This window comes from Thiovibrio sp. JS02 (assembly GCF_053485635.1).
Window position 1 is genome coordinate 964,480 of the sequence record NZ_CM130715.1, and the last position, 112,163, is coordinate 1,076,642.

At 54.4% G+C, this 112,163-nt stretch carries 111 protein-coding genes, 4 tRNA genes and 1 pseudogene (2 of these 116 only partly in view); 58 read left to right on the forward strand and 58 right to left on the reverse strand.

All coding sequences use genetic code 11. The features are described 5' to 3' along the window. From ACUUL3_RS04580 to ACUUL3_RS04590, 3 genes are all read left to right on the forward strand, one after another. Nucleotides 1-1,375, forward strand: partial view of a chloride channel protein gene (locus tag ACUUL3_RS04580; protein ID WP_448555020.1) — the 3' portion only. The gene continues 395 nt to the left of window position 1, outside the view; 1,375 of the gene's 1,770 nt are visible here — the last part of the coding sequence; its start codon lies off the left edge, out of view; its stop codon occupies nt 1,373-1,375. A 193-nt stretch (nt 1,376-1,568) separates the two neighbouring features. Continuing rightward, nucleotides 1,569-1,994, forward strand: coding sequence for a hypothetical protein (locus tag ACUUL3_RS04585; protein WP_448555022.1), 426 nt, complete (start codon nt 1,569-1,571; stop codon nt 1,992-1,994). A gap of 201 nt (nt 1,995-2,195) precedes the next feature. Next, nucleotides 2,196-3,125: a surface lipoprotein assembly modifier gene (locus tag ACUUL3_RS04590; protein WP_448555024.1), complete on the forward strand. Its 930-nt coding sequence runs from the start codon at nt 2,196-2,198 to the stop codon at nt 3,123-3,125. Nucleotides 3,126-3,250: 125 nt separating this feature from the next. Here the strand turns inward: ACUUL3_RS04590 and ilvC are convergent, their stop codons facing one another. Beyond that, a complete protein-coding gene (gene ilvC, locus ACUUL3_RS04595) occupies nt 3,251-4,723 on the reverse strand; it encodes a ketol-acid reductoisomerase (protein ID WP_448555026.1) in 1,473 nt (490 codons plus the stop codon). 418 nt (nt 4,724-5,141) lie between these two features. Here ilvC and ACUUL3_RS04600 point away from each other — a divergent pair, with 418 nt between their 5' ends. From ACUUL3_RS04600 to ACUUL3_RS04625, 6 genes are all read left to right on the forward strand, one after another. Then, a complete protein-coding gene (locus ACUUL3_RS04600) occupies nt 5,142-5,333 on the forward strand; it encodes a hypothetical protein (RefSeq protein WP_448555028.1) in 192 nt (63 codons plus the stop codon). A 456-nt stretch (nt 5,334-5,789) separates the two neighbouring features. Then, nucleotides 5,790-6,227, forward strand: a complete 438-nt coding sequence (locus tag ACUUL3_RS04605; protein ID WP_448555030.1) for a hypothetical protein — start codon at nt 5,790-5,792, stop codon at nt 6,225-6,227. 26 nt (nt 6,228-6,253) lie between these two features. Next, nucleotides 6,254-6,817 carry a BON domain-containing protein gene (locus tag ACUUL3_RS04610; RefSeq protein ID WP_448555032.1) on the forward strand — a complete coding sequence of 188 codons (564 nt, stop codon included), beginning with the start codon at nt 6,254-6,256 and terminating at the stop codon, nt 6,815-6,817. 39 nt (nt 6,818-6,856) lie between these two features. After that, on the forward strand, nt 6,857-7,711 hold the full coding sequence (locus tag ACUUL3_RS04615) for an MORN repeat-containing protein (RefSeq protein ID WP_448555034.1): 855 nt from the start codon (nt 6,857-6,859) through the stop codon (nt 7,709-7,711). A 22-nt stretch (nt 7,712-7,733) separates the two neighbouring features. Further along, nucleotides 7,734-8,486, forward strand: coding sequence for an RNA methyltransferase (locus tag ACUUL3_RS04620; RefSeq protein WP_448555036.1), 753 nt, complete (start codon nt 7,734-7,736; stop codon nt 8,484-8,486). A 641-nt stretch (nt 8,487-9,127) separates the two neighbouring features. Then, nucleotides 9,128-9,433, forward strand: coding sequence for a two-CW domain-containing protein (locus ACUUL3_RS04625; RefSeq protein ID WP_448556432.1), 306 nt, complete (start codon nt 9,128-9,130; stop codon nt 9,431-9,433). Between the two features lie 37 nt (nt 9,434-9,470). On the opposite strand, the gene ACUUL3_RS04630 is transcribed toward ACUUL3_RS04625, so the two are convergent. Both ACUUL3_RS04630 and ACUUL3_RS04635 read right to left on the reverse strand, forming a co-directional pair. Beyond that, nucleotides 9,471-9,547: transfer RNA gene (locus ACUUL3_RS04630), tRNA-His, on the reverse strand. 92 nt (nt 9,548-9,639) lie between these two features. Further along, on the reverse strand, nt 9,640-10,293 hold the full coding sequence (locus tag ACUUL3_RS04635) for a zinc ribbon domain-containing protein (protein WP_448555038.1): 654 nt from the start codon (nt 10,291-10,293) through the stop codon (nt 9,640-9,642). 592 nt (nt 10,294-10,885) lie between these two features. Between ACUUL3_RS04635 and purM the strand changes: the two genes are divergently transcribed. Beyond that, a complete protein-coding gene (gene purM, locus ACUUL3_RS04640; RefSeq protein ID WP_448555040.1) occupies nt 10,886-11,944 on the forward strand; it encodes a phosphoribosylformylglycinamidine cyclo-ligase in 1,059 nt (352 codons plus the stop codon). A gap of 69 nt (nt 11,945-12,013) precedes the next feature. Here the strand turns inward: purM and ACUUL3_RS04645 are convergent, their stop codons facing one another. Further along, nucleotides 12,014-12,508: a MogA/MoaB family molybdenum cofactor biosynthesis protein gene (locus ACUUL3_RS04645; RefSeq protein WP_448555042.1), complete on the reverse strand. Its 495-nt coding sequence runs from the start codon at nt 12,506-12,508 to the stop codon at nt 12,014-12,016. 288 nt (nt 12,509-12,796) lie between these two features. Between ACUUL3_RS04645 and murJ the strand changes: the two genes are divergently transcribed. Continuing rightward, entirely contained in the window at nt 12,797-14,395 is a 1,599-nt protein-coding gene (murJ, locus tag ACUUL3_RS04650) for a murein biosynthesis integral membrane protein MurJ (RefSeq protein WP_448555044.1), read from the forward strand. 14 nt (nt 14,396-14,409) lie between these two features. Here the strand turns inward: murJ and ACUUL3_RS04655 are convergent, their stop codons facing one another. Next, nucleotides 14,410-15,159, reverse strand: coding sequence for a 16S rRNA (uracil(1498)-N(3))-methyltransferase (locus ACUUL3_RS04655; RefSeq protein ID WP_448555045.1), 750 nt, complete (start codon nt 15,157-15,159; stop codon nt 14,410-14,412). A gap of 36 nt (nt 15,160-15,195) precedes the next feature. On the opposite strand from ACUUL3_RS04655, the gene ACUUL3_RS04660 reads away from it, so the two are divergent. The 5 genes from ACUUL3_RS04660 to ACUUL3_RS04680 all read left to right on the forward strand — a co-directional run bounded on the left by ACUUL3_RS04660 (nt 15,196) and on the right by ACUUL3_RS04680 (nt 20,684). Then, a complete protein-coding gene (locus tag ACUUL3_RS04660; protein ID WP_448556434.1) occupies nt 15,196-16,464 on the forward strand; it encodes a 3-deoxy-D-manno-octulosonic acid transferase in 1,269 nt (422 codons plus the stop codon). A 5-nt stretch (nt 16,465-16,469) separates the two neighbouring features. Then, nucleotides 16,470-17,528: a tetraacyldisaccharide 4'-kinase gene (gene lpxK, locus ACUUL3_RS04665; RefSeq protein ID WP_448555047.1), complete on the forward strand. Its 1,059-nt coding sequence runs from the start codon at nt 16,470-16,472 to the stop codon at nt 17,526-17,528. A gap of 239 nt (nt 17,529-17,767) precedes the next feature. After that, a complete protein-coding gene (gene lpxC / locus ACUUL3_RS04670) occupies nt 17,768-18,748 on the forward strand; it encodes a UDP-3-O-acyl-N-acetylglucosamine deacetylase (protein WP_448555049.1) in 981 nt (326 codons plus the stop codon). A 217-nt stretch (nt 18,749-18,965) separates the two neighbouring features. Next, nucleotides 18,966-19,805: a pyrroline-5-carboxylate reductase gene (proC, locus tag ACUUL3_RS04675; protein WP_448555051.1), complete on the forward strand. Its 840-nt coding sequence runs from the start codon at nt 18,966-18,968 to the stop codon at nt 19,803-19,805. 12 nt (nt 19,806-19,817) lie between these two features. Then, nucleotides 19,818-20,684 carry an NAD(+)/NADH kinase gene (locus ACUUL3_RS04680; protein ID WP_448555053.1) on the forward strand — a complete coding sequence of 289 codons (867 nt, stop codon included), beginning with the start codon at nt 19,818-19,820 and terminating at the stop codon, nt 20,682-20,684. A 39-nt stretch (nt 20,685-20,723) separates the two neighbouring features. Here ACUUL3_RS04680 and ACUUL3_RS04685 read toward each other — a convergent pair whose 3' ends face one another. The 6 genes from ACUUL3_RS04685 to ACUUL3_RS04710 form a co-directional block, all read right to left on the reverse strand. Beyond that, nucleotides 20,724-21,113 (reverse strand): YtxH domain-containing protein, encoded by a 390-nt coding sequence (locus ACUUL3_RS04685; RefSeq protein WP_448555055.1) that lies wholly within the window; start codon nt 21,111-21,113, stop codon nt 20,724-20,726. A 15-nt stretch (nt 21,114-21,128) separates the two neighbouring features. Then, nucleotides 21,129-21,515 carry a DUF948 domain-containing protein gene (locus tag ACUUL3_RS04690; protein ID WP_448555057.1) on the reverse strand — a complete coding sequence of 129 codons (387 nt, stop codon included), beginning with the start codon at nt 21,513-21,515 and terminating at the stop codon, nt 21,129-21,131. Between the two features lie 105 nt (nt 21,516-21,620). Beyond that, on the reverse strand, nt 21,621-23,006 hold the full coding sequence (locus ACUUL3_RS04695) for a sigma-54-dependent transcriptional regulator (protein WP_448555058.1): 1,386 nt from the start codon (nt 23,004-23,006) through the stop codon (nt 21,621-21,623). A 72-nt stretch (nt 23,007-23,078) separates the two neighbouring features. Beyond that, complete coding sequence (locus ACUUL3_RS04700) at nt 23,079-25,370, reverse strand: chemotaxis protein CheA (protein ID WP_448555060.1); 2,292 nt, start codon at nt 25,368-25,370, stop codon at nt 23,079-23,081. Nucleotide 25,371: 1 nt separating this feature from the next. Then, nucleotides 25,372-25,794 carry a response regulator gene (locus ACUUL3_RS04705; RefSeq protein ID WP_448555062.1) on the reverse strand — a complete coding sequence of 141 codons (423 nt, stop codon included), beginning with the start codon at nt 25,792-25,794 and terminating at the stop codon, nt 25,372-25,374. Between the two features lie 244 nt (nt 25,795-26,038). Then, the gene (locus ACUUL3_RS04710) at nt 26,039-26,887 is read right to left on the reverse strand and encodes a PHP domain-containing protein (protein ID WP_448555064.1); all 849 of its coding nucleotides are present in this window, start codon (nt 26,885-26,887) and stop codon (nt 26,039-26,041) included. A 207-nt stretch (nt 26,888-27,094) separates the two neighbouring features. Between ACUUL3_RS04710 and ACUUL3_RS04715 the strand changes: the two genes are divergently transcribed. Next, nucleotides 27,095-28,177 (forward strand): type IV pilus twitching motility protein PilT, encoded by a 1,083-nt coding sequence (locus ACUUL3_RS04715; RefSeq protein WP_448555066.1) that lies wholly within the window; start codon nt 27,095-27,097, stop codon nt 28,175-28,177. Between the two features lie 10 nt (nt 28,178-28,187). Here ACUUL3_RS04715 and ACUUL3_RS04720 read toward each other — a convergent pair whose 3' ends face one another. Next, nucleotides 28,188-30,665 (reverse strand): DNA internalization-related competence protein ComEC/Rec2, encoded by a 2,478-nt coding sequence (locus tag ACUUL3_RS04720; RefSeq protein WP_448555068.1) that lies wholly within the window; start codon nt 30,663-30,665, stop codon nt 28,188-28,190. Between the two features lie 114 nt (nt 30,666-30,779). Continuing rightward, nucleotides 30,780-32,126 (reverse strand): sigma-70 family RNA polymerase sigma factor, encoded by a 1,347-nt coding sequence (locus ACUUL3_RS04725; RefSeq protein ID WP_448555070.1) that lies wholly within the window; start codon nt 32,124-32,126, stop codon nt 30,780-30,782. Nucleotides 32,127-32,364: 238 nt separating this feature from the next. Between ACUUL3_RS04725 and malQ the strand changes: the two genes are divergently transcribed. The 3 genes from malQ (at nt 32,365) to ACUUL3_RS04740 (ending at nt 34,647) form a co-directional block, all read left to right on the forward strand. Further along, on the forward strand, nt 32,365-33,912 hold the full coding sequence (gene malQ / locus ACUUL3_RS04730; protein WP_448555072.1) for a 4-alpha-glucanotransferase: 1,548 nt from the start codon (nt 32,365-32,367) through the stop codon (nt 33,910-33,912). Continuing rightward, nucleotides 33,909-34,532: a flavodoxin family protein gene (locus ACUUL3_RS04735; protein ID WP_448555074.1), complete on the forward strand. Its 624-nt coding sequence runs from the start codon at nt 33,909-33,911 to the stop codon at nt 34,530-34,532. Before malQ ends, ACUUL3_RS04735 begins: the two co-directional genes overlap by 4 nt. A 39-nt stretch (nt 34,533-34,571) precedes the next feature. After that, nucleotides 34,572-34,647 (forward strand) — tRNA-Glu (locus ACUUL3_RS04740). A gap of 9 nt (nt 34,648-34,656) precedes the next feature. Here ACUUL3_RS04740 and ACUUL3_RS04745 read toward each other — a convergent pair. The 8 genes from ACUUL3_RS04745 to ACUUL3_RS04780 form a co-directional block, all read right to left on the reverse strand. Beyond that, on the reverse strand, nt 34,657-35,727 hold the full coding sequence (locus ACUUL3_RS04745; protein WP_448555076.1) for a tyrosine-type recombinase/integrase: 1,071 nt from the start codon (nt 35,725-35,727) through the stop codon (nt 34,657-34,659). Between the two features lie 180 nt (nt 35,728-35,907). Then, the gene (locus ACUUL3_RS04750) at nt 35,908-36,135 is read right to left on the reverse strand and encodes a hypothetical protein (RefSeq protein ID WP_448555078.1); all 228 of its coding nucleotides are present in this window, start codon (nt 36,133-36,135) and stop codon (nt 35,908-35,910) included. Between the two features lie 30 nt (nt 36,136-36,165). After that, complete coding sequence (locus ACUUL3_RS04755; protein WP_448555079.1) at nt 36,166-37,362, reverse strand: hypothetical protein; 1,197 nt, start codon at nt 37,360-37,362, stop codon at nt 36,166-36,168. Between the two features lie 293 nt (nt 37,363-37,655). Further along, nucleotides 37,656-38,600: a zonular occludens toxin domain-containing protein gene (locus tag ACUUL3_RS04760; RefSeq protein ID WP_448555081.1), complete on the reverse strand. Its 945-nt coding sequence runs from the start codon at nt 38,598-38,600 to the stop codon at nt 37,656-37,658. After that, nucleotides 38,600-38,965 (reverse strand): hypothetical protein, encoded by a 366-nt coding sequence (locus ACUUL3_RS04765; RefSeq protein WP_448555083.1) that lies wholly within the window; start codon nt 38,963-38,965, stop codon nt 38,600-38,602. Before ACUUL3_RS04765 ends, ACUUL3_RS04760 begins: the two co-directional genes overlap by 1 nt. Further along, nucleotides 38,965-39,303, reverse strand: a complete 339-nt coding sequence (locus ACUUL3_RS04770) for a hypothetical protein (RefSeq protein ID WP_448555085.1) — start codon at nt 39,301-39,303, stop codon at nt 38,965-38,967. The genes ACUUL3_RS04765 and ACUUL3_RS04770 overlap by 1 nt, the downstream gene beginning before the upstream one ends. Next, on the reverse strand, nt 39,300-40,679 hold the full coding sequence (locus ACUUL3_RS04775; protein WP_448555087.1) for a hypothetical protein: 1,380 nt from the start codon (nt 40,677-40,679) through the stop codon (nt 39,300-39,302). The genes ACUUL3_RS04770 and ACUUL3_RS04775 overlap by 4 nt, the downstream gene beginning before the upstream one ends. A gap of 8 nt (nt 40,680-40,687) precedes the next feature. Beyond that, the gene (locus ACUUL3_RS04780; RefSeq protein WP_448555089.1) at nt 40,688-40,906 is read right to left on the reverse strand and encodes a hypothetical protein; all 219 of its coding nucleotides are present in this window, start codon (nt 40,904-40,906) and stop codon (nt 40,688-40,690) included. A gap of 27 nt (nt 40,907-40,933) precedes the next feature. Between ACUUL3_RS04780 and ACUUL3_RS04785 the strand changes: the two genes are divergently transcribed. After that, nucleotides 40,934-41,212: a hypothetical protein gene (locus tag ACUUL3_RS04785; RefSeq protein WP_448555091.1), complete on the forward strand. Its 279-nt coding sequence runs from the start codon at nt 40,934-40,936 to the stop codon at nt 41,210-41,212. 45 nt (nt 41,213-41,257) lie between these two features. Here ACUUL3_RS04785 and ACUUL3_RS04790 read toward each other — a convergent pair whose 3' ends face one another. From ACUUL3_RS04790 to ACUUL3_RS04800, 3 genes are read right to left on the reverse strand one after another with little or no spacing between them, the layout of a single operon-like run. After that, complete coding sequence (locus ACUUL3_RS04790; RefSeq protein ID WP_448555092.1) at nt 41,258-41,515, reverse strand: hypothetical protein; 258 nt, start codon at nt 41,513-41,515, stop codon at nt 41,258-41,260. Nucleotides 41,516-41,557: 42 nt separating this feature from the next. Then, on the reverse strand, nt 41,558-42,043 hold the full coding sequence (locus ACUUL3_RS04795) for a hypothetical protein (protein ID WP_448555094.1): 486 nt from the start codon (nt 42,041-42,043) through the stop codon (nt 41,558-41,560). An 8-nt stretch (nt 42,044-42,051) separates the two neighbouring features. Further along, complete coding sequence (locus ACUUL3_RS04800; RefSeq protein WP_448555096.1) at nt 42,052-42,279, reverse strand: hypothetical protein; 228 nt, start codon at nt 42,277-42,279, stop codon at nt 42,052-42,054. 150 nt (nt 42,280-42,429) lie between these two features. Here ACUUL3_RS04800 and ACUUL3_RS04805 point away from each other — a divergent pair, with 150 nt between their 5' ends. Both ACUUL3_RS04805 and ACUUL3_RS04810 read left to right on the forward strand, forming a co-directional pair. Then, entirely contained in the window at nt 42,430-42,867 is a 438-nt protein-coding gene (locus ACUUL3_RS04805) for a helix-turn-helix domain-containing protein (RefSeq protein ID WP_448555098.1), read from the forward strand. Between the two features lie 88 nt (nt 42,868-42,955). After that, nucleotides 42,956-44,011, forward strand: a complete 1,056-nt coding sequence (locus ACUUL3_RS04810; RefSeq protein WP_448555100.1) for a restriction endonuclease — start codon at nt 42,956-42,958, stop codon at nt 44,009-44,011. A gap of 187 nt (nt 44,012-44,198) precedes the next feature. On the opposite strand, the gene ACUUL3_RS04815 is transcribed toward ACUUL3_RS04810, so the two are convergent. Together ACUUL3_RS04815 and ACUUL3_RS04820 are read right to left on the reverse strand one after the other, a co-directional pair. Beyond that, on the reverse strand, nt 44,199-45,143 hold the full coding sequence (locus tag ACUUL3_RS04815) for a tyrosine-type recombinase/integrase (protein WP_448555102.1): 945 nt from the start codon (nt 45,141-45,143) through the stop codon (nt 44,199-44,201). Next, nucleotides 45,094-45,423 (reverse strand): helix-turn-helix domain-containing protein, encoded by a 330-nt coding sequence (locus ACUUL3_RS04820; RefSeq protein WP_448555104.1) that lies wholly within the window; start codon nt 45,421-45,423, stop codon nt 45,094-45,096. The genes ACUUL3_RS04815 and ACUUL3_RS04820 overlap by 50 nt, the downstream gene beginning before the upstream one ends. Before the next feature lie 551 nt (nt 45,424-45,974). Between ACUUL3_RS04820 and ACUUL3_RS04825 the strand changes: the two genes are divergently transcribed. Then, nucleotides 45,975-46,568, forward strand: coding sequence for a hypothetical protein (locus ACUUL3_RS04825; RefSeq protein ID WP_448555106.1), 594 nt, complete (start codon nt 45,975-45,977; stop codon nt 46,566-46,568). A 151-nt stretch (nt 46,569-46,719) separates the two neighbouring features. On the opposite strand, the gene ACUUL3_RS04830 is transcribed toward ACUUL3_RS04825, so the two are convergent. From ACUUL3_RS04830 to ACUUL3_RS04840, 3 genes are all read right to left on the reverse strand, one after another. Beyond that, complete coding sequence (locus ACUUL3_RS04830) at nt 46,720-47,934, reverse strand: IS256 family transposase (RefSeq protein WP_448550836.1); 1,215 nt, start codon at nt 47,932-47,934, stop codon at nt 46,720-46,722. A 308-nt stretch (nt 47,935-48,242) separates the two neighbouring features. Then, nucleotides 48,243-48,671 carry a hypothetical protein gene (locus ACUUL3_RS04835; RefSeq protein ID WP_448555107.1) on the reverse strand — a complete coding sequence of 143 codons (429 nt, stop codon included), beginning with the start codon at nt 48,669-48,671 and terminating at the stop codon, nt 48,243-48,245. A 180-nt stretch (nt 48,672-48,851) separates the two neighbouring features. Beyond that, on the reverse strand, nt 48,852-49,130 hold the full coding sequence (locus ACUUL3_RS04840) for a hypothetical protein (RefSeq protein ID WP_448555109.1): 279 nt from the start codon (nt 49,128-49,130) through the stop codon (nt 48,852-48,854). A gap of 194 nt (nt 49,131-49,324) precedes the next feature. Here ACUUL3_RS04840 and ACUUL3_RS04845 point away from each other — a divergent pair, with 194 nt between their 5' ends. Further along, complete coding sequence (locus tag ACUUL3_RS04845) at nt 49,325-50,422, forward strand: helix-turn-helix transcriptional regulator (RefSeq protein ID WP_448555111.1); 1,098 nt, start codon at nt 49,325-49,327, stop codon at nt 50,420-50,422. A 91-nt stretch (nt 50,423-50,513) separates the two neighbouring features. Then, complete coding sequence (locus tag ACUUL3_RS04850) at nt 50,514-50,981, forward strand: hypothetical protein (protein ID WP_448555113.1); 468 nt, start codon at nt 50,514-50,516, stop codon at nt 50,979-50,981. A 318-nt stretch (nt 50,982-51,299) separates the two neighbouring features. On the opposite strand, the gene ACUUL3_RS04855 is transcribed toward ACUUL3_RS04850, so the two are convergent. Beyond that, nucleotides 51,300-52,427: a hypothetical protein gene (locus ACUUL3_RS04855; RefSeq protein ID WP_448555115.1), complete on the reverse strand. Its 1,128-nt coding sequence runs from the start codon at nt 52,425-52,427 to the stop codon at nt 51,300-51,302. A 516-nt stretch (nt 52,428-52,943) separates the two neighbouring features. Between ACUUL3_RS04855 and ACUUL3_RS04860 the strand changes: the two genes are divergently transcribed. From ACUUL3_RS04860 to ACUUL3_RS04895, 8 genes and pseudogenes are all read left to right on the forward strand, one after another. Beyond that, entirely contained in the window at nt 52,944-54,596 is a 1,653-nt protein-coding gene (locus ACUUL3_RS04860) for an ATP-binding protein (RefSeq protein ID WP_448555117.1), read from the forward strand. Nucleotides 54,597-54,897: 301 nt separating this feature from the next. Beyond that, on the forward strand, nt 54,898-55,458 hold the full coding sequence (locus tag ACUUL3_RS04865; RefSeq protein WP_448555119.1) for a hypothetical protein: 561 nt from the start codon (nt 54,898-54,900) through the stop codon (nt 55,456-55,458). 259 nt (nt 55,459-55,717) lie between these two features. After that, nucleotides 55,718-56,767 (forward strand): metallophosphoesterase family protein, encoded by a 1,050-nt coding sequence (locus ACUUL3_RS04870; RefSeq protein ID WP_448555121.1) that lies wholly within the window; start codon nt 55,718-55,720, stop codon nt 56,765-56,767. Continuing rightward, entirely contained in the window at nt 56,764-57,510 is a 747-nt protein-coding gene (locus ACUUL3_RS04875) for a metallophosphoesterase (RefSeq protein WP_448555123.1), read from the forward strand. Before ACUUL3_RS04870 ends, ACUUL3_RS04875 begins: the two co-directional genes overlap by 4 nt. A gap of 2 nt (nt 57,511-57,512) precedes the next feature. Beyond that, nucleotides 57,513-58,022, forward strand: a complete 510-nt coding sequence (locus ACUUL3_RS04880) for a metallophosphoesterase (protein ID WP_448555125.1) — start codon at nt 57,513-57,515, stop codon at nt 58,020-58,022. Nucleotides 58,023-58,065: 43 nt separating this feature from the next. Continuing rightward, nucleotides 58,066-58,682 (forward strand): annotated as a pseudogene (locus ACUUL3_RS04885) (histidine phosphatase family protein). A 5-nt stretch (nt 58,683-58,687) separates the two neighbouring features. Next, on the forward strand, nt 58,688-59,005 hold the full coding sequence (locus tag ACUUL3_RS04890) for a hypothetical protein (protein WP_448555127.1): 318 nt from the start codon (nt 58,688-58,690) through the stop codon (nt 59,003-59,005). A 4-nt stretch (nt 59,006-59,009) separates the two neighbouring features. Next, nucleotides 59,010-59,531 (forward strand): DUF6915 family protein, encoded by a 522-nt coding sequence (locus ACUUL3_RS04895; RefSeq protein WP_448555129.1) that lies wholly within the window; start codon nt 59,010-59,012, stop codon nt 59,529-59,531. On the opposite strand, the gene ACUUL3_RS04900 is transcribed toward ACUUL3_RS04895, so the two are convergent. The 18 genes from ACUUL3_RS04900 to ACUUL3_RS04985 form a co-directional block, all read right to left on the reverse strand. Beyond that, complete coding sequence (locus ACUUL3_RS04900; protein WP_448555130.1) at nt 59,503-60,405, reverse strand: hypothetical protein; 903 nt, start codon at nt 60,403-60,405, stop codon at nt 59,503-59,505. The two genes, ACUUL3_RS04895 and ACUUL3_RS04900, sit on opposite strands and share 29 nt — an antisense overlap. Nucleotides 60,406-60,424: 19 nt before the next feature. Next, nucleotides 60,425-61,726, reverse strand: a complete 1,302-nt coding sequence (locus ACUUL3_RS04905; protein ID WP_448555132.1) for a PcfJ domain-containing protein — start codon at nt 61,724-61,726, stop codon at nt 60,425-60,427. 368 nt (nt 61,727-62,094) lie between these two features. Then, nucleotides 62,095-62,868: a hypothetical protein gene (locus tag ACUUL3_RS04910; protein ID WP_448555134.1), complete on the reverse strand. Its 774-nt coding sequence runs from the start codon at nt 62,866-62,868 to the stop codon at nt 62,095-62,097. 32 nt (nt 62,869-62,900) lie between these two features. Continuing rightward, on the reverse strand, nt 62,901-63,326 hold the full coding sequence (locus ACUUL3_RS04915; protein WP_448555136.1) for a hypothetical protein: 426 nt from the start codon (nt 63,324-63,326) through the stop codon (nt 62,901-62,903). Further along, the gene (locus ACUUL3_RS04920; protein WP_448550836.1) at nt 63,301-64,515 is read right to left on the reverse strand and encodes an IS256 family transposase; all 1,215 of its coding nucleotides are present in this window, start codon (nt 64,513-64,515) and stop codon (nt 63,301-63,303) included. Before ACUUL3_RS04920 ends, ACUUL3_RS04915 begins: the two co-directional genes overlap by 26 nt. Before the next feature lie 63 nt (nt 64,516-64,578). Further along, the gene (locus ACUUL3_RS04925) at nt 64,579-64,923 is read right to left on the reverse strand and encodes a hypothetical protein (RefSeq protein WP_448555138.1); all 345 of its coding nucleotides are present in this window, start codon (nt 64,921-64,923) and stop codon (nt 64,579-64,581) included. A gap of 120 nt (nt 64,924-65,043) precedes the next feature. Then, a complete protein-coding gene (locus tag ACUUL3_RS04930; protein WP_448555139.1) occupies nt 65,044-65,532 on the reverse strand; it encodes a helix-turn-helix transcriptional regulator in 489 nt (162 codons plus the stop codon). 36 nt (nt 65,533-65,568) lie between these two features. Next, nucleotides 65,569-66,351: an IS21-like element helper ATPase IstB gene (gene istB, locus ACUUL3_RS04935; protein ID WP_448551597.1), complete on the reverse strand. Its 783-nt coding sequence runs from the start codon at nt 66,349-66,351 to the stop codon at nt 65,569-65,571. After that, nucleotides 66,339-67,586 carry an IS21 family transposase gene (gene istA, locus ACUUL3_RS04940; protein WP_448556398.1) on the reverse strand — a complete coding sequence of 416 codons (1,248 nt, stop codon included), beginning with the start codon at nt 67,584-67,586 and terminating at the stop codon, nt 66,339-66,341. Before istA (ACUUL3_RS04940) ends, istB (ACUUL3_RS04935) begins: the two co-directional genes overlap by 13 nt. Nucleotides 67,587-67,669: 83 nt before the next feature. Beyond that, nucleotides 67,670-68,338 (reverse strand): helix-turn-helix transcriptional regulator, encoded by a 669-nt coding sequence (locus ACUUL3_RS04945; RefSeq protein WP_448555141.1) that lies wholly within the window; start codon nt 68,336-68,338, stop codon nt 67,670-67,672. A gap of 6 nt (nt 68,339-68,344) precedes the next feature. Further along, complete coding sequence (locus tag ACUUL3_RS04950) at nt 68,345-69,811, reverse strand: DUF2779 domain-containing protein (RefSeq protein WP_448555143.1); 1,467 nt, start codon at nt 69,809-69,811, stop codon at nt 68,345-68,347. 149 nt (nt 69,812-69,960) lie between these two features. Next, on the reverse strand, nt 69,961-70,590 hold the full coding sequence (locus ACUUL3_RS04955) for a hypothetical protein (protein ID WP_448555145.1): 630 nt from the start codon (nt 70,588-70,590) through the stop codon (nt 69,961-69,963). 94 nt (nt 70,591-70,684) lie between these two features. Continuing rightward, nucleotides 70,685-71,266: a hypothetical protein gene (locus tag ACUUL3_RS04960; RefSeq protein WP_448555147.1), complete on the reverse strand. Its 582-nt coding sequence runs from the start codon at nt 71,264-71,266 to the stop codon at nt 70,685-70,687. Between the two features lie 659 nt (nt 71,267-71,925). Beyond that, nucleotides 71,926-72,402 (reverse strand): hypothetical protein, encoded by a 477-nt coding sequence (locus ACUUL3_RS04965; RefSeq protein ID WP_448555149.1) that lies wholly within the window; start codon nt 72,400-72,402, stop codon nt 71,926-71,928. A gap of 330 nt (nt 72,403-72,732) precedes the next feature. Beyond that, nucleotides 72,733-73,515, reverse strand: coding sequence for an IS21-like element helper ATPase IstB (istB, locus tag ACUUL3_RS04970; RefSeq protein ID WP_448551597.1), 783 nt, complete (start codon nt 73,513-73,515; stop codon nt 72,733-72,735). Then, nucleotides 73,503-74,750: an IS21 family transposase gene (gene istA, locus ACUUL3_RS04975; protein WP_448556398.1), complete on the reverse strand. Its 1,248-nt coding sequence runs from the start codon at nt 74,748-74,750 to the stop codon at nt 73,503-73,505. The genes istB (ACUUL3_RS04970) and istA (ACUUL3_RS04975) overlap by 13 nt, the downstream gene beginning before the upstream one ends. A gap of 106 nt (nt 74,751-74,856) precedes the next feature. Next, nucleotides 74,857-75,435: a hypothetical protein gene (locus ACUUL3_RS04980; RefSeq protein ID WP_448555151.1), complete on the reverse strand. Its 579-nt coding sequence runs from the start codon at nt 75,433-75,435 to the stop codon at nt 74,857-74,859. A gap of 224 nt (nt 75,436-75,659) precedes the next feature. Continuing rightward, the gene (locus tag ACUUL3_RS04985) at nt 75,660-76,040 is read right to left on the reverse strand and encodes a hypothetical protein (protein WP_448555152.1); all 381 of its coding nucleotides are present in this window, start codon (nt 76,038-76,040) and stop codon (nt 75,660-75,662) included. Between the two features lie 227 nt (nt 76,041-76,267). Here ACUUL3_RS04985 and ACUUL3_RS04990 point away from each other — a divergent pair, with 227 nt between their 5' ends. From ACUUL3_RS04990 to ACUUL3_RS05010, 5 genes are all read left to right on the forward strand, one after another. After that, the gene (locus ACUUL3_RS04990) at nt 76,268-77,560 is read left to right on the forward strand and encodes a TolC family protein (protein WP_448555154.1); all 1,293 of its coding nucleotides are present in this window, start codon (nt 76,268-76,270) and stop codon (nt 77,558-77,560) included. Between the two features lie 13 nt (nt 77,561-77,573). Then, the gene (locus ACUUL3_RS04995; protein ID WP_448555156.1) at nt 77,574-78,608 is read left to right on the forward strand and encodes an efflux RND transporter periplasmic adaptor subunit; all 1,035 of its coding nucleotides are present in this window, start codon (nt 77,574-77,576) and stop codon (nt 78,606-78,608) included. Between the two features lies 1 nt (nt 78,609). Further along, nucleotides 78,610-81,855, forward strand: a complete 3,246-nt coding sequence (locus tag ACUUL3_RS05000; RefSeq protein WP_448555158.1) for an efflux RND transporter permease subunit — start codon at nt 78,610-78,612, stop codon at nt 81,853-81,855. 325 nt (nt 81,856-82,180) lie between these two features. Continuing rightward, on the forward strand, nt 82,181-84,532 hold the full coding sequence (mrcB, locus tag ACUUL3_RS05005; protein ID WP_448555160.1) for a penicillin-binding protein 1B: 2,352 nt from the start codon (nt 82,181-82,183) through the stop codon (nt 84,530-84,532). A 26-nt stretch (nt 84,533-84,558) separates the two neighbouring features. Then, the gene (locus tag ACUUL3_RS05010) at nt 84,559-85,140 is read left to right on the forward strand and encodes a tetratricopeptide repeat protein (RefSeq protein ID WP_448555162.1); all 582 of its coding nucleotides are present in this window, start codon (nt 84,559-84,561) and stop codon (nt 85,138-85,140) included. A 296-nt stretch (nt 85,141-85,436) separates the two neighbouring features. On the opposite strand, the gene ACUUL3_RS05015 is transcribed toward ACUUL3_RS05010, so the two are convergent. The 3 genes from ACUUL3_RS05015 to cysS all read right to left on the reverse strand — a co-directional run bounded on the left by ACUUL3_RS05015 (nt 85,437) and on the right by cysS (nt 87,977). Beyond that, a tRNA-Gln gene (locus ACUUL3_RS05015) sits at nt 85,437-85,510 on the reverse strand. An 84-nt stretch (nt 85,511-85,594) separates the two neighbouring features. Further along, entirely contained in the window at nt 85,595-86,398 is an 804-nt protein-coding gene (gene amrB / locus ACUUL3_RS05020) for an AmmeMemoRadiSam system protein B (protein ID WP_448555164.1), read from the reverse strand. Nucleotides 86,399-86,507: 109 nt separating this feature from the next. Next, the gene (gene cysS, locus ACUUL3_RS05025; RefSeq protein ID WP_448555166.1) at nt 86,508-87,977 is read right to left on the reverse strand and encodes a cysteine--tRNA ligase; all 1,470 of its coding nucleotides are present in this window, start codon (nt 87,975-87,977) and stop codon (nt 86,508-86,510) included. Between the two features lie 245 nt (nt 87,978-88,222). Here cysS and ACUUL3_RS05030 point away from each other — a divergent pair, with 245 nt between their 5' ends. The 16 genes from ACUUL3_RS05030 (at nt 88,223) to murA (ending at nt 102,565) form a co-directional block, all read left to right on the forward strand. Beyond that, nucleotides 88,223-88,681: a hypothetical protein gene (locus tag ACUUL3_RS05030; protein ID WP_448555168.1), complete on the forward strand. Its 459-nt coding sequence runs from the start codon at nt 88,223-88,225 to the stop codon at nt 88,679-88,681. Nucleotides 88,682-89,080: 399 nt separating this feature from the next. After that, complete coding sequence (gene serA, locus ACUUL3_RS05035) at nt 89,081-90,688, forward strand: phosphoglycerate dehydrogenase (RefSeq protein WP_448555170.1); 1,608 nt, start codon at nt 89,081-89,083, stop codon at nt 90,686-90,688. A 62-nt stretch (nt 90,689-90,750) separates the two neighbouring features. Further along, a complete protein-coding gene (locus tag ACUUL3_RS05040; RefSeq protein WP_448555172.1) occupies nt 90,751-91,062 on the forward strand; it encodes a DUF1844 domain-containing protein in 312 nt (103 codons plus the stop codon). Nucleotides 91,063-91,180: 118 nt separating this feature from the next. Further along, nucleotides 91,181-92,077, forward strand: a complete 897-nt coding sequence (gene ispE / locus ACUUL3_RS05045; protein ID WP_448555174.1) for a 4-(cytidine 5'-diphospho)-2-C-methyl-D-erythritol kinase — start codon at nt 91,181-91,183, stop codon at nt 92,075-92,077. Beyond that, nucleotides 92,057-92,131 (forward strand) — tRNA-Gln (locus ACUUL3_RS05050). Before ispE ends, ACUUL3_RS05050 begins: the two co-directional genes overlap by 21 nt. Nucleotides 92,132-92,215: 84 nt before the next feature. After that, the gene (locus ACUUL3_RS05055) at nt 92,216-93,154 is read left to right on the forward strand and encodes a ribose-phosphate pyrophosphokinase (RefSeq protein ID WP_448555176.1); all 939 of its coding nucleotides are present in this window, start codon (nt 92,216-92,218) and stop codon (nt 93,152-93,154) included. A 113-nt stretch (nt 93,155-93,267) separates the two neighbouring features. Continuing rightward, nucleotides 93,268-93,822, forward strand: a complete 555-nt coding sequence (locus ACUUL3_RS05060) for a 50S ribosomal protein L25 (RefSeq protein ID WP_448556436.1) — start codon at nt 93,268-93,270, stop codon at nt 93,820-93,822. Nucleotides 93,823-93,938: 116 nt separating this feature from the next. Then, a complete protein-coding gene (gene pth / locus ACUUL3_RS05065) occupies nt 93,939-94,505 on the forward strand; it encodes an aminoacyl-tRNA hydrolase (protein ID WP_448555178.1) in 567 nt (188 codons plus the stop codon). A 163-nt stretch (nt 94,506-94,668) separates the two neighbouring features. Then, nucleotides 94,669-95,148 carry a CarD family transcriptional regulator gene (locus ACUUL3_RS05070; RefSeq protein WP_448555180.1) on the forward strand — a complete coding sequence of 160 codons (480 nt, stop codon included), beginning with the start codon at nt 94,669-94,671 and terminating at the stop codon, nt 95,146-95,148. A 120-nt stretch (nt 95,149-95,268) separates the two neighbouring features. Next, entirely contained in the window at nt 95,269-96,267 is a 999-nt protein-coding gene (locus ACUUL3_RS05075) for an RluA family pseudouridine synthase (RefSeq protein ID WP_448555182.1), read from the forward strand. Next, nucleotides 96,257-96,907 carry a dephospho-CoA kinase gene (gene coaE, locus ACUUL3_RS05080; protein WP_448555184.1) on the forward strand — a complete coding sequence of 217 codons (651 nt, stop codon included), beginning with the start codon at nt 96,257-96,259 and terminating at the stop codon, nt 96,905-96,907. The genes ACUUL3_RS05075 and coaE overlap by 11 nt, the downstream gene beginning before the upstream one ends. A 494-nt stretch (nt 96,908-97,401) precedes the next feature. Further along, complete coding sequence (rho, locus tag ACUUL3_RS05085; RefSeq protein WP_448555186.1) at nt 97,402-98,661, forward strand: transcription termination factor Rho; 1,260 nt, start codon at nt 97,402-97,404, stop codon at nt 98,659-98,661. A gap of 143 nt (nt 98,662-98,804) precedes the next feature. Next, nucleotides 98,805-99,017, forward strand: coding sequence for a 50S ribosomal protein L31 (gene rpmE / locus ACUUL3_RS05090; protein WP_448555188.1), 213 nt, complete (start codon nt 98,805-98,807; stop codon nt 99,015-99,017). Between the two features lie 274 nt (nt 99,018-99,291). Further along, nucleotides 99,292-100,359: a peptide chain release factor 1 gene (gene prfA / locus ACUUL3_RS05095; protein ID WP_448555190.1), complete on the forward strand. Its 1,068-nt coding sequence runs from the start codon at nt 99,292-99,294 to the stop codon at nt 100,357-100,359. Between the two features lie 43 nt (nt 100,360-100,402). Beyond that, nucleotides 100,403-101,260: a peptide chain release factor N(5)-glutamine methyltransferase gene (gene prmC, locus ACUUL3_RS05100; RefSeq protein WP_448555192.1), complete on the forward strand. Its 858-nt coding sequence runs from the start codon at nt 100,403-100,405 to the stop codon at nt 101,258-101,260. Between the two features lie 48 nt (nt 101,261-101,308). Next, nucleotides 101,309-102,565 carry a UDP-N-acetylglucosamine 1-carboxyvinyltransferase gene (gene murA / locus ACUUL3_RS05105; protein WP_448555194.1) on the forward strand — a complete coding sequence of 419 codons (1,257 nt, stop codon included), beginning with the start codon at nt 101,309-101,311 and terminating at the stop codon, nt 102,563-102,565. A 2-nt stretch (nt 102,566-102,567) separates the two neighbouring features. Here murA and ACUUL3_RS05110 read toward each other — a convergent pair whose 3' ends face one another. After that, nucleotides 102,568-104,385: a two-component system sensor histidine kinase NtrB gene (locus ACUUL3_RS05110; RefSeq protein WP_448555196.1), complete on the reverse strand. Its 1,818-nt coding sequence runs from the start codon at nt 104,383-104,385 to the stop codon at nt 102,568-102,570. 465 nt (nt 104,386-104,850) lie between these two features. Here ACUUL3_RS05110 and ACUUL3_RS05115 point away from each other — a divergent pair, with 465 nt between their 5' ends. Then, nucleotides 104,851-105,291 carry a periplasmic heavy metal sensor gene (locus tag ACUUL3_RS05115; RefSeq protein ID WP_448555198.1) on the forward strand — a complete coding sequence of 147 codons (441 nt, stop codon included), beginning with the start codon at nt 104,851-104,853 and terminating at the stop codon, nt 105,289-105,291. A 59-nt stretch (nt 105,292-105,350) separates the two neighbouring features. Here ACUUL3_RS05115 and dfsP read toward each other — a convergent pair whose 3' ends face one another. Both dfsP and ACUUL3_RS05125 read right to left on the reverse strand, forming a co-directional pair. Further along, a complete protein-coding gene (gene dfsP / locus ACUUL3_RS05120) occupies nt 105,351-106,016 on the reverse strand; it encodes a DUF166 family (seleno)protein DfsP (RefSeq protein WP_448555200.1) in 666 nt (221 codons plus the stop codon). A 211-nt stretch (nt 106,017-106,227) separates the two neighbouring features. Then, nucleotides 106,228-106,533: a hypothetical protein gene (locus ACUUL3_RS05125; RefSeq protein WP_448555202.1), complete on the reverse strand. Its 306-nt coding sequence runs from the start codon at nt 106,531-106,533 to the stop codon at nt 106,228-106,230. Nucleotides 106,534-106,749: 216 nt separating this feature from the next. On the opposite strand from ACUUL3_RS05125, the gene ACUUL3_RS05130 reads away from it, so the two are divergent. Further along, nucleotides 106,750-107,604, forward strand: coding sequence for a DUF3108 domain-containing protein (locus ACUUL3_RS05130; protein WP_448555204.1), 855 nt, complete (start codon nt 106,750-106,752; stop codon nt 107,602-107,604). On the opposite strand, the gene ACUUL3_RS05135 is transcribed toward ACUUL3_RS05130, so the two are convergent. From ACUUL3_RS05135 to tsaD, 4 genes are read right to left on the reverse strand one after another with little or no spacing between them, the layout of a single operon-like run. Continuing rightward, nucleotides 107,552-108,715: an iron-containing alcohol dehydrogenase gene (locus ACUUL3_RS05135; protein ID WP_448555206.1), complete on the reverse strand. Its 1,164-nt coding sequence runs from the start codon at nt 108,713-108,715 to the stop codon at nt 107,552-107,554. The two genes, ACUUL3_RS05130 and ACUUL3_RS05135, sit on opposite strands and share 53 nt — an antisense overlap. Before the next feature lie 8 nt (nt 108,716-108,723). Further along, nucleotides 108,724-109,593, reverse strand: coding sequence for a 16S rRNA (adenine(1518)-N(6)/adenine(1519)-N(6))-dimethyltransferase RsmA (rsmA, locus tag ACUUL3_RS05140; RefSeq protein WP_448555208.1), 870 nt, complete (start codon nt 109,591-109,593; stop codon nt 108,724-108,726). 11 nt (nt 109,594-109,604) lie between these two features. Next, on the reverse strand, nt 109,605-110,105 hold the full coding sequence (locus tag ACUUL3_RS05145; protein WP_448555210.1) for a DUF2062 domain-containing protein: 501 nt from the start codon (nt 110,103-110,105) through the stop codon (nt 109,605-109,607). Beyond that, entirely contained in the window at nt 110,102-111,166 is a 1,065-nt protein-coding gene (gene tsaD, locus ACUUL3_RS05150; RefSeq protein ID WP_448555212.1) for a tRNA (adenosine(37)-N6)-threonylcarbamoyltransferase complex transferase subunit TsaD, read from the reverse strand. The genes ACUUL3_RS05145 and tsaD overlap by 4 nt, the downstream gene beginning before the upstream one ends. A gap of 186 nt (nt 111,167-111,352) precedes the next feature. On the opposite strand from tsaD, the gene moaA reads away from it, so the two are divergent. Then, on the forward strand, nt 111,353-112,163 hold the 5' portion of the coding sequence (moaA, locus tag ACUUL3_RS05155) for a GTP 3',8-cyclase MoaA (RefSeq protein WP_448555213.1). The gene runs 269 nt beyond the window's last position; 811 of the gene's 1,080 nt are visible here — the first part of the coding sequence; the start codon lies at nt 111,353-111,355; its stop codon lies off the right edge, out of view.

Consider the following 112,163-nt stretch of genomic DNA (forward strand, 5'->3'; position numbering starts at 1 on the left):
TCCCATCGCCCAGGTCGGCGGCGCGGTGGGTTCCCAGGTGGGCCAGTTTTTTCGGGTATCGGGCAACAGGATGAAGGTCTTTATTGCGGCAGGCTGCGCCGGCGGCGTGGCCGCCATGTTCAACGCGCCCATTGCCGGTGTTTTTTTTGCCGCGGAAATCGTCCTGCTCGGCACCTATGAAATCGGTTCTTTCGCCGCCCTGGTCATTTCTTCGGCCATGGCCACCGTTATCTCCCGCGCCTATTACGGGGTCTCGCCCGCCTTTCCGATCCCGCCCTACCAGTTTGTCAACCGTCTGGTCGAGGTTCCCCTCTATTCGGTCATGGGGCTGGTCATGGGCTTTGTGGCGATTTTTTATATTCAGATTTTTTATCAGATCCGGGACCGGTTTGCGGCCCTTGAACTGCATCCCCAGCTCAAGCCCGTGCTCGGGGCACTGATCACCGGGGTGATCGCCATCGGGTTTCCGCAGATCATGGGCGACGGCTACCAGTACATCGCGAGCATCCTGGATGGCCGCGGCGTGCTCTGGGTGATGTTGACACTTGTTCTCCTGAAAATCGTCGCCACCTCCATCACCCTTGGCTCCGGCGGGGCAGGCGGCGTATTTGCCCCCTCGCTTTTCATCGGCGCCGTCATCGGCGGTTCTTTCGGCGATATTGTGCACCGGCTCCTGCCCGAGTACACGGCAAATCCCGGCGCCTATGCGGCGGTGGGAATCGGCGCCTTTCTCGCTTCCGTGACCCATGCGCCGCTCACCGCCATCTTTCTGCTTTTTGAGATGACCGGCAACTACCAGATCATCATCCCCATCATGCTCTGCAGCATCATCGGGACGGTGGTCGCCAGCAAGTTCAATCCGGAATCCATCGATACCGTGGATTTCAGCCGGGATGGTATCGATATTCACGAGGGCAGGGAAACGGCGGTGATGAAGTCCATCAAGGTGGGCAAGATCATTACCGAGGATGTCGATTTCATCAGCGAGCAGGCCAATGTGGACCAGCTGCTCAAGATTTTCAGCATGACCGAGGGCAGCTTCTATTTTCCGGTGATCGACGAAACCGGTCGCATGACCGGCATGGTTTCGATGCAGGATGTGAAGAGCATTCTCCACGATGAGGAATTGCGCTTGGGCGCCAGGGTGGGTGATATCTGCACCCGCAAGGTGGTGATGCTCACCCCGGACGACAATATCTATACCGCCATGACCCTTTTCGATTCCAAGGGGCTGGAGGAGATTCCGGTGGTCGAGGCCACGGACAACCGTTGGGTGGTGGGGATGCTCAAGCGCCGCGACGTGATCGCCGCCTACAACAAGGAGGTGCTCATCAAAGGGATCAGCGAGCGCACCGCCTCCATCCGCCTGCAATAATTTTTCCCGACCTTTGCCTCCTGAAACCGGCTTTTTCTCCTGCCCGGCGAATTTCTTTGGAACCATTCTCCGCACCCCCCCGTTTAACCCCATATCGCCCATCGGTCCGGTGGCGATAACCGCGGCCGCGAGCCTTGCCGTACCCGCCGGTTCGCGGCAAAATTCATTCCATAACCAGATACAGGGGGGAAGTATGAAAAAGATTTTCAGTATTCTTTCGGTTTGTGTGTTTGCCCTTTCCGTGGCCGGGTTTACCCAGGCGGCGGACGAGGAGGTTGTTGCCGAGCTTTCCGGGGAGAGCACGGTTGCCGAGGCGACGGTGAGCGAGCCGGCGACTGACGCCGAGGTTGCCGATTCGACCGCGGAGGAGGCGGTGGTTACGGAGGCGGCGCAGATCAAGGAGCAGAACCGGTTTCGCCACCAGCAGCAGGTGCGCATTCGCAATGAGGTGCACAGTGAAGTGAAGGAATCCGTCAAGGCGTCGGTCAAGGCGTCGGCCAGGGATTCGGTCAAGGATTCCGTGAAAGCCTCGACCCGTGACGCGGTCAAGGAGGCGGCCAAGCTCGCCGCCAGAGAGGCGGGCAAGGAGGCGCGTCGGGAAATGAGAAGGCCTGATTAGTCCCTCTGTTTCCGGCAGGATGTTGAAAAAAGCCTTCCCGGCTTTTTTCAAGCACGCCCTCGCGGAAATAAATTCTGCGAGGGATCGCCCATGACAACGAGTTACCCCTTGTTGACATGGGCGATCCAGCCTTGTTCGCGGGCTTCCGGTCCGTCGAGGAACCCGTTTTTCACGCACGGCGGTATTTTGGACGAGGAACAAATGAAGCGAGTCAAGGAACAGCAACTGGCGGGAAGTCTGGCCTTCATCCTGATGGCGGTGGGCCTGACGGCCTCATCCGCTGCGGCGGGCGAGGCAAAGGATTGGAGCCTTACTCTGGGCGCGGGTTTCGAGTATGACGACAATCTCAGCGTGGAAGAGCAGGATCTGGTTTCGGATCAGTCCGACACCGCGGCCGTATTCGAGCTTGAGGGCGGATACCGTTTCGGGGAAAAATTCCCCGGCAATCCGGAGATCACGTATAATTTTTACCAGAGCCTCTATGACGATTATTCCGAGTATGATCTGCAGTCCCACACCCTTTCCCTTGCAGGCGAAGAGGAGTTCGGCAAGGCAACGGCGGGGCTGGACTATTCATACTCGTACACAACCCTGGACAGCGACGGTTTTTTGCAGACGCACGGCCTTACGCCCGGTCTCGGCTATGCGCTGACCTCCCAGGTCTATCTGCACGGAAGTTATATTTTTCTGGACAAGGATTTCCGGCAGAGCGGGAACAATCCGAGGGATGCGGTCAACAATTCCCTGGGCGCGGATCTGTTTTACTTTTTCCGGGAGAATCAGAAGGATTTTTTGCAGCTTGGCTACAGGCTGGAAGATGAAAACGCGAGCGGCAGCGAATATGAGTACCAGGGGCAGATCCTGAAGGTGTCCGTGCAGATGGTGTTTGCCGAGGAAACCCTGCTGCGGCTTGCCTACAAGTACAACCTCAAGGATTATGACAACATTACCGAGAGTATCGGCGTGGAACGGGAAGATACCAGGCAGGCCTTTCAGGTGACGGTGTCGCGCCCGCTTTACGGGCGGCTTTTCGGCCGGCTGGATTATCAGCACCTGATGAACGATTCGAACCTGCCTGCCACCGACTATACGGAAAACATCATCTATGCCGGACTGGAGCTGAAGCTCTAGCCACTGTTGCCGGGAGAAGGCCGGCGCTCACCCCGTTCCGTCGGGGGGAATGGTGTCCTCTTGAAAAAACAAAGGCCGCCCGGATATTCGGTGCGGCCTTTGTCGTGTCTGCTTCGGAGCGAACCTCAGATGATGGGCTTCATGGCGCTCATGTAGGAGCGCAGTTCTTCGCCGATCGCTTCGACGCCGGTGTAGCGGATGGCCTCGTTGACCCGGACCAGCTCGATATTGCTCACGCCGTTATCCTTGCTCTTCAAGCCCTTGCCGATCACGTCGGTGTCGATCTTCTTCATGAAACCCTTGAGCAGCGGCACGGCGGCATGGGAGAAAAGGTAGCAGCCGTACTCGGCGGTGTCGGAGATGACCACGTTCATCTCATAGAGCTTCTTGCGGGCGATGGTGTTGGCGATGAGCGGCACCTCGTGCAGGGATTCGTAGTAGGCGGACTCTTCCTTGATGCCCGCGGAAACCATGGTGTCGAAGGCAAGCTCGACGCCGGCCTTGACCATGGCCACCATCAGGATGCCGTTGTCAAAGTATTCCTGCTCGCTGATCTTCATCTTGCCGGAGGTCGATTTTTCAAAGGCGGTTTTGGCGGTGGCCGCGCGCCATTTGAGGAGATTCTTGTCGTTGTTGGCCCAGTCCTCCATCATGGTCCTGGAGAAGTGTCCGCTCATGATGTCGTCCATGTGCTTTTCAAAGAGCGGGGTGAGGATCTCTTTCAATTCCTCGGCAAGGTAGAAGGCCTTGATTTTGGCCGGATTTGAAAGGCGGTCCATCATGTTGGTGATGCCGCCGTGTTTCAGGGCCTCGGTGATGGTTTCCCAGCCGAACTGGACCAGTTTGGATGCATAGCCGCTCTCGATGCCTTTTTCGATCATTTTGTCGTAGCAGAGCAGGGAACCGGCCTGGAGCATGCCGCAGAGGATGGTCTGCTCTCCCATCAGGTCGGACTTCACCTCCGCGACAAAGGAGGACTCCAGTACGCCGGCCCGGTCGCCGCCGGTACCGCAGGCATACGCCTTGGCCAGATCCCAGCCGATGCCCTTGGGGTCGTTCTGGCGGTGCACCGCAATCAGGGTGGGCACGCCGAAGCCGCGTTTATACTCCTCCCGCACCTCGGTTCCCGGTGATTTGGGGGCGACCATGATCACGGTGATGTCTTTGCGGATCTGCATGCCTTCCTCCACGATGTTGAAGCCGTGGGAGTAGGAGAGCGCGGCACCCTTTTTCATCAGGGGCATGACCGTGGTGATCACCTTGGTATGCTGTTTGTCAGGGGTGAGGTTGATGACCAGATCGGCCTTGGGGATCAGTTCTTCGAAGGTGCCCACGGCAAAGCCGTTGCCAGAGGCGTTTTTGTAAGACTGGCGCTTGGTCTTGATCGCCTCTTCCCGCAAGGCGTAGGAGACATCAAGACCGCTGTCCCGGAGGTTGAGCCCCTGGTGCAGTCCCTGGGCGCCGCAGCCGACGATGACGATCTTTTTGCCCTTCAGGGCCTTTACCCCGTTAAACTCGGAAGCGTCCATGAAACGGCACTGGCCCAGTTCTTCAAGCTGCAGACGCAGCGGTAAGGTGTTAAAGTAATTCTCTCCCATTTGGTTTGTCTCCGGTACTGGTAATCTTGAAAATCACTCCACCAGGCAAGTCTGGTGTAACAGGAAAACGAAACAAGTACATTTACTCTATAACAGTTGTTCCGTAAACCGGTAATGCGTTTTTTCTTCCCTGGCTGCCTGTCGGCTTATCGACTCCTTTTCGGCAGGAACGAAAACCGCGTGTCGGGAATGGCCATTCCGTCCCGGGGGCAAGGTGGGATTTCCTGTTTTTGCCTCGATAATTGTCCAAGGAGTCCCGGGAAAAGCGAGTGGCGTCGGTGATTCTCGTTTTTAATCTGGGCTTCCCGTATTTTTTCCGTATTGCCTTGTCGTAAATCACATGCGACTATTTGTCCTAACAATTTTTTAATCCTGGGAGGGCGTACTTATTTTTGCTAAAGCGATTGAGCAGGCGGTGTTGTGCAGAAAAAATCACGCCTGCGTCAGGAATGAAGTGTATTGCCGGCCGGCATGGCCCATTGATCCGGACAATTTTTATTTCATCGGTTCCGACCATGAGGCCGATTGCCCCTATCAAAAAAAGTACGGCCACCTTTTCACCTGTGGCTGTCCGTTGCGAAAGGCCATCTTCAAGGGCTACAAGGTATAGGGGCTGTCGAAAATCCGGAGGGGCCGGGTAAATGATCGAACGGCAAACAATGTCTCCATGGCCTGTCGGCCCTATTTTTTCCCGGCAAGGCAGCAAAAAACATCATCCCGCCATCCTTCAATCTGATCCTGATAGGCCTCGGTTCCTGATTCCTGTCCGCACACCGTGCAGATGACTTTTGCGCTGTGTCAGCGTCCGGAAAGTTCGGCTTTTTTGCCGCAGAAGATGCAGGCAAGGGTGAGCTCGGGAGGAGAAACGCTCTTGTTTTTTTCGGGTGGGGGCGTTGCCATATTGCTTCGAAGCCTTTTGTTGAGGAACTTGAGGAACTGAAATTGATGGTTGCGGCAACCCTTGCCCATCGCAAGGGTTTTTATCCGTGGACGAGAAAAATCTTTCATTATCACAGGCCCTTGGCTAATATAATCTGGTCATGTTCCCACCAAAGGAGGATTTGCCATGAACAAAGGTAAGCATCCGCTCTTTCTTGTTGGCCTGCTTTTTCTCCTCGTATCTCTTCCGGCCTGCCAGACCACCGGGGGAGCTGTCTCCGTCAACATGCCGCTCGACGATGGCGGGCCAGGGGTGGGCCGGCCCGGTGGCCCGCCTCCCCATGCGCCGGCCCATGGCTATCGGAAAAAATATTCGTACCGCTATTACCCCGATGCCTATGTTTATTTTGATACGGGCCGGGGGCTTTATTTTTACCTTGACCATGACCAGTGGCGGATGAGCGTTTCCTTACCCCAGGAGATCAAGGTCCGTCTTGGAGGCGGAGTGGAAATCGAGATGGACAGCGACAGGCCCTACACGGATTTCGATGCGCACAAAGGGAAATACCCTCCCGGCAAGATGAAGCGCAAGGAAAAAGAAAAGAAGAACAGGGGGTGGGAGTGATGGCGATGCCGTATAGAGTGACCCGCATGTGTTTGTTGTTTTTGCCTGTCGCCTGTCTGATCTGCGCGGGCTGCACCCCGGCCGTGGTCGGCGGCGGAGCTGCCGGCGGTTACAAGGTGGCGACGGACGAGCGTTCCGCCGGCGACATGGTTGACGATGTCGGCATCACGGCCAAGGTGAAGTCGGATCTCATTGCCGAAAAAACGATCAAGGCCCGCAATATCGACGTCGATACCATCAACGGCGTGGTCATCCTTTCCGGGTTTGTCGATTCCCAGAAGGAGATCGACAGGGCCGTGGCATTGGCCAGGGGAGTGCCGGGCGTGCGGCAGGTGAAAAACGAATTGCGGATCGGCTCCCGCACGGTCGGCCAGGCTTTTGACGACAAGGTGCTCGGGACGAGGATAAAGGCACGTCTGGTGGATGAGCCCGGAATCAGATCGCTCAATATCGATGTGGATGTATATGCCGGCATGGTGACCCTCACCGGCATCGTCCAGAGTCAGGAACAGAAAAAAACGGTCTTCGCCATTGTCCGGTCCGTGGACGGGGGCCGGGGTATTGTCGACAATCTGCAGATCGGAAAATAGTCGGGCTGGGCAACGTCAAGGCGCCAGGCAGGGGGGATAATGAGGCTTTTATTTTGCGTATTGCTGGCCTTGCAACTGGGAAGCGGCAGCGCGCTTGCCGCATGTGTCAGGGGAGACTGTGGCAACGGAAGAGGAACCTTTGGCTATCCCGATGACCGGACCTATGAAGGGGAATGGAAAAACGGGTTGCGGGACGGCTCCGGCAGGGAAACTTATTTCGACGGTAACAGCTATTTCGGGGAATGGCGCAACGATCAGAAGAACGGCAGGGGAACTGAAACCTATTCCGGCGGGAATAAATACGTGGGCGAATGGAAGGATGGCAAGGCCCACGGCAAGGGGATCTTTACCGTTTCCGACGGAACGGTTTACGAAGGGGAATGGCAATTCGGCCTGAAAAGCGGCCTGGGGGTGGAATCCTTCCCCGATGGTGGCCGTTACGAAGGGGAGTGGCTGAACGGTTTCCGGAATGGGCAGGGAACGGAAATATTCCCTGACGGAGGCCGTTATACAGGTTCCTGGGTTGAGGACAAACCGACGGGCGAAGGCTCATACCGTTATGCCAACGGAGACGAGTATGTGGGACAGTTTCTTGGTTTTAAGCGGCACGGACAGGGAACCTATATCTTCGCTGCTGGCGGCAGGTTTATTGGCCAGTGGCAGAATGGGGTGAAGCACGGAGCCGGGGAAATGGAATTTGCCGATGGCGGCCGTTTTGTCGGCCAGTGGCTCAACGGCGAACCGAGCGGCTCCGGCCTCTACACCTACCCCAACGGTGACCGCTACGAGGGTGAGTTCAAGGGCTTTATCCGCCATGGCCAGGGAACCTATACCTTTGCGGACGGGACCACCATGAGCGGGCAATGGCGGCAAGGGAATTTTCTGCAAAAGTGAACCTGTCGCCGGCAACCAGTTAATGAATCCTCAGAATATCAGTATCGTTCTCGTTGAACCGCAAGGGGCCGCCAATATCGGTTCCGTCGCCCGGGTGATGAAAAACTTCGGCCTTGCCGAGTTGCGCCTGGTGCAGCCGCGGGCCGATTACCTCGGCAAGGAAGCCACGAACATGGCGGTAAGCGCCGTCGATCTGCTGCGGCAGGCGCGGCTTTATGGGGATCTTGCCGGGGCTTTGGCGGATAGAAATCTTTCCGTGGGGTCAACCCGGCGTTTCGGCAAATACCGGGAAGAGTGTGTTCCACCGGCTGAAGCCGCGGCAACGGTTGCCGCTCTTCCCAAGTCCGCGCGGATCGCCTTTGTTTTCGGCAGGGAAGACACCGGCCTGAAAACGGCGGAACTGGATCTCTGCCAGCGCCTTATCTCCATTCCGACCCATCCTGATCTCCCCTCCATGAATCTTGCCCAGGCCGTGACCATCTGCCTTTACGAACTGTTTCTCAAGGGCGCTGGCCAAAGCAGCACTGCCAGGAAAGAACGGCTGACTGTTTCGGGCAAACCCCTGCGGGCCATGTACGATCACATGCGCCAGACACTGCTCGATGCGGATTTTCTTGATCCGCAGAATCCTGAGCATCTCATGCGCACCTTCCGCAGGATTTTCGACAGACATGGCCTGAACGAAAGGGAAGTGCGGGTTATTCGCGGCCTTATGAGCAGAATCGACTGGTTGCTTGCTCATGCCCGGGGTGTGGCCGGCAAGGACAGAGGATAGTGGCCGGCAAGAATTTTTGCTTCGCTCTGAAAAAGTAATTTTCAGGGTTTACTCGAGAGGATTTGCAGTGATATGATCCCATACAAGAGGGAGAGTCTAACACACACATAAAAAACGGCAGCGTTACCGCAACGTAAGCTGAAAAAAAGAGGCTCATCCCGCAAAAGCAGGACCACCAGTTGGTCCTGCTTTTTTTATAAAAAAGGCTAAACCCCGATGCCGAATTTTGTAGAAGGCAGTTCCCGCAACAGGGCACAAGGGTTTAGCCAAGGATGTAACAAAACCATGCTATACCATTCCGAAATTTTTCGTGCGTAAAAAGAGCTGGGAAAAGAAAAAAACCGTTCTGAGCATGCCGGCTTCAACGCAATTGGTTCGAAAGGCCCGCCATTCCCTGCGCGTTATGGCGAGCATGCCCACCTGCGGCAAAGGTTTTTGAGATGAGGGCGGGAACGGCATGAGGAAATGCAGGAAGGGGTTCCTGGGATAAAAAATGATTGCTGGTACGCAATGACTGCGCAGGCCTGAGGATGATTCGCGTTCAATCCGGATGCAACGTACCGGAAAGCGATTTTTTATCACCTGTTCCCGTATCGGGCTTTTGAATGTCAGCCCCAGTCGGGGTGAGGGAGACTGTCTTGATGAAGAAAAACTGTTGGGAAGTTAAGGGTTGCGGCCGGATGCCCGGAGGGGCAATGGTCAAAGAACGGGGAGAGTGCCCAGCTGTTAAATGTTTCCCGGCGCACGGCATACACGATGGCATAAACGGCGGCCGGGCTTGCTGGGCTATCTCCGGTACCTTTTGTGATGGCGCGGTCCAGGGAAGCTTTGCCGAAAAGATCGGGGGCTGCGCCAGCTGTGATTTTTATAAGCTGGTTATAAGACAGGAGGGGAAATCCATTAAGTCTACCTACGAAATTTTGGAGCGGATAGGGTCGAAAAGATAAAGGGCTTGAGAGATACCCCTCAAGCCCTTGAAATTCCTGGGGTGAGCGATGGGACTTGAACCCACGACCGCCGAGGCCACAACCCGGTGCTACCACCAGCTGAGCTACGCTCACCATAGATGTTACGGGGCGATGGTTGCCGCGCAACGGCCCCTTTATAATCAATCAGCCGTAATTGCGCAAGGCTAAAGTCTGCGTTTGGTCGGTTATGCTTCTTTTCCGCAGTGCTTGCACACCTTTGCCTGCCCCTTGATGATCTCCATGCAGTGGGGGCATTCTTTCAGATGGTTTTTTTCCAGGAGCTGTTTTATGGCGATGTTGGCAGCCATCTCAATATCGCTGTGCACGAACTTGTGATTGCGGATCGGATCGATGCAGTCAAGGTTGTTCAGCTCCACAAGCAGTTCACACGCCCGGTTTCGCACTTTCAGGTCCGCGCAGTTGTCCAGGATGAGGCAGAGCGCCGGCTGGAGATTTTTGTCGGCAACGCAGGTGTCCATCTGTTCGGTGAACTTCACTTCATTGTGGTAGCGCTGATTCGTTTTTTTGATGCTCTCGACATCGATAATCGAACCCGTAAAGGCTTGCGGACTGCCGACCATCATGGGCTGACCGGTCTTTTCGCCTGGCAGGAGCATGTAGCGGCAGGAGGCGCTGTGTCCATAATGTTCTTCAAATTCTTCCCAGCTTTTGGCAAAGAGAGAACATTGGTCATTGAGACAGATAAAAAGAACATCAGATCCCCAGCCCAGGCCGTCACCTATGTGGAACGGGGGGGCTTCACAACAGGATAGTTGTGTGCCGCAATGGGGGCAGAGGTGAACTTCCTTGGCCAGTTGTATGCATCTGTCAATATCCATGGTGATACTTCCTCCGTAAACGCCGGACGCGGCGAAAGGGTTGGTGTTGAGGGATGTTTTGCTTTATCGGAAGGCTTAGGAGGCGTTCCGGAGTCAGAGCAAATATGCCGGCCCCAGTAGCATTGGAAAAATGATATGGGAAGCGCAGTATTTTAGTAAAAACTTCATTGCGCCAAGAATAATGCACAATTGGGCGGAGGTCAATGTCGCTCTACTTTTTCTCTGTAAAAAAATGATGCATTGGCAAGAGGTTACTGACTGCAACCATCTTGCGGGGCAAGGATGGCAGGGGCAGCGGGAAAGGTTCTTTCGGGTGGGCATGAAATGGTCTTGAGTTTCCCTTGGGAATCGGAGTACAATTTTTAAAACTCTCTTGTGGGATGGGCGTAAGAAACGATTCCGAGCAGAAAATGTCCCTCCTGTTTCATTGGCGTATTTCGCTGAATTTCTAGGAAATTGATTGACTTTTTGGGGCGTGGTAATTAAAGATTAGCGCTCTTCTTTTTCAGGGAAATGAATACGTTGCGAACCGACTTTCGGGGCGGTCGCTGAATTTTTTTAAGATTGAAAATTGGGGTTACTGTAAAAGGTTATGGCTAAAAAAGAGTGTTCTCGATACACGGAAGCCGGGGTTGATATCGACAAGGGGAATGCCTTTGTTGAAAATATCAAACCCATTGTTGCCTCCACCTTTCGGCCCGGCGTACTCACCGGGATCGGAGGTTTTGGCGGTCTTTTCGCCCTTGGCGGGGGCAAGTTTCAGGATCCTGTTCTGGTTTCCTCCACCGATGGCGTCGGGACCAAGCTGATCATTGCCAACATGTGCAACAAGCATGATACCATCGGTATCGATCTGGTGGCGATGTGTGTCAACGATATCGTTGTCTGCGGGGCGCACCCCCTCTTTTTTCTTGATTATTTCGCCACCGGCGGCCTGGAGCTGTCCGTGGCCACCGATGTTGTCAAAGGTATCGCCAAGGGCTGCGAAATCTCCAAATGCTCCCTGATCGGGGGGGAAACGGCGGAGATGCCGGGATTGTACAAATCAGGAGACTATGATATTGCCGGTTTCGTTGTCGGCATCTGCGAGAGGGAAAAGCTCATTGACGGTTCGGAAATTCGGGTTGGCGACAAGTTGATCGGCCTTGCTTCCAGTGGTGTGCACAGCAACGGGTATTCCCTGGTCCGCAAGATCTGTTTCGAGGAGATGGGGTTGCAAGTCAGCGATACCATTGCGGATTTCGGCTGTACCCTTGGCGAGGAGCTGCTGCGTCCCACCAGGATCTACACGGAGACTCTCCTGAACCTGTTTAAAAATTTCAAGGTGAAGGGCCTGGTGCATATTACCGGCGGCGGCATCATTGACAATGTTCCCAGGGTTCTTCCCAATGGCTGCAAGGCTGTTATCGATAAGAAGAGCTGGGATGTCCTGCCGGTTTTTGAATTTCTGCAGAAAAATGGAAAAATTTCCGCCTTTGAGATGTGTCGGACCTTCAACTGTGGGATCGGCATGGTCGTTGTCGTGGACGCCAAACAGGTTGATGACTGCATGCAGCAGCTGATTGCCCTGGGTGAGAAACCCTACCTGATCGGCGAGATCGATGCCCGCAAGAAAAAGGATGTGAGAGCGGTGGAAGTTGACTGCGGGTGATCTTGATTTGAGAGAATACTGAGTTGGCGGCCTTCAGGTGTGTACCTGAAGGCCTTTTTTTTGCGGGAATTAACTCCCGCAATCCTTGCTGCCGCCCTTGATTTTATATATGGCATGCGCAAGAGCGGGGAGAACGGCCTCAAGATTCTCCTCTGCCGCCTTTTTGCTTCCCGGCAGATTGATGATCAGGCTTTCTTTTCTGATGCCGGCAATGCCGCGAGAAAGCATGGCATTGGGGGTTTTTCGCAGGCTCGCCAAACGCATGGCCTCGCCGATGCCCGGGATCTCGCGGTCGAGGACGGGCCTGGTCGCCTCCGGGGTGAGGTCGCTGGGCGCCACCCCGGTGCCTCCCGTGGTGAGGATCAGGTCTATGCCCTCTTTGTCCACCCAGGCCGTGATGCCATCCCTGATCTCTTCAATGTTGTCCGGCACAATTTTGTAGGCTGCGACGGTAAAGCCGTTTTCGCTCAACATTGTCCGCAGTTGCGGACCGCTGGTATCTTCCCTTTCCCCGCGGGATCCTTTGTCGCTGATGGTCAGTACTGCGGCGCTGTAGACAGTCATATTCTTCTCCATGGTCATGGTTGGGGATTTTTGGTATAGTAGGCGAAAAAAGTTAATAAAGTCAAGCAGCTAGTTTGAATGTTGGTTGTTTTCTCCCGGTTAACCTGCTATTTTGGCAATGGATTCGTGCGAGGGGCGCGGGGGAACGGCAGCAGGTCCGTTTTGCGGAGCCGGAGCGGGCTGTGCAGCCATTTTTTTTGTTGCTGTTTTCCCCCTGGTTCGGTTCCTCCGGGTGGGGATCGCGTTCCAACCCGTTGCAATGGTAAGCGGAGATTCGATTCAAGGTATATGAAAAATCCGGCAAGGGATACAGGGAAAATCGCAAGATCCGCCGGCACGGTCGGCGCGGCGGTGATGTTCAGTCGCATCCTGGGACTGGTGCGGGAGCAGGCGTTTGCGCTCCTTTTCGGTGCCGGTTATGCCTTTGATGCCTTTGTTGTCGCCTTCCGAATCCCCAATCTGTTGCGGGATCTCTTTGGCGAGGGGGCGCTCAGCGCGGCCTTTGTCGCGGTTTTTTCCGATTATGAAACCAACAGGGGGGAAAAAGCCACCTGGGCTCTTGCCTGCAATGTGCTGGTCTTCGTCAGCCTGCTTTTGAGTGTTCTCACGCTGCTCGGGGTGATTTTCTCCGAACAGCTGGTCAACCTCATGGTGGATGCGGAGTTTGAGACGGTTCCCGGTAAGGTTGCTCTCACCCGGCAGCTCTCGGTCATCATGTTTCCCTTCTTGATCTTCATCTCGCTCTCCTCGGTGGTCATGGGGGTTCTCAACACCAAGGGCCGTTTTTTCATCCCGGCCATGGCTTCGAGTTTTTTCAATCTTGGTTCCGTGATCGGCGGGGTAGGGCTTTCGCTGCTGATGCCGAGGTTCGGGCAGCCGGCCATCGTCGGCATGGCAATCGGCACCCTGATCGGCGGGTTTCTGCAGTTGGCCGGCCAACTGCCCGCCCTGTTCAGGGCAGGCTTTATCTTTATGCCGCATCTGGATTTGCGTGACCCTGGCCTGCGCCGGATTCTCCGGCTGATGATTCCGGCCGTGGTCGGACTGGCGCCGTTGCAGATCAACGTGTTGATCAACACCTATTTCGCTTCCTCGCTCGAGCAGGGCAGTCTCTCCTGGTTGAGCTATGCCTTCCGCCTCTTCTGGCTGCCGGTGGGTATTTTCGGAGTGGCGCTTTCCACCGCGACCATGCCCGTCATTTCCCGCTATGCCGCCCTGAGGGATTTTGAAAAGCTCAAGGAAACCTACACCTCTTCCCTGACCATGGCTTTTTGTCTCACCATTCCGGCATCGGTGGGTCTGGTGATGCTCAGCGAACCGATCACCAGAATTATCTTTGAACATGGTAATTTTGGCGTTCTTGCCACGCAAAAGACCGCGGAGGCGCTTACCTGTTATGCCATCGGCCTGTTTGCCTATTCCTCGGTAAAGATAATGATACCGGTTTTTTATGCACTGGATGAGACCCGCTATCCCGTGCTGGGCAGCTTTCTGACCATGGCCGTCAACGTTCTGGTTATAGTCCTCACCATCGGTCACCTCAAGCACCAGGCTCTGGCGTTTTCCATTTCCTGCGCCATGATCGTTAATTTTCTTTTTTTAAGCACCGCACTCTACCGCAAACTTTCCGGCTATCCCCTGCGGTACCTTTTTTCCGGACTGGGGAAGGTCCTCGTGGCTTCGATGCTGATGGGGCTGGGTTTGCACTTCCTGGGCATCCAGTTCGCCAGCGTCCAGTCCGGGGGAATTTGGCAGGGGATTGCCCTCCTGGCTGTCGAGATCCTTGTTGCGATGATAATTTATGGGAGCGTTCTCTATGCTCTGGGCCTGCGTGAACTGAAAATCCTGGTCGAGCGGCTGCGGTTGCGTTTCGGCAGGGGGGGATGACTTTTTTGCGTCAGCTAAGAAGACAGCGGCGGAATCTGGCGTAAAAGGCTCAGTTGGGCAAGGAGGGCCGGGACGGCGGTGTCGACCCGCAGGATACGCGGCCCCATGCTGAAGGACGCAAAGCCCTGCTCCTTGAACATGGTCAGTTCGAAATCCACCCAGCCTCCCTCCGGGCCGATTGCGAGAATGATTCTTTCGGCAAGGGGTTTTCCATGCACGAGGGGAAGGATTGGCTCCCCCGCTGGGTCTGCCGTCAGACGTGTCGGCGTGTTGTGTATGATCTCGGGTAACAGGTCTTCCGCAAAGGGACGGAAGCGGGGATGGACCGAGATTTCCGGCATCCGGGTGTCGATGGCCTGTTCAAGACCGAGCCTGAGGGGTTCTGAAAAGTCATTGCTCTGGATGAGGGTTGCCTTGAAAAAACTTTTTTCGACCCGGTTGGCGTTGATCAAAAAGATTCTGCTGACCCCCATGGATGCTGCCTGCGCCAATACCCGCTTGAGCATGATGGGCCGAGGCACGGCAAGAATCAGATCCAGGGGCGGCGCGCTCGCCGGTTTTTCGCAAAGGTTGAGGGCAAGGGCAACCTTTGTCCTGTCCAGCTTTAAAATGCGGCCAAGGCCGATACGTCCGTTGACCACGCCGACGCGGACGCTGTCTCCTTCCCGGCTGCGGAGAACCTTGCGGATGTGTTCGGCCCGGCGATCGGTCAATTCGACCTGCTGGTCGCTGATTTCTTCTGGATAAATGAGTATCAGGTTCACGGTGCGATGGGTGTTCTTTTTTTCTATAATCTATTGATGATTGCTGGGGCGATTGTATTCGCTCCCTTCATTTTCGTCAAAGTTATACTGACGCCGAAGTATCGCAGCCGTTTTTCAAAGCGGTTGGGTTTTCTGCTTGCTGATGATGCGCGCAAGCTTGCCGGCAAGCCGAGGATCTGGGTGCATGCGCTTTCGGTGGGAGAAGTCGCTTCGGCAAAAAGGCTGGTGCAGGAGATACGAAAGGCATTTCCTCGCGCCGCCATTGTTTTTTCCGCAGCAACCTCTGCCGGGGAACAGCTTGCCCGAACCGTGCTGACGCGGGAGGTGGATTTGTTTCTCTCCTTTCCCCTTGATCTGTACTGGAGCGTGAAAAGGGTTGTTTCACTGGTGGACCCCGATCTCTTCGTCCTGGTGGAGACGGATTTCTGGCCGAATTTCCTGGCCGTTCTCAGGAAAAAGGCGATTCCCGCCGTCCTGGTGAATGGTCGGATCTCGGCAGAGTCCTTTGCCCGCTACCGGAGGTTGCGCTGGTTTTTTCTGCCGCTCTTTCATTCCTTTTCATATCTTGCCATGCAGACCGTCCGGGATGCCGAGAATATGCGCATGCTTGGCGTGGCAGGCGAGCGTCTCGCCGTGCTTGGCAATCTGAAGTACGATGCGGTGCTGCCTGATGTCGAAACGAGAAAAGGCATTGAGCGCTCCTCTCTCCAGGTTCCGGCCCAAGCTCTTATCCTGGTGGCTGGCAGTACGCATCCTGGCGAGGAGGAATTGCTCTTTGCCGCTTTTGCCAGCTTGCGGACCACCCTGCCGCGTCTTTTTCTGATTATTGCGCCCCGGAATGTCTCGCGAGGCCAGCAACTTGCCGCGATGGCGGAAGACTATGGCCTGCAGGCCTTTTGCCGGTCGCAGGCGGCAGTCGGCAATGAATCCGTGCTGGTGCTTGACACCCTGGGGGAGTTGGCGTCCGTTTACGGCATCTGTGACGTGGCTTTTGTCGGCGGAAGCCTTGTTCCGGAGCGGGGGCATAATCCGCTTGAGGCTGCGGTGTTCGGCAAGCCCGTTGTGTATGGCCCGTCCATGGAGGATTTTGCCGAAGTGAGCCGGGATCTTCTTGCCGTCGGCGGAGCGAGGCAGGTTGGTGACGGAGAAGACCTCCTCGCCGTTCTCTCCCTTTTTTTTGCCGATGCCGCCATGCGGCAACGGGTGGGAGAAAAGGCAAAGGAACTGGTCGCGGCGCAACAGGGGGTAACGGAGAGGCATATCGCTCTGCTCTCTCATGTTTTGCAAGAGGGGGGAAAGAGATGAGGAAGATGATCAAAGCCCTTTTTTTTGTTGGTCGGCTTTTTTCGCCATTTTACAGCCTGATCATGGTGTTGCGCGCCTCCCTGTATCGCAGGAATCTTCTTCTTCGTTCCCATCGGTTGCAGGTGCCTGTGATCAGTGTCGGCAACCTCACCCTGGGAGGGACAGGGAAAACGCCCATGGTCCTCTACGTCACCAGATATCTCCTGGGGCTTGGGAAAAAACCCGCCATTGTCAGCCGTGGGTATGGGGGGAAAGCCATGGGCAAGGTGCATGTCGTTTCCGATGGTAAAAAAATCCTCATGCCATCAAGCCTTGCCGGGGATGAGCCCACCATGATGGCGGAGGCCATCCCTGAAGTTCCCGTACTGATCGGGCCGAACAGGGTTCCGGTGGCGCAGCGGGCGGCAAAGGATTTTCACGCCAATGTCATTGTCATGGATGATGGCTTTCAGCATCTTGCCCTCAGGCGCGATGTCGATCTGGTGCTTTTCAGCGCCAGAACCTTTCTGGGGAGCGGCTGGGTTTTTCCCGGCGGAGAGTTGCGGGAACCTTTTTCAGCCCTCAAGCGGGCCAGCGGTTTCGTCGTCACCGGGGTGGACAACAGTAACCGGATGGCAGTGGATGCCTTCCGTCGTCTCCTGAAAGGGGTATTCCCGGAAAAACCGGTATTTCTTGGTGAATACCTTCCAGTGAGTCTTTTGCACAGCCAGCAAAGTAAAACCTATGCCGTTGAGCGGGCAAAAAAAATGCCTCTTTTCGGTTTCGCGGGCATCGCCAACCCGGAGGCCTTTCGGCATACCCTGAAAAATGAGCGGTTCCTGCTCACTGGTTTTCAGGGATTTCCCGATCATCATCAATACACTGCCGAAGAGGTGAATGCCCTTGTCGCGACGGCTGTGTCCCGTCGTGCCCGGGCGCTCATCACCACGGAGAAGGACTTTGTGAAACTGAAACCGTTTTTCGGTGAATTCCCCGTTCTGGCTCTCAAGATTGAGCTTCTCATGGGGGAGGATTTTGATCTGTTTCTCAGCGAGGCGTTGAGCAGAGCCACTGGGGCGAACTGAAAGAATCGGTTCGGTCCTGGTCATGCACAGGTGTGTTTTTTTTGCAACAGTATGGCCTGGCTGGAGGTGTTGTCGTGGGATTGGCTCGGGTTGTTGTTTTTTTAAGGCACTGAATTTGTGGTTTATTTTCCTGATGTGTTTGGGTTGGTCGGTGTGTGGCCTTGTTTTTGCATATTAAAAGCCTGAGTTTGAATTTGTAGGGAAAATTACACACCATAACCATCAAGAGTGTTTTGCATATGGACTCCTTCCAGCACACAATCAAACGCGCGGTGAAGTTTGCCGGCATTGGTTTGCATTCCGGCAAGCCCGCCACCCTCTCCGTTTTGCCGGGGGAAGAAAACAGCGGCATCCGCTTTGTGCGCAGTGATCTGCAGCAGAGCCTCCCTGTTCCCGCCTTCATGGACCGTATTGTCGATACAAGGCTCGCCACGACCATCACCACGGATGAGGATGTGATCGCGACCACCGAACACATCCTGTCGGCCCTGTTCGGGCTTGGCATCGATAACGCCGTTATCGCCCTGGACGGGCCCGAGGTTCCCATCATGGACGGCAGTGCCGGTCCTTTTGTCCATATCCTGCGCAAGGTCGGACGGCGTCGGCAAAGTGCCTGCAAGTGGATGCTCAAGATCACCAAGGAAATCTCCTATGCTGATGGCGATACCTTTGTGAAGATCCTTCCCCATGACGGCTTCAAGGTAACCTGTGAGATTGATTTCAATCATCACCTGATCAGGCGGCAGAAGTTCTCCTGTGAGTTGACGCCAAACAATTTTGCCCATGAAATCGCACCGGCCCGGACCTTCGGCTTTTTGGATCAGGTCGAGAGATTGCGCCAGAACGGTCTTGCCCTTGGTGGCTCCCTTGCCAATGCGGTGGTTATCGATGACGACGGCATCGTCAATGCCGAGGGCTTGCGTTTTGCCGATGAGTTCGCCCGTCATAAGGCCCTTGATGTAATCGGAGATCTCGCGCTTCTCGGTTTCCCACTGCTTGGCCATGTTGTGGCGCGGAAGTCGGGGCATGGCCACCACTTTGCCCTGATGAAACAGCTTGCCGCGCAACCGGATCGCTGGGATCTGATCGCCTATGAGCGGGAGGGGAAGAACAAGGTGCTGGCCAAGGTGGCATCCAGCACCAAGGAAGCCAGTGACAAGCTGCTCTCCTACCTGTTGCCGCCTTCCATTGCCCTTGCCGGTGAGCCCTGTTTTGTCTGAGTCTTCCTTCCGGTCGTAAGCGAGAACCCGCAGCAGTCTCCGACTCTGCGGGTTTTTTTATGTCCCGGTCTGGGGGATCATTTGATCCCGATGAGACTTGCCATCGCTCTGGCGCGTAGGGGAATCCTGCTTGCAATGCCGGCGGAAATTGGTAATCTGCATCAGCGTTGTTTTTTTGGGGATTATTTTTTGCCGGTCGGAGAGAAAGGAGAGCATCATGGGCTTACTTGGAAAGCTTGGTTTTGTCGGGGGCGGAAGAATGGCGGAGGCCCTTATCAAGGGAATCGTCGAGGCCGGGCTCCTGCGTGCCGAACAGATCATTGCCGCTGATCCCAGCCCTGAGCGGAGGGAATTGCTGCAAAAGGAGTTTAAGATAACCACTGCCGAAGGGGCATCTTCTGTCTGGGCGGAATGCGATGTGGTGATTTTGGCGGTTAAGCCCCAGATTTTAGGAAAAATCCTTGCCGGTTACAAAGGGGAAATCAAGGCGCGGCATCTGCTGATCTCCATTGCCGCCGGGATTCCTCTCGCCCTGATGGAGCGAAGCGTCGCCGGTAGCGGCTGTCGGGTGATCCGGGTCATGCCGAATACGCCGGCCCTTGTTCTGAAAGGGGCGTCAGCCTTGAGTCCCGGCAAGGGGGTGAGCGATGAAGACATGGCCGTGGCAAAATCCATCTTCGAGGCAGTGGGCACCAGTGTGGTCCTGGACGAATCCTATCTTGACGCAGTGACCGGCCTCAGCGGCAGTGGGCCGGCATATGTTTTCACCTTTATCGAGGCCTTGACCGATGCCGGGGTCAAGGTTGGGCTGGCCCGCCCGGTGGCCGAGGCGCTGGTTATGCAAACGGTGCTCGGCTCTGTGGTGCTTGCCATGGAAACCAGGGAGCATCCTGCTGCGCTCAGGGCCATGGTGACATCTCCTGGCGGTACAACCATTGCCGGCCTGCACGAGCTTGAAAAGGGCGCCTTGCGCGCCACCCTGATGAATGCCGTGGAGGCAGCCACCAACCGTTCTGGCGAGCTTGGCAGCCTCATCCTCGCCAGTGGTGATAAATAGCGTGCGCCCGCGATGAAGATCCGGAAAGTTGGCATTGTTTGCAGAAAGAATTCCCCCACCGCTTTGCAGATGAGCAGGGAGTTGACGGATTGGCTTGCCGAAAGAGAGATCTCCGCGGAAGTTGACCTCATCGTGCCGGATATGGATCTTCTCATCATTCTGGGCGGAGACGGCACCCTTCTGCATGTGGCGGATCAGGCAAGCCATCTGCAGATTCCCGTGGTTGGAGTAAACCTGGGGGATCTTGGCTTTTTGACTGAAATTGCCGTTGATGAACGCCATGAGGTGCTCGAACGGATACTTGCCGGCCAAGTGGTCATTGAGGAACGAATGATGCTCAAGACCAGGCTGCGGCGTTCCGGAGAGGCGCTTCCCTGGCAGTATGCGCTTAATGACGTGGTGATCAGCAAGGGCAGCGTTGACCAGCTTGTGCAATTGAGCACCTGGGCCGATCAGGAGTATATTACAACCTACCGGGCCGATGGTCTGATCTTTTCCACCCCCACCGGCTCGACCGCCTACAATCTTTCCGCTGGCGGCCCCATTGTCAACCCGGCTCTGCACTCCATCCTGGTGACACCAATCTGTCCTTTCATGCTGGAGAGCAGGCCGGTCCTGCTGCCGGCCCAGGCCTGTCTTGCCACCAGGCTTGCCGGTCAGGCCCATGAGGTGAAGGTGATCGTGGATGGACAGCTTGCCTGGGAAATGTCGGTCGGCGAGATCCTGGAAGTGGAGGTGGCGGAGAAGAATTTGCGGCTTATCTGTTCACCGCAAAAGGACTACTTTGAAATCCTCCGCAACAAGCTTAACTGGGGTGGGCGCGCCAGTATGGGTTCGCCAGGGGGGGCGGCCTGTAAAAAACAAAAGCGGGAACCCTGAAGGGCTGCCCGCCTTTGTTCTCGGTGGAGCAGAGCTGTTTCAGTCGCTTTCGCCGAGCTTCTGGGATAGCGCCTCGCGCTCCTCTTCCATGGCGATTTTCCCGGCTTCAATGGCCTCGCTCAACGCCTTCTTCTTTTCATCAAGAAATTCCTTGCCCTGATTGGCAAGATCGGTTCCCCGGCTGATCAGTTCTCTTCCTCTTTCGATCAGCTCTTTCCCGCGTTCCAGGGAGTCCTCCCTGTATTCCTTGAGGTCGTCCGGCAGTTTTGCGACCCTCTCCTTAAGTTCCGAGCCATAGCCGGCCAGCATCTCCCGTGCCTCGGGCCCGGTTTTGGGGGTGGTGAGGAGCGCAATGGCGGCACCGACAACAGTGCCGGCCAAAAAGGATAATACAGCTACGCTGGAATCTCTGCAGTTGTCATTGCTCATCTGTGGGGTACCTCCTTAGGGATTTTTCCAAACTTTGCCGAGAATATGGGTAAAGGTCCGAATCCCTGCGCTGATCCCCCCCATATTGGTTATAATCGGCCTTACTATCTCCTTGAGTGTGTGGCTGGTCGTGAGCAGGGAGTCGGCGGATTTCTGGACCGTCCGTAGTATGGAATCGGTGCGTTCAACCTTGTCGTTCAGCGAAAGGGTGAGGGTCTGCAACTCCCTGGTTGCTTCGGTGAGCGACTTGCATAGCGGATCAATATGCCTGTTGAGGGACTGGATGAATATTTCCACCTGATTGAGGGAGCGCCTGAGTTGCAGGATGGTCGGGATCAACACGATGGCAATGGCAAACAGGCTCAGGGCGCCGAGCAAGGTTAATATCTCCGTAAAGGTCACGTTGTCCCTCCCCTATCCAGAAAAAAGGAATATCCCAATAAATTATAATAAAGAGATTGCTGATGGCCCGCAAGAGGAAAGGGCAGGAACGGCGTTGCGGTTCGGCTACTTTTTGAAGATGCCGTGCTTTTTCATCTTGTACTGGAGCAGGCTCTTGGTGATCCCCAGCGCCTCCGCCGCCTTGGTCTGGATATTTTCCGATTTTTCCAGGGCGGTCAGCACCATTTTTTTCTCGATTCCGTCCAGAACATCGGGCAGGGGGGTGTTGGCCGGGATGGCCTGTTCCACATCAAAACCGTCAATCCATTGCATGCCGTCTTTATTGCCCACCGTGTCCGGTTGCACGTCTTCCGGGCGGATCAGATTTCCGGAGCAGAGGATGGCTGCGCGTTCGATGGTGTTTTCAAGCTCACGGATGTTCCCGTCCCAGGGCAGGGTGGTAAGAAAACGCACGGTTTCCGGGGCAATCTCCAACCCGGATTTATTAAGCTCCCTGGAAAATTTGCTGACGAAATGGGCCGCAAGCATGGGGATGTCGTCGGTGCGTTCCCGCAGGGGAGGGAGATGGATGTGAAGAACGTTCAGGCGATAGTAGAGATCTTCCCGGAAATTCCCCTTGTCCACCTCTTCCTTCAAATCCTTGTTGGTGGCGGCGATAATGCGGACATCGACATGCAGGGTCTGGTTGCCGCCAACCCTTTCGAACGTGCGTTCCTGCAGAACGCGTAACAGTTTGGCCTGGAGCGGCATGGCCATCTCCGCCACCTCGTCGAGAAAGATGCTGCCGGTGTCGGCCAGTTCGAATCGGCCCTTGCGCAGGGCGATGGCGCCGGTAAAGGCCCCTTTTTCATGGCCGAAGAGCTCGCTCTCGAGGAGGTTTTCTGGCAGCCCCGCGCAGTTGATGGAGATGAAGGGGGCCTTTTCCCGGGGGCTGTTGAAATGGATAGCCCTGGCAACCAGTTCCTTGCCGGTGCCCGATTCTCCGGTAATCAGCACGGAGGTCGATGTGGGGGCAACCTTTTCGATCAGGTTGTAAATGCTCTGCATCTTTTTGTTTCTGCCGACCATATTGGCAAATGAGATCCGGTGGCGCATCTCGTCGCGCAACCGGATATTTTCGCGTAAAACCGAGTAATGCTCAATGGCCTTTTTGGTGCTCAGCACCAGCTCGTCGTTGTTGAAGGGTTTTGTCAGGTAGTTGTAAGCACCCGCCTTCATGGCGGCCACGGCCTTTTCCACCTCTCCGAAGGCGGTGACCATGATAACGGGCAGGTCCGGATTCATCGCCTTGACGGCCTTGAGCAGGCCAAGGCCGTCAAGGCCGGGCATGCGCATGTCGGTTATGATCAGGTCGAGATCGGTTTCATTGACGGTTTTTAAGGCCTCTTCGCCGTTGCCGGCGGTAAAAATTTCGTAACCCTCTTCCCGGAGCAGTTCGGAAAGGACGATCTGATAGTTTGGTTCGTCATCAACAATCAATACGGTATTCATCCGACAAAGAGCCTTGCTGGGATTAGATTTCGTGCGGAAGCGAGCTGGGAGGGGAGATAAGAGTGTTTGCCGTTATTGAACGTGCTCGGCAATTTTCTTTACATCGGCAATCAGGATAACATCCTCATTGCCCATGATGGTGTATCCGGCAATCCCCTCGACATGGCGGAGTTTTCTGTACCCTTCGCCAAAGCCCTTCGCGACAATTTTCTGGTGCGAAAGTATGTTGTCGACCATCAACCCCACGCCATGTTCCTTGCAGACAACGATAACTTTTTGGGCCACCTCGGCGATCGTGGAGGGCGCCATGGGGTAAAAGAAGGTGTTGAGCTCCAACAGACGCAGGATAGCGCCATCATATGCGATACAGTTGTTTTCCGCAAGCAGGGGGATCACGTTTTGCGTCTCGATGACCGTGGTGATGTCGTCGGAGGGGATGGCATAGGTTTCCGCCCCGGCCTTGGCAATCATGGCGTCCATGGTAACCAGGGTCTTGGTGAGCGGAATGGTGAAGGAGACGGTGGTGCCCCTGCCGGCGACGGAATCGACCTGGATCCGGCCGTTGCATTCCTTGAGTCCGGAGAGAACCACGTCCATGCCCACGCCGCGTCCGGAAACGTCGCTGACCTTCTCCGCCGAGCTGAATCCGGGTTTGAAGATGAGATTGACAAGCTCCCTGTCGGAGAGCTGGGCAAGCTCCTCGGCGGACATGAAGCCTTTCTTGAGAGCGACCTCCTTCATTTTTTGAGGATTGATGCCGTTGCCGTCATCCGCAATGGTGATATGGACATTGTTCTCATCGGCCCTGGCTGTGACGGAGAGGTTTCCCTGTTCCGTCTTGCCGGCTTTTTTCCGGTCCGCGGGGGATTCGATCCCGTGATCCAGAGAATTGCGCAAAATATGGACCAGCGGGTTTTCGATCTTTTCAAGAAGGTCCTTGTCGATGACAGTTTCTTCCCCTTCGATGGTGAATTTGACATTTTTGGCCAGGGAATTGGCAAGCTGCCTCACCACCTTGGGGAATCTCTGGAACAGGGATTTAACCGGCACGCGGCGGATGCGCATGATGTTGTCGTGCAGTTTTTCCAATTGCTCGTCCAGGGCGCTGATGGTGCTGTCAAAGCGGGCGATGAGGCTGAAATCCACCCCGTGGCCCTCGAACTGTTTTTTGAGAAAATTCAGTGAATCGAGATTGATGTACAGTCCGCCAACGGAATTGGCGAAGGTGTCGAGCTTTGCCTGATCGATGCGGATGGTTTTCGCCTGTTCCTGCACCTTGCTTTCCTTGAGATGCGCCTCAAGGGCGCGTTTGTTCTGGATCTCCAGTGCTTTTTTCAGGTCGCTTTCCTGGATGGCGCCCTGTTCGAGAAGCAATTCGCCGATCTTTTTCTGCTTTTCAAGCACAGCGGTGATCTGTTCTTCGGAAACGATCTTCTGCTCCACCAGAATTTCTCCAAGGCGGGCGCTGCCCGCCTTGGGCCTCGCCTCAAAACAGCCGATGACGGCATTGACGAGTTTCCGGCAAATGGTGTTGTACTCGTCACTGGCAACCATCAGGGCATCATCGAGGAAGTTTCGCATCGAATGGAGCTCGTCGAGTTCCCTGGCGATCTTCTTGTTGTCCTTTAACGCCTCGGCGACCTCGTCGTAGGCCTTGGCAAAGGAGAGAAGCTGTTCACCGCTGACGGGCTTCTTTTCCTGCAAGGACTCCATGACCAGTCCGAACAGGGTGATCTGTTCGCTGAAATTTTTCTTTTCCAGAAAGTAGCTGTTGTCCGCTGAATATGCACTGCGGATTGCTTGACTGCTTTTGGCGGCAATGAGCTTGTTGAGTTCAATGTTTGCTTTTTCGATCTGGTCAAGCAGCCCCGGGATATGGGGGTGGGCATGGATGTTTTCCCCGAGATCCAGGAGGGTGTTGAGGAGGGTTTCAAAGGTGATGACGCTTTGTATCGAGCCTGTGGCAACGGTGGGCTGCACAGCCTCGACTCTGGCGAGGAATTCCTTCTCTTCCGGCCTGAATGACACATCGTCCGGGGTTTCCTGGGCCCGGTCAAGCATGTTCTGGAGATATTCAACTCCCCTGAGAAGGATGTCGATGATCTCCCGATTCACCAGAATCTCACCCTTACGGCAGGTATCGAGGAGGTTTTCCAGTCGATGGGAGAATTTATTGATGTTGGTAAGGCCGAAAAAACCGGAATTTCCCTTCAGGCTGTGCACCGGACGGAAAATCCTGTTGATGATATCGAGGTTGCCCGGGTCATTCTCCAGGGCGATAAAGTCAGCCTCAATCCCCAGGAGTGAGTCGTTGGATTCATCGATAAATCCGCGGAGGGCATCAAGATCGGCATCGTTCGCCATGTCAGTTTCCTTTCTCGCTGGCAAGCATTTTCAGGATTTCATTGATGCGGTTCAGCTTTTTGGCCGCTGCATCCACGGCGGAAATGATCTCCTGGATCTCCTTGAATGGCTTGAAGAAAATGTCATTTGCTCCGTAGCGGAATGCGTTTAGGGTGTTGTTGATTGTGATGTAACCGGTGATCATGATGACCTGGATGGTGCCGTTATAGTTCTTGATTTTTCGCAGCAGGGAAAGGCCGTCCAGCTCAGGCATCATGATATCGCTGATCACGATGTCGAAATGTTCGTCTTCGATCATGGCGTATGCCTTTACCGGGTCGTTGCAGGTGGTTACCTCGTAAGGGGTTTCCGTAAAGGCCCTGGCCAGGGTTTTCAGAATGCTTGTGGAGTCGTCGACGATGAGAACCTTATATTTTCGTGCCATGGCCATGGAAGTCCTTCACAAAAAAACAACAAGAGTGATGAAAAAATATCGGTTAAGAGTTTCGGAAACCATTTTTGCCCTGTGGCGGGGTCGGGATAGTTCCGCTAACAATAATGCCGCGGGCAAGATGGTGATTGCTGCTTGAGGAAAGAGCTTCAGGCAGTATGAATATCATATGGTTATTTTGAAAAAGCGGGCAAGCAAAAAAGGAGTGGCCCGACAGGAGTGGCGGTTGGGGGAGTTTTCAGCGGGCGTTGAGTCTTTCCATGATCTCGCGCCATACCTGCTGCGGTACGCGGATGGTTTTTGCGCTTCCGCCCAGGGGGGCGCCGGAGTGGGAGTCTCCGTGAAAATCCGTGCCGCCGCAGGGGAGTAGCTCCTGTTCGCTGGCAAGAGCCAGGAGGACGCGGCATACCTTGTTTGAATGGGTGGGGTAGTAGGCTTCAATGCCGGACAGGCCATAGCCTTTGAGCTGGGCGACCAGGGAGGGGATTTTCTCCAGGCTGGAGTCCAGCGAGGCCGGATGCGCGAGCATGGCCAGGCCGCCGGCTCTGTCGATTTCCCTGATAACCTCATCGGCAGGCGGTCTTTCATGTTCAACAAAGGCGGGGCCGCCGCGCTTGAGATAGCAGGCAAAGGCATCCGCCGCACTCTTGCAGATGCCTTTTTTCACCAGCAGTCTGGCAAAATGGGGCCTGCCGATCTGGTCTCCGGCAAGGGAGGTCAATTCCTTTTGCGCGATCGGGATGCCGAGTTGCGCAAATCGGGCGATGATCCCCTGGTTTCGCTGTTCTCTGGCCGCCTGCAGCTTTTCCACAAAGGCGAGAAAGTTCTGATCCTCCGGCCGGATGCCGTACCCCAGGATGTGCAGAGAGGTGTTTTCGAGCCGACTGCTCACCTCGATGCCGGGAAGGACTTCCACCCCTTTTTCCCGCCCTCTCCTGACCGCCTCGGCAACACCTGCCACCGTATCGTGATCCGTAAGGGAGATTGCCAGCAGGCGGCGGCGGGCGGCAAGGTCCACCAGCGCCGTCGGGGTGAGGATCCCGTCGGAACAGGTGGAGTGGGTATGCAGATCGATATGTCGGCTCATTGGGAAGCGGATGCAGTATAACGTGTAGATTTTAAAAGAGAAAATGAGGCGAAAGCGTTGCCACCCTTCTTTTTTTTGTTTGGAATAGTGTTCCGTGATTGGGTATAGTAACATCACTGAACAAGAAAAGCTGCATGGTTTCCGGCTGTTTTTCAGCGGATTCCATTCTCATTTTGTCATGGTTGTTGTCGGGAGGTTTCTTGAGCTATGGCGCAGATCGACGCGTTCTTCAAACTGATGAATGAGCAGGGGGCCTCTGACCTGCATATGGTTTCCGGTCAGCAACCCATTCTCCGTATCCGGGGCGAAATGGAGCGGGTCAAGTACAAGGTGTTGGAGAACGATGACCTGAAGGCCATGCTCTACGAGATCGTTTCCGAGGAAAAGGTCAAGGTCTTTGAAGAGACCGGCGACGTGGACTTTGGCTACGAAATCCCCGGACTCGCCCGTTACCGTGGCAATCTTTTCATGCAGAAGTACGGAATCGGCGCGGTGTTCCGCGAGATTCCCAGCAATATCCTTGGTTGCGAGCAGTTGGGGCTGCCGGCGGTCGTTTCCAAGCTTGCCACCCTGCCCAAGGGCATGGTCCTGGTGACCGGTCCCACGGGCAGTGGTAAGTCAACCACCCTTGCCGCCATCGTCGATCAGGCCAACAAGGTGCGGAAGGATCATATCCTCACCATCGAAGACCCCATCGAGTTCGTGCACAAGAGCCAGAACTGCATCGTCAATCACCGTGAGGTAGGCCTGCATACCAAGAGCTTTTCCGCAGCCCTGCGCGGTGCTCTCCGTGAGGATCCGGATATTATTCTGGTGGGCGAAATGCGCGATCTCGAAACCATTGCCCTGGCCATGGAAGCGGCCATGACCGGTCATCTTGTCTTCGGCACCCTGCATACGCTGAACGCCAACAAGACCGTTGATCGTATCATCGAGATTTTTCCCTCCAATCAGCAGGCCCAGGTCCGGTCCACCCTGGCCGACGCCCTGAAAGCGGTTGTCTCGCAAACGCTTTTCAAGCGGGTGGATGTCAAAGGACGTTGCGCCGCCCTTGAGATACTGATCTGTACCCCGGCGGTGCGGAATCTCATCCGTGAAGGGAAAACCTATCAGATCCCATCCGCCATGCAGACCGGAAAGAAGTATGGCATGCAGACCCTGGATGACGCCATCATGGACCTGTTGAAAAAAGGCTGGATTTCCGGCGAGTCCGCCTATGTCAACTGCATCGAAAAAGCAAAGTTTGTCCAGTTCCTGAAAAAACCGCCCACTGATTTCACCGACATCTGATCTGTTTTTTTCATTCTTGTTGTTCCCGAACGCCGCCAGGGCCGTAATAGGTTCTGGCGGCAATTTTTTTTCCGTCGGAGGTGATGAAGACGCTTCCGTCCGTGGCCGTCATGTAAAGCCGGCCGTTGTCCTGACAAGCCGCCCCTCCCGAAGCGGACAGATCCCTCTTGCCGGTCGAAACGATGAGATATTCCGGGGCTACAGCGGCGAGAAACTCCGGGCTGCCGGAAGAGGCCAGGCCATGGTGCGGCATGAGCAGGACCTGTGCCTTGAGCCGGCAGCCGGATTCAAGCAGGGCCATTTCTTCTTGCCGTTCGATATCGCCGGGAAAAAGAAAAGCATTGTCCCCGTGGGTAAGCCTGAGAACCAGGCCCCGATCGTTTGGGTTTTCCGTCTTTAGCTGCTTGGTCCCGGCCGGCCGGGGAGCCGTTGTCGCGGCCAGGTTGGCGAGGCAGGCAATTTCCGCCTCAGGATTCTCGTTCTGCTCAGGGGCAAGAATTTCTCCCGAGGAAGCGACGCGGACAAGGCAGCCGACCTGTTCCGCCATCGTGAGCAGGCGTGTGAATTCAGGGTTTGCGGCCGCGGGTTCACTGAGCCAGAGGGTGCGCGGGGAAAATTTTTCAATGAGAAAGGGGAGCCCGTTGAAATGGTCGCTGTGGTTGTGGGTGAGAATGATCTGATCAAGATGGCGGATCTGCCTGTGCCAGAGAAAGGGGGCGATGACCGCTTCGCCGACATTGAACCTTTCCGAATCCGTTCCTCCGCCATCGATGAGGGTGACGCTTTGGTCCGGCATTTCGACGACGGTGGCGCTTCCCTGGCCAACGTCGAGATAGGAGATGGCAAGGTTGCCCTGTTGGCGGAGCAGGGGAATATGGTGGCCGGAGAGAAGCGCGGCAAGGCAGGTCGAGGCAACGAAAACCAGCCAGCGAACTCTGGTCGTGAGCATGACGAGAACCATGGCTGTCGCGGTAACAAGAACCGGAATGGTGGGGGTGGGCAGCCACAGGGAGGCGAAAGGGAGGCTGGCCAGGATTGCCGCGATTTTCTGGGAAAGGAACAGACCGATTGCCCCGCTTTTGAGCGTGATGGCCGCCAGGGGGGTGGACAGGGGCGCGAGACAAAGCGCGATCAGTCCCAGGGGGAGGGCCCAGAGGCAAAGGAAGGGGGAGACAAGCAGGGTGCTGATCGGGCTGAGCAGGGAAAGACGATTGAAATGGAAAAGCGCGAATGGTGCCGTGGCAATGAAGGCGGCCAGGGAAACCAACAAAGAGGTTGCGAGAAATCCGGATATATTTTTCAGCCGGCTCTTTTTCTCTTTGTTTTTCGCCTGCATGGATGACAGTCGGGGGGCGATCAGGACGATTGCCGTGGTCGCGGCGAAAGAGAGCTGGAAGGAAGCGGTGAATATGCTCAATGGGTTGGCCGCGAGAATGATGGCCGCGGCAATGGCGATGTTGTTGAGGCTGCACCACTGGCGATCGGCGAGAATTGCAAGCATGAAAATCACGGTCATGACAAGCGCCCGGACCACCGGCGGCTGGAAGCCGGCAAGCCCTGCATAGCAGACGAGGAGGGGGAGGCTGAGGCTCACGCTCAGCTTCCGGGCGGAAACATAGAGAAAGATTTTCGGGAGCTGGCGGCCGGCAAAGGTGAAAAAGGCGGTGGTCAAAAGAGCGAGCACCGCAAGATGCATGCCGGAAATGGCAAGGAGATGCATGATGCCGCTGGCCTTGAAATGTTCCAGGGTTTCGTCTGCCACGCCGCTGCGGTCTCCGATGAGGAGCGCGCAATAAAGTCCGGCCTGTTCCTGGCTCAGGGTTTTGCGCAAAAATCTTTCGGCCTCCTGCCGTAATCCCTCGAAGAGCCGCGGTCTCCATGGCAGGGCGGGGGCAGGCCCTGAAAAAATGGGCCTGATCAGCGAGGAGGAGGCGATCCAGCCTGTCGCGCCAATGCCTTGGGCGGCAAGGTAGCCTTTGTAGTCAAAGGTTCCCGGTGTTCCGAAGTTGCGGGGGGTGGAAAGCCGGCAACGCGCCAGGTAATGGCCGCCGGCGGTCAGGTCGGGCAGGAAGGGGGCGTTGACGGTCAGGCGGGCAAGGCCCATGGCCGGCAGAGGATCTTTCCGGTCGGAAAAAATGATACCGGTGGCGGCCACGGTGATCCTGGTCTTGCCGTTTTGGCTGACAGGCTTGTCGTGCAATCTGAATGTTAGGCCAACTTCCTGATTTTTCAGGGCAAAATTGATGAGATGGTGGGGGGGCTGGGGGGAGGTCGTGAACGATTGACCAGAGAGTATGCCGCAGACTAGAAAAAGGGCCGGCATGAGAAGGGGATGGTTTGCTTTTGCGTGGCGGAGCGAGGCGCCTGTCGCGCACATGAAAACAAGGGCGCCATACCACGTCAGCCGGCTGGGGAGCCAGGGGAAGTTGCTGCAGAGTATGCCAACGGCAAACCCGCAGACTGCCGAAGAGAGTGGAGTCATGGTCATCTTGCTTTGCTTGGGCCAGGCGTGCGGTGAAAGCAAAAAAAAATGAGTACCTGACCTTTCAGGTCCGATACTCATTTATTGGGCTAGCTCTTGGTTTTCAAAGGGAAAATCATCTCAGTCGAGAAAATGCTTGAGCTTTTCGCGCCGGCTGGAATGACGCAGGCGATTGAGCGCCTTTTTTTCGATCTGCCTGATGCGCTCCCTGGAGACATTGAAGCGCTTGCCGATTTCTTCAAGGGTATACTCGGCATCCTCTCCGATTCCGAAGCGGAGGCGGATGATCTTTTCTTCCCGGGGACTCAGGGTGTTGAGGATACAGGTCACCCGATCGGAGAGTTGCTGGTTCTGCACCGCCTCATAGGGGGAAACAGATTCCTGGTTCTCCAGAAAATCACCCAGGGTGCTGTCGTCATCGCCAACCGGGGTTTCCAGGGAAATGGGCTCGCGGGAGGCCTCGAGGATGGCCAGGATCTTGTCCATGGGCAGCCCGGTTTTCTCGGAGATTTCAATGGGGGTCGGCTCCCGGCCCAGTTCCTTGAGTAGCGAGTAGAAGGCCTTGAAGAACTGGCTTCTGAGTTCAAGGAAATGCACTGGCAGGCGGATGGTTCTGGTCTTGTCCAGAATGGCGCGGGTGATGGCCTGACGAATCCACCAGCTTGCGTAGGTGCTGAATTTGTTGCCCTTGGTGTAGTCGAAACGGAAAACCGCCCGCATCAGGCCGAGGTTGCCTTCCTGGATAAGATCGGCCAGGGTAAGGCCCTGATGCATGTACCGCTTGGCAATGCTCACGACCAGGCGCAGGTTCGCCTTGATCATGGCATCCTTGGCCACCTCGATTGAGCGGTTGAACAGTTCGAGCTTGCAATACATCTCCTGCAGCTTCTTGTTGCGGGGATGCGTCTGGCACGCCTTGGCAACCGAGCGCATCATGAAATTGAGATGCTGTTTTTTGGGTTTCAGGGTGGGATCGCGTTTTTCCCAGAGGTCGATGCGTTCCACCAGTTGAATCAGTTCCTGCGTGCCGTGCTGGTTGTGGCGTACCGCCTTGATGATGGCGTCAAAGCCTTCCCGGATGGTCTTGCTGTATTTCTCTTCCTCCTCAGGGGTGAGCAGTTCGAACTTGCCCATTTCCCTCAGGTAGGTGGTGGTCGTTTCCTCCGGCTCCGGGGTGTCGTCCTTGGAGATGAGGGCTGCGTCCATGAGCTTGTCGTCGTCATCATCCATGGACACTTCGTCGGGCTGGCCGTCGCCGCTGTCCCAGTTCTTTCCGTCCAGGGTCTTTTTTTTGCCGGATTTTTCCTGGCTGACAATTTCGATATTGTTTTCGTTCAGAAAATCGAAAATGCCGTCAATGGTATCCGGATCCTTCCCTTCGGGAATAAGGTCATTGAGGAAGGAAATGGTCACGCATCCCTCATCCTTTCCGGCTTCGAGCAATCTGGCTTTTATATCGGCAGGCACGAGTTAATCACTCCTGATTGCAAATGTTTTCTCTCTGTTGCCCCGGCATCCGGACTGGCAAATGCAGAGCAGTAAAACTCGACAATATACTAATGCTATCAGAAAAGCGCAAGGGGAAGTGAGTAAAAAAAACAGGTGTTATTTTTTGCTGGGCAGTTTCCCGTCACTCTGTATAACAATAAGAAACAGGTTGTATTTTCCTTCCGTCCATTTTGCCCAAATACCCCGAGGTTATCCAATGCTCACCTGCCGAAGCAGCGGCATTCTTCTCCATCTTACCTCACTGCCCGGACCTTTTGGCATTGGCAACCTGGGGCGGTCCGCTTTCGAGTTTGTCGATTTTCTCAAGGCCTGCGGGCAAAAATATTGGCAGATCCTCCCTTGCGGCCCGGTGAGCCGGGTTTTTGACAACTCTCCTTATATGAGCCTGTCCGCCTTTGCCGGCAACCCTCTGCTCATCGATCCTGTGCAGTTGGTGGGGGAGGGGCTGCTCAGCCGCGATTATGTACGGCCCCTGGGGGGGGGGTCCGAATATCTCGTCGATTTTTCCGCGATTGTCCCGTTTCAGGAAGAGGTTCTCCGGCAGGCCTTTCTGGAGTTTCAGGCCTCCGGCCCTTCCCGGTCCTTTACTTCCTTCTGCGACAGGATGGCCTGGTTGGAGGACTATGCGCTTTTTCGCAGCCTGCGCGAGGAGTTCCGCTTCCGGCCTTGGGGGCAGTGGCCGGCCGCGCTTGTCCGGCGTGAGACCGCCGCCCTTGAGCAATGGCGTGAACGGCTGGCCGCGCGCATCGCCTACCATAAATTCGTACAGTTTTGCTTTTTCTCCCAATGGCAGAGGGTGTGGGATTATGCCCATGCCCACGGCATCGACATCATAGGCGACATGCCCATCTATGTCGCCCATGACAGCGCCGATGTCTGGGCGAACCAGCACTGTTTTCTTCTTGATCCGGCCTCGGGGGAACCGACCCATGTGGCAGGGGTTCCGCCCGATTATTTCAGCGAAACGGGCCAGCGCTGGGGGAATCCTCTTTTTGCCTGGCAGCGGGGCAAGGGGCTCAACGAAGCACTGCTTGACTGGTGGGCGCAACGGTTTCAGCATACCTTCGGGACCGTGGACATGGTGCGCATTGATCATTTCCGCGGCTTTGAATCCTTCTGGCGGATTCCGGCGAAAGAGGAGACCGCGATCAACGGTGTGTGGGAAAAAGGGCCTGGTCTGCCGTTTTTTGCGGCCATGAAAAAGGTGATCGGCGATCTGCCCATCATCGCGGAGGATCTCGGCATCATCACGCCCGAGGTCGAGGAGTTGCGTGATGCCCTGGGGTATCCGGGCATGAAGATCCTGCAGTTCGCCTTTGATTCCGATGCGCACAACGCCTACCTACCCCACAACTATTCCACCCCCAACTGTGTTGTCTATACCGGCACCCATGACAACGACACCACCCTGGGCTGGTTTTTCAGTGACAGGGTCCCGCAATCCAGCAAGGAAAAGGCGCTGCGCTACGCGCACAGCGCCGTGGGGAGTCCGGTTCACAGGGATTTCATTCGCATGGCCTATTCCTCTGTTGCCGCCCTGGCGATTATCCCTCTCCAGGATGTCCTCGGCTTTGGCAGCGACTGCCGCATGAACGTGCCCAGCACCTCAAGCGGAAACTGGCGCTGGCGCTGCGCAGCCCGCTTTTTAAACCTGGAGGTCGCGGCGGCGCTCAGGGAGGAGGTCATGTTTTACAACCGGTTGCCCGAGGAGGCGGGGGGAGCCTGCGACGGTGTGGTGCGATGAGGATTTTCGCCGTCAACGGCAGCCCGCGCAAAAAGGGGAACACCGAGGAGCTGTTGCGCGCCTTTTTGAAAGGGGCGGAGTCGACCGGCGCGGTTGTCGAGATTGTCCGCCTGGCGGAGCTTCATATTCAGCCCTGCATCGGCTGCGGCGGCTGTGACAAAACCGGCGAGTGCGTCCTGGAAGACGCCATGCAGGATCTGTATCCGAAGATCCGCGCGGCGAATAGGATTGTCCTGGCTTCGCCCATCTATTTTTACGGGATCACCGCCCAGGCCAAGGCTTTTGTCGATCGCTGCCAGGCCCTGTGGAACTGGAAGCGTATTCGCATGGAGAGGGGCGAATGGCGGGAGGACCCCGGCCGGGCCGGTTTTTTGCTTTCCGTTGCCGCAAGCCACGGAAAGAGGGTTTTTGAGGGGGCAATTCTCACCGCCCGTTACGCCTTTGACGCCATGGGGGTGGGGTATGGCGGCGGGTTTCTGGTCCGCGGCAAGGATGGCCGCGGCGAAATGGCCGGGGATCAGGCGACCCTCGCCCGTGCCGCGCAGGCGGGAATAGATTTCCTTGCCTGCGCCGGGCCCTATTATGATGGCATTTCTCAGGAAACAAATAATAAAGATTGACAAACGTTCTCCCATCATTTAGAAAATGGCGCACAACATGGCCCCTTCGTCTAGCGGTCTAGGACGCTGGCCTCTCACGCCGGTAACACGGGTTCGAGTCCCGTAGGGGTCACCAAGTGAGAATTCAAAGGGAATCAACTACTTTTAGTTGTTTCCCTTTTTTCGTTGTGTGGGCCGCACTTTCTGAATGTGGGCTTTTTCTTCCGGGGAGTACTCGCAAAGCTGGACGAATAGAATCCAGCCTCCGAATATACCTTTCTGTAGTCGACAAATTTTTGTGCCTCAAAATCGATTGAATGTCGATCATGGGCACATTCTCTTTTGCCAAAATGCTTGCCGTTAAATGTCGGATAGCATGTAAGCCGAACTTTTTAACCCCTGCTTTCTTGCAGAGCCGGTTCATCCAGTGAATTCGATACAGATAGGGCTTCCCTGTTTCCGGATCTGGAAACACCCACTCCGTCTTGGCCACCTGTCTGTGGGTGAGCAAAGCGTTGTGCAGATCATCGGTAAGGGGAAGCCAATCGAATTCAAGGGAGCCATCCCGGCGCTTTCGGGTATAGAGCCGAATTTTCTGTTCTGAAAAATCGACATCATCCCATCGCAGGCCGAAAAGTTCCGATCTTCTGGCCGCAAGATGTAGGTAAGCCAACAACATAACCTCATCCTGGGCAGTCGAGGCATGTTCAAATACCTTCCAGAAATCCTTTTCCGGAGGAACATACCTTTTCTGACGCTCTTCGGGAAAGCGATCAACCAGGCAAGGGTTGGGAGAGGGAAGACCGAGATACTTCATTCCCCAATTCCAAGCGGCTACAAGGTTTTTCCTGTCCTTATTTGCTGCATATCCTGAACGGCTTGACGCTTGACCCTGCAAAAAATCCAAAACCATTCCCGAAGTCAGGCTGCCTACCGGCAAATGGGGATCAACAGAGTTGAAAAACATCTTGAACATACGTTTTTTCTCATCGTAGGTAGTTGCTGAAAACTTAACCTGGGCATAATCCATGTACTTGGTTGCCCAATCAGCTAAAGAGACCGTGCGGATCTGCACCGATGGAAACGAGGGTTCCTTGTTTTCTCTCTGCTCGACCTCCCAGGCCAGAGCCGCGGCCTTGGTCGGAAAGGTTTTGCGATGCTTCTTGTCGTTGATGCGTACCTGGGCCATCCAGCTTTTTCCACGCTTGTATGGCATTAATAACCTCCTTTTCAAAGAACAGATAGGCACGCCCCAGACGTACACCTCCCAAGACAGCATAGTATTTCCTGACGGTTTTTTCATCAATGCCGAGAAACTTGGCAACGTCCTTGACCGATAATGTTTTTCCGAGCTGGTCTTGTAGGTAAGTCATAGTCTTGTGTCCCATTGGCCCTGTTACAACCAGGGCTGCACTCTTTCTAATTTCGCCTTACCAGGGATAACAAGGGCCGGTTCTCCATTTTCAGCCTCATATATCGTCGGCGGACCAAAGGTCTTTTTGATGGCAACCTTGCAGGCCGGGCACTGATAAACACCTTTCGGAAGCTTCATGCCGGAGGCAGTAGTCATCCACAAGTCAAACTCATTCGCTTTCCCGCAATGACCACAGATTATTTGAAACATTTTCCCTTCCTCGCTGATTTAAAGTTGTAATCATGCTGCAACGGCGTCTGCAAACAGCCTCAAGCGGTTGTGCTTTTTATCCATGCGCTTTGCGAAGTCCTCTTCATCCTCTCGGAAAAGCCTTCGGATGGTGCCTTCCAAGAAACCTTGGGCTGAGGCGATAATCTGCTCGACGTCCTTCCGGCTGCGGCCAATGGCCGCGGCCAGGGACATGCCCAGGCCTGCCATTTGAAGGCGAAGGGATTCCATGTCGCAGACGGTCTCAACCGTCGAGCGGACTACATGCAGCAGCCCGGAAAAGTCTGCTTTCTTCAGTTGCTGCCAGATTGAATGCGATTCGGCCCTGGATTGGTGGTTGTGCTCCCTGTCCACCGGGGCAGACGTAAGCCTTGCCCAATCATTAATAAGGTATGACCAGAGGGAGGAAAGGGAGTTGTTCAGGTCGTTCAAGGTATTGATGGGCTTGCCACCAAGGAACTTGAACTCTTTCAAGATCGAACGCCGGACCTGAAACTCGACACGGGTAACGTCAAGATCCTCGATGCTGTCCACCTCCCAGATCTGCATGAAGGGTTCGATCTTGTGGCGGGAGACGGTTTTCATTTCCTGGATCTTGTCATAGACCCGAAGCATCATATCGCCCGAGCCGATGGAAACGCCGGTCAGCTTGCGGTGGGTGAAGTGAGGGGAAAAGGTCACGGCCCTGGTGATCCAGTAGTCCATGTTGCCTACAGGCGTTTCCTTGATGTCCTGGCCGATCAGATCCACGCAAAGATGAACTTCTGAAACGCGTTCCTTGACCACAAAGCCGCCGAGGAATTCGACCATCTTTACAAAGTCCTCATACTGACGGTTGTAACCAGGGAGCCAGCAGGAAACAGAGCCTATTTCTAGGCGGCAGTTTGGCATATTGGAAGTATGCGTTCTGGTAGAGACAAGGAAGCGGATATCGCCCCGGATGAGGCGATACTGAAACATGCTCACACCGGACCGGCTGACATTGAACTCGAAGCCGCCCAGGTCTACAGGTTCGAAGTCTTTATCTTCCTCTTGGGCGGTCTGCTTGGCTCGTTCAAGACTTTCAAAAAGACGAGAGCTCGAAAAATCCACCCAGAAAGACATCTTCAAAGTATCAAGTCCGGTGGCTATTCGAGGCCCCCATGTCATTCGGGTCGGGGGGCCTTGATTTTGTCCCAGAAAATCAACGTGTTCGATGTTGTCTTTCATGGCTGAAGCTCCTTGGTTCGGGCTATGCGCCCAAGTTGATTGAGTACTTGAGAGAACTGTCTTTGACTGTCTGCTTTGAATGTGGCAGTCGATCATCCGGGAAATAACGTTTTGCATATGCTGCATTGAGAAGTTCGGTAATAACCAGTGGGGTGAGCGCTCCGCTTACCTCGGGCCGCTGGCCCTCACAAATCGGAAGATTTCGATAGACCGGCTCCGGGCGCTGCGTGTCCTGATTTTTATCTCGCGGACTCCAGGTTTTCGCCGCTCGAAAAAATCCGGCCTCTCCGCTCCTAGAGTTCGACATACAAAGACCGCCCCTTGCGAGTCAGCTTGTAAGGGAAGTCACCTTCCGTATAGAGCTGGCCGTCAAAAGAGATATACGTCTTGCCCATGATCACGAAGTATTTTGCAGGCTTCAATCTGGCCGAGGCTGATGAGGCATAAAGGGGAGCTGGTGTGCTTTCATGGGTGGATGATGCTGCGGAAGCGGTTGCGGTATCGCCACCGAAAGAGTGCAGCAGGCGGTAAACACCAAAACTGCCAAGCGCCAGAACGCCAACCAGGGCAAGGGCAATCTTTTTGACCAAAGGGTTGCTGATCTTCTCCACCTCGACGCCGCCCATCATGGACTTGTAAAGGGCGAAGATCTTCTTGTCCTTCAAGAGGACCTCTGTTTTCATGACATCGCCCTGGGAGATATGCTTGTAACGAAATTCCTTGCCGGTGAGGGAGCGGGTCCGGGCAACGCCATGGACAACTATCTCGCAAAGCTCCAGAATGTCCGGGGCGATCTTCTTGTAGCTCTGGGAGATCAGGAAAATATCTTGCTGAAAATGACGATGAAGCTCAAACCACTCAAATACAGGGCGATAATAATAGCGCTTATGAAAAAACCGCTGCGATTCGTCGATGACGTAAACAACCGGCGCATTGATGCATTCCGCAAGCATCTCCTGATAGTCGTGAGAGAAGAAAACATAACCCTTCCCGTATTTTTCAAGATCCCGATCATCAAGGCCCATCTCCTTATTACATTCATCAATCATTGTGTTCAGGCTGCGGTGCGGGATCTTCAAGGAGTCGATGTTCGTGATGATCACCACTTCCTTGTACTGCTCTTTCAGGAAATACCTGTCCAGATCCGGCTCGTAATCAAAGTATTGCTTCAGAAGATGATGGACGGCCCAGTAAGTTTTTCCCGCGCCTGGGTTGCCGTCTACAATTCGAACTGCCATTACTTTGGCCCCTCAACGGTTAATGGTTCCGGATTAGCGGTGTCAGCCTGGGAGGATTCGTAGGTGCGGGGGATTTGACGGGAAATCCTGATGTAGTTGCGGAACTCGAAAAGGTTATAGCCGATGCTTCTCAGAAGATCCTCGTACATGGCAAAGAAGACCTGAGGCATCACCGGCCGGGGGGAAATCAGACGCACAATTTCGCTGAAATCATCCGGGTACATGACCGCCTTGCCACGCACATCGGCATAGACCATTGTCAGCTGCTTGATGTCCACGCCGTCAAAGTCCAAAGTGACCAAATTGGAGGCAGCGCACACCGAAGGGGCCAGCAGCAGCCATGCAAGAAGGATGATTCTTTTCATCAGCGCACCATGGGGATGAGGTTCAAGGTCAAGCGAATGGTAAGCGCGGTGATGATGAAGCTCACCGCCTCGCAGATCCGCAGATGCGTTGCGAAGAAACCGCCCACGCCGTGGAACTGGAGAACGAAGGATTGCAAGCCTGAGCCGTCCGGCAGGTTGGCAAGGGTGGTGCTGATCAGCGTCTGGAACATCCAGGTTATGACGTTCTTGAGGATAATGGGCAGGGTGACGGTTACAAGCGTGATGATCAAGGCCCGCATAGCGATATAAGCAAGGGCCTTATCAGTAATGAACTTGAGGGCAAGGGAGACAAGCCCACCGGCAACTATAGGGATCATGATTTACCCACCACGATGAAGAAGGATAACAAAAGGGACGCGGCCACCACGGCGGCGCCCATGATTTGCAGGATGAATTGATAGTCGGTGAAATCTCCGATGATGATTTCCTGGCCCTTGTAGTTGTAGCGGATCACAGGGTCAGAGTCCGCGACCTCGGCCCTGGTGGCCTGGATAACATCGGAATAGGGAAGGCCGGCAGCAATGAAGTTGCCCAGGGTAGAGGAAAGGTCGCTCTCTGCCGGCTGGGTCACGCTTGAATCATATGAATTCGTTGGAAGGCTTGAAGAGTCGAGCTTCATCTCAAAGCCCTGGTCAAGCTTGGTGTTCAGTTCGTTCAGCTCGCCGGTTGTTTTCCTCATACCGGCGTTGAGTTCGTTCAGCTCAGAATCAAGGATATCACCAATAATGCCGGTATTATCCGCTACCGGGTCGCCGGTGTCCTTGGTGGTGGTGCCATGTTCGCCATTAGGATCGATGGTGCCGGGGTTGAGATCCGCCTGAGTAGGCTGGGGAACCGTGGTCGGGGTCTCTCCGGTGGGGACCGGATCGGTCCCGGCTATGGGATCGGGGTTATCCGAGTAATTTTCAGGTTCTTTAAAAAGAGGCTGACAGGGTTTATCACAGACGCAGGGCGTCATGTAGGCGATTGGTTCATGAAAGCCGGATTGAATTTTGACCGGTTCGCCTTCCGCTCTGGGACGGCCTATGTCGTTGGTATAGACCGACTGGGTGACGGAATCCATTGCGCCGAAAACATCGGCAGGGAAGGCCGTGCAGGTGGAATTGATGTGGGCGCCGGTGTCGCTGTTATAGGTGGACATAAGAGCATAAAGGGTGCCGCCGTATTGTGCGTCCTGGGGCGCATAGTCGCAGCGGTCGCAGATCCCGTCACCGTCTGTGTCTTTATCTGGCTCAAGCCCATCACAGGGATCAGGGGGCGGGGGAAGATCTGAGCATCCGTTAGGGGCATATTCAGAGGGTAATTTGTTTACCGTTGCCTGGGTAAAACCGGTTGAATGAAGGAAGGTGTTTTGAAGACCCGGAAAAAGAGGGCCCGGAGTTACGCTAACCCTCGAATCTACTTGTGTCCAATAGCCAGGGGCACCCTCAACCCAGTGCCAAGTCTTAAAGGTATGAAGGTAATAAACGCCGCCCTCAGGGACGAAATACCAAAGGGTAGGACCTACAGTAATGTAGCCAGTATCGGGATTGATGGTGAGTTCTTGATAGTCAACATTTTTGCCGCCAGTGCCAGCATCATTTGTGGCATACCATACAGCGGAACCGGCAAAGCATGTTTCAGCATGAGAACGGGAAACGGCCCCCAGTAGCATAAGCAGGGAAAGCCCTATGACTATTGAGAGCCGTTTCATGGCGAAACTTAGCCCCGCTTCATGAAGCTCAGCAGGTACTTACCGGCCCAGATGGTGCCGAGGGCGGCAAGGATGATCATGATGAGCGACTCGACCGGGCCGGCGTCCAGGGTGAAGGTAGTCAGGTCGAAGGCTGCATGGGCCGGAGCGGTTGCCACGGCCAGGACTGCAAAGGCGGCCATGAGGGCGGGGATGGAGTTGTTGAGTTTGTGGATCAGCTTTTTCATGTTGTTGTTCTCCTTGAGTGATTGTTTTTGTTTGTATTGATTGAAGAGTCAGACCGGCCGGGTCTAGCCTCGAAAGGCCCTGAAAATGCCGTAACCGATGGAAAAGCCGCATACGATTCCGGCCATCCCGTGCAAAACGATATGCCATTCCGCAAGGGTCATTTATTTATCCTCCCAGCTATGGCGGATCAGAGATCCGAGCCAGGTGAAGGGAAGGGGAAAGATGGCACAGACAAAGCACAGGGTGAAAAAGTAGTTGAAGGTTTGCTGCTCGACGTCCGTGCCTACCAGAAATTCAAGAGCTGATACGCTGAATGTGCCGGTTAAGAATTGCCACATGGCGCGCCTCTTTTAGTCAAGCTCGATGCGGTCGCCTTCCCAGATCTCCAATCCGGCCATGCCGGTCTTGTTGGAGATGTAGGGTTTGACCGAGATGGTGGAAAAGAACTGGTCGCCCACGGCAAGGCCGTTTTTCATGCTCTTGACGTACTTGAGATCGCCGTCGGTCAAAATCTTGTAGGTGTACATCATCTTGCCTTTCTGGGTTTTTTTGGTGAATACTTTGTGGACGGTGCCTTTTAGGTAGAGATCGTTCTTTTGCAGTTCCATTTTCTTGTCCTCGTTGTTTAGTGTTGGTGGGGGAGGCAGCGGTTAAAAATCGTCAGTGCCCATGGGGTTGTCGTCGTCTTCATCCTCATCCAGGCCGAAAAGGGGTTTGTCTTTCTCGTGATTGGCCCGGTCTTCAAAGCCATAGTCTCCGTAGTCGCAGGGAGGAAAATCACAACGCTCGTAATAGCCGGAAACCTCATAGCTGACCGGTTCTAAATCGGTATCAAGTGAGTCTGAATCAGGAAAAGTGTCAGAAGATGAAGAGGACATTATCTCTTCGAGCCATTCGTCTCTTCTCTTCTGCTCTTTGTGGTCAAGATATGCACCGGTAAGGGTGAAGTCCTTTGCACCCTCAAGCGAATCAAGTTTGTCACCAAGGTCGATGCCATGACGCTTCATGAAGGTGATCAGCTCGCGGCCTATAAAAACAACACCCAAAGCCCCGAGCATGATCATTATCAAGCCCTGGATTGCTTCCGACTTTAAAGAGTTGAATAGGACTATTGGAATATCGTTAAAGGTCGGCATGTCAGGCCTCAATTGTTGCTGATACTTTCGCCAAGGTAGAAGGTGCCGAAAAGCTTGTTGGTGGCGGCATCGGTTAAAAGCAGTTTGCTTGCAGAGATGAAAGATTTGGAAAGGCAGAAAGATGTGGCGTCCAGGCGGCTGCCGAACCAGGCGAGGTGTGAGTGGTCGGAGTTCAGGACGCAATAGCCTTGGTCGATGATCGGGGCCGGGGTGGTGATCGCTTCGGCTGCTGGCATTTTCTCTTCCTCCAGTGATTAAAAAAACGTTAGGGGATGGTGTGAAAATTCGGGTAATATCAAAAGTAACGGAATAACATCATGTTAAAAACGGATATTCATAGAATGATAAATATCATTTTTGAATATAGTTATCGAAGATGAATGGTAATGTCAATCAAAAATAAATATAAAATATCATTTTTGAATGTATGGGGGAGGGTGCAAAGCGTAACCCCTATAAAAACATTGATAGAACTCGCTGAATTTACGAAAACTTCTCAGCCAACCGTATCAAGGAAAAAGAAGGAAGATGATTTCCCTGTTGAATGGGCGTTTATGATTGCCAGAAAATACGATCTCAACACCGACTGGCTAATGACGGGTGAAGGCCCCAAGCGGTTAGGGGAAGAGGAGGCACCACAGCAAAGAATCATCCGTGGGTATCTGGCCGAGTGGATTGAGGAACAGGAAGAGAAGGATCCCAACTTCTTCATGAACTTTACAAGCGAATGCCTGATATCTTTCCCGGAGTTTGCGGAGTGGCTCAAAAAACGGAAGGCGACCACCGTGGCTGAGAGCGGTCATTCAAGGCAGAATGTAGCATAACAACAAGATTGAGCAATAAGGAGAATCCCGTAATTGGCGGGATTTTTTTTAAAAAAATGCCTGACGGCAAATAGGAGAAGTGCGGGGAATGGCCCAGCAGCAGAACACAAAAGATGTAATCTATTCATGGGTCGATGAGAATGGCAAGACCCATTACAGCAACTATAAGGTCCTCCCAGGCAAGGCAGATAAATCAAGTCAGGATTTGCCGACAGGCGCAGCCAAAGAGGGCAAGACCGTAAAAGCACAAGTGCAGCCCGTGAAGCCAGATGGAATGATGAAGCCGAAAAATATATTCTCGGCATTAAGCCCTGCATTGGGTTTCATCGTATTATTGGCCATTCTAAAATTGATCCTGGATAAATGGATGGATGAAAAGAAACGGAAAGGAAGAAGTTTAAAAAAATACAACGGACCAGATGCAAGAGAGGCAACAATTAACAACAATTACTACCATCAACACAATTACTATTATGGCAGCGAAAGACAGGAAGGCCCGCAACCTAATAAAGAATGGTCACAGGCAATAGTTGAAAAAATAGCAGAAGTGTCAAAGCTCATAACCCATGAGCCAAAAATAACGGATGATCCACCATCCTGGTCACTAAAATTTATTCAAGAAATTGAATGGAGGGAATTTGAAAAGCTTTGCGCAAAAATTATAGAAGAAAAGGGGTTTGTGGCGAAAGTCGGGGACGTTGGCCCAGACGGTGGCATTGATATTCACATCTACGAGCAGGACGACCAAGAAAAGCTTTACGGGATAGCCCAATGCAAAGCACAAAAGCAGGATATTAAAATTGATGTCGTAAAAGCGTTCAGGTGGACCATGAACGCAAACCAAGCAGATAAAGGCTTTTTCTTCACCTCGGGGAAATTTTCAAAACCTGCACGAAGATTCGGAGAGGAAGAAGGCATTGAAATGCTAACCGGTGAAGATCTGCTGAGAACGATAAAAGGACTCCCGGAAGAGAAGCAAAAAAGCATCCTGAAAGAAATTGCAAATACGGACTACAAAACGCCGCTTTGCGTAAGATGCGGAATCAAAATGGCCAGAAGATCCAACCCAAAAAACGGGGATGAATTTTGGGGATGTGTCAATTTCCCAAACTGCCGGAATATAATTCAAATCAGTAAAAGATAAACGTGTTCCCCTCCAACTTGCAATGTGGGCCGCAATGTGGGCTTTTATGGTTCCCAAAGGTGGATTATGACGGAGAGTAATTCCTGTAAGTGCCTGAAAAAGAAAGGAAGTGTTACGTCTGGAACGGCCTCTCACGCCGGTAACACGGGTTCGAGTCCCGTAGGGGTCACCAAGTAAAATCAAGGGTTTAGGCAGCGATGCTTAGGCCCTTTTTTGCTTTGGTGGTTGGGTTTGGTGGTTCCTGGTGGTACTTGCCTCCATGGCAAAGTACCTGGAGCGCTGGCCGCAAAGAGGATAGCCTCTTGATGTACCGTTCGGTGGTTGCAAGATTGCGGTGACGCAGAATCTCCTTGATGTCCACCATGGGTACATTCGATTTTGCCAGTATGCTCGCCGTCAGGTGCCTGATTGCGTGGAAACCGAAAGGGGCAACCCCGGCCCGCTTGCACAGTCGCCTCATGAAGTGCTGGCGGTACAGATAGGGCTTTCCTGTTTCAGGTTCTGGAAAAACCCACTCGCCGATCCGTTGCTCATGCAATCGTTGCAACGCCTCGTGGAGTTCATCCGTCATTGGCAACCAGTCATATTCCAGCGAGCCGTCCCGTCGCTTCCTGGTGTAGAGTCGTACCTTGGCCTCCTCAAAATCCACATCCTGCCATCGTAATCCGAACAGTTCCGACCGTCGGGCCGCAAGGTGAAGATAGGCCAGAAGCATGATCCTGTCCCGTTCGTTGTCTGCCGCCTTGTAAACCTTCCAGAAGTCTTCCTCCGGAGGGACGTAGCGGTCGTGACGCTGTTCCGGGAACCGGTCAACCAGGCAGGGATTGGGGGCGGGAAGTCCCATATACTTCATTCCCCAGTTCCATGCCGCGACAAGGTTCTTCCGCTCCTTGTTGGCGGCGTAACCTGATCTTGCCTGTGCCTGTACCTGCAAGTAATCAAGCACCTTGCCGGGGGTAAGCGCCTCGACGCTGAGCGAGGGGCCCTGATGCTTGAGAAAGCCTTTCAGGGCGCTTTTTTTCTCGTCCCAGGTCTTGGCAACGAACTTTGATTCGGCATAGGCGAGATAGCGGGTCGCCCAATCAAGCAAGCAGACCGTATGGGTCTCGTTCGGGGGCGGGGCTAGCTGCACCCTTTTCCGTTCTTCCACTTCCCACGCGATCGCTTCCTTTTTGGTCGGGAAGGTTCTTCTTTTGCACTTCCCGTCCTTCGCTAATACTTGTCCGAGCCATTTCGTGCCACGTTTGTATGGCATGTTGCACCTCCTTTTCGAAAAAGCGGTAGGTGCGGCCCAGACGAATGCCTCCCAATCGTTGGTAATACTTCCGCACGGTTTTGATGTCAATCGCCAAAATTTCCGCAACCTCTTTTACAGACAAAGCCGCCCCGAGGTGCCTTCTCAGTTGTTCCATGGAGTACCTCATTAATTGTTAGTACCCATCTCCGATGACAACTGTAAGCTCTATTTCGAATTTTATCCAATAAAATTAGTGAGTTATTTCTGTACTCGATATATGATACAGAAATTTCTTTCTTAACTGGCTGATTTCAAAAAGAAAGATTTTTTTAACCCGGGATACTGCACGTAATTGTTTTGCCGAAGCGCGAGAGGAGCGCTACGTTCATTTCAAAGTTTTTTACAGACAATTCGCAGTGCAAAAGCAGAATATTGATCATGCCGATTTCAGGGTAACGCTACCAAGAATTGAGTTCGCAAGCAGGGGGAATTTGAGCATTTTAGCTTTTCCGAGAAATATAGTTAACTCAAGTAAAAACTTGATAATAGGAAATATTAAGCTTTGTTAGGAAAAAACTTGTCTGAATTTTTCCACTGGAATACAAATGACTATGGCGAATCTACGTTGATAGGCACGTTGGGAGGCCGGTTATGGAGCGCAGGCAGTCTGGCGAGTTTGTGAAGTTATAAAGAAACTGTATTATTTCTTGTTGGGCGTGAGAAAACATGAACGAAATATTCACAACAATTATTGGGAGCATAATCACTTTAGGCTTGGCTGTTCTATTTGGCCTAAAGGGCATGCCAACTGAGATGGGCATCATTGTTGCTGCTGGCGCAATCTGCTTATCCTTCCTAAATATAGACAAAATCGAACGATTTAAAGGTGCTGGTTTCGAAGCGGAAATGAAGAAGGCAGTAGCAGAAGCGAACGCAACGGTAGAACAGCTAAGAGAGGTGGCCGCAACATCTGCCAAAGCAATACTCACAGATCTAATGGCTGGAAACTTTATGGATGGAATGACGCTTGAAAAGCGTTTAGAGCTTCACGATCAAGTAATTGCAAGTCTGAAAGGAATAGGCGCATCTGAAAACCAAATCCGTAATGCTGATGAAATGTGGAAAAGAGGAATCGGAATTGTTTTCCACAGAGGCATCCGAGTTGCTATAGAGGGACGGGAGAACCCCCATCAGGTGAATGCGAAGGCTGAAAAACACGTTCTCGATGCATCGAAAGAGTTCCAAAGTTTGCTGCAATTCTCAGAGTGGAAAGCTCAAACATCGGAACAAATGAGAGCTTTCATCGAAGAAAAGGGATAAATCTCATGACTACAAATGTCATATGCTCGTTGTGGATTTTCACAATAAAACAATTCAGGCCAAGGCTCGTGGTCGTGTACATAATTATTATACATATATTGTCCGAATCTTAATGGGCGTGTAAAGAATTTTGTGTAAATGTTTTTTGTGATCAAAATTCCGGCAGCCTGTCTTCAAACATGATGCTGAATTGATTCAGCGCCGATTTCCAGTTTTTGATCGGCATCGTCCATCGTTTCGAAATATTCGTCAGCGCCAGATAGAGCAGCTTGAACATCGACTCGTCATTCGGAAAAGAGCCCCGGTTCTTAGTGACCTTGCGCAGGGACATGTTCAACGATTCGATGGTGTTGGTCGTATAGATCACCCTGCGGATCTCCGGAGGATAGGCAAAATACGGGATGATTCGCTGCCAGTTGTTCTGCCAGGACTGACTTATCCGAGGATGGGTAGCATCCCATTTTTCCCCGAAGCTGATCAGGTTTGCCTCGGCCTGTTCTACGGTCGGGGCGCTGTAAATCTCCTTCAGGTCGTCCGCCATTTCCTTGCGCTGTTTCCAGGAAACGAAATTCAGGCTGTGCCGCACCAGGTGCACGATGCATAACTGGACCTGGGCGGCGGGGTACGCCGCTTCGATGGCCTCCGGAAAACCCTTGAGCCCATCGACACAGGCGATCAGGATATCCTTCACGCCCCGATTTTTCAGCTCGGTCAGGATGGCCAACCAGAACTTGGCGCCCTCGGTCTCGGCGGCCCACATGCCGAGAACCTCCTTCACCCCAGTCATCGTCACGGCAATCGCCAGGTAGACGGCCTTCTTGATGATCTGGCCGTTGTGCTTGACCCTGATCCGCACCGCATCCAGATAGACGATGGGGTAAACATCTTCCAATGGCCGGTTCTGCCAGAGCCGGACCTCTTCCGTGACGGCGTCGGTCACTTGGGAGATCAGGGTCGGTGAAATCTCAACGCCGTAAATCTCCTCCAGATGGCTCTGGATATCACGGGTGGTCATCCCACGGGCATACATGGAGATGATCTTGTCATCAAACCCCTTGAAGCGGGTCTCTCCCTTGGGAACGATGATCGGCTCGAAGGAGCCGTTCCGGTCACGGGGAACCGCGACGTCAATCTCGCCAAAATCTCCCTTGAGCTTTTTCTTGTAGCTGCCGTTTCTGGAGTTGCCGCTGTTTTTCCCAGCCGGAGCGTTCCGGGGATAGCCGAGGTGATCGGTTATCTCGGCCTGCATGGCCCGCTCCAGCAGGGCCTTGGTCAGTTGTTTCAGTATGCCGTTCTCGCCGATCAGGTCTTCCGGCTTTTTGTAATCCGCAATTAATTGGTCAAGCAATTCTTTGGAAATGGCCATATCTCTCTCCTTGGTTGGGGGCGAACTTTTCTACCCCCGGAATGGCCATTTACACAATCCTTTTTACACCCTCATCTTAATTTTTTATCTGTTCTTAACCATTCTCTCCAGCAGTTAACTAAATCTACCAAATTAGATGGATAATTACCAAACCGCATAACAATTCACCATAGTTGACTCGGTTAAAGCGCGGCAACGGTCAGCATCGCGCTCGCAGCTTTTTTTATCGTTAAGCCTGTAGGAGAAGTTAATTTATTATCTTAGTCAACCGCGGCAGGAGACTGCCGCGGCTCCACATTTGGCTGTTTTTATTCCCCAACAGAGACGAGCTGCCAACCTTTTTCCGTCTTGGTAAAAATCACCTCTTCTTCCTGGTGCGAAAGATCGCCCTTCTTGAAATCTCCGTATGTGAACATCAATGTCATCAGCGAGGACGATGCTTTGGCCTGCTCCTGCAAAGATGCCTGATTTTGATGCAACTCTGCGGATAGCTGCTTCCTCAGGTCCTGCAATGAAATTTTGAACCGGAAATCATAGGCAACGATAGTAGTATAATGATTGCCGCTCAGTTCTCCGCTTTTGACGTTGAAGTTGATCACTTCCCTGATTGTTCCTGCTCCATCCTTGGTCAGTTCGTGGGTGACCAGTTTTTCGATCTCAGATTTGCTGGGGCTGCTTGGGGAGCAGGCGGTGATGAACGTAATAGTGACGAGCAAGGTTGCCAAAAGTTTTCTCATGTAATTTCTCCATATTATTGTTTTTGTGTAAAAATCTGTTTTTGGAAATGGTATCTGATTGATCCCTCCACTTTTGTTTGATTGTCGTCTTGTGAATTCCAGGCACAATATACCCGTGTGGCTATCAGAAACTGATAGCATGCGATGGTAGGCTTGTATGCCCAAAGGGGCTTGCGCCCCTCAAGCACCGTCGGCATCTTCGCTCAGGCATTCGAGATCTCGCGGGCGCAGAGTTTCGCCGCGCATAACCTTGGCTCTGAGGACAGGGTGGTTGAAGACCAGAAGGGCTTTCGACCACGGGGCATTTTTTTCGAGGGCTTCATACCGGCGGAAGAACTCTGCGTAGGCCTGGCTGATTGCTTCTGCCTCGACCATGTCGCGGACCAGCAGGTGCAGAATTTGATCAGTGCACTGTTTTTTTCTGAAAACGATGGTGTAGCGTATGTTGGCGTGGTTCATGTTTTGGTCTCCTTTTTTGTTGATTTTTTGTATATTGAGCATAAGGCTATCAAAAGCTGATAGTGTTGTTTGCGGAAGATATTTGGCAGGAAAATTCGCCGAAGCATTCAGCTATCAAGGGGAAATAGTTCGTTTTTGCAGTGGAGTGTCTGCCGGGGTGCGGCCGGGTTTAAACTTGAGGAGGTATTGCTGCCATGGCTCTGAAAAAGGGTAAGAACTGGGAAGAGAAAGTAAGGGTCAAGAAAGGCATTTTGGCTGCGCTCCAGCAGGGAGACGGGCTTATTACTCAAAAGCAGATATGCAGGGATTTTGGAATCAGCCAGCCTACCTTTTACCGTTATCTTGATGAGTTGCGTCAGGAGCTTAGGGATCTGTCTAACGACATCGAACTGGTCTCGCGTAACGACTGCGAAGAGGCCGGCACATACAGATTGAAGGTGAGGCGCAATACACCCGCCGAGCTCGATTCCTACGGGCGGGTGAAGGTGGATATCTCCCGAGAAGAAAAGCGGGCCCTTGCCCTGATCTGCCACCTGTTTGACGGCTCGGATGAGGTGCAGACGCCTGAGAGAAAAAAAGTTGGAGATCATCTCCATTGTCTTCTGAACAAGCTCCTTGCGAATGAGACGAATCCATACGAGCTTGAGAGATATAGCAGTGAAGTGGTTTTTTCCGCCAACAGCACAACGGGGGAATACACCCAGTTGGCTCTGTTGTTCACCATCTATGCCGCCATACTGGAGAACGTCCCCTTGGATATCTCTTACCTCTCAAAGGAGACCGGCAAAAAATCGTCACGCATCATCGATCCCTACTATCTTGAGATGCTGGAGGGCGAGTGGCGGCTGCGTGCTTATTGTCGCAAAAAGAAGGCCTTGCGCACCTTTGCCCTGCATTCGATCAGCTCATGCAAGGTAGTGGATGGTGTCAGATATTTAGATCGCGATGAGCTGCCGACCCCGGCTGAGGATTTGGCTCGCGCCTTTGGGCCGTATATGGATATCGACGTGGGAGATGATGAAGAGATAGTGGTCCGCTTCACTGAAAAGATCCGGCATCAGGTGGAAAATCTCTCGGGAAGGCGTTACCGCATCAAAAGCAGGAAGGTATTGCCGCGTGGAGGGGTTGAGGTGGTGTTTGTGGTAAATCATATCTACCTGGTGGAGTGGCTGCGCCGCTTCCTGCCGGAGATCGAGTACATAAGCCATGACGGGCTGCGCAAGACCTTGGTTGAGAAGATCCTCCAGCCGCAGATCAGCAAGCTGACTGCAATGCCGGAGAGGAAAAAATAAGCGATTCTGGCTAGGTGAGAAAAGGGCAGTAATTTTCTTCAGCGTCTATAGGGTCAACGTTCTTGAGAGGGTTGGCCGGAAGGAGAAGTGTATGGATTTAGAGTGCGGGGAATTGCATAAGGCTGCGCGCGATGGCAATGCGGCGGGCGTCAAGGAGTTGCTTGAAAATGGTTGTGACGTGAATCAGACTGCAGGGCCGTTTGGGCCAACTCCGATTCAATGCGCGGCGTGGCAAAGGTTGGACGAACTGGACCCGGGGGAGTGGCCCGCAAAAGAAGATGAAATACTGGAAACGGTGATGCTCCTTGCTGAGAACGGTGGGGATTGGTCGCGTCGGTATGCGTTCACAAAAGGTTCAGTCCCCCTTGAAAAAGTGAGGGATTTTCTCGTCTTTATGCAGAAATACAAGGAGCGAGGATTGTCGATAGGGAGTATCCGGGCGATGTACAACAACGGAGCGGTGCGGTTGGCCGTGATGGATCTTGCTGGGGTGTCTAATGAGACTGTCATGGAAGTTTTCGAAAAAACACAGAAAAGGCCAAGGCCTGTCCGTTTGTAAGATCGATTTTGCAATCAAGCAGAGAACGACGGCCGTTGGGTAGTGTTCAAGGGATTGTTCATCTCTCTTGGCAACATTCAATGAATAACTTCACCATAGGTCTGGATTGGGACGGGACGGCTACCGGCTACGAGGCCAGCTTCTCTTTCCTGGCAAAGCCCTTTGCCAAGTGTGTGGTTTCACGGTCAACCAGGGAATTGCGCGGTGCGCGAGTTGCTCTCCTGGCCTTCGCCTTGAGCTAGCTTTTGGACGGTGCGGGTTATGGTTTTTCCCTGTTCCAAATCATTTAACAGAGAAAGTCTTGAGGTTGGTTACCTCTCACACTCGCTTGGGGCGTTGTTGGTTCTGTTGGGGGGTAGCTTTTTGCTCTTTGCAGGTGCAAGTTGCCGGGTTTTCTAGTATTCCCTTGCAAGGGTTTAGGACGGTCGAAGGAGTAGATGCGGCGGCAGTCCCCAATTCAGAGCGGTGATTATGCCATTCTATAACCAAGGGAGTGACGTTGTGGTCATGAACTGAAAGCATACTGCCGAAATGGACAGTTCCTTCGAGCGGCATGAAGGGTTTGAAAGAAATTAAGAGGGTGAGGTCAGCGTAATTGTAAACTTGAAACCTTCCAGTGAAGGCGGAAATTTCATAAAATAATCCAAAGAGGTAGTTGAGCTTTTCAAGAATATAAGACGGTTTATGCACATGGCCCCAAGGGTCGGGTGAGTTGTGCTTTGTGACAATATAGAGTGCTTGGAGCATGGAAAAGGGGTTGTTCTTGTAGTTGAGCATCTTCACAAAATCTTTGAAGAGTTGCCCCTCGTCGGCATCGGTGGCAACAATTGTGGAGCCGTTTGGTCGGAAGCAACATAATTTTCCTTTGATAAGTTTAAGCACTCCCTCTGTACAAGGGTATGCCGGGGTGCGACTTGAAGAAATTGGATCCCACCTCTGTTCCGCGTTTTCGATTTTATGAATTTCTTGAGTTGATGAGTTAAAACCATCAGAGGAGTCATAAAAGCCATTTAAGAAAAGAAAAGGGTAAAGGCGTGTGCAATCATAGTCCGAATAGAAAATGTCAGGAAACTTCCACCGTGCTTTCCAGACTTTCACCTCAGCCAACAGTTCGGCGAGGGGCTTTCCGTTTTGGGGTTGGAAATATGCTGAGTCTACACGTTTTCCGTTGGGAAGTTGATATTCCCTAGCCCACTGGTCTCCGCCTGTCTTTTGTTTTAGATGCTTGCCATTGCAGCAAAATTGAGGGTTCTTCGAATAGTTTTTATATTTGCATGAGGCATCTTCCCCGAATAATCCGTCCAACAGGCACGTTATGGGTGATCCGGCTTTTAAGTTCCGCAAATTTTCACATAGTTTGTTATTGCAGGCCTCTTCGTCAAAACCGGTATTTTCTTTAAAGTCATAAGCCAGTGCCGCCTTGACCAAATCATCCTTCGGTGCCATTGGTATTCTCCGTGTCGGTATCGTAAGGTCGTTCTTTGTCCTATCGAATCTCTGGTACAGCGTATCTCGAAAGGTGGCGGCACGTGATTCGCCCTGTTGTTGCAGTAAGACTCCCACGGCTCGGTAGTCGTGCCTTAGAGTTAACAGCAGTGCCTCTGTGCTGGCTATTTATACATTGCACTTCTCATCCCGGTAAAGAGGAAAAAATGACTTGATGTGCGCTTCCGCATCCTTTGTCTGAGCCTCATTTCGTGCGGCCTCCTCATCCTTTTTCCTTCCTCCAATCCAATGCAATTGCAACAGAATTCTTTAATTATCTGCTTGTAACTTGTCTTCAATCATCCAAAATCGAATGCCCCATGCCATAAAAGGGCAGGGCAAATCCTGAGAATATCCTGCTGCTATGGGAAAAAATCGACATTGGATAATCGCTATCAACTTTTGAGTGTCTTCTCATTACTTAGATATAGAAATCAACCAATGGACCAACAGGCAGAGACCAAAGGAGAAGACGCGATGGTGATGAAAAAAACTTCAAAAGCCCAACAAGTTAACCTTAACGATGCCATTTTGTTTGGAGAAAAGCTCGTGAAGGAAGTTGAGCTGACCAAATCTGCCCTTGACGAGGGCGTGGAGGATACCGACCATCTTGCCGCGCTTCGCGCATCGTTTGAGGCGCGGCTCAGGCCGCTGCGCAATTTGGCCAACGGGATTCTCTCCGCCGAGAATGGGGATAACTCCATGCGCGAGGCTGCAGAGGATGTTCTGCGGGCATATGAGGAGGTCATAGGGCACTTTGAGCGCGAGGCCAGGGCGTTGTCTCACCTTGCTGAAGTTCAGGAAGCCCTTGACGACGATATGAGCCCCGATGAAGAGGACGAGATTGTGAACGAAAATGATGTTGAGGAACCTGTGGGGCAGGACGTGTGGGAAAAGGCTGTTGCCCAGGCAGGGAGCAAACACCTGTTAACGCAGAATTCTCTTCCGGCAGGGCAGGACATGGAGAGACAGGAGGACTCCCCCAGTCAGATTGATGAGATTTTGAAGCGGGTGAGTAGCAGGGCAGTGAAGTATCTTACCTTGTACCACAATTGTGACGAGTTTTCGAAGAGGCTTGCTATGCAGATTGAATCTTTGCCTGAAGGGGCAAGCCGGGAAGCCTTTGAGCGGCGATGGCTGACGGCTATCGGCAATGTGCATTCCGTCTCAGGGGAGAACCGTGCCAATGCCGCAAAGATGGTGTTGGAGGCGGATTACAATCTTCTTTTCAATGCCGGCCGAAAGCCTGTTCTCTCTGCCGCTCATGTGAGGCCATTTATGAAAAAGGCCATGGACTTTTTGCATAATGGCTGCCCGTGCCGCGGGTCTGTCGCCCAGGATGTGCTGATCTGTTTCACGCGAAGGTTGCTTGGCGAAAGTACAGCCACATTCCCGGTTCTCTATGGTCCCCCCGGAGGCGGGAAAACCCATATGGCCAGGATGGTTGCCGAGGCATTGTCCGCCGCGGGCATACCGACCGATATTTTGATTTATTCGATGGCAAAACCCACTTCCTCTCTCGCCGGGGATGAGATGACGATGTGTCTTTGCGGAACCGACAGCCACTGGTCAAACAGTGATAGCGGGCAGATTTACAAAAAGGTTGCCATGACCGGGCGGCAGCCGCTGCTGATCGTGGTTCTCGATGAGGCTGACAAGGCTCCGGAAAAGCGTAATCTGCTCATGAACCTCCTGGATCCCGATCAGCCGCTGATGGACAATTTTGTTTCCAGTTTTTTCCCTGAACACGACCTCCGACAGAGGGTGCTTTTCCTTCTGACTGCCAACAATATCGATGCGCTTGCCATGGGTAATGATGATCCTTTGGCCAGTAGGCTGACAAAGATTGCTTTTGAAGCATACAGCAGGAAGGAGATGGTTGAGGTGGTTACCCAACTGGGAGTACAGCGGCTGGCGCAACAATATTCACTTTCCCCCGGCGCATTTCGTGACTTGGCGAATGACGCGATCGATGAACTTGGCATGACTGTTTCCTTCAGGAAAATCATGGACAGGGTAGGGGAGTTGGCATTTCTGAAAAATTACCGTTCGTGCTTGAAAAACCCAGGGGGTATGGAAAAAAAGATCCCAATCCCTGAGCCGCGCCCGCAAAAAATGGGCTTCATTTAAATAGAGTGGATGGGGGGCAGCAAGCTACGGTGGTTGCCGCCCTCCCCGGAATCGTGGTGAGCATTGTGGTAAACGATCGAAGCATTTTGACTGCCAGCCAAGCTCAAGGGGAAATCTTGACCTGGCCTACGCCTGGGAGCTTGGGCCGTCCGTCTGTGAATGATCTCGGTTAATTTTCATGCAGGCCCAAGAAAAAATCGATACCGGCGGTTTGCTGTCAAATCTTGAGAGTCTTCTCGTTATACTGACAATGAATATCAATCAGTGATCCACCAGGCAGTGGCAAACAGGAGAAGGCATAATGCAGTGGAATGAAGAAAAATCAAAATCTCAACCAATTGACATTGCCGAGTTTGCTCTTTTGGTCAGGGAGAGGTTCATGATGGACATTAAACGGACTCTTGGTACCCTGGAAGACGCTGGGGTTATGGATGCCAGCTATCTTTTAGAGCTGTATTCATCGTTTATGGGGTGGGTTGGTCCGTTTCTCGAGTTAACAATTGATTTCAGAAACAAGGGTTGTGTTGATCAGTGTTGGACCGAGGTGGATGACATTATTTGGAGAGAATATTTTGATCTCCATACGCGTTTTCAGTGCGAGTCAAAGGTGATGTCCGCCTTGACTGGGCAAGATGCTGTGCTTGAAGATGATCTGCTTACTCAAGAGGATGAGCAATGGGTGGTCCAGGAAATAAGGAAAAGAACGACCGCCCAGGCGCGGAGAACAGATCTTTTACAAAAGCGCCCTGCTACCCCACAGAGTCGGAAGCGAAAAAATAAAAATCTGACTTACTGCGATGTTCAGGCAACAGTGTCTGTTTCGATAAGCATTGTTCAGTCTTCGGTATACATTGAAGAATAGGCAGAGTTTTTAAGGCAATATAAGTGAAGTTGCCCTATCCGGAATCTTGGTGAGCATTGTGGCCAAATGATCGGGTCCATCTAACTGTTAGCCCGGGCTAAGAAGGAAATCTTAGCCTAGCCTACGCCTAAGAGCTTAGGCCGTCCCCTATGAACGGCCTAGGCTAAGCTTAGTAAAATATCGCGAAAAAACTCTATAAGATCAAATAGATATTTATTGTGTGGTGGGGTATGATAGGTCAAATAATTCGGTTGCCAATGTGAGAAAGTTCGATAAACCAAAAATTATCAGCAAAACCCAGAAAGAGTATCAGCGCATACTGGCGATGGGTGATATGCATGGCTGCGCGAATCATCTCCGGCACTTGCTCGATGAAGTGAAGCCGGGGAAAGACGACCTCGTCATCACACTGGGAGACTACATTGACAGAGGCGCGGATTCCAAGGGCGTCATCGATACCCTGATCAGCCTGCATCGAGATCCGAATATCAATATTGTCAGCCTGCGCGGCAACCACGATGCCATGCTGCTCATGTGTTTCAATGGGATCTCGACGGACGAGTTTTATCCGTCATCAGATGGTTGCGACGAAGAAACCACCGAGGTCTGGGAGATCGTCGGCCAGCAGGAACCGGCTCATCTTTGGTTCGGCAACCAGGGGCAAACGACTCTCCGTTCGTATTGTCAGGGCTCGGAGCCAGAAGAGATCCGCGTTGCCGATCTTGCGGTTAACATTTGTATTTCAGCCCCGTGTTACCAGCAAGATCTTTATCATCTCATGGCCGAGCTGATCCCCCAGGAGCATATCGAATTCCTGCGGGACACTTGCGTCGATGTCCTGGAGATGGACAACTATATCTTCGTCCACGGGGGCCTCTGTGCAGATCTCCCCCTGGCCGATCATCCGATTTTCCCGCTGCACTTGATGCGGTTCGACAAAACATGGCAGCCGCATATCTCGGGAAAGAAAGTGATTTGCGGGCATACGCCGCAGCCGGATCTTTTGATCCACGATCTCGGCCATGCCATCTGCATTGACACGGGCGTCTACATGCCTAAAGGCCTCCTTTCATGCGTTGATGTCCTGGCCGGCCAGGCCTGGCAGATCGATGGAAGTCCGCACCCGGCCCAGCGGCCGGTTGTTCACTATGACCACGGGAGAATCCCCTTTGTGCGGATCTCCCAGCTTCCCGCCGAAGAACAGAAAGAATTCAAGAATTGGATTATCGGCCACAATGTCCCGTTTGCCGGCTGCGCCTGGCCGTGGGACTATAAACGCTGGCGGGCAGGTGAAGAAGATAAAATATGAAACTCCATATTTTAGCTGACCTGCACAACGAATTCGGCAGGTTTGTGCCGCCCGAAGCCGATGCCGACCTGGTGATCCTGGCCGGCGATACGGATCTCGGCACCAAGGGGATCGAATGGGCAAAGGAGGCCTTTGCCGGCAAGCCGGTTCTCTTGGTGCCGGGCAATCATGAGTATTACGGTTCGGTCTTCCAGAGTTTACAGCAAAAGATGCAGGAAGCAGCGGCTGGCTCAAATGTCCATTTGCTAGGCTGCGACAAGTACGAACAGGACGGTATAGTCTTCCTTGGCGCTACCCTGTGGACCGATTTTAAACTTCTGGGTGACCAGCGAATCGCGATGCTGACTGCCAAAGACGGAATGAACGACTTTAAGAAGATCAGGATGCTTCCCAGCTATCGCCCCTTGTCGCCAGCCGCAACGGTTAGCTGGCATACCAGGGCCATGGGGTGGCTGAAGAAAGAACTGCAGGCAGCGACTGGCAAGAAGATCGTGGTGATCACCCACCATTTGCCGTCGCTCAAATCGGTCCCAGAGCGATACAGAACCGACCCGATCAGCGCGGCCTTTGCCTCGAATCTCGATGAATTTGTTGCCACCTCCGGAGCTGTGCTGTGGGTCCACGGTCATACCCATGAGCCGTGCGACTACGTGCTGGGCGAAACCCGGGTGCTGTGCAATCCCCGCGGTTATGACGGCAGGGAAACTACCGGCTACGCACCGGCGCTGGTGGTGGAGGTTTGAGCATGATCTACTGGGTTCTGACTGACACACATCTCGGCCACCGCCGGATGCACGAATACTGTGACCGGCCGGAAGGCTTCGAGGAGCAAATCTTTGCCGGCTTGGGTGTGGTCAAGCCCGATGACGTGCTGATCCACCTCGGCGATTTTTGCATTCGCCGCGCCCAGTACTGGCATGAGCAGTTCATGGCTCGATGCGTCGCGGCAAAAAAGTGGATGCTGCGTGGAAATCACGATAAGAAGACTACATCATGGTATCTGGAGCACGGCTGGGACTGCGTAGCAACCCAGCTTATCATACGGCTGTATGGACGGGATCTGGCGTTTTCTCACTACCCACTGCCGGAAAACAGCGAGTGGGATCTCAATATCCACGGCCATCTGCACAATACAGATCATCGACTTCGCCGCGAGCCAGAACTTGCGGACAGAATTTCAGAGCACCACCGGCTTGTCAGCCTTGAGGAAAACGACTATCAGCCGATCAATTTGCGGAAGATTGTCGAGAGGTGACCATGTCGTGGCATTATATTGATTGGAAAAGTAAAGGAACGCTATGAAGCCTAAACGCATCATTCTCGTACGGCACGGCGAATTCGAAGGCAATGTTGACAAGCGCAGGCTTGAAGTGGTTCCGGATAACTTCCACAGCCTGACAGAGAATGGCGTCCTGCAAGCCAGGGCAGCGGGCGAGAAGATCCGTGAGATCGTTGGCCGCGAGACTGTGCATGCCTATGTCTCGCCCTGGCATAGAACCAGACAGACCTTTGCCGAGATCCGCCCGGCGCTCAACGTCGTCAAAGCCTTTGAAGATCCTCGGATCAGAGAGCAAGATTGGGGGCATCTGCGCGAGGTCGCGGCAAACGCGGCAATCCAGAAGGAGCGTTTGGCCTATGGAACCTTTTACTATCGGATTCCCGACGGCGAGTCCGGCGCGATGTGTACGACCGGGTAAGCAGTTTTCTCGAAACGCTCCATCGGGACTTCGCCAAGGACGATTATGCAGAGAACACACTGGTCATCACCCACGGCCTGTCTATGCGGATTTTCTTCATGCGCTGGTTTCACTGGTCGGTGGAGGAGTTCGAGGCATTGAAAAACCCAGTCAACTGCGAGATCGCTGTTATGGAGCAACAGCAAGACGGCAGATACTCTTTGGTAGCGGAGTTGTAAAAACGATGAAACACCGTCACCTGGTTACCTCGGCTTGGACCCTGGCTGCTATCGATAGCTGCATCTGCCGCGGTACTGAGGCAGATTACGCTGAACTTCGCCAGGCTGCTTTCGCCGATCCGGAGATCATTCAGAAAATCCGGAAGGTCTGCGAATCAGTCCTGGCGAAGGACTACGAAGAAAATTACGATTGCGTATTATACGAAGCTTGGCTGAATTGGACAAAGACCATATTTGAAAAACTCCAGGCAGTGCTGGATGCGCCGCTGGCTGACAATCCTGCCCTTAAAAAACTTTTGGCAAGCAAGGCCCCTTGGGAGTGAGACGATGGCATACCTGCACGAACACTGTTTTGACTGCAAGCAGCGACTGGGGAAGGAGTGGAAAGAAGTCCACAAATGGCTTGATGCCCTCTTTGCCGAGTATGGCGCCGCTCACCGCTGCCACCGCCATCACACCGAGGGCATCGAGGAGATCCGCCGCATGTGGGGCGACGAGGCCGCGATCGCTGCCAAGATCCACGTTTTGGTCGATTGTTGGGGCATCCCTTCCCGTGCCGACTATGAAAACGGCTGGGTCAACTCCAACGGCTACACCGAAGAATCAACCGAGCAGGAGGCCCTGATGATGCTCAAGGCTATTACGGAAGAAGTCCGTGCCGCAACAGAGAAACGGCTTTTATATCTGGCTATCAAGCTCTTTGAGGGCAATGAGGCCGAGGCCAAAAACTGGCTGAACACCCCGAATACAGGACTTGACGGGAATTCCCCCTTTGAACATGCGAAGACAGATGTTGGCTCCCAGGAAGTCGAGGCCCTGATTATTCGTCTGGAACATGTGGTATTTTGATTTGAGTGTAGTGGTTCAGGCTTGATCTGATAGTTCCCGGTTTTTCGGAAGTGTCTGTCAGATCAATGGTGGACTCTATTTCATGAAAAATCCGGAATTCAGCTGCGATCCGGCCTATCCGTCCCAGGTGCTTTAAAGGAACATGAAGATGGCTATACATTTCGTGAAAGATGCCACAGTGACGAACCTGGAATAGTTCACAGTTGCCCAAATGCCGTAAGTCATTATAGTCTCTGTTGTCCCCAATCCCTGCGTAATCCTGGTTGCTCGCCTTCCTTGGAGATATCTTGCCAGGGAAGCGTGTTGTGGCACAGATAAGTGTTATGTCATGATCTATATCGTCTGCATTGGTTTCCTGGTTATTTTCTTTGGACAATGGATCGTCGTCCCGAAGATAAAATTCGATCTTTAAGTCTATTTCATAATCCGTCAGTAATTGGTCATTGGTCCGACATAGCGGTTCCATTTTCTCGGTTAGAATGAGGCATTCATGCTGAACAGTTTTTTCCCAGGCAAATAGAAACTCATTAAGGTTTAGCGCCTCCTGAACTTCTTGAGGCGAAAGTTTTGCCCTGCAATCCTTCCGGTAGTTCCAGAAGGCATGCAGTACCTGGCTGACTTTGGGACCAGTTGCCACTTTTTCCATTTTAATATCGTTATAGTAGATTGTGATGTCAGGCATCTCCTCTGCGATAAAGCCGGTCAAAGGGATAACCAAGTCTGCCTGCGAAACAAAACTGATAATAGCTTTGATGTCAGCCGGCCGGATTTCCTTCCTGAGTTCCAAAGGGAGATAATATTTGTGCACATATCGCTCTTCACAGTAATGGTGTTTCATGCACTGGAAAAAATTTGTCGTTACGTGGTTGGTCATTTTTGTACCCCTGCAAGACTCAAGGTTCCACCGATAACAGTTTCTGGTTGTGGGTAAATAGCGAATCTCTGCAATTTCCCGAGAGAAACAGGCTTTTCACGATGGCTTTGCGATCTTCATCAGGTACCAGTTTGTTGTCTGCTTTACGAATCTCTTGAAAAATCCAGCGATTCTCTTTGCGCTTGATAAGTAGGGTGGCACGTAATGGCTGCATGATCTTGTAAAAATAAAGATCACCCTGCGCTACTTTCTTTGCGAAGGAAAAACAGCAATGGCGCTGCTGTAAGCCTTCAGCATGCAGATCTGCTGCGGTAGTAATAGGTTCTATATTTTTGGTGCCAGCAAAGGGGGCTGGAGGGAATTTGAGTTGGCTTAGACTCTGCGGCGCTTGTTTTAATTGCAAATTCATCAACCTGTCGTGGGTTCTTACTACTTCCGCAATAGATGTGAATGGTCCAGGGAATCGGTAATCCGGGATTGCTTCTAGCATTCTAAAGGTATCGAGCAGCAGAAAGGGAAGTTGTTTCCTGTTGTTGCCAGGAATATTTTGCTTTTTATCAAGCAGGCTGTGGAAGAATTTGTCTCCAAGGTATGGACGAATTTTTTTGATCGCCATCAAGCTGATAGTGCTTGGTGTTATGGCGGGAAGATGAGCCAACAATTTCCTGTTATCTTCGATTTTCAGGGCGGCCCGCAGCAGGAGAAGAAGCTCAACACTAAGATTCTCTGGAAATAGTTTCCGGAAGATGCGGCGTACTCTCTCTGTCCCTGGAAAACCAAGCCATGCCAGAATTTTCTTTTGCTTTTGAAAAACCAAGCTTCGTGCTGCACGTATTGGTTTGGTCGGCTTGGGCTGATGAAAGGCCCAGTTACTTGCAAGAGCAAAAGCCAGGGCAGGGTTGCTTATACTTAAGTCCAGTGCGTTGGGACAGCGAGAAAAGAGGCAGAGCATATTCCATCTGCGAGATCCATAGCGTCTTACTTCCTTAAACATTTCTTCAGGGAAAGAGGAACGAAACGCCGCGACCGCATCATAGTTCCGCTCGATGGCTTGTATTTTATAATCCTCTAATGCGGGAGCAAAATATATGTTGGGCTTTAGGTATTCGGCAAGAGACGTCGACCAAAAGAGTTTATCGTCATCGACAAGGGTCTCAGAGGCGTATTTCCTGTCTGGTCGCCAATCATGTGATCGTCGCTTAAGCCATGCCAGAGGCTGCTCTCCTCCCCGCATGACAAGGATGTGGCGGTCGGTGAAATGATATAGTTTTCCGTTTTTATAGGCGTAACCCCACCGACCTTGAGTAAAATCGGGTTTCATGTTCAGCCCCCAATTGAGTTGTTGTTCAATTAACGGATCCCCTAGCCGGTTGGACTGGGGAACCTATTGAGCGAAATATATCAATTTGGTGTGACAGAATGTGTCGCGAGGAAAAGATTAGGGGCAGGGGAGATTATCCGTAGGATATATCTTTTGAAGCGCTCCGGACGTTTAGCAATGGTGGTCGCTACCCCGTTTTATAAGCAAAAAAGGGATAGATTTATTGGGGCAGTATTTTCTCAAAAAATAAAATGATCGAAAAATAAATAACTCCTTCCTTTTTTTCTCGGGTACCCGAGCGAGTGAACTCATACATCCATCACGCCCTCATTATGTCTTTAAAAGTGATCAGTGTTTGCCGGCCGAGTTTATGATCGTCCGAGTTGTGAGCCTTGTTCTGCTTCCTTTAGTAAATTTTTTACAAGTTCTATGAGACGATCACGCCATTCCTTTGATTGCCTGCCGGGATGTGCGCATTCGATTACCTTTTGTGAGCCAACCCTAGAGACAATAAACTCTGCGTCTTTTTTAATGATTTCCAATTTTCCTGCAAATATCTTCGAGTATAGTTCATACGCGCGTGTAAACATAATGGTTACCGGCGCTTTAACGACAAAGATTTCTTTTTCTACGTATCCCCGATTCAGGCACTGTTGATGTAGATTCCATTGGAATGTACCATTTCCCGTTAGGCATTTGCAGGCATTTGAGAATGCGACATTGGCTGATGCTTTATCCCAATCTCCCAAATCAACGTTAAGTGCTCGTTCCATTATGTCTTTGACGACACCCCAATAACCGCCCATAGATGGCACAGTAAAATATGCAAATTCCAGAGGAGCAAAACAGACTGATGGCATTTCTTCAGGCCATTTGGATTCCCCAAACCATCCGAAGTGTTCTCTGCCGATGAAGAACAGCCTCGGGTCTTTTCCAATCCAATAAATTCCTTGCGGCCCATCGAGCCAAGATTCACTTGTATATCGTGCCTTCATGTCGGAGCACGACGCAATACACTCTGGCATGGTGGCGCTGTAATAATCCCAAATAGCACGGTACTTCTCAGACGAAGCCTTATAGTGGGACAAAAAGGCATCCATTCGATCCGTGGCGTATGTCGTTAATAATTTATCACTCATCATATATTTGCCGAACACCAAGCGCAGCCGACGTGTTATCCCATTTCAGGAAGAAACGCCGAAAAAATACTGCAACAATCTTTGCAAATGAAGCGTTTGTCATGTGTGTATAATCTTTCATCCCCTCGCGCCTCCGCCAGCTGAAACAAGTAATAAAGCGCTGGTTTTCGTGAAGCAACAGCTTTGCGAAAATTCCCTCTATAGCTCGGTTCTTCTTCCGGATTAATTGCCCCTGGCTGATTTATCTGAACAGAAGATTCCTTTGGATAAAAGGAACGACATAGTGTGCACTCAAAATAGTCAAGCTTGTTTACTGCTTGAAGGAGATGATGCCGTTCAGGAGTGAATTCAGAAGATGAGGCAACAAGGGAAACTTTGCCTTTAGTTGAGATCGAGAGGGGCGTGTAAAGAATTTTGTGTAAATGTTTTTTGTGATCAAAATTCCGGCAGCCTGTCTTCAAACATGATGCTGAATTGATTCAGCGCCGATTTCCAGTTTTTGATCGGCATCGTCCATCGTTTCGAAATATTCGTCAGCGCCAGATAGAGCAGCTTGAACATCGACTCGTCATTCGGAAAAGAGCCCCGGTTCTTAGTGACCTTGCGCAGGGACATGTTCAACGATTCGATGGTGTTGGTCGTATAGATCACCCTGCGGATCTCCGGAGGATAGGCAAAATACGGGATGATCCGCTGCCAGTTGTTCTGCCAGGACTGACTTATCCGAGGATGGGTAGCATCCCATTTTTCCCCGAAGCTGATCAGGTTTGCCTCGGCCTGTTCTACGGTCGGGGCGCTGTAAATCTCCTTCAGGTCGTCCGCCATTTCCTTGCGCTGTTTCCAGGAAACGAAATTCAGGCTGTGCCGCACCAGGTGCACGATGCATAACTGGACCTGGGCGGCGGGGTACGCCGCTTCGATGGCCTCCGGAAAACCCTTGAGCCCATCGACACAGGCGATCAGGATATCCTTCACGCCCCGATTTTTCAGCTCGGTCAGGATGGCCAACCAGAACTTGGCGCCCTCGGTCTCGGCGGCCCACATGCCGAGAACCTCCTTCACCCCAGTCATCGTCACGGCAATCGCCAGGTAGACGGCCTTCTTGATGATCTGGCCGTTGTGCTTGACCCTGATCCGCACCGCATCCAGATAGACGATGGGGTAAACATCTTCCAATGGCCGGTTCTGCCAGAGCCGGACCTCTTCCGTGACGGCGTCGGTCACTTGGGAGATCAGGGTCGGTGAAATCTCAACGCCGTAAATCTCCTCCAGATGGCTCTGGATATCACGGGTGGTCATCCCACGGGCATACATGGAGATGATCTTGTCATCAAACCCCTTGAAGCGGGTCTCTCCCTTGGGAACGATGATCGGCTCGAAGGAGCCGTTCCGGTCACGGGGAACCGCGACGTCTATCTCGCCAAAATCTCCCTTGAGCTTTTTCTTGTAGCTGCCGTTTCTGGAGTTGCCGCTGTTTTTCCCAGCCGGAGCGTTCCGGGGATAGCCGAGGTGATCGGTTATCTCGGCCTGCATGGCCCGCTCCAGCAGGGCCTTGGTCAGTTGTTTCAGTATGCCGTTCTCGCCGATCAGGTCTTCCGGCTTTTTGTAATCCGCAATCAATTGGTCAAGCAATTCTTTGGAAATGGCCATATCTCTCTCCTTGGTTGGGGGCGAACTTTTCTACCCCCGGAATGGCCATTTACACAATCCTTTTTACACCCTCATCGAGAGCAAACCCACGCCAAATTTTGAAGCTATGTCTATCTCTTCTTGGGTGAAACTAGCCCCTTTGGGCTTTTCCCATGCCAGATACACCCTGTGAGCGTAGAGGGAATACGCAAATGCCTGCCCAATAAAGTTGAGAAACCTGGTTCCTCCTCTTTTCACCTCAACTGCCAACAACTCAGTCTGTGACGCGAAATCACTTCTGCGCTCACGAAGCCCCAGAACATCAATATGACCATATTTCGTTCCAGTATTAATTTTTGTGGACCCACACCCAAAAGCATCGACTAGAAATTTCTCGACTATCGGATAAAGCTCATCTTCTCCGCTCACGAACTCACCTCTAAGGTAAACAATACATTATATGACTGCACGCCTCACCCTTCGGTGGGGCGTCTTGTAAGTGCTTCTTTTTTAGTTTAGTAGAAATTGTGTGTGTGGATGATCGTATTTTTACAACCCGTAGACAGCGCCCATTGCGCGGATGTCTTCAATAATGGAAGATCTCAAGCTAGCCGGCGCAATCACCTCAATATTATCACCCTGTGAAAGTATCCACCAGTGCAGTTGCCATGAATCAACCACCGTACATCCAACCCAAAGCCTATTGTTTTTTTGCCTTATTTTCATGTCATTCGAGAGTGGGGTTTCTTGAAGCAGGCTGACGATATCTTTTGTTACATAGGCCTCGAAGCGAATGAATTCTCCATCACCGAAGTCAAGTGCACCGGTTGCTAGATATTCATCAAGGGAAAATTTCTCTGGCTGGAGAGAGGCTTTATATAACCTTTTCGATTCTTTTATCCTGTGTAGCGCATAAAGTCGTATATCTGTCAATACAGAAGTAAAAGTGTACCAGTTTCGGCAAAGTAAAAGTGTACCACCTGTGAGGGAAAGAGGTCTGCGAAGACGCCAGCGGAGTTTGTCGCCCAAAGCGTTCATCGAAGCGGTCTCTCCCAGCCGCTGCAAATGGTTCGGTTACATGGGTTGATTTTCTGCCAGTGTTTCACCTTGTTCTTTGATAGTTGATTTTGTGATCGAGTGGCCCCGCAGCCGGTAGCTGTGGCCCTTGATGTTGACCACTCGGCAGTGGTGAAGGAGCCGGTCGAGGATTGCGGTGGCTATCACCGGATCTCCGAAAAATTCCTGCCAGTCCCCGAAGCTCTTGTTGGAGGTTATTATGGTGGAGCTTCTCTCGTAGCGGTGCGAGATGAATTGGAAGAAGAGGTAGGCTTCCTGGGGATTGACCGAGAGGTAGCCGACCTCATCCACCACAACCAGGCTGGAGCTGAGATACGCTTTATGCTTGGACTGTCCGCTTTCCTTGAGTTTTCTGATCAGGGTTTCCATGGTTGTGAAGTAGACCTTGAAACCATGATGGCAGGCCTTGATGGCAAGGGCCGTTGCCAGGTGGGTCTTGCCGACCCCGGGCGGGCCGAGAAAGACGACGTTTTCGTGCTTGGTAATGAAATCAAGCTCGAAAAGCTCCATGACCGCCTTCTTGTCCAGGTTGGGATGGAAGGAGAAGTCGTACTCATCGATGGTCTTGGCGCTGGGGAGGCCGGCGGTTTTCATGGCGGTCTGCACTCGCCGGGTGTCCTTGGCCGCCACCTCCTCTTCCAGCAGGTGATCAAGAAAGGCCAGATACGAGCTCTTGTTCCCCTCGGCATCTTGGACGATGGCGTCAAGCACCTCTGCGGCCCGGCTCAGCTTGAGGCGTTGCAGGTTGTCCTGGAGACGTTCACTGGTCAGTTGTTCCATGCGACACCCCCCTGTGCAAACAGGTCATACTCGGCCAGGGGGCGCTGCTCGACTTGCGGATAGAGGCTGCCGGAGGTGAGTCCCCTGGTGGCCTTGCCCTTGCCTTTGCCATATTTGCGGGTGAGCTGTTGCTGATCGCGGCGGAGTTGGTCGTAGAACAGGCGGTTGCCGACAAACTCGTGCTTTCCGCCTGCCTCCTGGTAGCTGACCAGGAAGTCGTGATCGTGGAAGATGGCGATGACGCCGTGCTTGATCTTGAGCAGCACTCTTTTGCCCACCACCCGGTGAGGGACAAGATAGCGGTTGGTGTTGTAGGAGATCTGACAGTCCTTGTAGACCTTGCGATACACCTTGATGGAGGTGTCGTAGTCGGTGGGCGGCAGTTTCCCGAGCAAGGAGCTTTCCTGCTGCCAGCGATCGCAAACCGGCCGATGATGGGTGCCATGGACTCGACGGTTGGCGGTTTCGTCAAGCCAACGGCGCATGTCCCGATTGAGGGCCTGGAGGGTGGTGAAGGTGTAGCCCCGCCAGAAACGCTCCCGGATATAGTCCATGGGGCGTTCCACCTTGCCCTTTACCCATGGGCTATAGGGAGGGCAGGCCTTGGCTGCGAAGCCGTAGTGATGGGCGAAATGGAGGAATTCCTTGTTGAAATTCGCCTTCCCCTCACTGCGGTCGACCACCACGTTCTTCATGTTGTCGTACAGGATCTCCGCCGGCACCCCGCCAAGGTAACGGAAGGCGTTGATGTGGCAGTCCATGAAGGCTTCCATGGTGCAGCGCTCGACGTACTCCACATACATGGCGCGGGAAAAGCCGAGGAGCATGGAAAAGGCATGGACCGTGGTGGTGGTGCCGTCTGGTTCGACAATCTGATAGTCGCCGAAATCAACCTGGGCCTGCAGGCCAGGCTCGGTCTCGAATCTGATATAGGCCAGACGGGTTTGTTGCTCCTTGAGAGGGCGAACGAAATCCCGCACGGTTTCGTAGCTGCCGACATAGCCCATTTTCCTGAGTCGGTCAAAGATCCAGGTTGCTTGGTAGTCGTCCTGCTCGACATAGTCCTTGATGATCTGGCGGAAGGGGTCAAGAACAGAAGGCCGGCGCTTTTTCGTGTGGTATTGGGGCAATGTGGTTGCCGCGAGATGATTTTTGACAGTCTGCCGGTGAATGCCGAGCTTCTTAGCAATGGCCCGGATACTCAGGCCGTCACGTCGCAATGAGTGAATGTCCATAAAAACCTCCAACGTAATCATGGGAATCACCTCCTTGCGAAGAAGGTAATCTCCCTTGGGTTAGGTTGCAGGTGGTACACTTTTCATTGCCATTTTTGGTACATTTTTACATTGCCAGTGACAATATCGTCATACTCAAATGCAGTGGCCACCAGATAGGTAACAGGTCCACGCTGGACCAGACCCAAGGGGTGTAAAATCAAAGAAGTCGGTTCTTCTCTAGTTGGTGAATGATATAAAACCTCGATCTGTTCATCACACAGCAGGGCTTCCTGGACATCATCTTGCACTACTGGATCTACTTGCGGCGGGAGAAGATGCAAAGATGGCAGGACTACCCGAACTTTTTCAGCCCATCGAGCCTTGGGTAGATCATAAAGTGTTTTTAATTTGTTGGCCGCCAGTTGAAACCTTGCCGTCAACCCCTTTAGCATCGAGGCCGGGACAATGGGCTTGAGAAAATCCTCAAGAAGCCTTAAAGACAATGCGTCAGTAACCGTCAAGCTGGGCAGATCAAACTGAGCGTCTTCTACCCAATGCCAACCATAGGGGATGCCTTTGTCATTACAACGTATAGGGAAAAGAGTCATGAGCATATTCAGATCCCGTTCCACCGTTCTTTTGGTTACTTCAAACCCTTCCTGACCAAGAGCCTCGGCGAGTTCCCGAGCCGATTTGCCTGGGCTTCTCGATGGTAACAACTTTAAGAGTTGCCACTGTCTTGCAATGGCTTGATGGATTTGGGAAGGCATAACCGCTTATCCTTTTTGATTCTGAAAATAACGTGCCAACTTTACCAAGGCCCAAGTGTCTCTTTCGCAATACACAAGCAGGTCATTGCGAAGTTTGCGGCAGCGTTCTTCTTTTGTCTCCGGGTGCAGAAACTCGAGAAACGCTTCCTGTGCCATCCCTCCATCAGCCACATCAAGGTCATCGTATGAGAGCTCCGGAGCAATGGTGGGCAATACTGCTTTAAGTGACCATGACCCACGCATGTCCCTGTGGTAGTAATAATTTCGAGTGGTGGCAAGCAAGTCTACAAATCGATCACGAATAGCATCGAGTTTGGGCGCGAGGGGTGGAAAATCTCTCGCCAGTTCCCTCAGTCTGCCAGCCTCAAAACCAGCATTGTAGACGAAAACAGGTCCCCGGCTTCCCAAGGCCGCTATCAAAAATTCAGCAAAAGTACGCCGTGGATCGGACGTGTCCTCTGCCAGAAAATATTTGTGTTCAATGGATCCATTCTTCTTTTCTATATGGCAGGACCACTGGAAAGGAATCTGCTTATAAGGAGAGGTGCCGGCCCAAAATGGCACCGCAAATTGGATGGTTTCGAAATCAAGATAATACCTAGGCCAGGAAAGCACTTTCAACTCCTCCCCGGCCTCCGGATCAAGCTCAGCTTTTCCGGTTTTAGTCACTCGCCATATACGCTGTTGCTTCGGCTCCGTGATCAATCCCTTCGGAACTTTTCGTAAGTCCTCATATCCGGCAGCCCGCAAATTTTCTGCCATGGATTTCCCATTCCTATAAGGCAAAATTTCAGGAGGGAAGACATCCCCATCCGGGTCAGGATCACAGTAGCCCATAAAAGGACAGGCAAAGGGATCTGTACATTGATTGCCAGGGTCTATGGAGGGTTCTCTCTTCGATGAAAGTGTTTTCTGGGCCGCAATCACCCATTTCGGGACTTCTTTGTCGAGAAGTTGCGCATCGTTGGTCACATCAACATGAGAAAACAGGCCATCATAATTTTCATTACCAGGATATACGAACTCATTATTTATATGGGCGACCTCTATACACTTCAATGGAAGTCCTGCTTTCCTTGCCACCCAGGACTGGATCGCGGCGTCGGCCAAATGATATTCTTTAAGGCTGGTGGAGGACTTGACCTCGACCATACGGTAGCCACTTCGCATCGGAAACAACAAGTCGGCACGGATGAGAACGCCGTCATAGGTAAAAGCGGCCTCAAAAATTGGACAGGGTTTTCCTGCTAGGGTTTGTTCTGTAACGGACAGAGCCTGTTTTGCATCCAAGGTGTCGACAAATACCCCTCCGGGGTATAGTTTTCTTGCCACATCCCCCACTTCATTGCCTGCGGCCAGACGCGCAGCCAGGGATGCGTCCTCTTCGGCTAATTCAGGTCTGTTCACAGAAAGCCAGAGACGTTTGGGGCATTGCAAGTGTTGCTGGATGCGTGATTTAGAAAGACCAGCCATTGGATTATCCTCTAGCAAATAATACATGTTAAGGCAGACACATCGGTCTAATTTTTAGTTACTAAAACTTCAGCCTAGCTACACCATGGCCGAGCAACAAGCATAAAGGTATGAGCTTCGCCCATAGAAACAAATCAGTTCGTGTTAGATTAATTTCGAGCCAATTCGATTGATTCAATAATCTTGGTCACAACTGATCGCATATTCTCATCACTTCTTTGTAATCTTTTCGGAAGGTTACCCAATGAGGATAGAACATCGTTAGAAACGATTAATAAAGAATCTACTATCCCACTCAAAGCATTTATGCATTGTGTGCTGTTATTCCAGCGAGTTTTGCCTTCGATAGTAAATGGCCGAGAGACAACCGCTATTGTATGCGCCCCATTGTTTTGGGCAATCTGAGCGACTATCGGAGAAAATGCCGTTCCAGTCTTTCCACCCATGCCAGCAACTATCAAAACTACATCGCTGAATCTAACTGCTTTGAATATTTCATGTTTTGATGATTCTGAAATAATTGCTGGATCTGACAGGTTTGATATTCCGCTTATGACTCGGAGATTTTTAAAATTGTTTATTATTGCGGTAGGTTTAATAAAGCTTAACGGCAAGATTTTTATCGATTTTTTTGTGTGCTCGCTAAAATTTGTTGTATCAGTATTCGCAGCTAATATTTTTATATTAATAGAAATTATATCAGACAATGTATTAACGATATTACATCCATGGCCACCTATTCCAATAATTCTCAAATTCTTCCTTTTCAATCGAAGCATGTTGTGGCCTTGTATTCCTTGGTGTTATTTAACGTAAGAATGCTTTGCTAATTGCTTTTTTTAGGCCGGTTATCCCTCAAACAATGTTAAGCAGCTACCGGAAAACATCTTGCACTGCCAATAATTCAGCCCTGCTTGCCATTGTGGAACACCAAGCATAAGGCATCGACCTTTGCCCATAATAACGGATTAATTCATGGAGGCTATCAACCTCTTCGCTGGGCAGATTTTGATATTTTGCCGAAAACTGTTCTGCGCCCCAAGGAGGAGCATCAGGCTTGGACTGAAGAGACTTGTAGAAAAGGGAGAGGGCTACTAAACTCGAAACTCCTGTCAGTTCCTTTATGAGGGCCAAAATCTGTTCTCGGTAGATAAGAATCCTATGGGTATCTGGCGTTCCCCAGGTTTCTAATGCCAGCAATGGGTGGTCATAGATTTTGCTTTGTTGCCCATCTCTCCTGCGGACGTATTCATTCACTAAATTTTGGCAATGGAGCTTGGGGCCAATGGCGGCAACGAAAGCCAGTTCTTCATGGTTTGTGGGGCTAACCGCATTGCAAGCATCCCGGAGATTATCGCGCTCCTCGTCGCAATACTCACAGCTGTGTAATCGGCCTTGCTCCTCAATAACTTTGAGCAGGTATGGAAAGTAATCTACTCTTGCTTTGCTGAGCATGGGCTATTCGCCTCCATCGAAAAGTTCATCATATGTGCCCCAGTCGGAACAAAATTCGAAGAATCCAATGTCGGGCCAATGGGTTAATTTCAAAAAATTCCGGCTAAACTTGAATTTTTTTTTAATCTAAGCATGTTGTGGCCACCCAATTTCTTATGGCCCGACTATATCCTAAAGCCGAGTGAGAATGTGTCGCGCTTAGTTGCTCTATTTATGCTTTGTAAGCGTTAATATGCATAAAGGATAGGCGAATATTCAATCTCAGGACGAGCTTCCATTGATGGGTTTTCTCCTTATTTTCAAAATTCAGATGTGGGACAGGAAAAATTGCGTAAAGTTTGCCGCCTTGCAGCCTATTAAATATGAAACTTGCTAGGATCCTACTAGAGTTGAATTTAACTTTTACATTATGAATTGTTGAGAATAAGGGGAGGGGGCATCATCCATTGAAGGAAGTCGAGGCCCTGATTTTTCGGGAGCTGGGGGGGGAGCAATGTAATTCTATTTCTGGCTTGTGGCGAAATTAGAAAATTTGAAAAGACAGAGATCATCTCAGGTCAAGAGGCCAATAAACATATGTAAAAAAGAAGATGGCTAGTCGACGCGCTACCAGATTTTTTTCATTTCAACCACCGCTGGATTGTGTGACTAACAGCATTTCATTCACCAAGACCGGGGGAAATTTTACCCCGGTCATTCTTTGCATTGTCCTTAAAAATCATTTTTTCCGCTGTAATACTGCAAAGCATTCTTCCTGACCGCCCTTGATTGCGCATTCCATAGTACTGCTGGGTTTTGCATACCGAATGCCCCATGGCCATGGCCACCTCTTCAGGGGCGTGGTCATTTTTGAGATCAGCAGCAAACTGGTGGCGAAAAGAATAAGGTGATACCACATACTTTCTCCTCTGCCAGAGCTTTTTCGAGTGTCTCCGTATCGCTTCGCACAAGGCTTTAGGGTTTTTAATGATTACATCCAGGTGACCATTATTTTCCTGGATTGAGTTTTCAAGAAATTGGGTTTCCCCGCTATTGATCTGGATCGTTAACTGACGGAATTCCTGTCCGTAGCGCCCATCATGGGTTTTTGTGCCTTCAATGGAAATGACAAGATTGCCATCGTGGTCGAGTTCCATTTCAATCCCTTTTTCTAGTTCGCTGGGACGACACCCCGTTGCGCTCAAACTGCAAGGGCAAGACGGTGAGGTGAGTTTTCAGGAAAACTTTGCCAGAAGATTGCCCTCCAATTTGGAGGCAGCGTGCCGATCCCCCTTCTTTTTGCATTGGAACAAGCGGTTTTGCCATCCTTCTTCCACTTGTGTCAATACAGAAGTAAAAGTGTACCAGTTTCGGCAAAGTAAAAGTGTACCACCTGTGAGGGAAAGAGGTCTGCGAAGACGCCAGCGGAGTTTGTCGCCCAAAGCGTTCATCGAAGCGGTCTCTCCCAGCCGCTGCAAATGGTTCGGTTACATGGGTTGATTTTCTGCCAGTGTTTCACCTTGTTCTTTGATAGTTGATTTTGTGATCGAGTGGCCCCGCAGCCGGTAGCTGTGGCCCTTGATGTTGACCACTCGGCAGTGGTGAAGGAGCCGGTCGAGGATTGCGGTGGCTATCACCGGATCTCCGAAAAATTCCTGCCAGTCGCCGAAGCTCTTGTTGGAGGTTATTATGGTGGAGCTTCTCTCGTAGCGGTGCGAGATGAATTGGAAGAAGAGGTAGGCTTCCTGGGGATTGACCGAGAGGTAGCCGACCTCATCCACCACAACCAGGCTGGAGCTGAGATACGCTTTATGCTTGGACTGTCCGCTTTCCTTGAGTTTTCTGATCAGGGTTTCCATGGTTGTGAAGTAGACCTTGAAACCATGATGGCAGGCCTTGATGGCAAGGGCCGTTGCCAGGTGGGTCTTGCCGACCCCGGGCGGGCCGAGAAAGACGACGTTTTCGTGCTTGGTAATGAAATCAAGCTCGAAAAGCTCCATGACCGCCTTCTTGTCCAGGTTGGGATGGAAGGAGAAGTCGTACTCATCGATGGTCTTGGCGCTGGGGAGGCCGGCGGTTTTCATGGCGGTCTGCACTCGCCGGGTGTCCTTGGCCGCCACCTCCTCTTCCAGCAGGTGATCAAGAAAGGCCAGATACGAGCTCTTGTTCCCCTCGGCATCTTGGACGATGGCGTCAAGCACCTCTGCGGCCCGGCTCAGCTTGAGGCGTTGCAGGTTGTCCTGGAGACGTTCACTGGTTAGTTGTTCCATGCGACACCCCCCTGTGCAAACAGGTCATACTCGGCCAGGGGGCGCTGCTCGACTTGCGGATAGAGGCTGCCGGAGGTGAGTCCCCTGGTGGCCTTGCCCTTGCCTTTGCCATATTTGCGGGTGAGCTGTTGCTGATCGCGGCGGAGTTGGTCGTAGAACAGGCGGTTGCCGACAAACTCGTGCTTTCCGCCTGCCTCCTGGTAGCTGACCAGGAAGTCGTGATCGTGGAAGATGGCGATGACGCCGTGCTTGATCTTGAGCAGCACTCTTTTGCCCACCACCCGGTGAGGGACAAGATAGCGGTTGGTGTTGTAGGAGATCTGACAGTCCTTGTAGACCTTGCGATACACCTTGATGGAGGTGTCGTAGTCGGTGGGCGGCAGTTTCCCGAGCAAGGAGCTTTCCTGCTGCCAGCGATCGCAAACCGGCCGATGATGGGTGCCATGGACTCGACGGTTGGCGGTTTCGTCAAGCCAACGGCGCATGTCCCGATTGAGGGCCTGGAGGGTGGTGAAGGTGTAGCCCCGCCAGAAACGCTCCCGGATATAGTCCATGGGGCGTTCCACCTTGCCCTTTACCCATGGGCTATAGGGAGGGCAGGCCTTGGCTGCGAAGCCGTAGTGATGGGCGAAATGGAGGAATTCCTTGTTGAAATTCGCCTTCCCCTCACTGCGGTCGACCACCACGTTCTTCATGTTGTCGTACAGGATCTCCGCCGGCACCCCGCCAAGGTAACGGAAGGCGTTGATGTGGCAGTCCATGAAGGCTTCCATGGTGCAGCGCTCGACGTACTCCACATACATGGCGCGGGAAAAGCCGAGGAGCATGGAAAAGGCATGGACCGTGGTGGTGGTGCCGTCTGGTTCGACAATCTGATAGTCGCCGAAATCAACCTGGGCCTGCAGGCCAGGCTCGGTCTCGAATCTGATATAGGCCAGACGGGTTTGTTGCTCCTTGAGAGGGCGAACGAAATCCCGCACGGTTTCGTAGCTGCCGACATAGCCCATTTTCCTGAGTCGGTCAAAGATCCAGGTTGCTTGGTAGTCGTCCTGCTCGACATAGTCCTTGATGATCTGGCGGAAGGGGTCAAGAACAGAAGGCCGGCGCTTTTTCGTGTGGTATTGGGGCAATGTGGTTGCCGCGAGATGATTTTTGACAGTCTGCCGGTGAATGCCGAGCTTCTTGGCAATGGCCCGGATACTCAGGCCGTCACGTCGCAATGAGTGAATGTCCATAAAAACCTCCAACGTAATCATGGGAATCACCTCCTTGCGAAGAAGGTAATCTCCCTTGGGTTAGGTTGCAGGTGGTACACTTTTCATTGCCATTTTTGGTACATTTTTACATTGCCAGTGACAACTTGCTTTTTATCCCTGCTGCAAGGTGGTTTTTTTCCTGATCCGGCTTATATCGTTCCACAAGTTTGAGCAGGTTGCATAGGGATGAACTTGCAGTGAGCCAGGCAGGATCATTTTTTTTCTGAAGGCGGTTGATGACAACCAGATTGTTCTGAATGGCGGAAAGGGTGCAGGCTACCACCGCTGCGCGGTACACATAGTAGCTCCTTTTGCTTTGCGCATAATCCTCAGGCCACTTTTTGCTTTGTCTCAGCCGAGCCATTGTCGCAGTGTAGAGCTTCATGGTGGCAGGGGAGGGAACCTCCCAATTTTTTATAAGTTCCCTTGCATTGCGGATCCATGCATAGGCGTCTTCTTTTTTAATAGATAAATGGTTAACTTGGGGGATGGCTTTTTCTAGGTTAACCTGGGCGGGTTTGGGCTGACGCCCATCCGGGCAAGTCTCTTTTTCGCTGCCGCTCAAAAGTGTCTTACCCGGATCACCCGCCATATTATTCCACGTGGAATTGCTTGTGGAATAATATGCAGGCCTCAATGCTTCGATGAGACGTTTCAGTGGCATGTGTTTCACCATGTGACCATTTAATTGAGAGCTTAATTTCCCCTTTGATAAGTGACCGACCTGTCATGCCGGTCACTTAAAAGGGGATTAATTTGGTGGTTTTTCTGGTGGTTTTTGGTGGTCGAAAACGGTTGGTGGTGTCTTGTAACTACTTGAAAATACGTGGGTTGCATCGTCTGGTCCGCCCTCTCACGCCGGTAACACGGGTTCGAGTCCCGTAGGGGTCACCACTCGAAAACATAAGGGAAATCAAGATGATATGCTTGATTTCCCTTTTTTATTGGTGGTTTTCCCACCCTGTTTTCATGGAAAAGAAAATAATGGGTTAGGTCCAAAGCCCACTGTCCTTGGCAAACGCCAGTTGGCAATCCCCGCGATGCCCGCAGTCCTTTTTGCTCCTGTCCTTTATCATCCCTGTTGTTGATACTCCCAGGCAACCCCGTCTGTTTTTTTCTCGGCCAGTTTTCCCGAGGGGAAATATTTTTGTGGCTGAAAGATGTTAAGGTATATATTAAATAGTTATAAGTTAAATTCTTAACCCTCAATGGCCGCCTGTTATGAGCGGCCCGCGAGATTTTCGGGAAAGCGGAAATTTTTTTCCCCATGGAATTGTGGAGCCTTCCATCTGTGATAGAATAGTGATGCCGGGCTGTCTTTCCCATTTGTATGAGAGTAAATTAGAGATCGGGTAAACATGATCATTTTTGCCAGAAAAGGCGCTCAGGGTTGGTGGCGGCGGCTGTCTTCCGGTGGAGTGGGTCTGCTTTTCTGTTTGTTCCTGCTTTTTCCCGTTGTTGTTGCTTCCGCAGAGGGAGTGCAGGCGGAGACCGCTGTGCCGCGTGTCTGGAAGGTGCAGGATGCCGTCCGCTTCGCCCTGGCCAACAATCCCGACAGCAAGGCGGGCCTGAGCCGCATCGATGCGGCCCGTGCGGTCATTGCCATGGAGAAATCCGCCTTCTATCCCCAGCTTGCGGTCAATTCCCAGTACAGCCAGACCAACACCCCCATGTATTCCTTTGGCAATATTCTCAACCAAGGGGTATTCGACCAGGGCATCGACTTCAACAATCCCGGCCGCTCCGACAATCTGAACTTCAATGTCCGGCTCGGTTACAGGATCTTCAATGGCTGGCGGGATCAGGCGGGATTGACCGCCGCTGAGGCGCGGACCGCTGCCGCGGAGATGGAGCTGGCCGCGGTGCGGTCCCGACTTTCTTTTGAGGTGGTACGGGCCTTCAATCAGATTGTCCAGGCGGAGGGGCTTGTCCGTGCCCATCAGGCGGCGGTGGAATCCATCGCCGCGTCCCTGCGGGTGGCGCAGGCCAGGGAGAAGGAGGGCCTGCTGCTGCGCGCCGACCTCCTGGATCTTGAAGTGCAGCATGCGCAGGCCCTGGAAAACTTGAGTCAGTCCCGGCACGGGCTTGCCCTGGCCAAGAGGGTTTTTCTGGTTCTGCTCGGCGTTGAGGCGCAGGATGTTGCCGTCGATTCGGTCGAGAGGTATTCACAGGAGATTCCCCGGGAAATGGACCATGGAGAACGCCACGAGCTGAAAGGCTTGGCCGCCATGCTCCGGGCCGCCAGGGCCAGGGTCCGGCAGGCCAGCGGCGGCAATTATCCAGCCATTGAAGGCTATGCCGGTTATGGGGTTGATGAAGGCTATGTGCTGGACGGCTCCGGTGATTCCTGGGAAGCCGGGGTCAGGTTGCAGTACAACCTTTTTGACGGCCGGCGGACATCCGCGGAAATCGCCAGGGCGCGCGCCATGCTGGTTGAAGCGCAGGAACAGAAGCGGAAGATGGAACTGGCCATCGGGCTTGAAGTGCAACAGGCGCAACTGGCCCTGCAGGAAGCGCAGGAATGTCTGCTGATTACGGAAAAAACCGTGGCTCAGGCCGAGGAAAGCGCCCGGATAAATCGGGAACGCTTCAAGGAGGGCGTGGTTCTTGCCTCGGACATGATTGGGGTGGAAAACCGGCTCACCGAGGCAATGGTGCGCCGCGCCGTGGCCCAGAGCGCCGAAAAGATCGCCGTTGCCGATCTGCGGCGCGCCCTGGGGCTTGCCCAGTTTCCGCATGTGGCCGAGGCCGCCCCCGGACAACCGCATCCAGAAAATCCAACAAATTGACGGACCGGAACCCATGTCGAGCAAACGATTTTTCACTCTCCTTTTTTTCTGCGCCTTTCTCTTTGTCTGGGGCTGTAAGGCGGAACCGGAACATGCCGTTGGCGGCCGGAAGCTTCCCGCTGTAAAGGTGCGGCTGGCGCCGGCGGCAATGGCGCCCTTTGCCCGGCCCGTCGAGATTGCCGGGACCGTCGAGGCGGTGCAGGCCGCCACCATTGCCGCCAAGGTTGTCGGCGTCATTGAGGAGATGCCGGTGGTGCTCGGCTCCCGGGTGGAAAAGGGCGCCTTGCTCGTGAAGATCGGCGCCGCCGAGATTGCGGCAGGGGTTTCCCGGGCAGAAGCACGGCTCAGCCAGGCAACACGCGATTATGAAAGAGAAAAGCGCCTTCTTGCCAAGGAGGCCGCGGCGCCTGAAACGGTGAAATCATTGGCGGAGCAGCATCGTCTTGCCGAGGCAGGATTCCGTGAGGCAAAGGCCTTGCAGGCCTATACCGAGATCAGGGCCCCCTTTGCCGGCCAGATCACCGGGAAGACGGCCAAGGTCGGCGATCTGGCGACGGTTGGAGCACCGCTTCTTGTCGTGGAAAACAATGCGCGATTGCAGATTGTTGCCGCGGCTCCGGAGGCCCTTGCCGTGCGGATCAAGCCTGGCGATACCCTACCGCTTTCCATCCCTGCCGCGCAATTTGCAGGCACAGGCGTGGTGGCCGAGATGGCGCCGGCGGCGGACAGCAACTCGCATACCTTTCAGTTGAAACTCGCCCTTGCCGGCGCCGACAAGGCTCAGTCCGGTCAGTACGCGCGGGTGGGTCTGCCCGGTGCCGTCTCTCCCAGCCTCATGGTTCCGCTGGAGGCGGTAACGCGCCTGGGGCAGATGGAACGCGTTTTTGTAGCGCGGCAGGGCAGGGCGGAATTGCGTCTGGTCCGAACCGGCGAACAGCAGGCCGGCCAGGTTGAGATTGTGAGCGGTCTTGTTGTCGGCGAACAGGTGGTTGTGTCGGGGGGGGGACAACTTCAGGACGGGCAGCCCGTGCAGGTGGAGCCGTATTAGTATGGATCAGCATGCCAAGACGCCGCCAAAGGGATTTGCCGCCAGTCTCGCCTCCTTTTTCATCGAATCCAAGCTGACTCCCATCGGCATCATCGCCTCGCTCCTGCTCGGCCTCATGGCCGTGTTCATGCTGCCCCGGGAGGAGGAGCCCCAGATCAAGGTGCCGATGATCGACGTCATGGTCGCCATGCCCGGGGCAAGCCCCAAGGAGGTTGAGGAGCGGGTTTCCATTCCCCTGGAAAAGCTGCTCTACGAGGTGCCTGGCGTCGAGTATCTGTACTCCACCTCCATGCCCGGTCAATGCCTCCTCATTGTCCGCTTCTACGTGGGCGAGAAGATGGAGGACGCCATTGTCCGCCTCAACCAGAAGCTCGCCACCAATTTCGATCGTATTCCCAAGGGGGTTTCCCCGCCCCTGGTCAAGCCGCATACCATTGATGACGTGCCGGTCCTGGCCGTGACCCTGCACAGCGCCCGCTACGATCACCTCACCCTCAGGCGGCTGGCCGCCCAGGTGGATGATGCGGTGAAAAGCATCCCCGCCGTTGCCGAAACCAGGCTCATCGGCGGTAGCCGCCGGCAGGTGCGGGTTTTGTTCGACCCTGTCCGGCTGGCCTCGCGCCATCTTGCGCTGAGCGACCTTGCCCCCATGCTGCAGCAGGCCAATCGCCAGAGCCATTCCGGCATCATGCAAAGCCTGGATCAGGAGGTTCTGCTGCAGACCGGCGGCTTTCTTGCTTCGGCCGGAGATCTCGCCCGCATTGTGATCGGGGTACAACAGGGGCGGCCGGTGTATCTTGAGGATGTGGCAGATGTCATTGATGGTCCGGAGGAACCGGATACCTATGTGCTCTTCGGCCAGGGCAAGGGACAGGCCGAGGAGGCGGCGGTGACCCTGTCGCTGGCGAAAAGACCTGGCGCAAATGCCGTGCAGGTGGTCGATGCGGTGCTCGCCAAGATCGAGTCCCTGAAGGGGACGCTCATTCCGGAGGAGGTTACGGTGAGCGTCACCCGAAACTATGGGGAGACCGCGGCGGAAAAATCCAATGAGCTGCTCCTGCACATGGGCATCGCCGTTTTCGGGGTGACGCTGCTGATCCTGTTTTTTCTTGGCTGGCGGGAGTCCATCATCGTGATCCTCGCCATCCCTTCGACCCTGGCCCTGACCCTGCTGCTGTTTTATCTCTACGGCTATACCTTGAATCGCATCACCCTTTTCGCCCTGATTTTTTCCATCGGCATTCTGGTGGATGACGCCATCGTGGTGGTGGAGAACATTGTCCGTCATATCCGCCTGCCGGAAAACCGGAACCGGGCCATGGTCGATATAGCCATCGAGGCGGTCACCGAGGTGGGAAACCCAACGGTGCTGGCCACCTGGGCGGTTATTGCCGCCATCCTGCCCATGGCTTTTGTGGGCGGACTCATGGGCCCGTACATGCGGCCCATTCCCATCGGCTCCTCCGCGGCCATGCTTTTTTCGCTCATCATCGCGTTCACCGTCACTCCCTGGGCCGCCATCCGGGTCTTGAAGAGAAAATGCGCTCCCGCCGAGTGCGCCCTGCCGGCGGGGGAAGTGTCCGATCATGACCATGCGCCCGACGACTTCTTTACCCGGCTTTATCACCGGATCATGGAACCGTTGCTTGCCAAGGCCGGCTGGCGGCTGGTCTTTTTTGTCCTGGTCAGCGTGTTGCTGTTCGGCTCCTGCTCCCTGGTCTATTTGGGCTTTGTCAGGGTGAAGATGCTGCCCTTTGACAATAAAAGCGAGTTTCAGGTCATCCTCGACATGCCGGAGGGCGCCACCCTGGAGCACACCGCCCGGGTGGCCCGGGAGATGGCCGCCGCCATCGGTGATGAGCCCGAGGTGGTCAATTATCAGATCTACGCCGGGACCGCCTCCCCCTTTAACTTCAACGGTCTGGTTCGTCATTATTACATGCGCAGCGGCGCCAATATGGCGGATATTCAGGTCAATCTGCTGGCCAAGGGGGAGCGCAAACTGCAGAGCCATGACATTGCCAAACGCATCCGGCCCATGGTGGCGGCAATCGCCGATAAATACGGGGCCGCCGTGGCGGTTGCCGAGGTGCCTCCCGGGCCGCCGGTTCTGCAGACCCTGGTCGCCGAGGTGTATGGTCCGACGGATGCGGTCCGGGTCAAGCTGGCCGCAAGGGTGAAGGAGTTTTTCCGCGACACCGAGGGCGTGGTGGATGTGGACTGGTACCGGGAGGCGGAGCGGAACCGGCTGCTCTTTACCGTGGACAAGGAAAAGGCCGCGATAAACGGGATTTCCGAAGGCGAGATTGTCAGGGCCGTTGAGACGGCTGCCAGCGGCCAGGTCGTTGATCTTTTGCACCAACCCCTGGAAAAAGAGGATGTCAATATCGTCCTGCAGCTGCCCAAGGCGCGGCGGAGCAGGGTGGAGGACATTCTGAGCCTCAGGCTGCCCTCCGGACGGAATCAGGCCGGCCCTCTGGTACCCCTCGCGGAACTGGTCAGGGTCAGCGAGGCGCCAGTCGATCAGCCCATCTACCGGAAAAATTTGAAGCCGGTCATTTATGTTACCGGCGATGTCGCCGGCGCTGCGGAAAGCCCGGCCTATGCCATCTTCGCCATCAACGAAAAAATGGCAGCCCTGGATGGCCGGGAGTACGGCGCCACGGGCAGTGAGATGGCGGTCTATAACCTCAGGCAGCCTTTTTCCGAGCTGGAACCCTCCCTCAAATGGGATGGAGAATGGCACATCACCCTGGAGGTTTTCCGGGATCTGGGCCTGGCCTTCTGCGCGGTGATGATCCTCATCTACATGCTCATGGTGGGCTGGTTCAAGGATTACATCGTGCCCCTGGTGGTTATGGCGGCCATCCCCTTTTCGCTCATCGGCATCCTGCCGGCTCATTGGGGTTTTGGCGCCTTTTTCACTGCCACCTCCATGATCGGCTTCATGGCCGGCGCCGGCATCGTGGTGCGGAACTCCATTATCCTTGTGGACTTCATCGAACTGCGCCTTTCCCATGGCCTGCCCCTGGCCGAAGCGGTCGTCGAGGCCGGCGCCATCCGCTTCCGGCCCATGCTGCTCACCGCCCTGGCCGTGGTGGTGGGCGCTTCGGTAATCCTTGCCGATCCGATATTTCAGGGACTGGCCATTTCCCTGATGTTCGGCGAGATCGCCTCGCTGCTCATCAGCCGGATGGCGGTACCTGTTCTCTACTTCATGGTCCGGCGGCGGCGGAAAATTGGCTGAAGCGCTTTCTGGCGTTGTATGGTACCATCCTTTCCATTTGCTGATTTTCCTTACTTTCCCCCGGAGCATTTCCTTATCCGTCATCCTGTTTCAGGATCCCGCCGTCGCATTGCCTTTCACCTGTTCCAGCCCGAGTGTCGGGAACGCAAACTCGCCAGCGAGGAATGCGGGAAGGATGCGGAAGGACGGCGTTCGCCGCCGATGGGGACGGCTTTCCCTGTTTGCGGGAGGGCGCTTTTAAAGTTGTCTGTTGAAGTTGTTGCAAGAACGTGCGATATTTGCCCTTCGTTATCAAGGGTGTAAAATTTCTGACGGATCAAGAACAGTGGTACGGAAAAGAAACAAGGTCGGAAAAGGGGCTGCCGGCAAGAAGAGCATGGGCGGAAACGCACCTTTGGTGAAATGGGTCGTTTTGGCCTTTTTTCTCCTGGTTGTCTCCTTTGTTCTCTATGTCGGCTATCTGGACAGAGTGATCAGGGAGAAGTTTGAGGGCAAGCGCTGGTCTTTGCCAGCCGTGGTCTACGCCCGCCCCCTTGAGCTGTATCCGGGGCTTGCGATTTCACTCCCCGAGCTGGAAGAGGAGTTGCAGCTGGCCGGCTACCGTCGCGACCGCAAGGTGTCGGATCCCGGTGGCTACGACAGGCAGGAGGGGGTTGTGCATCTGGTGACCAGGGATTTCCATTTCCCGGACGGCCCTGAAAAATCCGCGAAATACACCCTTTCCTTTGCCGAGGGCACCCTGGTCGGGATTTTCCGCGCCGACAGCGGGGAAGCGCTGGACGGTGTGCGTCTTGATCCGGCCCGTATCGGCAGCTTTCACCCCAAACAGCACGAGGACAGGATTGTTCTTTCCCGGGAGGAACTGCCGGATTTGCTGGTCAAAACCCTGCTGGCCGTGGAGGATCAAAATTTTTACAGCCATTCAGGTTTGGACCCCCTCGCCATTCTGAGAGCCCTGCTCGCCAACACCATGGCCGGAGAGACGGTGCAGGGAGGGAGCACCTTGACCCAGCAACTGGTGAAGAATTTTTTTCTCAGCAACGAACGGACCCTCTGGCGTAAATTCAACGAAGCGATCATGGCCCTGCTCCTTGAGGCCCATTACGACAAGGATGAAATACTCACCGCCTATACCAATGAGATTTTTCTTGGCCAGGATGGCGGCAGAGCGGTGCATGGCTTCGGACTGGCCAGCCTTTTTTATTTTCGCCGGGAGTTGGCGGACCTTTCGCCCGCCCAGATCGCCACCCTGGTCGGCATGGTACGCGGGCCTTCCTACTATGATCCGCGCAAGGATCCGGAGCGCTGCCTGAAACGCAGGCAGGTTGTTCTGGAGGTGATGCGCAGCCAGAAAGTCATCGACGAACGGACCCATAAGGTAGCCAGGGCGGCCGCCCTTGGCAGTCAGGCCCTGACCGGCAACGGCTTTAACCGCTTTCCCGCTTTTCTCGATCTGGTCCGGCGGCAGTTGGCCGAGGAGTATCGGGAGGAGGATCTCACCTCGGACGGGATGAAGATTTTCACCACCCTGGACCCGCGGGTGCAGAAGATAGTTGAGAAGCAGCTTGAGGCGACCATTGCCAGGCTGGAAAAAAGCACTGGCAAACGCGGTCTGGATGGGGCTGTGGTCGTCACCCGCCGGGAGGGCGGGGAAATACTCGCCGTCGCCGGCGGCCGCACCCCTCTGCAATCGGGTTTCAATCGCGCCCTGGATGCCAGGCGACACGTCGGGTCACTCATCAAGCCAGCCGTCTATCTCGCCGCCCTGGGCAAGGGCTATACCCTGGCGACTCCGGTTGAAGACACCGCCTTTACCGTGCCCAATGTGGGCGGCAAGCCCTGGAGTCCGGTGAATTATGACCGGACCGAGCATGGCCGGGTTCCGATGTACCTGGGGCTCGCCTACTCGCTGAATCTGGCCACCGTGAAGATCGGCATGGATGTGGGGGTGAAAAAGGTTGTCCAGACCGTGAAGGATCTTGGCGTGCACGGGGATTTTCCCGCCTATCCATCTTTTCTTCTGGGCGCGGTCTCTCTGACCCCGCTTGAGGTGGCGCAGATGTACCAGACCCTGGCTTCCGGCGGCTTTTATCTGCCGCAACGGGCGATCAGCAGCGTACTGGCCGCAGACAACACCGTGGTGAAGCGGTTCGGCATTTCCGTTGAGGAGCGCTTTGCCCCGGAGCAGGTCTACCTCCTCAACATTGCGCTTCAGCATGTGGTGAGCGATGGAACCGGCAAGGTTCTTTCTCAGTACCTCTCCCCGTCATACAACGTCGCCGGCAAAACCGGCACCTCCGATGACCTGCGGGACAGCTGGTTTGCCGGCTTTACCGGCGATCAGCTTGCCGTGGTCTGGCTCGGCAAGGACGACAATAAGCCCATCGGCCTTACCGGCTCCGGCGGCGCTCTGGTGGTCTGGGGGGAAATCATGCGCGCCCTGCATCCGCAACCCCTGGATCTGGTCGAACCCGAGGGCATCGAATGGCAATGGCTGAAATCCGACACCCTTGAGCTTTCGGCCTCGCCCTTCTTCTTTGCAGCGGATCAGGTCAAGTTGCCCTTTGTGGCCGGCACTGTTCCCGGCCCCAGCGGTTCTTCCGCCAGCGGATCACAGGATTCGCCAACCAATGGCGTTGGCGACGTGGTGGACAAGATTCTTGATTGGTTTAACTGATGATGCTGATGAAGGTGTATGGTCTGATGTCGAGGAGAAGCCGGGAACTGTGCGGGAGATTATCGCGGCTGGTGATCCTGCTGGCGCTGGTCTGTGTTATGACCAGCTGTGCTCCGCAAAAGAAGGTGGCCATCCCGGTCTACAGGGAGGAACCCAGGGTGCAGGCGCAACCGGTCCCTTCCGTCGCCGAACCTGCCCCGCCTCAGCCGCAGGCCCAACCGGAGCGTACGCCGGAAACCGTGCCGGAGGTTGCCCCGGAAATTCCGCACGCAACCCAGATCCCGCCACCGCCCGGGCAGGCCGGCGCGCTGCTCGCCAGCGCCAATAAAGCCATGCAGGCAGGTCAACCGGACAAGGCTGAGATGCATCTTGAGCGCGCTCTGCGTCTGGCCCCCCGGGATGCCCAACTCTGGCATGGCATGGCCAAGGTCCGTTTTGGGCAGGGGAATTACAGCCAGGCCGTGCAATTCTGCCTGAAATCAAACAGCCTTGCCGGCAAGAACGGCGCTGTTATCCGCCAGAACTGGCTGTTGATGGAAAAGGCCCATCTGAAGATGGGCAATAAGGAAAAGGCTGCCCAGGCGCGGCAAAAGGCGGATGGCTTTTAGGGTTTGTTCCCTGCGGATCTGTGAGCGATGTTTCGCCTCCAAAAGAACCGGAAGGGCAATCTCTGATCAACAAGGCTTGCCGGACACCGTATTTACTCGCCTTCAGGCGGTAATTAAGCTTTTCGTGGCCCAGGGAGGGGTGTTTTGCGCGGGCACTCCAGGCTTGACGCAGTCCCCATCTGGGGCAAAACGCAGGTGCGACGGCATGTTCCCTCGCATCTCGCTTGTGGCCGAGTGAGAGTTTTTTCAGGAATTGTCTTGGGAAATTGGAGAAAAACCGGAAAGAAAAAAAGAATTGGCTGGGGGACAGGGATTCGAACCCCGACAGGCAGAGTCAGAGTCTGCAGTCCTACCGTTAGACGATCCCCCAGCACCAGGTTTTCCGAGAACGGTCAAAAAATAGAAGAACAGGCCCCGGATGTCAAGCACTATTGTCGCCCGCGCTCTTCTTTCTTTACGAAATCACAAATCCCGCATAGCCGACCACCTGATTGGTGTCGCCGCTTGCCTCGCCGGAATCGGTGTAGCGCACCAGTTTCGCCCGGGTGGCTCCGAGGCGCAGGGCCGCGATCAGGGCAATGGTGGCCGGCATGATCCCGCACATGGTTATCCTCTTGTCCAGCACCGTCCTGTAAAGGCCTTCCGGATCCAGCGCGGCAATCTGCTCCATGGCCAGTGCGTCTTTGACCGTTGCGGCTTGTCGTGATTCGTAATGGGTCATGTCGGAACTGGCCACCACCAACACCGGCTGGCCGTAAGCCTGGATGGCGGCGGCCAGGGCTTCGCCGACCTCGCGGCAGGCCTCAAAGGGCAGGTGGGAGACGACCAGGGGGGTCAGGGTGAGGTCCGGCCGCAGGTACTGGAGAAAGGGAACCTGTACTTCCAGGGAATGTTCAAAGCGGTGAGCAAGGGCGTCTGTCTCGACGTTGGCCGAACGGGCAAGGATTTCCCGGGCGAGGGCGCTGTTGATCGGCACCTCGCCGAACGGCATCTCCCAGAGGCCCTCGTCCATCAAGGCGACGGCGGCGCCATAGCCGTGATGGTTGGGACCCATGACCACGATATCCCTGGGCAGCTCCACCGAGGCGAAGGTTTCGCCGGCAACGGCTCCGGAATACATATAGCCGGCATGGGGCGAGATCACGGCCAGGGCCTTTTCCCTTGTCGGTTTTTTGGGGACGAGGCGGTCGAGGGTTTGTCTGAGGGTGCGGGGGTCGCCGGGGTAGAACTGATGAGCTACTGCTGGTTCGCGAAGCATGACAGGCCTCCTGGTCTGGTGACAAGCAGGACGGGGAAGGGAACCGGATGCTTCCCATTATAGACCAGAAATCGTGCCCCATGCAAAGGGTTCTCTGCGGGCGGCCAGCTCAGGTGATTTTTACCTGCCAGGTTGTACCGCCGGAACTGTCTTTTATTTCAATGCCGCGGGCAAGCAGCTGATCGCGGATCTCGTCGGCGCGGGCCCAGTTTTTCTCTTCCCGGGCCGCGGTTCTTTCCCTGATGAGCTGCTCGATGTCCGCCGGGGTAATGGTCAGGGTCTGGAGGATTTTTTCCTGTTCGTTGCGCATGTGGGTAACGGGATCTTCCGCGAGCAGGCCGAGGCTTGCGGCCAGCTCCTTGATGGTTGCCGCTGCGTTCTTCAGCAGGGCAAGATCCGCGCCGGCGGTTTTGGCAGGCAGATGTTGGCGGATTTTGTTGAGGATCTTCACCACTTCAAAGATATGGCCCAGGCCCTGGGCGGAGTTGAAATCGTTGTCCATGGCGGCCAGGAAGCGTTTCTTCAGTCCTTCGATTTTCTGGCGGTCGTTTTTGGAGATGGCGGGACTGGCACCCTCCACTCCCGTTTCCGGCAGTTGGTCGATTTCGGCAAGGCAGGTGTAAAGACGGTTCAGGCCGGCCACCGCGTCGAGCATGGCTGCCTCGGAGTAATCCAGGGGGTTGCGGTAGTGGGTGGAGAAAATGAAGAGGCGCAGCGCCTCGGCCGGGTAGTTGGCCAGCACCTCGCGGATGGTGAGAAAGTTGCCCAGGGATTTCGACATCTTCTCGTCCTTGATGGTGACAAAACCGTGGTGCACCCAGTATCTGACAAACTCTTCCCCGCTCGCCCCTTCGCTCTGGGCCAGTTCGTTTTCGTGATGGGGAAAGACCAGATCCTTGCCGCCGCCGTGGATGTCAAAGGAGTTGCCCAGGTACTTGCGGCTCATGGCGGAACACTCGATGTGCCAGCCGGGCCGTCCCGGCCCCCAGGGGCTTTCCCAGGTCGGCTCGCCGGGCTTGCTCCCTTTCCAGAGGGCAAAGTCCATGGGATGTTCTTTCTGCTCGTTGACCGAGACCCTGGCCCCTGCCTGCATATCTTCGAGGTTCCGACCGGAAAGAGAGCCATACTTGGGGAACCTGCTGATCCGGTAGTAAACATCGCCGTCCACCTGATAGGCCAGGCCCTTGGCGATGAGATCTTCGATCAGCTCGATGATTTCCCGCACATGCTCCGTGGCTTTGGGCTCGACGGTGGGCGCAAGGATGCCCAGGGTATCCATGTCTTCGTGGAACATCCTGATGAAGCGGCTGGAAAGCTCGTCGCAGGTGGTGTTCTGCTCCTGGGCCCGCTTGATGATTTTGTCGTCTATATCGGTGAAATTGCGGATAAAGGTAACTTTGTAGCCGCGGTAGCGCAGGTAGCGGACAATCAAGTCAAAGACCAGGGCGGAACGGGCATGGCCGATGTGGCAGTAGTCATAGGCGGTAATCCCGCAGACGTAGAGCTTCACGTGCCCCTCTTCGATGGTGGCGAGCGGGGATTTCCGGCCGGTTTTGGTGTTGTAGATTTCGATGCTCATGCTCTCTCGACCGACATGTGATTGTACGGAATGGGCCATACAGCAAGGGGCCATGGGAAAATTTCTCTCAAGCCCTGCGGCGAACCGTGATAATAATTTTATTTGCCGACAAAGGGTATATTATCTTTTCAAAAAAATATGGTATATACCCGTTTTCGCATGCTACGGCAACCTTGTTGTGTGCATATGCCAATATCCCCGCTGGGCGATTCTGCTGATCCGGGTGCAAAAGGGTTTTGTGAATTATGGAAATACTTGAAGAGCGGCGACTTGCAAATGGCTTGACCGTGACGGTGTATGATCGGTCAAAAAAGATCGCCGGCGACCGCTGGCTGGTGAAGATTCTGTGCGAGGCAAAGTTCCCGGTGGATGACGACTTCTTCGCCCGGCCGGCGGAGCCCGATCGTCAGCTGTTGGCGGAGGTGCGGGCCAGGATGGCGGGCGTTGTCACCTTTGCGGTGGTCAAGGAAAGAAATTTTATCGATGATGCCGAAAGGGAACCCACCTTGAACGCCATGGTGGAACAGGTTGCCGCCAACATGGTGGAGTATTTCGCCAATCCGAAATTCCCGGAAAAACTTTTTTTCCGCAAATATGAAGAGTTGAGGCAGGCTTGCCTGATCGAGCGCCACTACCGGCGGGGCGCCGTGGTCCCTGAAGACGACGAGGGGCCAGCGGATTTCTCCGCCTGCTTCAGGGATTGATGCACTACCCCGGGGCGGCATGATCACGACCACTTGGCAGTGGGCAAAATCGGCGCGGCCTCCTGATGGTGCGGAGAGGGAAGCGGGTTCATTGCCCGCCGAATCAACAGGTTGTCGAGGCGCAAGGGCATCTGCCGTCGCGGGGTGATCAACGACGGATAAGGACCGGTGTACCAGGGGTTAAGGAAGCTTTTGCCCATGTTTTGTTCTTGACAAAGTTCCGTGTTGACATAATACTCGCCATTTTACCTTGCCGCGAAACTGTTCCGCGGGCCGCTGGAAAAAAGCCGGGACGGTTTTTGCCATCCTGTCGGCTGATATCGGCCGTTCGTCGCGGACAATATAATTTTCAAAGCCCTGGCCGGGCTTGGAGCGTTTTCTTTATAGAAAGGAGAAACAATGAAAGTTTTGATCAGTGATAATCTGTCGCCGATTGGCATCAAGATTCTTGAGGATGCCGGGCTTGAGGTGGACGTTAAGACCGGGTTGTCGCCCGAAGAGTTGAAAGCCACGATCCCCGCATACGACGGCCTGGTGATCCGCAGCGCCTCCAAGGTGACCGAGGAGATCATTGAAGCGGGCGAGAAGCTGAAGGTTGTCGGTCGCGCCGGTATCGGCCTGGACAACGTCAACATTCCTGCCGCCAGCAAGAAGGGCATCATCGTCATGAACGCCCCGGACGGCAACGCCACCACCGCCGCGGAACACGCCATCGCCATGATGATGGCGCTGACCAGGAATATCCCCCAGGCGACCGCCTCCATGAAGGACGGCAAGTGGGAGAAGAAAAAGTTCGGCGGCCGCGAGGTCACCGGCAAGACGGTCGGTATCATCGGCATCGGCCGCATCGGCAGCATTTTCGCAGAGCGCGCCCAGGGCTTGAAGATGAAGGTCATCGCCTTTGATCCCCATATGCCCAGGGAGCTTGTCGACAAACTCGGGGTCGAGCTGGTGAGCCTTGACGAACTGTGCAGGCGGGCTGACTTTATTTCCGTACATGTGCCCCTCACCAAGGAAACCAAGCACCTTGTCTCCACTGCCCAGTTCAAGCTCATGAAGAAGGAATGTCTGTTCATTGATTGCGCCCGCGGTGGCGTTGTCGATGAGGAGGCATTGTACGAGGCCCTGAAATCCGGCCAGATCCGCGGGGCAGGTCTCGATGTTTTCGAGGTTGAGCCCACCACCAGGGAAAACTGCAAGCTGCTGGGGTTGGACAACTTCATCTGTTCGCCGCATCTGGGCGCTTCCACCGCCGAAGCGCAGGAAAACGTCGCCATCGCCATTGCCGAACAGGTTGCCGACTATCTGCTGCGCGGTACCGTGACCAACGCGGTGAACGTGCCTTCGGTCAGCGCCGATGTGCTTTCCCAGGTCGGACCCTATATCACCCTGGCCGAGATGCTCGGTTCATTCCATATGCAGATGGCCAAGGGCGGCGTCGAAGAGGTTACCATCGAATTCTGCGGTGACCTTGCCGAAATGGTTACCAGCCCGATCACCGTCGCCTTTCTGAAAGGCCTTTTCACCCCGATTCTGAAGGACGCGGTGAACTATGTCAATGCCCCGATCATCGCCCAGGAGCGCGGCATCCGGGTGGTTGAGGCCAAGACCAACAAGAGTGATGATTTCCTGAATCTGGTCAATATTCGGGTGAAGACCACCGAGGGAGAAAATATTCTCGCCGGCACCGTGTTCGGCAAGAACGAGCCGCGTCTGGTCCGCCTGAACGGCTTCCGCCTGGAGGCCCTGCCTTCCGGACCCATGCTCTTTGTCGAAAACAACGATGTGCCCGGGGTAATCGGCCTGCTGGGCACCACCCTCGGCGCCGAGGGCGTGAATATCTCCAGGATGACCGTTGGCGAGCAGAGGGAAGGCGGACACAACGTCAACGTCATTCTTCTGAATACCGACCGCTTGCTGAGCAGGGAGCAGCTTGAGAAGGTGCGGGCCCTTGCCAATATCCGCGAGGCCATGGTTCTGGAGTTGCCGGAGTTGCCAGGCGCCTGAGACCGGATGGCCGCCGCGCCGGCCGAGGTTGATTCCGCCTTTTGCTCAATTGGGGAGAGTCCATGCCCGAAAACGAGAAAAACGAGAAAAACTGCCCCGAGGGGCGGATTCGTCAGGGGGGAAGCTGTGTGCTGCCCGAGGTGACCTTTACGACCTTTATCATGTCGTTGAATACCTCGGCTCTGTATCATCTGGGTGAAATTCCGGATCCGGCCACCGGCCAGACCGGTAAGGACCTGATGCTTGCCAAGCATGCCATCGATACCTTGCAGCTTCTGAAGAAGAAGACCCAGGGCAACCTGAGCGAGAAGGAGCAGGAACTCATTGACAACGTTCTGGCCGATTTGAAGTTTCGGTACGTGAAGGCCAACTGACCTCCTCTGTTTCCTCTGGTGTCATCATGAATCGCCTGGTTTCCCCTTTCGGATATCAGGCGATTTTTTTTCCCGAGCCCCCTTTTTTGCATTTTCCCTTTACCGAAACGGTTTGCCCATGCCACTGACCTGTGAGGCGCCTGCCAAAATCAACCTCTATCTTGCCATCAAGGGAAAACGTGCCGACGGGTATCATGAGCTCGTGACCCAGATGCTCAAGCTCACCCTTGCCGACCTTCTGCATTTTGAGATCGTTTCCGGAGGTATAACCCTGATCTGTCCGGACAGCGACCTGCCCACCGGCGACGACAACCTCGTCTTCCGGGCGGCCATGACCTTTCTCGCCGCGGCCGACCTCCGGCAGGGGGTGCGTATCGTTCTTGAAAAAAAGGTGCCCATCGCAGCGGGGCTCGGCGGTGGCAGCAGTGACGCGGCCGCGGTTCTGCGCGGGCTGAATCAGCTTTTTCACCATCCGTTCAGCCCTGAGCGACTGCTTGACCTGGCCCGCCCGCTGGGGGCGGATGTTCCTTTCTTTGTCCATGACTGTGCCGCCGCCTGGGCCACCGGCATAGGCGACGTGATCACCCCCAACCAAATCTCGGCCCCCGACTGGGTGGTTCTGGTAAACCCTGGTTTTTCCGTGTCCACCAAGTGGGTGTATGAGAATTTTACGTTGACAACAGTGGGCAATCCATATATCTTAGGCCGCGAATTCGCGCGTGGTGTTTCACCATGCCCGGAGCCGGAAAATGTTCCCTTATATAATGATCTGGAGGCGGTGACCATTCGGAAGTATCCGGAACTCGGCCTCATCAAGGAGGAACTTCTGGCGGATGGCGCCCACGGGGCATTGATGTCCGGAAGCGGCCCCACTGTGTTTGGTCTTTTCAGAGAGAAAGAACATGCGCAGGCGAGCGCTGCCAAGTTCCTGAAGCGGTTTGGCAGCAATGTCTTTGTGACAAGACCGCTCGGCACTCGAGAAACATTAAGACGTTGGGGCGTCGTCAAGCGGTAAGACACAAGACTTTGACTCTTGCATTCGCAGGTTCGAATCCTGCCGCCCCAGCCATTTTATCTGCTCCGGCGTTTATCCGGGGCTGGCAATCCGAAGCGGTGGACAAAACAAACCATAAACCGAACTTCAGGAAGCGCGATGAATGAAATGAAAGTATTTGCCGGCAATGCCAATCGCCCGTTGGCCATGGACATCTGCAACTATTTGGGGTTGCCGTTGTCCAAGGCGGAAGTGCGGCGGTTCAGTGACGGAGAAATTTTTGTCGAGATCGGCGAGAATGTCCGGGGCAGGGATGTTTTTATTATTCAGCCCACCTGTCCGCCGGTGAATGATCATCTCATGGAGCTGGTCATCATGGTGGATGCTCTCCGGCGTGCCTCCGCCCGCCGCATCACCGCCGTGCTTCCCTATTACGGCTATGCCAGACAGGATCGCAAGGTTGCCCCCAGGGTGCCCATTACCGCCAAGGTGGTTGCCGAGATGATGATGGTGGTCGGTGTGCGGCGTGTGTTGACCATGGATCTCCATGCCGGGCAGATTCAGGGATTTTTCAACATCCCGGTGGACAATCTTTTTGCCGCGCCTGTTTTGCTTGAATATATTGCAAATAAATTGAATAATGACGTGGTCATGGTTTCGCCGGATGCCGGTGGCGTCGAGCGGACACGAGCCTTTGCCAAGCGCATGGACGCGGGACTGGCTATTATCGACAAGCGCCGTGAACGGGCCAACGAGTGCAAGGCGATGAACGTTATCGGCAATGTCGCCGGGAAAACCGCCATTCTCCTTGACGATATGGTCGATACCGCCGGCACTCTCTGTGCCGGTGCTGACGTGCTCATTGAGGCTGGGGCGAAAGAGGTGCATGCCTGCTGTTCGCACGGGGTTCTTTCCGGCCCGGCCATCGAGCGGCTCACCAACTCGCAGATCAAGTCCATGGTTATTACCGACAGTATCCCCTTGAGCGATGCTGCCAGGAATTGCGAGAAGATCAAGGTGCTTTCCGTCTGCAAACTGCTCGGAGAGGCGGTGCGCAGAATTCATAGTGAAGATTCGGTAAGTTCCCTGTTCGTGTAACAGGAGAAGAGGTAACAGTATAAATCAGAGTCGTTGCCTGAGGAGGCGGCGATTCTGGTTTTTCGTTCTGAGAAGCAGTAACTGAGGAGGTTTCATCAATGTTGCAAATCGATATGACGGCGCGTGTCCGTAAAAGTGTTGGAAAAGGTGCGGCGAGAACATCTCGCAGGGCGGGAAACACTCCTGCCGTTGTCTATGGCCCGAAGGGCGGAGCGCTTTCTTTGGAATGCAACACCAGGGATCTCACCAGGGGGCTGCTCTCCATCCACAGAAAGAATGCGATCATCAATCTGGAGATCGATGAGGACGGCAAAAAATCCGTGCGTCACGTGGTGACCAGGGAGATCCAGACCGATCCCATCCTTGATCAGGTGCTGCATGCCGATTTTTATGAGGTTTCCCTGAATGCGCCCATGGTATTCCAGGTGCCTCTTGTCTACGTCGGCAAGGCGAAAGGCGTTGACATGGGCGGCGACATGACCATCAACATGCACAAGGTCACCCTGAAGGGCCGGGCCCTTGATATTCCCGATGCCATCACCATTGATGTCAGCCCCATGGGGCCGGGCGCGGTTCTCACCAGCAAGGAACTTCCCCTCGGCGAGGGCGTAAGCCTGGTTAGCAACGGCGATGCCGTCTGCGTCTCTATTTCGGGAACCCCGGAATAACCGTTACCTGCCAACTCTCCATAAGAGTCAGTCAAAGCCGGAAAGAGGGATGCCCTTTTTTCGGCTTTTGTTTTTTCCGCCGTTGGCGGTGGTAACCATTCAGAGAGGAGTGCAGCGTGTATCTTCTTGTGGGCCTCGGGAATCCGGGCAAGGATTACGCCGCGACCCGGCATAATATTGGTTTTATTTTCCTCGATTATCTCGCGGCAAAGTACGGGTTCTCCTTTAAAGGGACGAAGTGGCAGGCCGATGCCGCCAAGGAGCAGCTTTGGGGGAAACAATTGCTGCTGGTCAAGCCGCTGACCTACATGAACCGCAGCGGGGCCGCCGTACAAGCGATAGCAAATTTCCATCAGGTTCCGGTCGACCGGATCATTGTGGTGCACGACGAGCTTGACCTTCCTCTGGGACGAACCAAGATCATGGTGAATCGGGGGGCTGGCGGCCACAACGGTATTCGTTCCATGATCGAGCAGCTCGGTTCAAAAGATTTCGTCCGGGTCAGGGTTGGTATCGGTCGCCCGTTTTCCGACGAGGGGATCAGTAATTTTGTCCTTTCCCGATTCTCCGCGGAAGAGCAGCCTCTGGTGCAACAGGAGCTGGAAAACATCGAGGAGGGAGTGCGCCTTATCCTTGAGCAGGGTGTCGCCAGCGCCATGAACCGGATGAATACCGAGCGCTAACCAGTATTTAATTATTTGATTTTTCATATTTTTTTAACATTGTTTGATAAATCCGCAAAGTATGGTATAGTGCGCCTTCATCTTCATTTCTTCGTTTCGTGTGCGGCATTTCCTTTTTTCAGAGGAACAGCATGCCCCATTGCGGGCGAAAAAGGAGGCAGTCGTGTTTAACGTTGGCGATATGGCGGTGTATCCGGCGCATGGGGTGGGAAAGATAGAATCCATCGAGCAGAGGCAGGTGGGCAACAGGACGCAGTCATTCTATGTCATGAAGATTCTTGACTCGAGCATGGTGATCATGATCCCGACCGAGAGCTGCAAGAATGTCGGGCTGCGCAACATCATCAGCGCCAAGGATGTTGATAAGATCTATGATATCCTGAATGAAAAGGATGTTGAGATCGAGCATCAGCCCTGGAACCAGCGGTATCGCGAATATATGGAAAAGATCAAGACCGGCTCGGTATACGAAATCGCCTCGGTGCTTCGTGACCTTTTTCTGCTGCGGGAAGACAAGGATCTCTCCTTTGGCGAGCGCAAGATGATGGACACCGCCAAAAACCTTCTGGTGAAAGAGATTGCCTTGGCCCATGCGCTCAATGAGACCCAGGTGGAAAAGGATATCGAGCGGATTTTTTCTTAAATCCTTCCGGAACCAACCGCCTTTTTTTTGCTGCAATTATATCCGCCTGTGCCTATCATTGGGTAGCACAGGCGTTTTGTTTTCTTCTTTTTTTTCGTATCGTTCTGGCCGGTTTCCCCTATGCATGTGAACGTGTCCGCCGTTGACAACGCGAGAGAGCGGCTTCTTGTCCTCCAGGTGACGGCGGGCGGGCAGCGCCTGGATCTTTGTCTGGCCACCCATCTTGAGGTTGACGGATTTACCCGTTCCAGGCTGCAGCAGCTCATCAGGTCCGGACAGGTTCTCGTGAACGGAGTCCGGCAACAAAAGGCAAAGTATCTGGTTCAGACCGGGGACGAATTGCAGGTGACCATCCCTGTGCCGGTTTCCTCGGCGTTGGCAGCGGAACCGGTTTTTTTCGCCCCTCTCTATGAGGACGCTGATCTCATTGTTCTCGCCAAGCCTCCGGATACTGTGGTGCATCCTGCCTGCGGGCATGGCAGCGGGACCCTGGTGCATGGGCTTTTGCATCACTGCGAAAGCCTGTCGGGCATAAATGGCGAGTTGCGGCCCGGCATTGTCCATCGCCTGGATAAGGATACCTCCGGCGTCATGGTGGTGGCCAAGAGTGATTTTGCCCACCATGCCCTGGGGGAGCAGTTCAAGGGTCGGCAGGTGAAGAAGATCTATCAGGCCATTGTCGACGGCATTCCGGCGGAACGGGCGGGCAGGGTGGCGTTGCCCATTGGTCGCCATCCTGTGCAGCGGAAAAAAATGGCCGTACGCGCCGACGGCCGCGAGGCGATCACCAATTGGCAGCTTCTGGAAAAATTTCCCCAGGGTTTCGCCCTTCTTGAAATCAGGCTGGAGACAGGAAGAACCCATCAGATCCGGGTGCATATGGCGGCCCTTGGTCACCCCGTTGCCGGGGATGCGGTTTATGGACGAAAAAACTCCCAATACCGAGCCCTGGGCATTGTCAGGCAATGCCTGCATGCGTACAGCCTTGCTTTTTCGCACCCCCGGACCGGGAAAGTCCTGGAATTTTTTGCCCCGCTCTGGCCTGACATGCTGCAGACCCTCAGTCTGCTCCGGCAAGGGCAGAGCCCGGAAGGGGAGGGTCGGCTGATTGGCTCTTGAGAAAGGAAGGCAGGCAGGGCAATGGCCGCGTTTATCTGCGGTAGCCGTAACCGGAGGCATGGGGGCGGGGAAAAGTTCCGTGGCCCGGTATCTTGCCGAAATTTCCGGCAGCCTGCTGCTTGACGCGGATGCCATCTGCCGGGATCTTCTCCTGCCGGAGGCTCCCGGTTGGCTGGCCTTGAGGGATGCCTTCGGCGAGAGGTTTTTCGGCCCGGACAAACAGCTTGATCGGCCGCTCCTGCGGAGGGTTCTCTTTGCCGAGGAGCCATTTCGTCTTGCGTTGAATGCCGTTCTTCATCCACTGGCCCGCAGGGAGATCCACGACCGGGTGCGGGCGGTTCGGGAGGGTGGACCCTCGTCCGGGGGGCCGGTGGTGGAGGTACCCCTGCTCTTCGAGGCGGGCTGGGAAAAGGATTTCTCCCATGTCGTGGTGGTTTATGCCGACGACGCCACCTGTCTTGCCCGCGTCATGGCCCGCGATGCCGTCAGCCTGGAAGAGGCGGCGCAGGCATTGGCCGCCCAACTGCCTCTCTCGCAAAAAATTATGCGCGCGGAGCATGTAATCGACAACAACGGCCCCTGGGAAGATACCTGTTTGCAGATTCTGCATCTCCGTAAGATGCTGTGGCCGGAAAAGTGAGTCCGGTCGTCCCGGAATTACGAAAAAACTGTTGACAGTAATTTGTGGAGCCAATAGTATTCGTCAATTGCATCATTGCAAATCAAGTTTGATTCCTTCCTTTTTAAGTAAGGTCAAGATAATCCGTAAATACCGTGCCCTAACCGAATCCCTGAAAAAAACCTATTTCATATACTATCGTTCTCTGTAAATTTTCCAAGACATATCAAGTAGTTATCGTTTCTTGCCCGTCGAGTTGCGCAGGTGGATCGCTGCGTTCCCTCCTTGGTCGGCGAGAATGGAGTGTTTTCGAGCAGTTCCGATGATGCCGAGTGGCGGCTGCCGCTCTTTTTATGCGTCGGTTTTGTGAAGAAAGAAGAAGAAAATGCAATGGTTGTTGCCGGTGTTTTTCCGCCAATCGCGGGGGTGTTTGGTTTTTCGTGGAAAGCAAGGCGGCCCAGAACAAAGCAAGGGTGTGGGAAGCTGCTACATAAGGAGATGGAGAAAGGATCTGCATGAACTTATCTGAATTGAAATTAATGAAAATCACCGAGCTGACCAAGCTCGCCAAGAACTATCACATAGAGGGCTACAGCACCATGCGTAAGCAGGAGCTGATTTTCGCCATTCTGCAGGCCGTCGGCGAGCAGGCGGAAAAAAACGGGGGCAACTGGGGCAGCGGCGTCCTGGAGGTGCTTCCCGACGGCTTCGGCTTTTTGCGCGCCCCGTATTACAATTACCTTCCCGGGCCCGACGATATCTACGTTTCTCCGTCGCAGATCAGACGGCTCAATCTCCGTACCGGCGACACCATCGAGGGTCCGGTGCGTTCTCCCAAGGAGGGCGAACGTTACTTCGCCCTGCTCAAGGTTGACAGCGTCAACTTCGATCCGCCGGAAAAGGCCAAGGACAAAACCCTTTTCTCAAACCTCACTCCGCTGCATCCCCAGGAGCGGATCAGGCTTGAACGGGAGCCGGACAATTACTCCATGCGCATCATGGATATCATGGCTCCCATCGGCAAAGGCCAGCGCGGTCTGATTGTCGCCCCTCCCCGCACCGGCAAGACGGTGCTCATCAAAGACATTGCCAACAGCATCACGAAAAATCACAAGGAAGTCATTCTGATCGTCCTTCTCATTGACGAACGGCCTGAAGAGGTCACCGACATGGCGAGGAGCGTGAACGCGGAGGTGATCAGTTCCACCTTTGACGAGCCTCCCCAGCGTCACATCCAGGTGGCCGAGATGGTTCTCGACAAGGCCAGGAGGTTGGTTGAGCACAAGAAAGACGTCGTTATTCTCCTCGACAGCATCACGCGTCTGGCGCGGGCCTATAACACGGTGGTCCCGCCCAGCGGCAAGATCCTTTCCGGTGGCGTGGATTCAAACGCCCTGCATCGGCCCAAACGCTTTTTCGGCGCGGCCCGGAATATTGAAGAGGGCGGCAGCCTGACCATCCTTGCCTCGGCCCTGATCGAAACCGGCAGCCGCATGGATGAGGTCATCTTCGAAGAGTTCAAGGGTACCGGCAACATGGAGCTGATCCTTGACCGTAAACTTGCCGACCGCCGCATCTTTCCGGCCATCGACATCGCCCGTTCCGGCACCCGCAAGGAAGACCTCCTGCTTACCCCGGAGGAGCTGAACAGGGTCTGGATTCTTCGCAAGCTGATGTCCGCCCTGAACCCGATTGATGCCATGGAGTTCTTCCTGGACAAGATGAGAGGAACCCGTTCCAATGCAGAGTTTTTCGACTCCATGAACACCCCCTGATCTGCCCGGGGTTTTTTGGCTGTTTGCGGATCATGGCTTGCAAAAATAAAATTATGCGATATAATCCACTGTTCTTGCTTCGCAAGTTTTGTGTCGGAGCAGGTGGTTGCTGAAAAAAGATAACGTACTGGAGGAATCTTTCCATGAAAGAAGGCATACATCCTGAATATCATCGCATCAATGCCGTTTGTGCCTGTGGCAACGAAGTTCCCCTGGGCTCTGTAGAGCCGGAGATGAAGGTGGAAATCTGTTCCGCCTGCCATCCGTTTTTCACCGGCAAGCAGAAGCTCATCGACTCGGCGGGCCGTGTTGAGAAATTCATGAAAAAATACGGTAAGCATCTGGAAAAGAAATAACCCGCAGACAGCACTGTATGACAACGCCTTTGAGCATCCCGGTCGCGGGTTTTGCTCAGGGGCGTTCTTGTTTGAGGGGGGGCGAAGCTGAAGTGGCGGCAATCGGCAGGCTGGCGTGGCCACCTTGTGCCGGGGCGGCCCTTTTTTCTTTTCCGCGACCGGCAGCATCGTTGCCGGCATCGTAAAAACTTTGTTGCCAACGGTTGTCTTTTTTTCAGTGTGTTGAATACAGGCGGTGGACCTGTGAAATTCTGAAGTTTTTTAGGGATAGCGAATGTTTGCCCAACTTGAAAATATCGCCGAACGAAAGCTTGCCCTTGAGGCGCGGCTTTCCGATCCAAAGTTGGTGAATGACCCTTCCGAGTTTCGCAAGGTTGCCAAGGACCACGCCCATCTGGCCAAGCTAGACGAACTCTACCGGAAATACAGAAAGGTTGAAAGGGAGATCGCCGACAACCGGCTGCTGCTCCAGGAAGAGAATGACGACGAGATCCTGGCCCTTGTCCGGGCGGATATCGCCGAGTTGGAGGAGCGTCAGGAACAGCTCATTAAGGATCTGCGCATTGCCCTGCTTCCCAAGGATCCCAATGACGAAAAGAATATTCTCCTCGAAATCCGGGCCGGCACGGGCGGAGACGAGGCCGCCCTCTTTGTGAGCGATCTTTTCCGGATGTACTCCCGCTATGCCGAGAGCCAGGGCTGGAAGGTGGAGGTGCTGACCAGCAATCCCACCGGCATCGGCGGTTTCAAGGAGATCATCTCCCTGATCAGCGGCGAGCATGTCTACAGCAAGCTGAAGTACGAATCAGGGGCCCATCGGGTGCAGCGGGTGCCAGCGACGGAGGCCCAGGGTCGCATCCATACCTCCGCCGTCACCGTGGCGGTGATGCCCGAGGCCGAAGAGGTCGAGGTTGATATCAGCCCCAACGATCTGCGCATTGACGTTTACCGTTCCACCGGCTCCGGCGGGCAGAGCGTCAACACCACCGATTCGGCGGTACGGGTCACCCATCTGCCCAGCGGGCTGGTGGTTACCTGTCAGGACGAGAAATCACAGCACAAGAACAAGGCCAAGGCTCTGCAGGTTCTCCGGGCCCGTCTCCTGGACAAGATGCAGCAGGAACAGGACGACCGGATGTCGGCGGACCGGAAAAGTAAGGTGGGCAGCGGCGACAGGAGCGAACGCATCCGGACCTACAACTATCCCCAGGGTCGGGTGAGCGATCATCGCATCAATCTTACCCTCTATCAACTGGATGAAATCCTCCTCGGCAGACTTGACGACCTCATCGACCCCCTCATTGTTCATTTCCAGACCGAAGCTCTGAAGGACATGCAGTAGGCTTTGCCCGGATGAACCCTGCCTGTCGCGAACACGGCCCTGTATGACGATCGGACAATTCTATCGTGTGGCGGTTGAACGCCTTGTAAGGGCAGGGATTGCCGAGCCCGAGGTGGAGGCCTCCATCCTGTTCGGCCATGTATTACACTGCGGCAGGGCACAGCTTTTCCTCAATGCCCAACAGGAGGTGCGGGAGGAAGATCGTCTTCTCCTGGAGGGATTCCTTGCCCGTCGGCAGCTGAGGGAGCCGCTGGCGTACATTCTCGGCGAACAGGAGTTCTGGTCGCTTCCCTTTCAGGTTTGCCCGCAGGTGCTCATCCCCCGTCCGGAAACCGAGGAGCTCCTTGAAAAGGTTTTTGCAACCGCCAAGGAGCAAGGGTTGCCGCCGGGGCCGGTTCTTGACCTCGGCGTGGGCAGTGGCGCCATCACCGTGGTCCTTGCCAGGGAATTGCCGGAGAGAAAGGTCTTGGGCGTGGATCGCTCCCTGGCCGCCCTGCGGGTGGCCGAGAAAAACATTGCCCGCCATCGGGTCGAAGCCCGTGCTTTTCTGCTCAACGCCGACTGGTTGACCGCCCTCGCGGAAAAGCGGATCTTCTCCCTTGTGGTTTCCAATCCTCCCTATATCTCCGCGGTGGCATTCGCCTCCCTGCAGCCGGAGGTAAGGGATTTTGAGCCGCTTCTCGCCTTGACTTCGGGTCGGGACGGACTTGACGCGATCCGGACTCTGGCGGGCGGGGTGCCCCGGGTCTTGCGGCCTGGCGGCTACTTCTTCATGGAGATAGGGTTTGACCAGAAAGAAGCGGTGTTGAATATCTTTTCTTCCCTTCCCGAATATGATAGCGTGCAGGTTTATCATGACCTGGCCGGCCTGCCCAGGATTCTGCGGGCGCGTTGCCGTTGAAGAACATCACCACCATCAGGGTGGCCCATCTGTGAGAGAGTACAGGTAATGGATAAAATCGTTATTGAGGGTGGTTACCCCCTGCATGGTGAAATAGCGGTCAGTGGCGCGAAAAACGCGGCCCTGCCTCTGATGGCGGCCTGTCTGCTCACGGCTGAGCCGCTGGTTCTCCGGAACGTGCCGGATCTCCGTGACACCAGAACCTTTCTTTCCCTCCTGGAATCGTTCGGCGTCAAATGGCAGAAGGAAGGCACCACCCTGGTCCTCGATGCCAGGGAACTCACCAGCTATGAGGCGTCCTATGAGCTGGTCAAGACCATGCGCGCCTCGGTGCTGGTGCTGGGGCCGCTGCTGGCCAGGCTGGGCCGGGCCAGGGTTTCCCTGCCCGGCGGTTGCGCCATCGGGGCCAGGCCCATCAACTTTCATCTGCAGGGCCTGGAAAAATTAGGCTCCCGGTACGAGCTCAGCCAGGGATATGTGGATGCGACGGCCGGCCCGCGGCTTACGGGCAATACCGTCTATTTCGACGTCCCCTCGGTGGGCGGGACCGAGAACATTCTCATGGCCGCCTCCCTTGCCGAGGGGACGACCACCATTAAAAATGCTGCCCGGGAGCCGGAAATCGGCAATCTGGTGGATCTGCTCGTCGCCATGGGTGGACGCATCAGGGGCAGGGGCAGCGATACCCTGGTGGTGGAGGGGGTGAAAAAGCTGCACGGCGCCGATCTTGCCGTCATCCCGGACCGCATCGAGACCGGCACCTATCTCATCGCCGTGGGCGCGGTGGGGGGCGAGGCCACGGTGACCAACTGCAATCCGCAGCATCTGCCTTCCCTCCTTGAAAAACTGCGCTCCGCCGGCCTTTTCATCGAAGAGGGTCCGGACCGCATCCGCGTTGCCAGGAAGGGCCCCATCCACAGCGTGGACATCAAAACCATGCCCTTCCCCGGCTTTCCGACCGATCTGCAGGCGCAGATCATGGCCCTGATGACTTTGAGCGACGGCTTGAGCGTCATAGCGGAGACCATCTTTGAAAACCGTTTCATGCATGTGGCCGAGTTGCGGCGGATGGGAGCGGATATAAAGATTGACGGGCACAGCGCCATTGTCACCGGCACCGGCCGCTTGAGCGGCGCGCCGGTCATGGCCACCGATCTCCGGGCCAGCGCTTCATTGGTGGTGGCCGCCCTGGCCGCGGAGGGGGAGACCCATATTTCCCGCGTGTATCATCTCGACCGTGGCTATGACAATCTGGTTGGCAAACTTTCCGAGGCTGGAGCGCGCATCCGACGGGAAAAGGAATAAGCTCAGACCGGCAGTGTGATGCTGACCGTGGTTCCCTCCTGTTCCCTGCTGCTGATGCGGAGGTTGCCGCCGTGTTCGTCGATGAGTTTGTAGACCATGGCCAGGCCCAGGCCTGTGCCGTCCGGTTTGGTTGTGAAATACGGGTCAAGAACCCGCTCGATGATATCCTCCGCAATGCCGTGTCCGGTGTCCTCCACCCTGATCTCCATGGTTCCCTCCTGGCTTCCCTCCCTGACCACGACCCGCAGGCTGCCGCCTTCTTCCATGGCCTGCAGGCTGTTGAGGTAGAGGTTGAGAAGGACCTGATTGAGACGATCCCGGTCCAGGGGAATTTTTTTACGGGTAAGTTCCAGGTCGTAGCCCACCTCCACACCCAGGGCCTTGGCATCGCTTTGGATAAGCTTGAGTGAGCCGGCTATGAAGGGTTCTATCTCCACCTCTTCAATGTGTAACGGATGGGGACGCGCATAGGTGAGCAGTTCGGTGATGCTGCGATTTAAGCGTTCGACCTCATGGATCATGAGGTTGGCCGCCTCTTTTTCCTCGCTCTGTTCGGCAAAGCGGGAACCAAGGAGGGTGGCGAAGCCCTTGATGGAACTTAAAGGATTTCTCACCTCATGGGCCACGCCGGCCGCCATCTTTCCCAAGGCAACCAGGCGATCGTGCCGGCGGATTTGCGCTTCGAGGCGTTTGACCTCCGAGAGGTCGTAAATCAGGGTTACCCTGCCCAGGTGCGCTCCCTGCTTGTCGGCAATGGGAACCGAGCTTACATGGAGATGGGCGGCCGACGTCGACTCCGGCGGCCAGCTGAGTTCCCGGTCGATGATTTCCGTTGCTGCTTGGGCAAGTTCCGGCAGAGCCTGAAAAAAATCAGGCAGGGCACTGACAAGCGGCTGCCCCAGAATGTTCCCGCTGTTTTTCCCGAGCAGGGTGGCCGCTGCCTGGTTGAAGGTCTGGACCTGGCCCAGGGTGTTTGTGGCGATGATGCCCACCGGCAGCCGGGAGATGAGCAGATCGGTGAAGGCCTGCATGTTCATCAGGGTTTTTTGCGAAGAACGGTAGCTCTGGGCGGTGAGCAGGGCGATCCAGCCGCCAATGGCGACCAGCAGCATGGCGATGGACATGAAGACCATATGGTAGAGGTCTTCCCGGATAACCTTTTCCTGTTCCGCCATATCAAGCCCGACCACGATCTGGAGGTTGCCCTCAAGAAAGGGGCCATTAAAGGGGCCATTGCCGATAAAATTCTGGCAGCCGCTCCCCGGCCCCATGGGCTGGGGCGACTTCTCAGGCGTACTCCCCGGCGCCTGCCGCATCAGCATCTGTCTTCTGAAAAATTGGCCTCTGCCGCCGTGAAACGGTTTAAAGGGAGCCATCACCTCGAAGACCTTGTTGTTCTTCACATGATCGGTGATGATCTGGTGTCTGGTGGCGGGGGGGAGTTTTCCTTCTCCGGGCAGCGGGTGGTCCAACCGGCTGTTGATCATCGCGGGATTGCTGTGGGCGATGACCTTGCCCTTGCCGTCCACCACCGCGATATAGAGGATGTTGGCTTCGCCGGAGGCCTGCTCGATGAGGTGCTGCACCTGTTGGCTGTTGGTGATGCCCATCATCATGGAGGCCCTGGAGCCGGCCCCCACCAGATGGATAAGCGCCTCTCCTTTGTTGATGAGGCTTTCCGTCATTATCCTTTTTTCCCGTTGCAGATTGTTGACGGCAAAAACAATGACTATGGCGATGAGCATGCCGATGGCGGCGGCGAGGATCCAGGGCGATGCATAGGCGAATGGAGGGGTGAGGGAGGATTTTTTCTCTAACATGGTCGCCAGTCCGGGGTGGAATTGAGGTTTGTGGTTGGTGGGACTTAAAGCATAATAAAGTTGTTGGCTTGGTAAACAAATCAAATTCAGGCGGGCCTGAGACGCTCGCGATGATTTTTTTGTTCTCCTTAGGGATTGCAAATCCCATTCCCTGCCCGTCATCCGGCCATGAAAAATTCTCCGGCCGGGCTGCCGTCGGAAAGTGAGGAGGGGTTGTCCGGCCTTCTCTTCCCTGCGGCTGGGTAAAAAATAATCAGGCCAAGGGGAAGATGCGTAAAAAGTATCCAATATTCCCCGTGCGGGAGGGGGGAGTTTTTGCCCTGCCTGTGCCGTGGTGTGCTAACTTCTTGAAATAAAATCGTTTTATTATTTTTTCCTCTCCTGGCATGGTTGTTGAAATACAACAGGGTGAACAAGGGATTCAACAAACCAATTCACCACAATACACCATGGAGGAGGCACCATATGAAAAAAACATTACTTACCATCGCGGCAGTCGCCACAATCGGATTGGCCGGCTTTCAGCTGGCCGAGGCGCGTCCTTGGGCGGGCGGACCCGGCTACATGATGGGTGGTCCTGGTTGCGGCCAGCAGGTTGACGAGGAAACCGCCAAAGCCCGGGAGAAGTTTTTCAGCGAGACAACCGAGCTGCGCAAGAACATGTTCGCGAAGAGGGCCGAGCTTGATGCCGTGCTGAACGCCACGAACCCGGATGAAAAGAAGGCCGCCAAGCTTTCCGCGGAGTTGTTCGACCTGCGGGAGGCAATGCATAAAAAAGCCACCGAAAGCGGCATTGCCGGTCGGGGGATGGGCGGCGGCTATTTCTGTAATGGCCCCGGCGGCGGGCCGGGCGCCGGACCTGGTGGCCGGGGCATGGGCTATGGGCCTGGGGGCTGTCGGTTTTAGTTGAAAAAACTTTCGAAGCGCGTCTTGGGGAAGGGCGGGGTCGCTGTGCGATTCCGCCCTTATTTTTTTGACTCGCCCGCCGCTTTCTTCAGGGCGGCGCTGTGGACGTGCCCGGCATAATGCACGGCGCTTTTGCCGGAGATCGGATCAAAGGCGCTCGGGTCAGCCTGGCAGAGGTATTGTACCTCCCGGGCATAATTGACCAGAGCCTCGGACAGGGATTGGCCGATGATCTTCGCGAGCGCCTCCCAGGTTGCGCCGCAGGAGGCTCCGCGCACCACCCTGGCGCTGGTGATGCGGTCTTCCGCGTCCAGGTCGAGGTCGAGCTCCGGGAAGCCGAATTGCTCGCCGTAGGCGCCAAGACCGCCAAGGCGACCGAGCCCGCAGCAGGTGAAGGGGGTAATGGCGTCCTGGGTTTTCCTGCCGGAGGCAATGAGGGGGATTTTTTTGTCGCGGCAGAGCCTGCTCAGGTGGGCGAGGAGATCAGGATGCCTGAGAAAGCTCAAAACCAGATCGGCGCGGAAATCCTCGGGAAGGAATTGTTCCGGATCATCAATAAAATCAGGAAGAGGTGCATCGATATTGTAAATTTTGCTTATGCTGATGCCCTGGCCGTATTTTTCGATTCCGCTTACCTTTTTGTCGCCGGAACCCTTTTCCTGGAAGATGACGAGCGTGGTGGCGCTGACAGTGTCAGGATGGGCCGGGGGGGATTGGTGGGGCATGGCAGTACCCTGGGAAAGCATCCGCGGTTTAGATATCTGGTGAACAGGTAGCGTTATAGCGTGGCAGGCTGAAAAGCGAAAGGGATTTTGCGAAACCCGTTAACTTGCCACGGTGGAACCGAGCTGGGGCCTTTTTCATGTATGCTGACGTCATCCTGTTTGGTCGGCGCCGGAAAGGCATTGCTGCCAATGGTTGTTTCCTGGCCCACCGTCAGTTCATTCGTATTGTGCCCTGTTCCTGGTGGTCGGAGGCTTCCCTTACCATGTCGTAGAGCAGGGTCAGCATGGAAGATTCGATCGTTTCATAAGGAAGACCGAGAAACAGGGCAAGATCGTCAATTTCGATGCCGGCGCCGAAATGCTCTTCGGCAATGAGAATCTTGAGAAAATCCTCCCGCACAAAAGCACGCATCTCCACATCGAGATCCTGCAGGGTATCGCAGGCCTGGTCGTAGGTAAGGCCTTGCGCAAGGTTTACCCGCAGTTTTTGTACAGCACGCTCATATTCTCTATGCATCCCCTTAGAAAATTGTGCATACTGAGGTACCTTGGTGCAATTCATGATCTCCCCCTTTTTCCGTATTATTCGAACGGCAGCCGTCAGGTGCCCTGTGTTCTTGGTCCGGGAGGCTACTATTCTTCTTTGTAGCATAAAAAAATGATTGATAAAACAACAAAAATACCTAGTATAATCCCCGTATTTTGTCTGGGGTTCTGAAAAAAAAGGAATGGCATGTTGCTGAAGCGGGAAAGATTGAAACGCAATGTTCTGGCGCTTGCCGTCCTGTGTCTGCTCGTCCATGCCACGGCCTCCCTTGCCCGGCTTGCTTCCTTGCCGGATGAGGATCTGTTGGCAACGGCTTATGGCGGTGGTGAGCAGCTGCGCTATCGGGTGAGCTGGCTGGGGCTTACGGCCGGCGAGCTTTTCATGGAAATCCGCAGGCTCCCCGGGGAAACCGAGCAGTATGCCCTGGAGGTCATTGCCAAGTCCGCCGGGCTGTTGGCTGTTTTCTATCCCATCGAGGACCGCTTCCTGACCATCGTGGAAGGAAGGCAGCGCCTGCCGGTGCTTCATGAAATGGATCAACGGGAAGGGCGACGGGAGAACAGGAAGCTGACCCTCTATGATCAGGAGACCTATGTGGTCACCTACCAAAAAAATGAGGAGGAGCCAGAGGTGTATCAGCTGGACGGGCCGGCCCACAACGAATTTTCCTCTTTTTTCTTTCTGCGGGCTCTTGGTTTCAGCGATGCCGCTGAAATCGTGGTGCCCACCTTTGCCGATAAAAAGCGGCATGAGGTTGTGGTTTCTCTTGAGGGCGGAGAGGAGATTGATACGGTGTTCGGCAGAAAAAAGACCGTCAAGGTTCAGCCCCATCTCAAATTCAAGGGGCTTTACGAAAAAGTTGGGGATCCGCTTATCTGGCTCACCGATGATGCGCGGCGCATTCCCGTCAGGATCGAGGCCAGGATCGTCATCGGCTCTCTCACTTCCCGGCTGGTGGAGTATCGTAGCGCCGATCTCTGCGCCAAGGCTACAGACAGCGGAGAAGAATCTCCCGCACCGTCTCGGGCGGATAGTGACTAAGCCGCCAGAGGCGCGCCTGCTCCCTGGTGTTTTCGCAGATGGCGGCAAGATCGCCGGCCGGAATGCCAAGCTCGCCCAGGGAAGTCGGGGCGCCGATTGAACCCAGCCATTCCTTGAAATGCCGTATTCCCGCCCGGGTCCGCTCTCTTTCCCCGGAAGCGGTGATGCCCAGCACTCTTGCGGCAAAAAGGGCGATGCGGGCAGGATTCCTCTCGGCCTGATAGGCCAAAAGACCCGGAAGCAGGGAGGCCAGACCGGCACCGTGGGGCACATCATAGAGAGCGCTCAAGGAGTGCTCGATCATGTGGCCGGGAAATTCGACCCTGCCAAGTCCCGCAGAACTCAGGCCGTTTAAGGCCAGACTGCTCGCCCACATGAGATTGGCGCGGGCCTGGTAGTCACCGGGGCTTGCCAGGGCCTGTCCGCAGCTTTCCATCAGGGTGCTGATCAGGCCTTCGCTGTAACGATCCTGCAGAGGAGTGAAGAGTTCTTCCCGGAAGAGGTAGAATTCGAGCAGATGGCAGATGGCATCCACGGCGCCGTTGGCGGTGGCCGCGGCCGGAAGGGTATAGGTGAGAGTCGGGTCGAGGATGGCGACCTTGGGAAAGAGATGCCTGTTGCCGATGCCGATCTTCTGCCGGGTCTCGCCATTGGAAAGGACCATGCCGCTGTTTGTTTCGGAGCCGGAGCCCGCCACGGTGGGAATGGCGATTACGGGCAGGGAGGTTTTGATGCTTTTCCTGCCTTTAAAAAAAAGCCAGACGTCATGCGCGACCGGCGTACCGGCGGCAATGGCTTTGGCGCAATCTATAACGCTTCCCCCACCCAGCGCGACAACGACCTCGACGCCTTCAGCCCGGGCCAGCTGGATTCCGGCCCGGGCCTGGGCAAGAAGCGGATTGGGCCTGACCCCGCCGTGTTCAACAACGCTGAGTCCTGCCGCCAGCAGGGACGCGAGCACTGCCTGCTGGCGGCCGTGGATTTTGCCGCTTTCCCTTCCGGAGACCAGCAGGGTCTTTTTGCCATGTGCGGCAACCTCCTGCCCGACCCGCGCGAGACAATCCCGCCCAAAGAGAATCCTGGTAGGGTTCTGGAAGACGAAGTCCCGCATCGACGCTGTTATTCCGAAGAAGAACCGGCAAAGACGCGGGTGAGGCGGACAAAATCCTCGATGCTCAGGCGCTCGGCCCGCGTCTCCGGCCTGATCCCCGCCCTCAGGAGGAGGGTGCCCATCTCTTCTTTGGCTATTTCGGGAAATTGCCCGGCGCTCAAGGCATTGCGCAGGGTCTTGCGCCGTTGCTGGAAGGCCGCGTTGACGACCCGCCGGAGCAGTGTTCCGTCATGGGCCGGCAGTTTGGCCACCCTGTCCGGTATCGGCGTAAAACTGATCCTCACCACCACCGAATCAACCTTTGGTCTGGGGTGGAACTGGCCAGGCCCGACCTGCATCAGGGTTTTCACCGTGGCGCAACCGGCAAGCAGCACCGAAAGAACCCCGTACTCCCTGGTCCCCACCGCGGCGGTAAGGCGCTGTCCCACCTCTTTCTGCAGCATCAGCACCGCCCAGGCAAGGTGGGCACGATTTTCGACCAGTTTGAAGAGGAGCGGGTTTGAGATGGAATAGGGCAGATTGGCGAGAATTTTCAAAGGGCCCCCGGTTTCCCTTGCCAGGGCCGGGAAATCAGCCTTGAGGAGATCCTGGTGCATCAGGGAGACATTGGCCGGCAGATCCTGCTGTTCCTGGTGATAGCTTATGATCCCGGCATCGAGTTCGATGCCGATGACCTGCCTGACCCGCTCGGCCAGCGGCAGGGTGAGCGAGCCAAGGCCGACCCCGAGTTCGATGGCGGTATCCGTGGCGGCAATGCCGGAAAGATCAATGATTTTTTCCGCGGTCTGGCGATGCACCAGGAAGTTCTGGCCAAGTTTTTTGCTGGGCGCAAGCCTGCGCTCGGCAAGGATTTTTCGGATTGGCGGATCGTTGCTCATGGGCGCGCCTCTCAGTTGAGGATATGTTTTTCCTGTTGTCTCTTCCGCAGGGTGGTGAAAAACCTCAGGGAGAGAAGGTAGCCGGCAATGGTGAAGGGGGTCGCGAGAAGGATGCCGCCCAAAAGCATGACCGCGACGGAGTCAAGGCCGAGCCGGCCTATGCTGGCAAGGATTTCCTGAAAATCGGCCCCGGAGTTGATGCGGACCAGCAGGCCCTTGATCCGCTCCCAGCTCAGATGGCCCGGCAGCAGCAGACTGCCGATGCGCCAGGAGAAATAGTACTGGGGCAGCATGGTGAGCGGATTGCTGATCACCACCGAGGCAATCAGGCCGGCGATGATGTTGCCGCGCAACAAGCCGGCCAGGCCGATGATAAGGACGGTATGCAGCGGCAAGGTCGGGGTGACTCCGACAAAGAGGCCGATGGCGACCCCGAGGGCCAGGGAATGGGGATCCCCCTGCAGGCGGAGAACCTTGAGGTAATAGTATCTGGCAAGACGTTGCGGCTTCATGGCCGGGATCGTTGCCAGGCCGGGCCGTAACTGTGCCGGCTGCCGGGGGTGCCTGGATGGATGAACTGGGAGCGCGAGTACGCATCCGTGTCCAGGGAGGTGGTGGCGCATTCGCCGAAGTGAAAATGGCCTGCCAGGGCGATCATCGCCGCATTGTCCGTGCAGAACTCGGGTGAGGGCATGAAAACCTTGAGGCCGTTTTCCGTTCCGCGCAGTTTCAGGTATTCGCGCAGTCTGGGATTGGCGGCGACACCGCCGGCCAGGGTGAGGTTGGCAATGCCGTGTCCCTGCGCCGCCCGGATCGCTTTTTCGGCAAGCACCTCAACCACGGCCTCCTGGAAGGAGGCGCAGATGTCTGCCGCGGAAAAGGGTTCCCCCTTCTGCTGAAGCTGATACACCTGGCCTGCCACCGCGGTTTTTAGACCGCTGAAGCTGAAGTCGAGGCTGTCCGCCTCCAGCCAGGCCCGCGGGAAGGAAAAAGCCCCCGGGTTTCCTTCCCTGGCCAGTCGGCTGATGGCAGGACCTCCCGGATAGGGAAGGCCCAGGATCTTGCCGACCTTGTCAAAGGCCTCGCCTGCCGCATCATCCCGGGTTCTGCCCAGGGGGATGAAGGTGAGGGCGTCCTGGACCAGAAAGAGGCTGGAGTGACCGCCGGAGGCGATCAGGGCGACGTAGGGGAATTCCGGTTTTTCTTCTTCCAGGAAGGGGGAGAGAAGATGGCCGACAATATGGTCGACGCCCACGTACGGGATTCCCTGCACAGCGGAAATGGTCTTTGCAAAGGAAAGACCGATGAGAAGGGAGCCGATCAGCCCGGGGCCCTGGGTAACGGCAATGCCTTCGATTTCGGCAAGGGAGACGCCCGCCTGCCGCAAGGCGGCTTCCACGACCGGATAAATATTTTCCAGGTGTTTGCGGGAGGCGAGTTCCGGGACCACGCCTCCATAGGCGCTGTGCAGGGCCACCTGGGAGTTGATCACGTTGCTCAACAGGGCGTGGCCGTCACGGAGCACGGCGGCGGCTGTCTCGTCGCAGGAACTTTCAATGCCGAGTATGAGCATGGGTGGATTTCTCGAATGGGCCACGTTAGGCAAGGAGAGTATGCAAAAAGCCTGTTGACGAAAGGAACGCGCCGGCGTACCTTAACAAACTCCTGCGAGAACGCGAAAAGTTGTGCGGTGAATGATTCATCCCGCCTATTTAGCAGGAATGCGCAAAAAAATCAAAGATTCCTCACCCCGAAGAAGATGACCACAACCAGCGGAGCAGCACCCATGGAGGCTCTATCCGGCCAGAATGCCGCCGGAGGACTGGAACGGTCCTTGCGGCAAAAAGAGGATATGCGTCTGACGGACACCTTTGCCCGTTCCATCAGCTACCTGCGTATCTCCTTGACCGACCATTGCAATCTCCGCTGTCTTTATTGCACGCCCCAGGAAGAACGTGACAAGCTGCAAAGCGGGGAGTTGCTCAGCTACGAGGAGCTGTTGCGGGTGGTGCGACTCGCCGTTTCCCTCGGCATCGAAAAGGTACGTCTCACCGGCGGCGAGCCTCTGGTGCGGCGGGATATCCTTTCGTTTATCAGGGAGATCGCCCGGATTCCGGGGCTGAACGATATCCGGCTTACCACCAATGGGGTTTTGCTGGCGGACCACGCCGAGGAGCTGCGACGGGCGGGGATCAGCAAGCTGAATATCAGCCTGGATACGCTCAAACCCGAGCGGTTTCAGGAGATTACCGGAGTAGACGCATTTGCCCGGGTGTGGGCCGGGATCATGAAGGCCCGCGCCCTGGGCTTTTCGCCGATCAAACTGAACATCGTCGCTTTAAAGGGGATCAATGATGATGAGTTCATCGATTTCGCCAGATTGACCCTGACGGAGCCGCTGCAGGTCCGTTTCATCGAATTCATGCCCATCGGCGCCTCATCGGTCTGGAACAGGGAAAAGTACATCAGCTCGCAGGCCATCATGGAGCTGCTGCGCCCGCTTGGCGAACTCGAACCGCAAGCCTCCAAACGGATGGACGGCCCGGCCCGCGTTTTCCGGCTGCCGGGGG

Coding starts and splice junctions, on each gene's coding strand:
- ACUUL3_RS04585 (WP_448555022.1), top strand. CDS start 1,569: ATGAAAAAGATTTTCAGTATTCTTTCGGTTTGTGTGTTTGCCCTTTCC.
- ACUUL3_RS04590 (WP_448555024.1), top strand. CDS start 2,196: ATGAAGCGAGTCAAGGAACAGCAACTGGCGGGAAGTCTGGCCTTCATC.
- ilvC (WP_448555026.1), bottom strand. CDS start 4,723: ATGGGAGAGAATTACTTTAACACCTTACCGCTGCGTCTGCAGCTTGAA.
- ACUUL3_RS04605 (WP_448555030.1), top strand. CDS start 5,790: ATGAACAAAGGTAAGCATCCGCTCTTTCTTGTTGGCCTGCTTTTTCTC.
- ACUUL3_RS04610 (WP_448555032.1), top strand. CDS start 6,254: ATGTGTTTGTTGTTTTTGCCTGTCGCCTGTCTGATCTGCGCGGGCTGC.
- ACUUL3_RS04615 (WP_448555034.1), top strand. CDS start 6,857: ATGAGGCTTTTATTTTGCGTATTGCTGGCCTTGCAACTGGGAAGCGGC.
- ACUUL3_RS04620 (WP_448555036.1), top strand. CDS start 7,734: ATGAATCCTCAGAATATCAGTATCGTTCTCGTTGAACCGCAAGGGGCC.
- ACUUL3_RS04625 (WP_448556432.1), top strand. CDS start 9,128: ATGAAGAAAAACTGTTGGGAAGTTAAGGGTTGCGGCCGGATGCCCGGA.
- ACUUL3_RS04635 (WP_448555038.1), bottom strand. CDS start 10,293: ATGGATATTGACAGATGCATACAACTGGCCAAGGAAGTTCACCTCTGC.
- purM (WP_448555040.1), top strand. CDS start 10,886: ATGGCTAAAAAAGAGTGTTCTCGATACACGGAAGCCGGGGTTGATATC.
- ACUUL3_RS04645 (WP_448555042.1), bottom strand. CDS start 12,508: ATGACTGTCTACAGCGCCGCAGTACTGACCATCAGCGACAAAGGATCC.
- murJ (WP_448555044.1), top strand. CDS start 12,797: ATGAAAAATCCGGCAAGGGATACAGGGAAAATCGCAAGATCCGCCGGC.
- ACUUL3_RS04660 (WP_448556434.1), top strand. CDS start 15,196: ATGATTGCTGGGGCGATTGTATTCGCTCCCTTCATTTTCGTCAAAGTT.
- lpxK (WP_448555047.1), top strand. CDS start 16,470: ATGATCAAAGCCCTTTTTTTTGTTGGTCGGCTTTTTTCGCCATTTTAC.
- lpxC (WP_448555049.1), top strand. CDS start 17,768: ATGGACTCCTTCCAGCACACAATCAAACGCGCGGTGAAGTTTGCCGGC.
- proC (WP_448555051.1), top strand. CDS start 18,966: ATGGGCTTACTTGGAAAGCTTGGTTTTGTCGGGGGCGGAAGAATGGCG.
- ACUUL3_RS04680 (WP_448555053.1), top strand. CDS start 19,818: ATGAAGATCCGGAAAGTTGGCATTGTTTGCAGAAAGAATTCCCCCACC.
- ACUUL3_RS04685 (WP_448555055.1), bottom strand. CDS start 21,113: ATGAGCAATGACAACTGCAGAGATTCCAGCGTAGCTGTATTATCCTTT.
- ACUUL3_RS04695 (WP_448555058.1), bottom strand. CDS start 23,006: ATGAATACCGTATTGATTGTTGATGACGAACCAAACTATCAGATCGTC.
- ACUUL3_RS04700 (WP_448555060.1), bottom strand. CDS start 25,370: ATGGCGAACGATGCCGATCTTGATGCCCTCCGCGGATTTATCGATGAA.
- ACUUL3_RS04705 (WP_448555062.1), bottom strand. CDS start 25,794: ATGGCACGAAAATATAAGGTTCTCATCGTCGACGACTCCACAAGCATT.
- ACUUL3_RS04710 (WP_448555064.1), bottom strand. CDS start 26,887: ATGAGCCGACATATCGATCTGCATACCCACTCCACCTGTTCCGACGGG.
- ACUUL3_RS04715 (WP_448555066.1), top strand. CDS start 27,095: ATGGCGCAGATCGACGCGTTCTTCAAACTGATGAATGAGCAGGGGGCC.
- ACUUL3_RS04720 (WP_448555068.1), bottom strand. CDS start 30,665: ATGACCATGACTCCACTCTCTTCGGCAGTCTGCGGGTTTGCCGTTGGC.
- malQ (WP_448555072.1), top strand. CDS start 32,365: ATGCTCACCTGCCGAAGCAGCGGCATTCTTCTCCATCTTACCTCACTG.
- ACUUL3_RS04735 (WP_448555074.1), top strand. CDS start 33,909: ATGAGGATTTTCGCCGTCAACGGCAGCCCGCGCAAAAAGGGGAACACC.
- ACUUL3_RS04745 (WP_448555076.1), bottom strand. CDS start 35,727: ATGCCATACAAGCGTGGAAAAAGCTGGATGGCCCAGGTACGCATCAAC.
- ACUUL3_RS04750 (WP_448555078.1), bottom strand. CDS start 36,135: ATGTTTCAAATAATCTGTGGTCATTGCGGGAAAGCGAATGAGTTTGAC.
- ACUUL3_RS04755 (WP_448555079.1), bottom strand. CDS start 37,362: ATGAAAGACAACATCGAACACGTTGATTTTCTGGGACAAAATCAAGGC.
- ACUUL3_RS04760 (WP_448555081.1), bottom strand. CDS start 38,600: ATGGCAGTTCGAATTGTAGACGGCAACCCAGGCGCGGGAAAAACTTAC.
- ACUUL3_RS04765 (WP_448555083.1), bottom strand. CDS start 38,965: ATGAAAAGAATCATCCTTCTTGCATGGCTGCTGCTGGCCCCTTCGGTG.
- ACUUL3_RS04770 (WP_448555085.1), bottom strand. CDS start 39,303: ATGATCCCTATAGTTGCCGGTGGGCTTGTCTCCCTTGCCCTCAAGTTC.
- ACUUL3_RS04775 (WP_448555087.1), bottom strand. CDS start 40,679: ATGAAACGGCTCTCAATAGTCATAGGGCTTTCCCTGCTTATGCTACTG.
- ACUUL3_RS04780 (WP_448555089.1), bottom strand. CDS start 40,906: ATGAAAAAGCTGATCCACAAACTCAACAACTCCATCCCCGCCCTCATG.
- ACUUL3_RS04790 (WP_448555092.1), bottom strand. CDS start 41,515: ATGGAACTGCAAAAGAACGATCTCTACCTAAAAGGCACCGTCCACAAA.
- ACUUL3_RS04795 (WP_448555094.1), bottom strand. CDS start 42,043: ATGCCGACCTTTAACGATATTCCAATAGTCCTATTCAACTCTTTAAAG.
- ACUUL3_RS04800 (WP_448555096.1), bottom strand. CDS start 42,279: ATGCCAGCAGCCGAAGCGATCACCACCCCGGCCCCGATCATCGACCAA.
- ACUUL3_RS04805 (WP_448555098.1), top strand. CDS start 42,430: ATGTCAATCAAAAATAAATATAAAATATCATTTTTGAATGTATGGGGG.
- ACUUL3_RS04810 (WP_448555100.1), top strand. CDS start 42,956: ATGGCCCAGCAGCAGAACACAAAAGATGTAATCTATTCATGGGTCGAT.
- ACUUL3_RS04820 (WP_448555104.1), bottom strand. CDS start 45,423: ATGGAACAACTGAGAAGGCACCTCGGGGCGGCTTTGTCTGTAAAAGAG.
- ACUUL3_RS04825 (WP_448555106.1), top strand. CDS start 45,975: ATGAACGAAATATTCACAACAATTATTGGGAGCATAATCACTTTAGGC.
- ACUUL3_RS04830 (WP_448550836.1), bottom strand. CDS start 47,934: ATGGCCATTTCCAAAGAATTGCTTGACCAATTAATTGCGGATTACAAA.
- ACUUL3_RS04835 (WP_448555107.1), bottom strand. CDS start 48,671: ATGAGAAAACTTTTGGCAACCTTGCTCGTCACTATTACGTTCATCACC.
- ACUUL3_RS04840 (WP_448555109.1), bottom strand. CDS start 49,130: ATGAACCACGCCAACATACGCTACACCATCGTTTTCAGAAAAAAACAG.
- ACUUL3_RS04845 (WP_448555111.1), top strand. CDS start 49,325: ATGGCTCTGAAAAAGGGTAAGAACTGGGAAGAGAAAGTAAGGGTCAAG.
- ACUUL3_RS04850 (WP_448555113.1), top strand. CDS start 50,514: ATGGATTTAGAGTGCGGGGAATTGCATAAGGCTGCGCGCGATGGCAAT.
- ACUUL3_RS04855 (WP_448555115.1), bottom strand. CDS start 52,427: ATGGCACCGAAGGATGATTTGGTCAAGGCGGCACTGGCTTATGACTTT.
- ACUUL3_RS04860 (WP_448555117.1), top strand. CDS start 52,944: ATGGTGATGAAAAAAACTTCAAAAGCCCAACAAGTTAACCTTAACGAT.
- ACUUL3_RS04865 (WP_448555119.1), top strand. CDS start 54,898: ATGCAGTGGAATGAAGAAAAATCAAAATCTCAACCAATTGACATTGCC.
- ACUUL3_RS04875 (WP_448555123.1), top strand. CDS start 56,764: ATGAAACTCCATATTTTAGCTGACCTGCACAACGAATTCGGCAGGTTT.
- ACUUL3_RS04880 (WP_448555125.1), top strand. CDS start 57,513: ATGATCTACTGGGTTCTGACTGACACACATCTCGGCCACCGCCGGATG.
- ACUUL3_RS04890 (WP_448555127.1), top strand. CDS start 58,688: ATGAAACACCGTCACCTGGTTACCTCGGCTTGGACCCTGGCTGCTATC.
- ACUUL3_RS04895 (WP_448555129.1), top strand. CDS start 59,010: ATGGCATACCTGCACGAACACTGTTTTGACTGCAAGCAGCGACTGGGG.
- ACUUL3_RS04900 (WP_448555130.1), bottom strand. CDS start 60,405: ATGACCAACCACGTAACGACAAATTTTTTCCAGTGCATGAAACACCAT.
- ACUUL3_RS04905 (WP_448555132.1), bottom strand. CDS start 61,726: ATGAAACCCGATTTTACTCAAGGTCGGTGGGGTTACGCCTATAAAAAC.
- ACUUL3_RS04910 (WP_448555134.1), bottom strand. CDS start 62,868: ATGATGAGTGATAAATTATTAACGACATACGCCACGGATCGAATGGAT.
- ACUUL3_RS04920 (WP_448550836.1), bottom strand. CDS start 64,515: ATGGCCATTTCCAAAGAATTGCTTGACCAATTGATTGCGGATTACAAA.
- ACUUL3_RS04930 (WP_448555139.1), bottom strand. CDS start 65,532: ATGAACGCTTTGGGCGACAAACTCCGCTGGCGTCTTCGCAGACCTCTT.
- istB (WP_448551597.1), bottom strand. CDS start 66,351: ATGGAACAACTGACCAGTGAACGTCTCCAGGACAACCTGCAACGCCTC.
- istA (WP_448556398.1), bottom strand. CDS start 67,586: ATGGACATTCACTCATTGCGACGTGACGGCCTGAGTATCCGGGCCATT.
- ACUUL3_RS04945 (WP_448555141.1), bottom strand. CDS start 68,338: ATGCCTTCCCAAATCCATCAAGCCATTGCAAGACAGTGGCAACTCTTA.
- ACUUL3_RS04950 (WP_448555143.1), bottom strand. CDS start 69,811: ATGGCTGGTCTTTCTAAATCACGCATCCAGCAACACTTGCAATGCCCC.
- ACUUL3_RS04955 (WP_448555145.1), bottom strand. CDS start 70,590: ATGCTTCGATTGAAAAGGAAGAATTTGAGAATTATTGGAATAGGTGGC.
- ACUUL3_RS04960 (WP_448555147.1), bottom strand. CDS start 71,266: ATGCTCAGCAAAGCAAGAGTAGATTACTTTCCATACCTGCTCAAAGTT.
- ACUUL3_RS04965 (WP_448555149.1), bottom strand. CDS start 72,402: ATGGAACTCGACCACGATGGCAATCTTGTCATTTCCATTGAAGGCACA.
- istB (WP_448551597.1), bottom strand. CDS start 73,515: ATGGAACAACTAACCAGTGAACGTCTCCAGGACAACCTGCAACGCCTC.
- istA (WP_448556398.1), bottom strand. CDS start 74,750: ATGGACATTCACTCATTGCGACGTGACGGCCTGAGTATCCGGGCCATT.
- ACUUL3_RS04980 (WP_448555151.1), bottom strand. CDS start 75,435: ATGCCACTGAAACGTCTCATCGAAGCATTGAGGCCTGCATATTATTCC.
- ACUUL3_RS04985 (WP_448555152.1), bottom strand. CDS start 76,040: ATGGGGAAAAAAATTTCCGCTTTCCCGAAAATCTCGCGGGCCGCTCAT.
- ACUUL3_RS04995 (WP_448555156.1), top strand. CDS start 77,574: ATGTCGAGCAAACGATTTTTCACTCTCCTTTTTTTCTGCGCCTTTCTC.
- ACUUL3_RS05000 (WP_448555158.1), top strand. CDS start 78,610: ATGGATCAGCATGCCAAGACGCCGCCAAAGGGATTTGCCGCCAGTCTC.
- ACUUL3_RS05010 (WP_448555162.1), top strand. CDS start 84,559: ATGTCGAGGAGAAGCCGGGAACTGTGCGGGAGATTATCGCGGCTGGTG.
- amrB (WP_448555164.1), bottom strand. CDS start 86,398: ATGCTTCGCGAACCAGCAGTAGCTCATCAGTTCTACCCCGGCGACCCC.
- cysS (WP_448555166.1), bottom strand. CDS start 87,977: ATGAGCATCGAAATCTACAACACCAAAACCGGCCGGAAATCCCCGCTC.
- ACUUL3_RS05030 (WP_448555168.1), top strand. CDS start 88,223: ATGGAAATACTTGAAGAGCGGCGACTTGCAAATGGCTTGACCGTGACG.
- serA (WP_448555170.1), top strand. CDS start 89,081: ATGAAAGTTTTGATCAGTGATAATCTGTCGCCGATTGGCATCAAGATT.
- ACUUL3_RS05040 (WP_448555172.1), top strand. CDS start 90,751: ATGCCCGAAAACGAGAAAAACGAGAAAAACTGCCCCGAGGGGCGGATT.
- ispE (WP_448555174.1), top strand. CDS start 91,181: ATGCCACTGACCTGTGAGGCGCCTGCCAAAATCAACCTCTATCTTGCC.
- ACUUL3_RS05055 (WP_448555176.1), top strand. CDS start 92,216: ATGAATGAAATGAAAGTATTTGCCGGCAATGCCAATCGCCCGTTGGCC.
- ACUUL3_RS05060 (WP_448556436.1), top strand. CDS start 93,268: ATGACGGCGCGTGTCCGTAAAAGTGTTGGAAAAGGTGCGGCGAGAACA.
- ACUUL3_RS05075 (WP_448555182.1), top strand. CDS start 95,269: ATGCATGTGAACGTGTCCGCCGTTGACAACGCGAGAGAGCGGCTTCTT.
- rho (WP_448555186.1), top strand. CDS start 97,402: ATGAACTTATCTGAATTGAAATTAATGAAAATCACCGAGCTGACCAAG.
- rpmE (WP_448555188.1), top strand. CDS start 98,805: ATGAAAGAAGGCATACATCCTGAATATCATCGCATCAATGCCGTTTGT.
- prfA (WP_448555190.1), top strand. CDS start 99,292: ATGTTTGCCCAACTTGAAAATATCGCCGAACGAAAGCTTGCCCTTGAG.
- prmC (WP_448555192.1), top strand. CDS start 100,403: ATGACGATCGGACAATTCTATCGTGTGGCGGTTGAACGCCTTGTAAGG.
- murA (WP_448555194.1), top strand. CDS start 101,309: ATGGATAAAATCGTTATTGAGGGTGGTTACCCCCTGCATGGTGAAATA.
- ACUUL3_RS05110 (WP_448555196.1), bottom strand. CDS start 104,385: ATGTTAGAGAAAAAATCCTCCCTCACCCCTCCATTCGCCTATGCATCG.
- ACUUL3_RS05115 (WP_448555198.1), top strand. CDS start 104,851: ATGAAAAAAACATTACTTACCATCGCGGCAGTCGCCACAATCGGATTG.
- dfsP (WP_448555200.1), bottom strand. CDS start 106,016: ATGCCCCACCAATCCCCCCCGGCCCATCCTGACACTGTCAGCGCCACC.
- ACUUL3_RS05125 (WP_448555202.1), bottom strand. CDS start 106,533: ATGCATAGAGAATATGAGCGTGCTGTACAAAAACTGCGGGTAAACCTT.
- ACUUL3_RS05130 (WP_448555204.1), top strand. CDS start 106,750: ATGTTGCTGAAGCGGGAAAGATTGAAACGCAATGTTCTGGCGCTTGCC.
- ACUUL3_RS05135 (WP_448555206.1), bottom strand. CDS start 108,715: ATGCGGGACTTCGTCTTCCAGAACCCTACCAGGATTCTCTTTGGGCGG.
- rsmA (WP_448555208.1), bottom strand. CDS start 109,593: ATGAGCAACGATCCGCCAATCCGAAAAATCCTTGCCGAGCGCAGGCTT.
- ACUUL3_RS05145 (WP_448555210.1), bottom strand. CDS start 110,105: ATGAAGCCGCAACGTCTTGCCAGATACTATTACCTCAAGGTTCTCCGC.
- tsaD (WP_448555212.1), bottom strand. CDS start 111,166: ATGCTCATACTCGGCATTGAAAGTTCCTGCGACGAGACAGCCGCCGCC.